We start from the raw sequence: 115,343 nt of genomic DNA on the forward strand, positions 1-115,343 counted from the left end.
AGTGTCTTCACATCAAGGTCTACACCCACACCTGAGAGTGAGGATGTGTTGGTTAAGGTATCTGTCGTGATATCTAACTCACCGGTTTTGGCTTCAATCGTGCCTTGGTTGGTAAAGAGGTTTGCGACAAAATCTGCGGTTGAAGCGGCAAGCTCCCCTAAGTTATCCAAGGTGCGGGTGATCACACTTAGGTTGTTATCCGCTGCAATGTGGCCAGACGTTTCGTTGGTAAAAGTATCCGTCTTTAAAATAGCCGCTTGTGCGGTGATACCACCTTGGTTAAGCAAGCTGTCCGTTGTGACATCTAACGTGCCATTACTGGCGATCAGCTTAGCGCCCGCTTTATTCGTGACGCTATCTGATTTGATTGTCACATCCGTGCCTGACACACTGCCAGCATTCGTAGTCGTATCGCCATTCAGGATTAAATCACCCGCTTGTGCCGCAATCACACCGCTTGCTTGGTTGTCTAAGGTGCTGGTTTCAATCTTGGTTTCGTTACCGGCTAGAGAGCCTTGGTTCGTCACCTTGGTGGTTGCCACTAAATCAAGTAATCCGTTTTCAGCAATCACGATGGCATTGTTTTTATTGGCCAACGTATCACCTGTCACTTTAAGCGATTGACCCGATAAGGTACCGCTGTTTTCAAGCGCACCTTGCGTCGTGATGGCTAATTGACCCGTTTGAGCTGTCACCAAACCTTGTGTCTGGTTAATCAAGGTTTGAGTGTTTATCTGGGTAGATTCACCCGCCAGATCACCTTGGTTATTCAGTGTATTCGTAGCCTTTATGTTTAATGTGCCGTCTTTGGCAATCACGACCGCATCTTGTGCGTTCGTCAGTGTGTCCGTGGTTATCTGTAGGTTATTACCTGAGAGTTTACCTTGGTTAGACGTCGTCTCATTACTAATAGTCAGCTTGCCTGCTTGTGCTGTGATTAACGCATTAGCTTGGTTGGTCAAGCTGGTTGATGTCAGATTAACCTCATCGCCTGCTAATCGACCTTGGTTATCAATCCCTATCACATCAAGGGTCAGATCACCTCCTTGAGCAATGGCGATAGCAGTCGTAGCGTTGTCTAACTGCTTACCTTCGATAGAGATGGTTTGTGCCGATAACGTACCCGCATTGGTGATGCTTTGTTCAGTGCTTTGTGTGTTGGCATTGGTTGAGTCATTGATAATCAGACTGGCTGTCTTACCTGAGATAACGGCGCTATCTGCGTTAGTTAGTGTCTTCACATCAAGGTCTACACCCACACCCGAGAGTGACGATGTGTTCGTAAGGGTTTCGGTAGTGATGTCTAACTCACCGGTTTTGGCTTCAATCGTGCCTTGGTTGGTAAAGAGGTTTGCAACAAAATCTGCGGTTGAAGCGGCAAGCTCCCCTAAGTTATCCAAGGTGCGGGTGATCACACTCAGGTTGTTATCCGCTGCAATCTGACCAGACGCTTCATTGGTAAAGGTATCAGCTTTTAAAATAGCCGCTTGTGCGGTGATACCACCTTGGTTAACTAAGCTGCCTGTTGTGACATCTAACGTGCCATTACTGGCGATCAGCTTAGCGTCCGCTTTATTCGTGACGCTATCCGATTTGATTGTCACATCTGTGCCTGACACACTGCCAGCATTCGTAATCGTATCGCCATTCAGGGTTAAATCACCTGCTTGTGCCGCAATCACACCACTTGTTTGGTTGTCTAAGGTGCTGGTTTCAATCTTGGTTTCGTTACCGGCTAGAGAACCTTGGTTCGTCACCTTGGTGGTTGCCGCTAAATCAAGTACCCCATCTTCAGCAATCACGATGGCATCGTTTTTATTGGTTAATGTATCTGTATCAAGCTGCACATTTTGGCCCGATAAGGTACCACTGTTCTCAATCCCACCTTGCGTCGTGATGGCCAATTGACCCGTTTGTGCTGTCACCAAACCTTGCGACTGGTTAATCAAGGTAGCCGTATTTATCTGAGTGGATTCGCCCGCCAGATCACCTTGGTTATTTAATTCTGTGCTTGCTGAGATATCAAGCAAGCCGTCTTTGGCAATCACGACCGCATCTTGTGCGTTCGTCAGTGTGTCAGTGGTTATCTGTAGGTTATTACCTGAGAGTTTACCTTGGTTCGTGGTCGTCTCATTACTGATCGTCAGCTTGCCTGCTTGTGCTGTGATTAACGCATTGGCTTGGTTGGTCAAGCTAGTTGATGTCAGATCAACCTCATCACCTGCTAATCGACCTTGGTTATCAATATCTGTCACATCAAGGGTCAGAGCTCCCCCTTGAGCAATCGTAATCGCACTTGCCGTGTTGTCTAACTGCTTACCTTCGATGGAGATAGTGTGTGCCGATAATGTACCCGCATTGGTAATGGTTTGTTCAGTGCTTTGTGTATCAGCATTAGTTGAGTCATTGATAATCAGACTGGCTGTCTTACCTGAGATAACGGCGCTTTCTGCGTTAGTTAGTGTCTTCACATCAAGGTCTACACCCACACCTGAGAGTGAGGATGTGTTGGTTAAGGTATCTGTCGTGATATCTAACTCACCGGTTTTGGCTTCAATCGTGCCTTGGTTGGTAAAGAGGTTTGCGACAAAATCTGCGGTTGAAGCGGCAAGCTCCCCTAAGTTATCCAAGGTGCGGGTGATCACACTTAGGTTGTTATCCGCTGCAATGTGGCCAGACGTTTCGTTGGTAAAAGTATCCGTCTTTAAAATAGCTTCTTGTGCAGCAATGCCACCTTGGTTAACCAAGCTGTCCGTTGTGACATCTAACGTGCCATTACTGGCGATCAGCTTAGCGCCCGCTTTATTCGTGACGCTATCTGATTTGATTGTCACACCCGTGCCCGACACACTGCCAGCATTCGTAATCGTATCGCCATTCAGGGTTAAATCACCCGCTTGTGCCGCAATCACACCGCTTGTTTGGTTGTCTAAAGTGCTGGCTTCAATCTTGGTTTCGTTACCGGCTAGAGAACCTTGGTTCGTCACCTTGGTGGTTGCCGTTAAATCAAGTAATCCGGTTTCAGCAATCACGATGGCATTGTTTTTATTGGCCAACGTATCACTTGTCACATTAAGCGATTGACCCGATAAGGTACCGCTGTTTTCAAGCGCACCTTGTGTCGTGATAGCCAATTGACCCGTTTGCGCTGTCACCAAACCTTGCGTCTGGTTAATCAAGGTAGCCGTGTTTATCTGGGTGGATTCACCCGCCAGATCACCTTGGTTATTTAATTCTGTGCTTGCTGTGATATCAAGCAAGCCGTCTTTGGCTATCACGACTGCATCTTGTGCGTTCGTCAGTGTGTCAGTGGTTATCTGTAGGTTATTACCTGAGAGTTTACCTTGGTTCGTGGTCGTCTCATTACTGATCGTCAGCTTGCCTGCTTGTGCTGTGATTAAGGCATTGGCTTGGTTGGTCAAGCTGCTTGATGTCAGATTAACCTCATCGCCTGCTAATCGGCCTTGGTTATCAATTTCTGTCACATCAAGGGTCAGATCACCACCTTGAGCAATCGTAATAGCACTCGCGGTGTTGTCTAACTGCTTACCTTCGATAGAGATTGTTTGTGCCGATAACGTTCCTGCATTGGTGATGGTTTGTTCAGTGCTTTGTGTATCAGCATTAGTTGAGTCATTGATAATCAGACTGGCTGTTTTACCTGAGATAACAGCACTGTCTGTGTTAGTCAGTGTCTTCACATCAAGGTCTACACCCACACCCGAGAGAGACGATGTGTTCGTAAGGGTTTCGGTAGTGATGTCTAGCTGACCGGTTTTAGCTTCAATGGTACCTTGGTTAGTAAAGAGGTTTGCTACGAAGTCCGCTGTTGAAGAAGCAAGTTCCCCTAAGTTATCCAAGGTGCGGGTGATCACACTCAGGTTGTTATCCGCTGCAATCTGGCCAGACGCTTCGTTGGTAAAGGTATCCGCCTTTAAAATAGCTTCTTGTGCAGTGATACCACCTTGGTTAAGCAAGCTGTCCGTTGTGACATCTAAGTTAGCATCACTAACAAGCGCACCTTGGTTCGTAAGAGCCTTAGAGACTAGATTTAAATTACCTTCTTTCGACTGTATTAAAGCCTCTTCACTGTTCGTAATTACATCACTATTAATATTGACTGCATTACCGTATATCGACCCTTGGTTAGCTAATGTCTGTGACTTAAGAGTCGTATCTTCTCCCTCGATAACACCAGAACTTACAATATCTGTCGCTTTAACATAAAGTGTTTGACCATCGATCGAACCGTGATTTGTCACGATATTATCAATATCAAGAGTGAGTGAATTTGCTTGGCTGGATATCACGCCGCTAGCCGCGTTACCTAATGTACTAGAGGTAACGGTTAACCCGTTACCGACTAGGGAACCGCTATTCTTAATCTTATCTACTTTGAGGGTCAAAACTCGGTCTGTCGACGCAATCACAGAACCTTGCTCTGTTGTGAGTTGATCTGCTGTTACAGTCTGTTGTGCCGCACTTAATGATCCTGAGTTTTCCAGCGTTGTTAATGCTAGATCAAGGGCATTTTCGGCCGTCACTAATCCACCCTGATTTTCCGCCTGATCTAAGGTGATGTTGATATCTTTGGCAGCAATAGAACCTAGGTTTTTAAGGCTTGTAACACCTGTAGGCGCTGAGTCGGTTTGGACTTTTTCTTTAATGTTTAATAAGGTATCAGCCGCTAAAATACCGGATTTTTCATTAACAAAATCACTCACATTAATTTGGATTTCATTGCCAACAAGCTTACCTACATTAGTTAACTCGTCTGAAGTAAGAGTCAGATTGGATGCATTAATCCCTATCGATCCAGACGCGTTGTTATTGATCAAGCTTGAATCAATAGTGCTAACTTCACCATAAATTTGCCCATCATTATCTAATGATTGTGCCGTCACAGTTAAACTTGAAGTCTGACTAGAGAGAACACCTTCATTACGGTTTAAAATCGAGTCTGACTCAATCGTCAGTTTATTTTTAGAGACAAGATTACCGCTGTTTTCAAGTGTCTTTGAGGCAACATCAATATCCCCAGTGACAGTTAAAACATCACCACTGTTACTTAAGAATCGACTACTTAAATCCATCTCATTAGCGGAAACAGCACCCTCAGCACGGTTTAGAATCGAATCAGCATCAATCGTCAGTTTATTTTTAGAAACGAGATTACCGCTATTTTCGAGCGATTTTACCGTTGCATTCAGTGTTTGCGCTTGGATATGGCCCTGATTCACTAAACGGTTTGCGACCGTTAGAGTTCCTGTACCACTTTCTGACAGGAGTTTACCTGTCTCTGTATTTGTAAAGTTAGATACATCCACTTTAACTGTGTCACCAAGCACACTGCCTGCGTTTGATACATTACTTTCTCCTTCTTTAGTTAAGGCCGTAACCGAAATATCATCGGCGGCAATATAACTTGAAATCCCAGCATCAAAATTATCTGATTGAATAGCAAGATCATTGGCTAAAAGTTTGCCCTGTGTGCCTATTCCGCTAGCCAAAATGGAGAGTTTATTACCACGCGCATTAATTTCGGAATCGCTGCCAGTTGTCAATGTCGTTGCATTAATTGTCAGCGTATTTGAGCTTAGCAGTCCGTTGTTAGTAAACTGATTAGAGGTGGCATTAAGGTCTCCTGATGTTGTCGCAATCTCACCACCAACCTGATTCAGTAATTCGGTTGTCACACTAATATCTGTTGTGACTGCAGACAATGAGCCTTGGTTAACAAGACGATTTGCTTTGATTGTCAGGGTGTCAGTTTGTGCATTCACCAAACCGGATGCAGTGTTGTTCAATTCGCCTAAGGTTAGTTGAACCTTCTCAGAAACAATCACCCCAGCATTAGACAATGCTTCAGTGGCAGTAATGTCTATCTCACCATTAAGTGCCGTAATTTCAGATGTTTCATTGGCAATAATTTTTTTTGCGTTAAGCTCAATAGACTTTGCGCTAATTACGCCCTTATTCGTCAGCTCACTTTGATTAGTCAGCTCATTCACATTCAAACTCAGATCATTGCCCGCTATCAGGTTAGCCTTTTCATGATTCTTAAGTTGATTGGCTTTGATATCTAACGACTGAGAATTAAACGTTCCATTATTGTCAATGGCATCAGCTGTAAGTTCGATCTTGGTCTCAGAGGTAATTTCTGCTTTTGAGGTATTCTCTAAAGTTGATGTATCAAGTTTAATCGAATCCGACTTGAGTAAACCTGAGTTATTGACTGCCTTTGAGGTGATATTAAAGTCAGATTTTGAGATTAAAATAGCGTCTTCCGCGTTGGTAATCGTATCTGACGTTATTGTTTGGCTAACACCAACAATCAGTCCCTCGTTCTCTAATGCCAGAGAGGTAATATCTATCGCATTTTTCGAGGATATTTCTGCGCCTTTTTGGTTAGTAAGGGCCTCGCTGTTAACCACAATACTGTCAGCGAGGATTGAGCCTAGGTTATCAATGCTGGCCACTTGTAGATTCAATGTCTCAGCATTCGACAACAATTTGCCTGTCGCACTATTCTCTAACGTTTGAGCAGTAATATTAATTGCATTCGATTCAATATTAGCGCTGTTTCTAATCTTGCCATTTTGATCCAGCACGATATTGTCCGCCGCAATCATATCTCCAGATAAATTAACTCCTAACCCTTTTTCTGTGCCAATCAGCTTAATGCTATTTGCATACATACCGCCAATAACGGCGACATCCAAGGAAAAGCTAGGAGCATTGTCAGACGTACTTTTTTTCGTCACAGATAAAGAATCATGGTCGACCTCATTCTCACCTGTAATTAGGTTCAAAGAATCTGCCCAGAGTTTACTGTTTACCTTGATACTTTTAGACAAAATATCAACTTGATCTAGGTTATTGGCATTGAGCCCCAACCCCTCAATATTCACTTCACCTTGCTTGATGCGATACCCTGAAAAAGCTTTATTCTCATCAAACTTCAGCTCGCCTGTAGTCAAGACACCACGACTGGTATTGATAAAGCCACAACCATTACAGGTAATGCCATTACGGTTAGCGATTATGACTTCGGCTCTTTTACCTGCAACTTCCGTATAACCTCGAAGCTGAGAAGTACTATTGCCCACCACTTCATTCAAAATAATGCGAGCATTGACGCCATTTAGACGTGCATTACCATCAATGTAACCTGCGTTTTGAGTGCTCACAATGTCGGTTGAGTTATTTAAAATCAGGCCATTGTTATTAACGTTGAACCTTTCATATTCATTACGAGAAACCCCTGCGGCTGAGGCTTGATTAATGTTAACAATAGGAACGCCATTAGGTGCAGAAATAATCTCTGGAGCATGTTGCGTTGCCGCCGCCGCGACCCCCTCTGCGAGGATAACGCCGGGATAGGTAATATAAAACGCTAAGGTCAGTTGAGCGATTGTCCTTTTGTGACGATTAAACGTTTCAAACACTCTGACTTGTTTTGACATGACCTTCATCCTTAAAGCTGCCATGAGAGTGATGCGCCCACCTGACAACATGAGGTGTCAGTATGGGGGCCACTTAATAAAATAGGTTGTGAGATAAACGCATCGTAATCGGCATTGAGTACTTTGCCCTTTGCGCCTAGCGCAAAGCCCATTAGGGTTTTATCACTGATATCTTCAGCACCTTCTCCTGAAACGCCGCCAAGGTCCATGGCAACATAAGTCGTAAAAGAAGTACCAAATAAACGAGTAGGGATACTAATATCATTTTTTAGAAGCCAACCATGTTCCGCGCTAAGCCCTTCATCACTGGCATAACCACGGACACTATAACGCCCACCATTACTCATCCAGTCCAATGTATAAATAGGGTTAGGGGAATATTGAAAACTAAGTTGACTCGTTAAGCTGAGACTTTTTTCATAAAAAGAGAATGGAGTACTTAATACACCGGAGAAACCATATAACTCATAGTCAGGTTGAGCAGTACTAGAGGATGCCGTTTTATCTACTTTTTCTGCTGACAGTAAATCGACTCCCTTTTCTGCTTCAATATTAATATCTAAAACAGATGAACCGATATACTTTTTGATACCAAAACCAAGTAGTAAGTTTGTTAAATCTCGGCTTTGAATTTGAACAACAGTATCATCTATATAGTTACGCCTTTGCCTTTTATATATGCCACTAAACCAAGAAAGTTTATAACTATTATCACGATAAAAAACATGACTCACTTTAATACTTGAATCATGACCTTCACCACTGCTTTTAAAAGTTTGAACAGATCCATTTACTTTTTGGTGATAATTAAAATTGCTATTGGCAATATCAATTGACCAATATCCGATTGGGATATTTAATGAAAATGAGTCACTAAGAGAGTCACTACTTTTATCATCGTTTAGATCTAACGAACGAGAATAGTTTAATGTATCAAGTACACCTATAAAATTATCTATCGTAACATCAGCTGAAAGTTGATAAAGACCAACTGTTTCACCGCCTGCATCATTTAAAGAAACACCTATTTCCCAGGATTTTTTCTCTTCTACATCCATAATCACTTTACTAAACCCTTCTTTATTACTGGGCTCAATATTCATTTTTACGGTAACAGAAGATAAACGATTTAATTGATCTACAGCTTGCTCTAAATCCCTCATATTGAGCAAATCCCCAGCAGACATAGGGAATGCAGCCTGCCATACAAAACGATCAAACTTATCTGGAAATATTATTCTTTCAATTCGTCCTTCTTGAATAAATACAGACAATTCGCCTTTAGACAAATCTTGTTCAGGCAATACGGCTCTTGAGGTTATATATCCAAGTGATAATAATTTCTTATTAATTGCTCGTAAATAAAGAGCAATACCTTGCTGACCAACACATTGGCCAAGGTACTTCTGCCCCATTTCTTTCATCCAGCCTGAAAACTGTCCGTCAATGTTTATATTTTCTATGACAAAGCAGACACTTTCTTCTGGAGGTTTATCAAGGCCATCAAAGTCTGGAAGCTGAACACTTCCACTTTCTGACTCTAGACGTTTTTGAATTTCGGCCTGGGTAGTTTTGTTCTTTAAGTCTCGTTCGACAAAGTTCCCTAAATCCGTATCAGCAGCTTGGAGAAATGGTGAAAAATAAACAGAAAGTAATAAAAGAAGCAAATAAGCAAATTTGCTATTGGCATATCCTTTGCCTTGCATAAAAATTGTAATCCAATTCAGTGTTTTATCTAATTTGTGTAAATTATCACCATAACCCGTAAGGATTCAAGAATTTTATGACATTACCTTAAGAAATATTACATGCAGAAATGAGTTAAAAGATTCATATTACAGATGAATTTCATACACTTTATGAGATTTTCTTGCACATTCAAAACAAGAAAATGACATTTATCATGTTTTAAGCATTTTTTAAAAAACGAGTTAGTATAAAAAAGCGTTTTAAAATGAAGACACTTTACCAACATACTTTTGAGAAAAATGTACTATATGTACTGCCCCCCCAATATAGCTACATTCGGTACCTTATACATAAACTAGTTCTAGATGAGCAATAAATTTGAAACGCACTAGAGCTAAAAAATAGTACAAAACAAGCTTTTAAAAGAGTTAGCAATACAACTCTTTTAAAAGCTATAAACTCAAGTATTGAGCCTCTTTTATTACTTCAACCTTCCATAAAACGTCATACGAGCTGCTTCTGAAAGCGCAATATCAGGTTTAGAGTTATAGGCGAGCACGACAAGCATTCGTGTAGTGTCACCTTGGGTTGGAGTGACTCTGTGTATGGCGTTGCGGCCACGGAATAACACAAGTGCACCTGGATCTATGGCGAGTTGTTTTACTTGTGCTTTACCAGAAAGCACATCACTGACACCTTCATAATTCATTTCTCCCGCATCCGCATCTCGCATATTTTCTATGTATTCAAATACACCACCTGCTTCTGGCTTTTGGATCAACAAGGTGATCGCGAAAGAGGAGTTATCAAAATGCCAACCTAGCTCTTGCCCTTCACTGGCATAATGCAAGTTAATTGAAGACAGGTTATCACCATATTCGTAAAGCCCTTCTTCTTCTAACACACTCGCTAGAAACTCTCTTAAAAGGCTTGAATCATAAAGGCTTCTTAATACTGAATCTTGATCTATTTGATCATCTGTAATGCAGCCTTTTGAGGAGTTTACTTGCTGGTTTCTAGCGTGTTCTAGGGGGAAGCTTGGATCTATTTCATTCAAATAAACATTATGACTTGATTGAGTATAATAGGCTGAATCCTTTTTTAGATTGCCCTCATTTACAATGGCTTGAATCACGTGATCTTGAAGAAAGTTGGGTAAAACTAACGCACCTTCTTGCTGCAAAGATTGCTTACAAGCTTGTCTAAAGCTTTTGTTTTCAATTGGGTATTGAGCTTGATTGATATAGTCCGATAACGGCATTTGACCTTCCTTATTGTTATTTTCTGACACTCGGTTAACAAATCATCTTAAGTCTGTACAAACAGGTTAAGATCATTTCAGCTGTATGAAAATCAATCATTTTTTCAGTCATCGTTAAATTTTTCTTAACACCCCATTTTATAAATAAGGCTTAACAAGAAGCGTGTTTTAACATTTAATAATGGTAAAGCAATCACCAATATCACACTAAGATTAAGGCAAACTATGTTAAAGCTTCCCAGTACAAGCAGCTTACTGACATTTATAAATGCTGCAAAAACGACTAGTTTTGCCAAAACAGCCAAGCTACTTTGCCTTACTCCAGCCGCGGTGAGTCAACAAATTAAGCAGCTTGAAGAGCAATTAGATGTTTCCCTATTTCAACGCTCTAAACAAGGGGTTGAGTTAACTCAAGCTGGTCAGCAATATCTGTATTTTGCTGAGCAAGCGGTTGAGAAACTCAAACAAGGCCAGGCTAGTCTCAGACAATTAAAGCAGCATGATATCTTTACGCTGCATGCCTTTCCTTCGGTGGCGACTAAATGGTTAATGCCTAAGGTATTAGATGCCATGCAGGTGAACCCTGAGTTAGAAATACGGGTGGAAGCCAGTCACTCTCACATAGATTTCAACTTAAGTAATTGTGATGCTTGCATCAGCTTTGGAGAGCAAGAAGAATCATTAAATCATCAACTCATTTTTCAGGATAATGTCAGTCTGGTTGTAAGCCCTGCACTTGTTAATGGGCAGCTAGCCAAGGATTTAAATACTTTACTGACACTTCCCATGATTCATATTGATTGGGGAGATGATAATCAATTTTTGCCCGGCTGGCAGGAATGGTTGAGTACAGCAGGCTATCAAGAAAAAGAACCTAATAAAGGCCCTCAGTTTAACTTATCTAGCATGGCGATAGAGGCAGCGATACAGGGTAAAGGCCTCTTATTAGGACAGGATTTATTAATACAAAATGAGCTAAAATCAGGCCAGCTAATCAAATTAAGTCCTATCACATTACCGCTCAAAAAAGCCTACTATCTTATCTATCCTGATCGCACTAAAGACAAGCTAGCTGCTATGCAGTTTATTAAGCGGCTTAGTCCTGACAATTAAAGCCTTAAAATTAAGGTGCTATAAATTAATCCGCTGTAAATTAGTACATAAACATTTATAGCACTTTGCCTTTATTCTTCGTGAGGCTTTTTATATTTATAAACAAGTGCTTTCAGGTTTCTATCATTATCCTTTTCAGGAAAGCCTTGGCTGTTTTCCAACCTGTGATCGAAGATAAAATCATCTCCAGCATGTTCAGCAATCAGTACAATAAACGCCTGTTCAGATAAATCTGGGCTATTTGCACATAACAACAGTTGAGCATCGTGATTCACTATCTCAGGTAAACGTCTTAGGATTTTTTGATAATCTTTTGTTAGCTCAAAACTGCCTTTTTGAAAGCTTGGAGGGTCGATAATTACTAGGTCAAAAGGTCCTGTTTTCTTCAATTTACCAAAGGACTTTAAAATATCATGAGGGTAAAAGCTTACCTCTTTCACAAAGCCATTTAACTTATGATTAATTTTGCCTTGTTTTAATACGCCATTGTTCATATCCATATTCACAACAGAAGTAGCACCACCTTGCATCGCAGCTAAAGAAAAGCCACAAGTATAAGAAAAGAGATTAAGCACCTTCTTCGCTTTTGCATTTTCCATCACAAAAGTACGACCGTTATACATATCAGGGAAGATTCCTGTATTTTGATGCTTTAACAAATCGACCTGATACTGAACCCCTTGCTCTTTAATGATATGAGGTTGAGGAAGCTCACCATAAAACACTTGGTTTTTGGTATCTCGCCCTGCTCTTTGTTGAAAGACTAACCCTTCAACCTTACCTTCTACCTCTGGTACTTTTTGCCAAATAGCATCCGCTAAGGCTGCAAGCTCAGTTTCATCAATCGCTTGATAAGAAACTAAGAAAAGAAACGGCGGATAAAAATCTAAGTTGATATGCTCTAACCCTTCATAGCAGTGCCCTCTCCCATGAAAAATACGGGCAAGCTCATTCTGCACTAGATTCGCTTGCTCAAGTGCATTTAATAGTGCGTTGTAGGGAGTTAAAACAGACATGAAAGCTCCAAAAATAAATTTTGCGCGCATTATAGGCTAAAAGGCTTAAAAGGACAGCAAGCTTACTCATTGATCTATTTACAGAATTAAAAACTGTTCATTTAACAGTCAATTATGTCTTATAATTTAAGGTGAAAACTTGGTAAGAAGGCCCTATAAAGCGATCAATAGCATGTTGATTAATCTACTCTTTGCCTAAAAAATCTTTAACAGGACGGTTATCTAGATTCTTAGCACAGATCATTGGTACAGACCCATGTTTCAAGATAATTTAGAAAATTCGGCAACTATTTTCAAATTAACCATCCCCATCATGCAACAACAGAATATACCAATAACCCCACACTACTATAACCTTTGGTATACCTATATGAAGCAGAGTAACCTGCTGTTAAATGAACAAGTTGATGCCATATTATTAAGAAAATCAGCCCTATCACTAGAAGACTGCGATGCCCTCATCCATACCTTTTGCAACCAATCCGCCGAACACAAATTAAATAAACTACAACATCAATTAGGTAATATTAGTAAACAGAGCCAAGATGAGAATAGCGAACTTTCTGATCAAGGGCTTATTGAACAAGCCAGTCAGTTAGAGGATCAGTTTAACCGTGGCGAAATAGATTTTGAGCATCTAAATAAGGATAGCCATGAACATAATCAGGATTTGAGCTACATAGTTAATACCATTCGAGACTTAGTCAGTTATTGTACTCAAATCAAAAAAATCTCCTTACAGCTCCATGAAAAACTCGCTCAGCAAACTAAAGAGATTCAAGATTTAAAACAGCTTTTAGCTGAGTTTGAAATGGAACATAACATTGATGAACTGACAGGCATTTCCAATAGAACAGCCTTTGATGAGGTGATAACGGCGTTAATTAAGCAGAAATGTTATTTTTCTCTTATTCTGATCGACATCGATCACTTCAAGGCCTTCAACCAAACCTATGGTACGAAAACTGGTGATAAAGTATTGCAACTTATTGCTCAAAAAGTCCGTAACGAGTGTTCTAGCATAGGTGAAATCTATCGTTTTAGCGGAGGAAAATTTGCCTTGGTATTACCTCAAATTAACCTTGATAATGCCTCAAGCCTCGCCGAAGCGATTCGCATCAATATAGGAGATCTTATTCTCACTAATAAGCAAACTGGGCAATCAGTTAACAACCTCACCATATCCTTAGGTGCATCTGAATACCTCGACAATGACACCAAGGACTATATTTTAAAACGCGCTGAACATGCTTTGTTTCAAGCTAAGCAATCAGGTCGTAACAAAGTTATGGCGATTTAGCTCTTTTATATTGCAACACACCATCCATAAAAAAAGCCCTAAGAGCATCACTCTCAGGGCTTTTTAATGATTAGATCAAGTGGGCACTTAGGGCCGAACTTTACACTAATACTTACTTGTTTTTCTCTTCCCAGAAATCAGCATTTTTGATGCCTAGTTTCTTAGGATCGAAAGTATACTTTTCAACTTTCGCTTTACGTTGTTCTTCATAGTCCTTCAAAGCTTTAATCGCAGGACGACCCAAGAAGAAGATGGCAAGAATACCAACAATGTTCAACCATGCCATTAGGCCTACACCCACATCACCCATAGCCCAAGCTAGGTTAGCGGCTTTCAATGTACCGTAGAAAGTTGCAAACATAAGCGCAACTTTCAACAAGAAAGTCAGGCCAGGCACTCTAACGGTACGATGGATATAAGCAACGTTTGTTTCAGCAATATAGTAGTAAGCTAAAATTGTTGTGAAAGAGAAGAAGAACAAAGCTAATGCAATGAAAGGTTTACCCACTCCAGGCAAGACACTTTCAACCGCCATCTGAGTATAAGCTGGGCTGTTTGCCGCAATATCAGATGCAATGTTCTGAACCAACATGATGTCACCCACACCGTGCACGTTATAAGCACCTGTGATAAGAATCATGAAAGCTGTTGCGGAACATACAAATAATGTATCGATATAAACAGAGAAAGCCTGAACTAGACCTTGCTGTGCAGGGTGATCTACTTCAGCCGCCGCTGCAGCATGAGGACCTGTACCTTGACCGGCTTCGTTAGAGTAAACACCACGTTTTACACCCCAACCAATTGCAGCACCAATACCCGCCATAGGCGTAAAAGCATCACCAAGAATCATACCAATAACAACAGGTACTTGATCAAAGTTAAGAATGATGATGACACAAGCAATCACGATATAAGCAAATGCCATAAAAGGAACAATGACTTCTGTGAAACGTGCAATACGCTTAACACCACCAAAAATGATGAAGCCTAGAACCGCAACCACAGCAATCGCTGTCATAATTTTGGTTGAGCTGATCACACCAATACCAGTGTCTATCATAGAACCAGAACCGAAGGCTAATTCTACTGCATTACCGATACTGTTAGACTGAACACCTGGTAGCATCACACCACAAGCAACGATAGTCGCTATTGCGAAAAGTACAGCATACCATTTTTGGCCTGTTACTTTTTCTAGATAGTAAGCAGGGCCACCACGATATTGGCCTTCATCACTTTCTTTATAAATCTGCGCTAGAGTCGATTCTGTATACGCTGTTGCTGCACCCAAGAAAGCCACAACCCACATCCAGAATACAGCACCTGGTCCACCAAAACCGATCGCTGCTGCAACACCTGCAATATTACCTGTACCAACACGGCCTGATAGAGAAACAGCCAATGCTTGGAAAGAAGAAATCCCTTCTTTAGAGCCCTTATTATTCATCAATAGGCGCCACATCTCTTTAATCAGTCTCACCTGCACAAAGCGTGTGATAACTGAATAAAATAAACCTGCCGCAAGACAAAGGTATATTAGAGCCGGACTCCAAATAATACCGTTCAAAAAGTCTAAAACTGATTGCAAACCCTATCTCCTAAATTAATTTCGATTCTATTTTTATATTTGTAAAGTTTGATTAAGGAACCTGCGAATAAGTCCTCCCGCCTCAGCGTGAGGATAAAAGCCGCTAGATTTATGGCGAGGAGCGCAACTTAATAGTAATTCTATTGATAAGGTCCTCAACATAGAGATAGGACTTTTAGACCACGCCCTTCGGGTCTTTCAGAAAAAGTAACACCCTGTGTTGTCCCTTTTCGAAAGGTACCTACATTACGTCAAAGTAACGCCTTGCGTGATACGTTTTCTGAAAAGACTGAGAAGAGGTGACTTAATCGCAGGTTCCTTTATTTTTACGGGGGGCAAGATATCACTAGCAATCCACTTTGTTAATGGCAAAAATTAGTTTTTTCCTCTATACGAAAGAAAAGTTGCAGTATATTGTAATTTTTAACACCCAATATTTCCTATTGGAAACTGACGTTTCCTAAAAAGAATAATAAATTGAATTAATTCAACAACTAAGATAAACGTACCTTATTTTAAGCAATTAAAATTAGTGTTTCTTGAAGGTTATTTTGAAGGAAGTAAGTCCTTTAAACTTACCTATTTATACTGGCGAATTTTAGCTATCTCTTCATCATCTATTTGCAGGCTTTTAAGAAAGTCTTGATGTGCATCTGGCTCCATTTTTTCAAACTTTTGATGCCATTCTTTCATCGCATCATCATCAAAACCCGCAGCTCTCATAATGGCTACCCAACGAAACTTATCTAATTGAGTAGAAGGCGTTAAATCAGTTTCCTCAAGCGCCATCACAATGGCTTTTTGCTGCTCTCTTAACTGGTTAATTTCTGTTTCTAATGCTTTAAACTGATCTTGTAAGGCTTGTTTTTGTCCATCTTCATTTTGGCTATCGATTAAATGGGCAATTTTCCCTAATTCAATCCCATAGGCCTTATACGCCAATATACTCTGCAACCTTAACTCAGCTTTTTCACCATAATAACGATAGCCATGTTGGGAGCGAGTACAAGGCAATAATAAACCAATACGTTCGTAATAGAGCAAGGTACTACAGGATAAATTAAAGCGCTTGGAGAAGCGACTAATGCTCATCATTGTCATCTTGAAAAAAGCCTTAATTAAAAACAAAGTGTGGACTAAAAGAGTAAAGTCGACACCTATAGTCAACTCAAGGTAAAACAAAACACTCTCCTTAAATCCAGAGTCTAGATGATAAAAACAAACTAAGAAGCAAATCCAAAGAAAACTAAAAACGACACAAATAAAGCTATTTACGACACACTTACTTTATAAAAAACTCGGTAACAAAAAGTTTAAAACCATCAAACTTCTTCAAAAAAGTCAAAATTGAAAAGTAAAATCAGCTAAAAACTCTCTTTATCGTCAGTATCAACGACTCACTAAGACAAAAATCATTACGACTAAAATTTGACAGAAAGTCATTCAAGGCAGAGTATTATTTTTAATTAAACGCTCATTTAATAAAAAACAACCTATACGAGTTAAATCTAACCTAACTTGTACAAAAAGAACTCGCTAAAGCATAAGCCTAAAAAGCGGCTATATTTGAAGAGGTATCACGATTTAGCGCTTTAAGATGGGTTAACTATTGGCAACCAAAAGATGTAAAGCCAAAGTCGAATTCTTTTAGCAAGGTTTCATTTGCACTGACCTGCAAATTTTAGCGAACTCAAATGAGTTCGCTTTTTTTTGCCTAATCAATTTGCCTATTAACTAAAATTTTCTGATTTGCTGCTAGCGTCATCGACAAATTGCCAACTACTTACTCGAGCTTGCTTGAACATAGCCACTTGGCAAAGTTTAATCTTATCGAACCAGTCATCCTTTTGAGTTCGAGAAGGTATAAAGTGCAGATCCGTACAAAAAATCGAAGGCGTCAATTCAGCACCTTTAATAGGATGAGAATGCATACTAGTGACAAGCGACTGTGCTCTTTGCTCTGTTGAAAGGTCTGCTTTTTTCTCTGAGATCAGCAATAGTTGATCTTCTTGCCAGCGAATCAACAAGTCACTACTGTTGATTAAATAAAATAAATCATAAGAAAATTCAGCGACTTGTTTATTCATAATGTCTTGAGAACGCACTTCAGAAAGCTGACTTAATTTATCAATTCGAATTAAAAACATACTAATAATAAACTTTTCACCGCTCTTAAGCTGATCTCTTGTTAAGAAGTCAAAACGTTTATTATCTAAAACAAAATCTAAATAATTTGCACTTTTAAGGCCTGTGGCTTTGTCTATAAACTCATGACTATCTTGTAAATCAGGCTCGGATTCAAAGGCGCTATAATTCATCAATGCGACCATGGTAAAAACTACCTGAAAAATAATAATGGCAATGATTGAGATGATATTTAGATCAAAGTCAGATACCACATAAAGGCTCACACCAACAAAGAAAAAATACAGGACAAAACCCAAAAAACAGCTTGCTAAGCTCATCAGAAAGTAAAGCCAACCTCCCACAAAAGCAAAAGCAACAATGGGCGTCAGAATCGCCAAGCTAGGTATCACCTGAATATCTACGACCCCAATTAAGGCCCCTTGAAAAAATGCAGCGACCAGAAGCTCATAGAGAACATACGTATTTGGGTTATTACTTTGCTGGCTAATAAAGTGCAGAAGTTTTGCAAAAATAAAGGCAAAGACAAGCCAATATAGAGAGTCTAAAGCAGCACTTTTGTTGATGGCATTTAAAACCGCGATAACCGCAAAAATAGGCCAAATAAGGTAAGCACAACGATAAATGCACTTTCTAATCCAAGCTGCCTGCTCAATTGACAAGTCATCCAGCTTATTCATGCATCCACCTTAGGTACGCTCGACTTAAAGAGAGGCTTCACAGCAATACGATTACGTCCTTCATCTTTAGCCTGATACAAGGCCTGATCAGACGCTAACATGAGCCCTCTCGTACTAAAGCTACTGACAGGAATAACAGAGGAAACGCCAACCGAAACAGTGACGATATCTTGCGCATCTGAACCATTATGCTCAATCTCAAGTTCACGTACAGCTTCAAGCACCTTCTTAGCAACGATATGTGCGCCTTCAAGATTCGTATTTGGAAGAATGATATTAAACTCTTCTCCCCCTGTTCTTGCGACCACATCACTGGCACGAGTGACTTTTTTTGCAATTGCTTGCGCCACTTGATTCAAACAATCATCACCAACAGGATGCCCGTATAAATCGTTGTAGGCTTTAAAATGATCAATATCAATTGCCAGCATAGATAAAGGCGTTTGACTGCGATAACTACGCAACCATTCTTCTTCAAGGCGAAGATCAAAATAACGTCGATTCGCAATCTTAGTCACGGCATCGCTATTTGCTTGTATTTCAGCTTTTGCCTTGGCTTTATTTAACACTATGCCTCTTAAATGAGACAAATAACCCACATAATGTGTTGCTACAAAAAGATAAGTAAAAGCAGGGATAATGCCCAAAGTATTAAAGTTTAAATCTAGCTCTAAGCCAAAAATAGGAATGGAGATTAATACGCCAGCTACTAAAGCAATAAAGCCTTTAAACATGAGCAAAGGCCCTTTCAGGGCATATACAGCAGAAGAGTTGGCAATATAATAAGGCAGAAAAATAACTGGGTTAAAATAAACCAAGTTAGCCAGAATACCAATGGAGAACATATCTACTAACATACTGTTAGATTCAGTTTTTACCGTTGGTTTAAATACAAAGCTAGCAAAAGCAATATGAGGATAAATGATAAAAAAGAGTAAAGTGAGCCAAATTGGCAAATCTGCAGAATCTAGTTCAGGCAATCTAGCAAGATAAACATTAATAATTACCAGCAAGCATCCGGCTACTCTCATTGGATAGTCAAATGTTCCCGCTGCTTTACTTAATCTCACCCATACCTCCGGTTAATTCGCCTGAGCTAATGAACCTATCAAGACATCAAATCTTAATTTTTTGTCAGAAAAAGCTTCAAGCAGGATATCCCTTTAAAGCAATGTATACTTAGAAACAGCCAAGTGTGGCACTTTTCCTTCAACCTAAGAGAGTACTTTAAAAGCCGTTTCTTTAAGTTGAGGCCATTTAAAATTGAGAGGTTTTAAACCCACTCTAGCCCTTAAATATAAACACTGCTTACCCAACAAAAAGGTGGGGGGACGTTTTCATAGATTCCTTCATTTTTTGATACTCACGTCCCTATATGAGTTTTATTAAATTCAAGTTCAAATAAAACATATATTTTTTTTAAAAAATAGCTATTTAGAGTCAGTATAAGTAAATTTCAAACAAAGGTTCTACCACTTATAACCAAAGGTAAATCTTTTTAAAAAAAGTTATTCCTACTGCTTATTTAACTTAGCACTTTCTCCACATTTTCCAAGGTTAATTCGTGATTCGTTAATTAGGATGATTAGGCATACGCCCTGTCGCATTTCTATTTGCTTAAGCAAAGCAAGTCTTGTTTATCTAGAATCTCTAGTTTTTATCTTAGACATCTTTCAAGCTAGTTGAAGATAGCGATGAACGCGACTTCTATTCCAAAACCATACAGACTTAAATTAAAAACAGATGTAAAAATAACTTTATCATGACCTCTTAGACTTTATTCAAAAACGAAAACCTATCATGAAGAAGCTACCCATCATGATTCATTCTAGGTAAAGCTAGGAATGAAGCATTTATTTGAAGCTTTTAACGTATTAGTCAAAAGTTAAACTTCTGTCTAAAAACTTCACAACACGGCTTTCATACTCTTTTGGCTGAGCGGCATAAGCATGGGTATGAGTTGCTCCCTCAACTTGCCAAAACTCTGCTTCGGTATTTCGCTTTAAAGCATCAAATAAAAGCTTTCCATGAGCAACGGTTGTAAATTTATCCGCCTCCCCATAAATTAAGAGCATGTCAGGTCTACCCGCTAAGATGTTAGCAGCGTGCACTGGACGAACTCGCTTCTCCCCTGAAGGGTAAATCAACTGCACAAATTGCAGCGCTAGTTTAGGCAAGGGGTAAGGTCGCCAAAAGTGCATAAGTGTCGGAAACGCAGATTCAATCACAGCAGCTTTAAAAGGGTGCGTTGGACTTGTCATAGCGCAGACAGACATAGCACCGCCTAAGGATGCCCCTATTAAGCCTAAAGCAAGGTTTGGATACTGATTTTGCAAAGCATTCCCTGCCGCTAACACATCTAACGGGAAGTCCATATTCGTTGAGCCAGACTCACCAAAACCATTAAAATCAAAAACCATCACATGATAGCCAGACTGACGCAATAGTTGAGCATGGCCATACCTTAGCCAAAAACCTTTGGCTAAGGTATGGCCATAGGGTGACACAATAAAACGGCCCCTTTTACGTCTTCTGTAAGCGATTCAGCCACTAACGCAGAGATCTTTGCCCCTGACTCACTCTTAAAAGAAAGCCTTTTCCAATCAGTCTGATTAATATCATCTGGCCAGCGCCATGGTTTATTGAAACGACCAAAAAAAGGCTTTTTTAATAGGCTATATAATAATTTCTTCATTCTTACCCTCTCCATATTCCCTTTCTTATACAAATAAAGCACCACCCCAAAGCAACTAAGCCAACCTTGTGATACCAACCTAAATCAGTTTATGGCTTGCTTTTAAACTCAACCATAGGCATAAATGACTTGTTTAGGGTCATTTATGCCTTACTTGATAGCATTAACGGGGAATAGGAATGAAGGTGACAATATTAATGGCTGACCGCTGCTCCTCTACCAGTGTGGCAGCCAGTATGGAGTTTTTAGAAACAGCAAATGTTATCCATCAATATTTACTTAGATCTCAAAAATCGAGCTCATCAAAAGAAGAAAGGCATCAAGCACAGGAAAAACCATTTGAATTCGAAACAGCATCGCTTACAGGAAAGAGTATTCAAAGTACGGGGGGATTAATCCTGACACCGGAAAAGTCGATTCTCCAAGCCGCTCCCAAAGACCCAAACAGACCAAGGCTCATCATAGTGCCAGGTTTCATGTTTAATATTTTGGCTGAATTACCTCAGTTAGCCCCCATAAGCCAGTGGCTGAAAGAACAGCATGAGCAAGGTGCCTATATTGCTAATATCTGTACAGGAGCCTTTGTTAGCGCACAGGCAGGCTTATTAGACAACAAAAGAGCAACAACCCATTGGTTGTTTTGCGAACAATTACAAACTCACTTCCCCAAAGTAAAAGTATATACGGAAAGAACAGTAACGGATGACGGCCTGATTATGTGCTCAGGCGGTTCAACCAGCAGTGCAGACCTTTTACTTTATATTATTCGCAAGTTTGGCTCTCCTCAGCTTGGTGCTGAGTGCGCAAAAAAACTATTGGTAGATACTGGCGACCGCAGCCAAACCCCTTATGCCAGTACAACATTTAAAAAGAACCATCATGATAGTGAGATTTTGAAAATACAGATTTGGCTAGAGAAGCAATTACATCAGCCAGTTAGTATGGAAAACTTGGTACAAGAGTTTGGTTTGAGTACGCGTAATTTTATTCGAAGATTTAAGGAAGCGACTCAGCAAACACCAATTCAATACTTACAAAATTTACGCTTAGAAAGAGCCAAGCATTTACTCGAATCGAGCCAAGAAGCGTTCGAACAAATTACCTATCGAGTGGGTTTACAGGATGCGAATTCATTTCGAAAACTCTTTAAACAAAGAGTTGGCGTGACACCAGGCGCTTATAGAAAACGTTTTGCGGGGAAGTTAACAAGTTCGATTCAATATTAAGTCGTAAGCACAACTTAATAACTTATGACTTATTTACAATAGTGAAAATAAACACTATTTATGAGAATGAGGCTAAAAAAGCTATATCATTGTTTTATAACAACTATTTAATTGTATTATAATCTCCCCGTTGGGCTTACAAGACTGATTCAATCAACAAAATATTATTTCACATCATAATAAGTTTTTATAATGTGAGAAAACCATGTTTTTTGACTTTATTCATAACCTACTTTTTATTTCACTCGCGTGAGATAAATTATTCTTTCATATACTGTTTTTTGTACAATTTTTTAATTAAAGAAAAAAGGCAAGTGTGGCGCAAAATAAAAAGTGCAAACTTTTTGTAAAACCCACCACTATGTGAAATTACTAGTCTTTATTCCCAGTTCAAAACCTGTACAATCGTTCAAGTATTGAGAAAGAAAGGTCCAACACAGCTTTCTTTTCTCGAATCAGTTAAGAGGCTTTTTACTTAAAAATCACTTAACAATCGCGCCGTTATAATAAAAAGAAGCGGCATAAACGATTAAAATAATTAGAGTACTGTAGTTATGAATCAGGTTAACCAAGCTTATGATAATAATCAGGGCAGTAAAGGTGGCTTTCTAGAACGCCTCTTTAAACTTGCTGCTCACAAGACCACTCCAAAAATTGAGATGATGGCAGGTTTAACAACCTTCGTTACCATGTCTTATATCATCGTTCTAAACCCTATCATCATGTCAAAAACAGGCATGCCATTTGACGGCTTATTCCTAGCTACTTGCCTTGGTGCTGCTATTGCCACCATCCTAATGGGCTTGTATGCAAACTGGCCTGTTGGCCTTGCGCCAGGCATGGGCCTTAACGCTTTCTTCACCTTCTCTGTTGTTGGCTCTATGGGCTATAGCTGGGAAATTGCACTAGGTTCTGTCTTTATATCAGGCATGCTCTTTGTGTTAATGAGTGTGACGCGACTGCGTGAGTGGATGTTAGATAGTATTCCAATGAGCTTACGTCTTGCTATGACAGCAGGTGTTGGTTTGTTCCTTGGTTTTATCGGTCTACGTTTTACTGGGGTGATAGTACCAGATCCAAATAACGCTTTAGCACTTGCTGACCTAACACACTTTGGTTTTGGTAAATTTGGTCCAGAAGCGCCAGCACTTGGTCTTTTAAGTTTCTTCCTGATCGCTGTTCTTAGCTACCGAAAAGTATTCGGTGCGGTTGTACTAGGTATTGGTATCACAACATTAGTCGCTTTCATCATGACTTGGATCCTGCCAACTGACTTCTTCGTTGTGGCTGAAGAAGCTAAGTCTTGGGCGCCTGCCTCCGGTTTCGTCGCCTATGGCGGAATGCTAGCTGTTCCAGATTTCGCAGCAATTGAACCTATTCTTTGGAAAGCCGATGTAATGGGTGCGCTTGAAGTTGCTATGATTCCGGTCATTGTTACCTTCTTATTCGTTAACATCTTTGATACTGCCGGTACACTTATGGGTGTTGCTGAGCGTGCTAACCTACAAGACAAAGATGGCAACATCGAAGGTCTAAGCAAATCTCTTAAAGCTGACTCTATCTCATCTGTAATTGGTACAGCATTTGGTTGTCCACCAGTAACTTCTTACGCTGAGTCTGCAGCGGGTGTATCTGTTGGTGGTCGTACTGGTCTTACTGCGGTAACTATCGGTGTGCTTTTCCTACTAGGTATGTTCTTCTTGCCTCTAGCGAAAATGCTACCAGCCTTCGCAGTAGATGGTGCTCTTATCTACGTTGCTATGTTGATGATGAGCTCTTTGAAGAAAATCGACTGGAACGATCTAACTGAATTCGCACCAGCAGTTGTTACCACTGTGATGATGGCTTTCACCTTCTCTATTGCAAACGGTATTGCGCTTGGCTTCCTAACTTACACCATCCTAAAAGTGGGTGGTGGTAAAGCGAATGAAGTATCTGCAGGTGTATGGGCATTAACTGTGCTATTCATCCTGAAGTTCATCTTCCTAGGTCACTAAGTTTGTTGTAACAAACCTTATTACCTAAGAAACGAAAAAGGGCCTTCATTGAAGGCCCTTTTTTAATGCTTAACTTTTTACCTGAAACCGAATCTGTAAGCAGCTCCAGCTTCTTACTTTTACCCTAGCTTATTCGCTTTGCTCCAAGAATGACTGTAAACGTAAGTATTCATTTAAAGCAATTCGATCTGATGCTAGCCCTATATCGGCAGTATTAATCTCTGACCAAAACACCTCATCGGCTTCTAGTGCTTTTATCTCACCTTGCCAGTCATTAACCACATAATAATGAATTAACTGCAATTCAGCGGTTGCCTTATGATACAAGGAGCAGAGGTAGTAGCTCGACAACGCCTTTATCGCTAACTCTTCATCCATTTCACGGTGTAGGGTTTGCGCTTGTGTTTCCCCCTCTTCCATATGTCCACCTGGGATAGCAATCAAACCCGGATCTGACTCTTTTAACAAAGACCTTTGCTCTAACAATATCTTGTTATCACGAATCACTAAAAAAGACACACAAGGATGCTGATCCATGAATAAAACCTCTTCTAATCCAGTTAGTCCTGATTTTTACCTAAACGCTTTTCAATTTGTTTCTTTTCCCAGTCAGAGCCAAATACATTCACAACTTCGTGCGCACTTAACCCCTGAATCAATAAAGCGATTCCCCAACCTAGCGCAGGCCAAACTACCCAAAAATAGTCTGGACTTGTCAGCAGGTTAATCACCAATAAAAGTAAGATGACACCTGCATAGCTAAGTAAGTTTTTATTAAAGGCTTTAATACGCTTCACCTGAGCAATGACAGCGGCTTTTTCAGCTGACTCCTTTCCATTTTTGCTGCTTTTTTCACTCATATTATCCGTCTCCTGTTTTTCGGTTTTGGAACTAGCTATTAGATTAGGTTCAATCTTATGTAGGTCAGATACCTGTAACTCAAAGACTGCAGCAAGGGATTTCAGACTTTCCAACCCTGCCTTATTGCCTTGTTCAATACGCTGAATAGTACGCACACTTAAACCAGACAGTTGTGACAGCTCTTCTTGAGACCAGCCTTTATCCAACCTTAACTGTTTAACACCCATAGCCATCCCTTAAAATAATAAGAATAAATTTTAACAACAGACCCAAAGATTCAGAACGACACCAGCATGACACCAAGGTGACACTCTATATATTTCAATCACTTACATAAAATTTTCGTTAAGTTAATTGGAACTTAACCTGCCCTCTAGTGAGTAAGACAGCACTAATAATTAAGGTAACTAACTCTCCAACTAAAAACAGCCACATAACTGGGTTCGGGTTACCATCAAGTAAAATACCTAAACTACGACCAAAAGCCATATTCCCCATAATTAAGATGACGAATACTAAGCCTAATTTCTCATAAACCAATTTCATTGAGAAATAGAAAAGTAATAACCCAATCGCCAAACTCATACCACCATAAGTTGCCCGAGTATCAATCATGGCAGAAGTGGTATTCGCAGCTGAGCCTGTTACCCAAAATAAAAGTGTTTCTGGTACAAAGAAAAACAACAAACCGTAAAGACTAAAAAATAAAGCATTTAAACGAATAATCCATTGCGCTAGTGTCATTACTAATCCCTTTTAGTTAATTTGATATTGCTTTAAAAATTAAGCTGACAGATAACATCAGTAAGATAAGTCTAACAAGATGATCAAACCATTTCTGTTTCAATTTTGATAAATAATATTTGCCAATATGTGTCCCTAGGTAACTGGCTAACAAAAGGACAATAAGATAGGACATATCCTCAAATGCAACTAAAGATGCCCAAGTAAAAATGCTTATCTTAATAAGATTTAATGGCAAGGCACTGGCGGCCATAGAGGCAACAAAAGTTTCTTTTTTCAATGCTAGCTGTTTAAAAACCAAGGCTTTTATGAGGCTACCAGAACCCACAGTTCCCGAAACAAGACCATAGATAAAACCCGTAAGAATTAAGACATTATCACTCACATTGTAATTTGGCATAAAACGAAATAGATCAATCACTAAGTAAAGCAAAGACATAGCTGCAAGTATAAATACAAGCCAATTCGCATCTAAAAATAACAAAGTATAGGCGCCAATAAACACACCTGGAACAGAAAGGAGACTTAGCTTAAATACCAGTGGCCAGTTGATATAGGACTTTAAATAGTAGGTTTTTAAGGAGGTGTTATAAAAATAAAAGAAGCTAGTTAACGCTATGCTCCATTTTATATCGAACATAAGAGAGGTCGCGCTAATCAAGATCAAGGCTGAACCAAAACCAGCTAATGTGGATAGTATGGCGGCAAACAAGGCCATCACAAAAAAAGCCCCTAGCATCCAATCCATACGTACTCTTTTTATTGATTAATTTGAGAAAGCTTAACATAGGGCCAAGCCCCTTTAAATCTAAGCTAGATTCTCATTTTTAAACTCACCACATGACTTATATCAGCCTTAAAAGGGTACAAACTGATAGCCTGCCTCTAAAACGTTTTATTGATATTGAGGTAAGTAATGGACAAGAAAAAGCTAGATATTGCCATAATCGGTGCAGGGCCAACCGGATTAAGTTTTGCGCTAAGTCTTGCCCAATCAGGCCTAGAAATTGCCTTAATAGACAAGCAATCAATAGAGAGTATTGCCCAGCCTCAATTCGATGGTCGAGATATTGCCCTGACACATTTATCTAAAACCATCTTGTCTGAATTAGGTGTTTGGCAAACATTTCCGACTGATGCCATACACCAAATTAAAGAGGCTAAGGTTATCAATGGCGATTTGAACTCCTTAGAAAATGAATCTGCATCTAGATTAGAGTTTGATCGATCGGATGATCCAAACGCCCCCCTTGGTTACTTAATCGCTAATTATCAAATCCGACAAGCGCTATATAACCAAGTTAAAGCACAACCCAATATCAGCTTAATCTGTGAACAAAAGGTAAAAAAACTCCATACTAATCAAGATACTTGTTTAATTGAATCTGACGATGTTCTGATCGAATGTAAACTCTTAGTATCTTCTGACAGTCGCTTTTCTGAAACACGCCGCATGATGGGTTTAAGCGCTAAAATGAAAGATTATGGAAAGGTTATGTTAGTGTGTAATATGAAACACGAAAGCAGCCACAATAACACCGCCCAAGAATGCTTTCAGTATGATAAAACCTGTGCCATTTTACCCCTTGCAGAAAATACCTCTTCCATTGTGATTACCGTTAACGCCAGCGAATCAGAACGCTTACTCGCCTTAGATGATATGGCCTTTTGTGCTGAGGCTGAATCCATGCTGAATCACAGGTTAGGCAAGATGACACTTATCAGCCAGCCAATTGCTTACCCTCTGGTTGGAGTGATGTCTGACCGCTTTATCGGCCAAAACTTTGCTCTCATTGGCGATGCAGCTGTTGGCATGCACCCAGTGACAGCCCATGGTTTCAATTTAGGTTTACGTTCAGCAGACACTCTCGCCCAGCTCATTATCAAGGCGCACAAGAAAGGCAGAAACATAGCCTCTAAGCGACTATTACATGAATATGAAGCCCGTCATAAGCTGTTAAGCAAGCCGCTTTACGATGCAACCAATGCCATAGTTGCCCTCTATACCAACAAAAAACCTTGGGCAAAAGTAGTGAGGAAAGTTGGTATCAGACTGGGTAATAAAGCATTACCCTTTAAAAAGCTTGTCACCCACAGATTAACGCAAATCCGTTAAATAGTAGCTTAGTAGTAAGAAACCTTGTCCTAATTGATGACCCTATTGCGAAATAGGGTTTTACGCATAAGCTCTCGACTCAAGCCAGTAAAGCATAAAATACCTAACAAGTTCGCAAGGTAGTCCAATAAGTCCAAGGTACGGGTCGCAACAAAGTATTGGCTTAACTCTTCGAGTGTCACAAAGATTAATACCGAAAGACTCTCCCAATAAATTGAACCAAGCTTAAAACGCATCAGCTTGCCACGTGTTGCAAGGTTAGCCATTAGAGTTAAGCTACCAAAAACTAAAAAGTGCCCTAGCTTGTCACCAAAGGGAACTTTACGAGTCAGTTCAAAAAGCCAAATATCTTGCCCTGTATTCGCCATAAAGATGACCCAAAGAACGAAAGCAATGAATAAGAAGGTGATACTTAAGAAGAGTTTTTGCATGGGAGCACTAAATAGATTTTTATTTGCCGGAGTTTAAGAGTATACCGAGTTTCATGGTTCGTCTATTTTGTGACACAAAATGCGAAAATCAAAATAAATGCCAATGTATCAAAACGCATAAAAATGGCAGCAATAAAATGAAGGGCAAAAACTAGCCTAGCAATAGAGGAGACGTACTATAGGATGATCAAAAAGTCGTACTGTGAAGTGTGGCTTTATTAAACTTTAATATCTATCAAACTACCTAGGGTTCCACTACTGGCTTCTAGGGCTTTAGCAGACGCTTCAAATTGCAGCTTAGCTTCCTGTTGTTTAATCAGAGATTGGTTTAGGTCTTGAGATGCTTGGATCGGGCGTTCAGTATCAGGACTAGTCGCGCTAGAGGCAGCCACATCCCTTGCCGCATTCGACATTTGTTGTTCGGCTTTCTGTATACCAGCCAAACTTGTTTGATAAGCACCCATGGGTTTATCGACCTGCATAACCCCTCCCCTAAAAATCACTGAACCTGTTTCATATTTGAACAGATAGATATCTATCTAGCAAGTTTGTCCTATTACTAAATTTTATTTGTGAAAATTAGCCAGTCCTAAATAAGTAACTACACTTAAATCTTAGTCTAATAATTAAAGAAGGTTCAAAAATAGGCACAGAAAAAAGCAGCTAACTAAAAGACAGTAACAAGCTAAACACCAATAAATTCATAATGGACTAATTTATGAAAAAACCTGAATTACCAAATACTGAAGAAAAACGGCTGGAAACTCTCAAAGCACTGAATATTCTAGATACCTTACCAGAGGAACGCTTTGATAGAGTCACCAGAATGGCAAAAAGGTTGTTTAATGTCCCTATTGCCTTGGTGAGTTTGGTTGATGAAAACCGACAATGGTTCAAATCAAGCGATGGTTTATCTGCCTCAGAAACCCCTAGAGATATCTCATTTTGTGGCCATGCCATTTTGGGAAACAGTACTTTTTATATAAAAGATGCCCTTGAAGACACACGATTTAACGATAACCCATTAGTCACAGGTGACCCAAATATTCGCTTCTATGCGGGGCACCCATTAACCGCTGCTAACGGCGAAAAAATCGGCACACTTTGCATAATAGATAAAAAACCTAAAAAGCTTACCGAAGAAGACTTAACGGCCCTATCGGACCTTGCCTATACGGTTGAGCAAGAACTCTGTGCAATTCAACTTTCAACCATGGATGAACTCACTAACCTATCGAATCGTCGTGGCTTTACGCTTGTTGCCAACCATTATTTAAACTTCAATAAAAAGCAAAACATGCCTGCAACTTTAGTCTATTTTGATTTAAATGATTTCAAACAGATCAATGATGTACACGGCCATAGTGAAGGAGATAATGCACTACAGTTGTTTGCCAGTGTGATGAAATCGAGCTTTAGAAATTTTGATCTATTGGCTCGAATCGGCGGAGATGAGTTTATTGCCCTCTTATTTAACTCAGACCTTAATGCGGCAGATGAAATGATTGAAAAGCTTTCAAACAACCTTAAAAGTGTTGTTTCATCTCAAGAGCTTGAATACGAAGTGGGTTTCTCTTACGGCTTAATTGAATGTAATAGCCTCTTACCTAGCTCGATTGAAAGCTATATCCAGCAGGCCGATAACAAGATGTATGAGTGTAAACATGAACAAAAGAACCACGAGTAACTGAATAGCTGAATAACAAGTCAAATAATGAACAAGGATACAGCCTGAATTAAGCTCATAATCTCGAACTTATCAGCTAAAGTACCACCTAAAGAATAAGAAAAAAGTCAGATAAGCCTTCAATTAAAGCATGTCATTTTCTTTGATAAAGGCGTTAGCGGCTTTATGCAAGATACTGTGACGCCAAGCCACTTTAGTTTGATCTTTATCGTAGCCACCACCAATCACACAAGCTATTGCAATATTTCGTTTTTGGCATTCATCAATAACATATTGATCTCTTTGCCAAATACCTTCATCGGTTAAATTTAAAAAACCTAACCTATCGTCTTTATGGACATCAACACCGGCATCATAAAAGACAAAATCTGGGCTAATTTCATCTAACAACCTAGGAATATCGGCTTTTAAAATAGCCAGATACTCAGCATCATCAGCGCCCTTTGGTATTTGAATATTAATCCCTGCTTCTTGCTTAATTGCTGGGTAATTTTCTTCACAATGCCAAGAAATGGTTTCAATTGCGTCATATGAAGCACACATAGCAGCAGTGCCATCACCTTGGTGAACATCACAATCTAGTACTAATACTTTCTTCGCTTTTCCTGACTCAACCAAATGAATCGCAGCCACAGCTTGATCATTAAAAATACAAAAGCCTGTGCCATAGTCCTTATGAGCATGGTGAGTACCACCAGCAAGATGTGCCGCAATACCATATTCAAGCGCTAAATCGGCCGTCAACAAGGTGCCAGATACAGCCCTTAGTGTCCGCTCCACCAGCCAGTCAGACCAAGGTAGCCCAATTTCTCGCATGGCTTTATCAGACAAATTACCACGCACAAAATTCTGTACATATTCAGGATCATGGGCCCGCATTAATGTATTGAGTGACAAAGGTGATGGGCTAAACAGGTTTTTATCCGTTAAAACACCAACTCGCCTTAACTCCTCTTCTAACAAAGCAAACTTTTGCATGGGAAATCGATGCCCCGCAGGAAAAGGAATCGAGTAATGGGCGTGATAAACCATAGGTAAAAAGGACATAGATGGTCTTAAGTTCTATCTTTCAATTCAGTTTTTTATTGATCTTTTTGTATTAATAGAACCTTCTAAAAAGGCCCTATTAACATTAGGCAATTAGTCAGTAACAGTTTTTTTCGTATCTATGGGAGCTTGCTCTAACTCCTCATCGTTTACATCAGCCTGTAAAACAGCAGCCAATGCATCGTAATTTTCTTGAGCTTGAGAGCGATACTTCTTCTCGTCTTCATGGAAACTTCCCATCGCCAACACATTATGCTCATCATGCTGTTTAAATATCTCTGCACTATTCTGAGCTTCTTGCTTAGACAGACCTAACTCTTCGAGCGCTTGTTCACCAAGGTTGAGTGCCGAATGGAAGGTCTCCCTAACAATAATATTAGCTCCAGCAACGTTAAGGTCATGCACTTCCAAACGTCCGATTGCTCTAACTAGAATTTTTAAATGCGGATAGTGCTTTCTAGCATGAGTCACTATCTCCATGGCTTTCTCATGTTCATCCACAGCGACCACAAGTAACTTGGCATGATCAGCACCAGCAGCATGCAAAAGATCCCCTCGAGAAGCATCGCCATAAAAGACCTTGGTACCAAAAGACCTCAACAGTTCTATTTGACCTGCATCATGCTCTAAGACTGTGACCTGATAGCCTTTCATAGTTAAAAGACGCGCAACTATCTGACCAAAACGCCCCATGCCAGCCAAAATAACAGGTGTATCACCATCGTCAATTTCATCGGCTTCTTGCTGTTTGCAGCCCTTTCTCACAAACAAGGGTTCAATCACTTTATCCTGCAGTATCATCAAGATAGGTGTTGCTGCCATAGAGAGTGCGACCACCACAACTAATGGGTCTATTATGTCGCTGCCTAAGATATGGTGTTGGCCCGCAAAGGAGAAAAGCACAAAGCAGAACTCACCCGCCTGAGATAAAGCGAAGGTAAAGTACCAGCCATTTCCGCCTTTAAGCTTGAAAATTCGAGACAAGCTGAAGAGTACCAGCATCTTACAAAGCATAAGTAAGACCACTAAAGCCCCGATTTGCAAAGGCTCAGCCATCAGGATAGAAAAGTTAATACTAGCGCCAACGGAAATAAAGAAGAGCCCTAATAACAAGCCTTTAAAAGGTGCAATTTCTGCCTCTAGTTCATGTCTATATTCACTTTCAGCTAAAACCACACCAGCGATAAAGGTACCAAGAGCGGCGGACACACCAATGGCATTCATTAATAATGCGATGCCTATTACCAAGAACAAAGCCGTTGCGGTGAAAATTTCACGCATCTTAGTTTCAGCAATAATGCGAAACAAAGGTCGTAATAGATATTTACCCGCCAGAATAATAGCCCCGATCACAGCGAAAAGCTGGGCAGCATGTTGCCAACCACTTAACTGATTAGCCTCATCAACCACGCTAGGACTGGTCAACGCTAATAAGGGCATAAGTGCCAACATAGGTATCACGGCAATATCTTGAAAAAGAAGTACTGCAAACGAAGATTGACCTAATTGAGACTTCATCAAGCCGTTTTCATTTAACAGCTGTAATACAATCGCGGTGGAAGATAATGACAGTATCATGCCAACCACAAGCGCCGTCTGCCAAGGTAAGCCAAATGCCACAGCAACGAGTGTCATTAAGCCTGTGCTTAGGAGAACCTGCGCACCACCTAGGCCCACTATAGGCACTCTCAATTTCCAGAGTACTGAGGGCTGTAGCTCAAGCCCCACTAGAAAGAGCATCATCACCACACCGAATTCAGCGAAGTGCATGACATCATTCACATCATCCGCGACGATTCCCAAGGCATAAGGCCCAATAATGGCACCGGCAATTAAATAACCTAAAACTGAACCAAGCCCCAAGCGCTTCGCAATAGGTACAGTCACAACCGCTGCCCCCAAGAAAACAAATGCCTGTTCCATTAATCCACCCGCCATGAGGACCGCCTTAATCTAATATTGATTGTGAATAATTTAATAAAAGTTGATAAGAAAAATTTATAACGAATGTTAACCCTAACGTCCAAACATGGAAAGCTTAGTACGACCTTCACCAACGCAAATTCGTACCAGTTTTATCCATGCTATTAGTCATTTTTCAATCAGAGTAGAACAAAACTCATCCTGACTAATATCTTTTTGATAATTTTACTTTGTGCATTTTTCAGCCAAGGCGCCTGTAAAACTCAATATAAAACAAGACGATAGAGATATTAAGTTAATTTAAAGTAATACGATTATGACTATTTTTTTAGCCTATCAATCAAACATAAGCAAAAAAGTATCTATATTGAGTATTTATGTATTAGAGAGTCAATTTTCGCTCATCTATAGTTAACGGCACTTGGTCATTAGGCACCAAGGTTAGGTAAGACTATAAAAACAATATACTCCAACCGGGGAACAACCTATGAATACCCTAGCTAAAAAGTCGCTCACATGCGCCGTTAGTTTGGCAGCAGCTATGAGCACAGCAAACCTATACGCACAAACAGAAATCACCGTGGCTACCGTTAACAATGGCCATATGATCGAAATGCAAAAACTCACTCCGATTTTCGAACAAGCTCACCCTGATATCAAAGTGAAATGGGTTACTCTGGAAGAAGGTGTATTGCGTCAGAACGTGACTCAAGATATCGCTAATAAGAGTGGTCTTTATGATGTCATGACAATCGGCATGTACGAAGCACCAATCTGGGGTGAAAGAAACTGGCTTGAGCCAATCGACACCAGTGGCAATTATGATGTTGAAGATATCATTCCTTCTATTCGTGGTGGCCTATCTTATAACAACACCTTGTATGCAGCACCTTTCTATGGCGAGAGCTCTATGGTGATGTACCGTAAAGACCTAGTTAAAGCAGCTGGTATGGAAATTAACGACCGTGATAGTTGGGAACATATCCGTGATGTTGCTGCTGCCGTTCATAACCCTGGCGAAGGGGTTTATGGCATGTGCTTACGTGGCAAAGCGGGCTGGGGCGATAACATGGCCTTCTTGTCTACTATGGCAAACTCTTTTGGAGCACGCTGGTTTGACGAAGATTGGAAGCCTCAACTTGAAACGGCAGAATGGAAAAATGCGGTTACCTTTTATGTTGACCTGCTAACCAAATACGGCCCACCAGGAGCAAGTAGCAACAGCTTCAACGAGAACCTTGCGCTCTTCAACCAAGGTAAATGCGGTATGTGGATTGATGCCACCATTGCAGCTTCTTTTGTAACAGATCCAAGCCAGAGTACAGTTGCTGATCAAGTTGGTTTTGCACAATCACCCATTCAAGCAACAGATAAAGGCGCTAACTGGTTATGGGCTTGGTCACTTGCCATTCCAGCAGGGACTAAAAACGCAGATGCGGCACAAACCTTTATCCGTTGGGCTACTTCAAAAGACTATATCCAGCTAGTGGGTGAAACCAATGGTTGGGCTGCGGTACCGACAGGCACACGTAGTAGTACTTATGCTAACCCTAAATTCCAAGAAGCCGCTGTCTTTGCGAAAGCAGAGCTAAAAGCAATCAACTCTGCAAACCCTGCTGATAGCACGCTTAAACCTTCACCTTATGTTGGCGTTCAGTTTGCTGCTATACCTGAGTTCCAAGCGATAGGAACGACCACAGGTCAAATGGTTTCAGGGGCTTTGGCTGGCAGCATGTCAGTTGATCAAGCACTGAAATCTGCTAACTCTTCTGCTAATCGTCAAATGCGTCAAGCTGGTTACTACTAACCAAAAGAGAACGAAAGGCAGGGACCATAGCGTCTCTGCCTTTACCTTCTTTCCTAGAGTGTCAGGCATTACCCGTTATAAGACGACTTTCAAACCTATAATAAGAGATACAACTTCATGAAGCGTTCAATTACTCGCTTATTAATGGCTCCCTCAGTCATCCTCCTCTTGATTTGGATGATAGTGCCTTTATCCATGACCATCTATTTTTCAACCATACGTTTTAACCTGCTCTACCCAGGTCAAAATAACTTTGTTGGTTGGATGAATTTTGAGTTTTTCATCACTGACCCAGGCTTTATGCCTGCCGTTCTTAATACCTTAATTCTCTTAATATCGGTACTCATCATTACCGTTGTTCTTGGGGTTGCCCTTTCAGCACTAATTGATAAGCCTTTTTTTGGACAAGGTATTGTTCGAGTTCTGCTTATCTCGCCTTTCTTCATCATGCCAACAGTCAACGCTTTGATCTGGAAGAATATGATGATGAACCCAGTGTATGGGGTATTTGCTTGGATATCCCAATCCTTAGGGTTAGAGCCCATAGATTGGCTGTCAGATTTCCCGCTCATGTCAGTCATTATTATGGTGAGTTGGCAATGGCTTCCCTTCGCTATTTTAGTATTTGTGACTGCTCTCCAATCACAAGATACTGAGCAAAAAGAAGCGGCACAAATGGACGGTGCTAACGGTTGGCATATTTTCCGCTACCTTACGATTCCTCACTTAGCGAGACCCATTGCCGTTGTTGTCATGATAGAAACCATTTTCTTGTTGGCTATCTTTGCTGAGATTTTTGTCTCCACAGGTGGTGGCCCAGGTTATGACAGTACTAACCTTGCTTATCTAATTTATAACCAAGCCCTACTTCAATATGACGTTGGTGTTGCTTCAGCCGGTGGTTTATTTGCCGTGATTCTAGCCAATATCGTTGCCTTTTTCTTAATTCGTGCCGTCGGCAAAAACCTAACGGTGTGAGGTAATTATGATGACTCTTAATCAACAACGTAAATTTAAAACCTTTGTTACAGGTGCATTTGCTTGGCTGATTGCACTCTTACTGTTTTTCCCTATTTTTTGGATGTTTATCACCTCCTTTAAAACAGAATTACAGGCGATCTCAGTGCCACCTTCACTCTTCTTTGAGCCAACCCTTGATAACTTTGGCATAGTGCAAGAGCGAAGTGACTATCTAAAGCATGCGCTTAATTCTGTCGTGACCTCTTTTGGTTCTACCTTGATTGCGCTCCTTATTGGTGTACCAGCCGCTTATGCTATGGCGTTTAACCCAACGAAGAAAACCAAGGATATTTTACTTTGGATGCTTTCCACCAAGATGCTTCCAGCAGTCGGTGTATTAGTCCCTATTTATATCTTAAGCCGTGATTATGGCCTATTAGATTCACGTACAGGCTTGGTGATCATCTTTACCCTGATGAACCTACCTATCATCATTTGGATGCTGTTCTCCTACTTTAAAGATCTACCGAAAGAGATCCTAGAAGCCGCTCGAATGGACGGTGCGAGCCCATGGGATGAAATCGTTAAAGTTGTCTTACCTCTTTCCATTGGCGGTATTTCATCAACGGCGCTTTTATCCATCATCTTGTGTTGGAACGAAGCCTTTTGGTCTCTTAACTTAACCGCCTCAGAAGCCGCGCCACTTACCGCCATGATTGCCTCTTACTCAAGCCCTGAAGGCTTGTTCTGGGCCAAGCTATCGGCCGCTTCTACCTTAGCCTGCGCTCCGATCGTCATATTCGGTTGGTTCTGCCAAAAACAACTTGTTCAAGGCCTTACATTCGGCGCTGTAAAATAATTTTTAGGAACAAACATCATGAGCTACTTAACCATTACAGAATTGCAAAAACACTACGACAGCTACCACGCACTTCGCGGTATCAATCTTTCTATTACCGAAGGCGAGTTCGTAGTTTTCGTTGGCCCATCAGGCTGTGGTAAATCGACGCTACTAAGAACCATAGCGGGTTTAGAATCCAGTTCAGAAGGCAGTATTAATCTAGATAATAGAGACATCACAGAGCTTGCCTCTTCTAAGCGTGATTTGGCGATGGTGTTTCAGTCTTATGCACTTTACCCACATATGACAGTGGCGGATAACCTTTCTTTCGCCCTGCGCCTTGCGAAAGTACCTGACAGTGAAATTGCCGAGAAAGTACGCAGTGTGTCAGCCTCTTTGCAGCTTGATCCCTTGCTGGATCGTAAACCTAAAGAGCTGTCTGGTGGCCAACGTCAAAGGGTCGCAATCGGTCGTGCGATCGTGCGCCAACCTAAGGTTTTCTTATTCGATGAACCACTCTCTAACCTAGATGCAGCCCTTAGGGTACAGATGCGTTTAGAGCTTGCTCGTCTTCATAAAAAATTAGGTACAACAATGATTTATGTTACCCATGATCAGGTTGAAGCTATGACTCTAGCCGATCGAGTTGTCATTCTAAATGCAGGTCAAATTGAACAAGTCGGCACACCGCTAGAACTTTATCGCCAGCCAAATAGTCGCTTTGTGGCTGAGTTTATCGGCACACCAAAAATGAACCTTATCGAAGTCTCTGATGTTACCCGTCAAGACGAGCAACTCTCTTTAGATATAGGTGTCGGTAAAATTGCCTTCCCGAATGAGCGTATTAACGGCCCAGTGCCTGGCTCTATCAAGCTAGGTATTCGCCCTGAACACATGCACTTGGTACCAGAAGGCGGCGACATTAGCGGTAAAATAGAGCTAGTCGAACACCTAGGTTCAGAAGCTTATACCCACATTCAGCTAGATAACCAACAAACCATCATAGTCAAAGCCCCTGCTCGCAGTAATATTCAAGACGGGCAATTAGTGCAGATCAAACTTGATCTTGATGAAGTTATTTTATTTAACGAAAGTGACCGTGTTATCTCAAAATTAGCCGAGGATGTCAGCCATGCCTAACATGCTCGCCCCAACGCGCGGAGCAGATCAACTGCTAGTACAAAACTATGAGAAGGATGCAATCTCCCCAGGTGTTATGCACCTGGGAGTGGGAGCCTTCCACCGTGCTCACCAAGCCGTATACTTTGACCGCCTACTTGCCCAGCCAGAAGGAAAAAACTGGGGCTTGATTGGCGTTAATATACGTCCGCAGGATAGCCAAGGTTTTGCTCAATTAAGTAAGCAAAACGGTGAATATGTGCTTAAAACCATGAGCCCAAAAGGTGAAGCGGTATACGAGCACATCCGCGCGATTACTCAGCTAGTTGATGGAGCAATCGAACCTGAAACAGTGGATCATCTCATGGCAGATGAGCAGATCCAGCTAATCACGACCACAGTGACCGAAGGTGGCTATTATCTAGATGAAAATAACCAATTGATGCAAGATCACCCTCTTATCAAGGATGATTTGAGCTCAGGTCGTAATACGCTTTATGCCTTTTTATATGCAGGTTTAAAAAAGCGTAGCGAAGCATCTGGCAGCAAGATCACCCTACTATGCTGTGATAATTTGCGTCATAACGGCAAACTTTTAAAAACAGGTCTATTACAATTTTTAAAAGCGAAGCAAGACGAATCGCTACATGCTTGGGTACGAGAGAATTGCTCTTTTCCATCCTCTATGGTTGATAGAATTACACCAAAACCTAGCATAGAGCATCAAAAGGATGTGCAGTCACGCTTCAACATTGAAGATAACATGACTGTCATGGCGGAAGACTTTATCCAATGGGTTGTAGAAGATGACTTTGCAGGCGAAAGACCACCTTTACATAAGGTGGATGTACAGCTAGTTGATGATGTCACACCTTTTGAAGAAGCCAAGATACGTATCTTAAATGCGGGTCATACCTGTGTTGCTTATCAAGCCGCCCTTAAAGGCTTAGATTACTTTGACCAAGCCATGATGGACATAGAGCTAAAGGTCTATTTCTCTGACTTTATTAAGCAAGATGCGATTCCTGCCATAGGCCAGTCTGTGGTCGATCTTTCTTCTTATGCCAAGGTCATTGCGCTGCGTTTTAGTAACACCAATATTGGCGATACGGTAGAGCGCATCTGTACAGATGGCTATGCCAAGTTCCCAATTTTTGTGTACCCAACCCTTGCTGGTATCTATCAATTAGGCGGCATTCCCAATAAAACCATTGATGCTATTGCGAGCTGGTTTGTTTTTATCCATCAAACCGCCCAAGGCAAGTTGCAAGTTAATTATCACGAGCCAAACATGGATAAGCTTGCTGCTTTTACCAATGACGAAAAAGGCATTCATGCTTTTGCAACAGATACCTACCTATGGCAGGACCTACCAGAAGCCTACCCCGATTTTGTTTCTCGTTTGAGTCACTCAATTAAGCAAATTCAGTTGCGTTTTTCAGCCTAGAAGCAAAGGTTAAATTTAAGGAATTAATATGACATTAGATAATCAAAACTTGGAAAATAAAGTGGCTTTGATTACTGGTTCAGCGGGCGGCATAGGACTTGCCATTGCACAAACCTATTTGGCTAACGGTGCAAAAGTAGTGCTGACTGATTATCAAAAAGACACGCCAGACGCTTTAGTAGGGCTACTGGCAGATTACCCCGATAATGCCCTTTATATTGGCTGTGATATCTGTGATAGCCAAGGAGTCGATAGGTTAATCCAGCACACTGTCGAACAATTCGATCGACTGGATATTCTGGTAAACAATGCGGCGGTGTTTGATTTAGCACCAATACTTGAATCCGATGAAGAGAGCTTTGATCGCCTTTTTGATATCAACGTCAAAGCCTTCTTCTTTACCCTGCAAAAAGTCGCTCAAAAGATGGTCGATATGGGTATAGAGGGTCGCATTATCAATATGGCATCTCAGGCAGGTCGCCGCGGTGAAGCCCTTGTTTCCCATTATTGTGCAACGAAAGCCGCTGTGATCAGTTATACCCAATCGGCAGCCCTTGGATTAGCTCAGTATAAAATCAATGTGAACGCAATTTCGCCTGGCGTGATAGATACCCCGATGTGGGAGCATGTGGATAGTCTATTTGCCAAACACGAAAACCTCGCACTTGGAGAAAAGAAAGTTTCTGTTGGTAAGGCCGTCCCCTTAGGTTATATGGGAGAGCCTGCAGAGATAGCCTCTTTAGCACTCTTTTTAGCCTCAGAAGGTGCCAGATACATTACCGCTCAGACCTACAATGTCGATGGCGGCAATGTGATGAGTTAATATACAAACCAAATAGCTACACTCAGAAAATTAGGCGTGCACTTTTATTTGGAGCAAGAGCCTAATAGGAAAGTAAGATGTCTATGAAAAACCGAAACACACCAGAGCTCGAATTAATTGAAGAGCATGTTGAAACCATACGTTATCTTGAACATGGTTTTCCTTGTGACCTGATACGCTGGCATGCCCACGATGATTACGAGCTGCATTTTATTGTGTCCACAACGGGCAAGGTATTTATTGGTGATTACATAGGCACTTACACTCCTGGCCAACTCATTCTCACCGGCCCAAGATTGCCCCATAACTGGGTTTGTCAAAATGACCAAGACCCAGTTAAATTAAGAGATATGGTGATACGTTTTGATCACGAATCCTTCTCTAATGGTTTAAAAATCATCCCAGAGCTGGCCGAGATTTTACCTATGCTTGCAAGAGCAAAGTCTGGCATAGAGTTTTTAAACTTTGACCCAGACTACCTCAAAGAAACCTTTGAAAAAGTCCGTGATAGCCATGGTTTACAGCGCCTTATTAATGCTCTTCCCCTGTTAAGCAAGCTTGCCTCTACCCATGATTATCGCCTGCTTTCTACTGTACAAATTGACTTAAAATCTAACGAGAGTCTACAACGTAAAATCAATACCGTCGTGGATTACGTCTCGCAAAATTATAATAAAGATATCTGTCTGTCAGATGCGGCGAGTTTAATTGGTATGTCCGATAGCCACTTCTCTCGCTTCTTCAAAAAAGCCACGGGGAACCGTTTTATCGAGTTTGTAAATCGAGTTCGCATTAGTCGTGCTTGCAGCTTATTAAGTGATACAGACCAGCAGATTACCAACATTTGCTTCTTAGTGGGCTTTAACAGTGTGGCTAACTTTAATCGTCGTTTCCATGAGCTCAAAGGCGTCACCCCAAGGGATTTTCGTAGCCAAAGTCATAATCATGATGAAGCAATACCCTACTAGAAACCTCTTGGTAGAAACTTTTTAGTCGACACACATTACTAGAGAAGTCTTGCTAAAAGCGCTTACTGAACTCAAGCGAGCTCAGTAAGGCTTTGATTAAATACCAAACTCGCCTTAGCAAGCTGGCTATAAACCTCATGTTTTTTCAGATAATACTCAGCCAGTTCAGCTTGAGGTTGGTGTTCGTCTAATACCTCTGGCATGACGCAAATCTCTGCTATCAGATTCTCTAGAAGATCCTTAGGCGCTTTGTTATCTAACACATCATAAAGTGCGTCTTCATATCTCACACCTATCATGGCTAGTCGAGCAGCCCCTAACCCGGGCGCCACTTCCCCTCCATCTCGATAAACCAAATTTTGATCTAACACATTCGATAAGATCTGACGCCACAAGGGAGAACGAGCACCACCGCCAATTAAAGACAACTCCTGTTTAAGACCAGCGTCGTTAGCTAACGCCTGCTGACAATCCAAGAGAGAGAAGGCAACCCCTTCTAACACGGCTAAAGTCATTTCTTCAATAGAGGTATCATTAACCAAGCCAATAAATTGGCCCGTCATTAAAGGGTTATTATGAGGTGTACGCTCTCCATTTAAGTAAGGTAGAAATACCAGTTTAGTCCTCAGATGCCCACGCTTTTCAATAAAACTCTCCAGTGCAGCTAATAAGTCTGCAACTGGCTTATTAGCTAGTTTAGCGACCCAGGATAAAGAGTTGGCTGCACTTAATGTCACCCCCATTTGATGCCAACGATTAGGCAGAGCGTGGCAAAAAGCATGCACTGTCTTTTCAGGGTTAGCTCTGTGTTGATCGCTCACACTAAAATATACGCCAGAAGTCCCTAGAGAAATTAAGCCTTGACCAGTATTTACCACCCCCATTCCCACAGCGCCCGCGGCATTATCGCCAGCACCAGCCACAACAGGCACTTGTGGCAAGGACAATAAGGCCGCCACATCATCCGACAAACACCCAATTACATCACAAGCTTCATGCACCTTAGGCATATTCTCAAGGGTAAAATCTGTAGCGGCTAAAAGAGAGGTATCCCATTGACGAGTGGCAGGGTTAAGCCAGAGGGTACCAGCTGCATCCGAGCAATCAGTGGCAAGTTGTCCTGTTAAACGATAAGACAAATAATCCTTAGGCAGTAAGACATATTGCACCTTAGCGAAAAGCGCTGGCTCATGTCGTTTTAACCATAAGGCTTTGGGAGAAGTAAAACCTGACATGGCCAAGTTACCACTCAAGTTTAATAGATTAGGACACAAGCTTATTAAGTCTTGGCACTCTTGCTGACTACGGCCGTCATTCCAGAGAATACAAGGTCTTAGCACTTCGCCTTGCTTATCAAGAAAAGTTGCACCATGCATCTGCCCTGACAAGCCTATGCCTTTTAACTGGCTAAAATCTTCGCCTTGGGTATCTAAAATCAGGTGTAAACTGGCGACAACCTCTTTTACAGCTTGCCACCAAGATAACGGCTCTTGCTCAGACCAAAGCGAACTAGGAGAGTTAACTTCAAGGCTCTTAGCGCTCATTGCCACTAATTCGCCTTGGGAATTAATCACAACACCTTTTAAACCAGAGGTACCAAGATCCAAGCCTAAATACATGAAAACACTCTCCTATTCTTTTTGATTAAACACAATAACAGAGTGTTAAAACAAAGGCGGTCTGAGTCAATCAAATTGGGCAAAGCCAACAGATGTGTATTAGTATTTGCTAAAAAAGGTTTAGTTCGCTCAACATAGAAAGCTTTTATTCAAACTTGCTTGAAGGATAAAAGAGCTAGGAAGAGCAAACTTAATCTATGGGCCTTTCAACCTGATGGTCCGTCGGCTGGGGGGTTATAGTGAGTACTTTCACTCCTTTTGGAGATTCAAACCTATGCCATACACCTTGCGGCACGATAAGTAACTCACCCGCCTTTATTTTATTTGGGACTTCTTCGTTATCAATCAGCAGAACTAAGCTCGTTTCGCCTTCGATAACTTGCACCATTTCATCCCCATTAGCGTGCCTTTCCCACTCACTAAAGCCGGTATAATTGGCAATAAACATACCGCCATTGCCAAAGTCAGACAGGTTAGCATAGGCACTGTGACCATCATTATGATCAGGGTTGGTGGGTGTTCGTCCATCAAGGTGTTTGGTTTGTGAAAAGGCTTGTTCGATATTGATAGCTACTGCTTTATTAAAAAGTGTCTTCATCACTAAGATCCATTTAGTTTTTTTATTGAATGTGAAGATATGACTAGTTATTGGACTAAATACAAGATTTAGATGCCCCAAAAATTAGCCGTTTTTATAACTTCTTATCAACACTGGCGCTTACAAAATAAGACGCTTTAATCAGGTCCTCCCCTATTCCATCACCTATAGTTAACTTTAATCAATAAAGATAAGTAAGCATAAATTAAACAATTAGAGCCAGCAGCTCTAATTGGGAGGAAGGAATATGAAAAACTTGATTAATAAAATTTATTATTTTTCATTTTTAATAATTCTAACACTAGCTATATCAACTAGTCATGCTCAGTCCACTATCACAATTGCGACAGTTAATAACAGCCACATGATGATGATGCAAGAACTCACACCCGTATTTGAAAAAGCGAATCCAGACATAAAAGTAAAATGGATTACCGTTGAAGAAGGTGAACTACGTGAACACATTACTCTAGATGTCACCGATAAACATGGCTTCTATGATGTTATTAGCATTGGTATGTATGAAGCACCTATTTGGGGAGAAAAAAAATGGATACAGCCAATTGATACAAGTGGCAACTATGATGTAGAAGATATTATTCCCTCTATTCGCAAAGGTCTCTCATATAAGGACACTCTCTATGCCGCCCCATTTTATGGTGAGAGCTCAATGGTGATTTACCGTAAAGACCTTGTAGAAAAAGCGGGAGTAGAAATTAATGATCGTGACACATGGGAACACATAAGAAATGTTGCAGCAGCTATCCATAACCCCAACTCAGGAGTATATGGCATGTGCTTACGCGGTAAGGCTGGCTGGGGAGATAACATGGCATTCATAACAACGATGGCTAACTCATTTGGAGCACGTTGGTTTGATGAAAGATGGAAACCTCAACTTGAAACAAATGAATGGCAAAACGCCGTAAGTTTTTATGTAGAACTGCTAAACGAATATGGCCCACCAGATGCTAGCAACAATAGCTACAATGAAAACCTAGCTCTGTTTAGCCAAGGTAAATGCGGCATTCTCATTGATGCCACCATTGCTGCTTCTTTTGTAACAGACCCGTCGAAGAGTAAAGTGTTTGATAAAGTGGGTTTTGCCCAATCCCCTATTCAAGTGACTGATAAAGGCGCAAATTGGCTTTGGGCCTGGTCTCTTGCAATACCTAGCGCAGCGCAGAATGCTAAAGCAGCTCAAACCTTTATTCGTTGGGCCACCTCGAAAGAATATATAGCGTTAGTAGGAAAAACAAAAGGTTGGGCATCCATCCCAACAGGGACTCGAATCAGTACCTATCAAAACCCACATTTTTTAAAGGCCTCCACTTTTGCTCAAGATGAGCTAAAAGCAATCAATTCAGCGAACCCTGCTGATAGCACCCTTAAGCCTTCTCCTTATGTTGGGGTTCAGTTTGCCGCCATACCTGAATTTCAAGACATAGGAACAATCACAGGGCAAATGGTTTCAGGTGCATTAAATGGCTCTATATCAGTAGAACAGGCACTTAAATCGGCCAACCTTTCCGCAGATAATCACATGCTTCAGGCAGATTACTACTAGAGGGACTGCGGATAAGACCTCCCGTTTCAGTTGGTGGATAAAAGCAACTAGTTTGATGACAAGGGCCGCAGTGTAATCGTAGGTTTCCTATCATTTAATAGGAGATAATCTAAACCAATGCAAAGCTATTTAAGCTCTGCATTGGTTTTATCAGCTATCTAGGGGAATTCACCCTAATGGAGAATTCGGGATAAATCAGTAATCAAGCCGCTTTTAAATTAGCTTGAATTTCAAGCAAAGCTTTCGTGGCAATCGGGTTTAAATCTTCTGCAAACTCTTCCATATTAGCGCAGATTTTTTGGCGCATAGGTAAAGCCCAGAATGCGGTGATATGGGTAACTACCTTTTTCACACAATCTTCTTCGGTTGAACCTATACCTATGTTTGAGGCAATTTGGTTCGCCATTTTAATTAGATGGCTTAATTCATTTTCACTCATGTTAAATCCTCTGTTTCATGGTCACGCCTTAGGCATCAACCGCTTGCACATATACGACTTGTCTTTGGGGTCTCACAAAACCAATCAAATTCATATTGGCTTGTTTCGCTAAAGTAATGGCCATCTTGGTTGGCGCAGAGACTGCCACCAAGGTGTGAATACCACATTTAGCGGCCTTAGAAACCATTTCAAAGCTGGCTCGACTTGATACCAACACAAAACCAGCCAATTTATCCTCTTGCTTATTTCGAGCAATCGCACCTAACAACTTATCAAGGGCATTGTGCCTTCCCACATCTTCTCGAATAGAAACCAGCTCAGCATTGTCATCAAATAAGGCTGCAGCATGTACAGCACCACATTGGGATTGAATCTGCTGCGACCCTTTTAACTTAGCCGCCGCTTTTTCAATTAGCTGATAACTTGGCATCGGGTGCGCATCTCGTATGGCAACATCAGGCTGCACTGCGGTTAATGACTCTAACCCACAGATACCGCAACCGGTACGACCACTTAGCTGCCTGCGCCTTTGTTTTAGATTTACAAAAGCCTCGGTCGCTATCTCCATACGCACTTCAATGCCTAACTCAGATTCCACCAACTCTAGACTACGCAACTGTTTTGTTGAAGTCAGAATGCCTTCGGTCAAGCTAAAACCCATTGCAAAGTCAGCTAGATCCTGAGGTGTTAGCATCATCACCGCATGGCTAATGCCGTTATACACCAATGCCACCGCCACTTCTTCTGCAATCCAATCACTTTGTGCGAGTTCACCCTCTGGGTTACGCACTATCACACTTTCTTCATGAGTCGCTTGTACAGCTAGCTGCTCTGATAAATTGCCGGACTGATTTGCTTGCAAAACGGGTTCGCCTCTTTTCTAGTGAATAAGTGAGAAGTATGAAGGACTTATCTTAAAGGTGTAAGCCCTTAAAACATAAGCCCTTCATAACATGTCACCTAAACTTATTTATCAATAAAGGCGATTTGCTGCTCAGTAAACTCAGCAAATTGGTTTTGCCATTCTGAGCTAGCTGTCTCACTAATCAATTTATCCACTTGTACTGCGGTTACCTTGTACTCAGGACAGTTAGTCGCCCAATCCGAGTTATCTGTGGTTATCACGTTCGCACCCGTTTCTGGGTGGTGGAAAGTGGTATAAACCACACCTGGCTGCATACGATCAGAGACAAGCGCTCTTAGATGAGTATCACCGGCACGACTGGCAAGAGAGACTAAATCGCCCGTGTTAATACCTCTGTCTTCTGCATCCTGAGGATGGATTTCTAAGGTATCTTCACCATGCCAAGATGAGTTCTCGGTACGACGAGTCTGCGCCCCTACATTGTATTGAGACAAGATACGACCTGTGGTCAACAAGAGCGGGAAGCGACGTGTCACCTTCTCTTCTGTTGGCACATATTCAGTCAATGCAAAGAAACCTTTACCGCGAACAAAACCATCCACGTGCATGATAGGCGTACCATATGGTGTCTCATCATTACATGGCCATTGTAGCGAACCTTCTTCGTCCAAACGCTCGTAAGTCACGTTAGAGAAAGTCGGTGTCAGCGCTGCAATTTCCGCCATAATTTCAGAAGGATGCTCATAATGCATTTCATAACCTAAAGCTTTAGAAAGGCCCAAGGTGACTTGCCAATCTTCAAGACCCGGCATAGGTGGCATCACTTTACGTACTGGCGAAATACGACGTTCAGCATTGGTGAAAGTACCATTCTTCTCAAGGAAACTTGTACCCGGTAAGAAGACATGAGCAAACTTAGCGGTCTCGTTCAAGAAGATATCCTGAACAATCAAACACTCCATATTACGTAAAGCGGCTTCTACGTGTTTTGTGTTTGGATCAGACTGCGCAATATCCTCACCCTGAACATACAAACCTTTATAGCTGCCTTCTACTGCGGCATCTAACATGTTGGTGATACGGTAACCCGGCTCTGGATCCAGCTTCACTTTCCAAGCATCTTCGAAAAGATCACGTACCGCTTGTCCAGAAATATGACGATAGCCAGGTAGCTCATGCGGGAAAGATCCCATGTCGCACGAACCCTGTACGTTGTTCTGACCACGTAGCGGGTTAACACCCACACCATCACGGCCAACGTTACCTGTTAGCATGGCAAGGTTTGCAATCCCCATTACGGTAGATGATCCTTGGCTGTGCTCAGTCACACCTAGACCATAGTAGATAGAACCATTACCGCCGGTAGCATAAAGACGTGCCGCACCGCGAATATAGGCCGCTGGAATACCGGTAAATTGTTCTGTGTTTTCAGGTGAATGACGCTCATCTGAGATGAAGTTTTTCCACTCATGGAAAGCTTCTGTTTCACAACGTTCTGCAATAAAGTCAGCGGCTTCTAGCCCTTCATTCACGATAACGTGAGCCATAGCATTCACAAATGCTACGTTTGTTCCCGGCATTAGCTGCAAATGGTAATCCGCATTCACATGAGGGCCATTTACCAAGTCGATGCTACGTGGATCAACCACAATCAGCTTAGCCCCTTCACGGATACGTTTTTTCATACGTGAACCGAATACTGGGTGAGCATCGGTTGGGTTAGCACCAATGACCATGATGACATCAGTTTTTTCAACCGAATCAAATGTCTGTGTACCTGCTGATTCACCAAGGGTGGTTTTCAATCCAAAGCCAGTTGGCGAGTGACAAACACGGGCACAAGTATCGACATTGTTATTACCAAAGGCTGCACGAACCAGTTTTTGAACCAGGTAAGTTTCTTCATTGGTACAACGAGATGAGGTAATACCACCTACCGAATTGCGACCGTATTTCTCTTGAATGCCTTTAATGCGAGTCGCGGCAACATCAAATGCCTCTTCAAAAGACACTTTACGCCATGGCTGATCAATCGAATCACGAACCATAGGCGAAGTAATTCTGTCTTGGTGAGTGGCATAACCAAAGGCAAATCGACCTTTCACGCAAGAGTGACCACGGTTGGCTTTACCGCCTTTCCAAGGTGTCATACGAATGACTTCATCACCCTTCATGTCAGCCTTAAAGGCGCAACCTACACCACAATAAGCACAGGTAGTAATCACTGAATGCTCAGGCTGTCCTTTATCGATAATCGAGGTTTCCATCAAGGTTGCCGTTGGGCAGGCTTGCACACAGGCACCACAAGAAACACAGTCAGAATCCATAAAGGCATCATCTTGACCCGGAGATACTTTCGATTCAAAACCACGAGAAGAAATGGTTAAGGCAAATGTGCCTTGCGTTTCTTCACAGGCACGCACACATCGATTACAAACAATACATTTGCTCGCATCGAAGGTGAAATAAGGGTTAGAAGTATCTTTCTTCTCATCTAAGTGAGTATGGCTTGGAATCGCGCTTTGCCCTGTGTAACGAACATTACGTAAGCCAACCGCACCTGCCATATCTTGTAGTTCACAGTCGCCATTAGCAGGACAGGTCAAACAATCCAATGGGTGATCAGAGATATAAAGCTCCATCACATTGCGGCGTAATTTACCGATTTTATCGTTTTGTGTTTTAACTTCCATGCCAGCTTCTGCCGGTGTGGTACAAGAAGCAGGAAAGCCACGACGACCTTCAATTTGTACCAAACAAATACGACAAGAACCAAAGGCTTCTAAGGAATCGGTCGCACAAAGCTTAGGAATATTAATACCTGCCATAGCGGCAGCATGCATAACAGAGGTACCTTCAGGTACACGCACTTCATTACCATCAATACTCAGGCTGATAAGCTCAGCGTCTGGCGTTGGATCGAAGGTCGCCGGCGGCGTACCGTAATCAATCTCGCTATCAAGGTCAGTTCTTGGATCAAAAAAATGTAACATATTACTGGCCTGCCTCTTGATTGTTTGATGGTTTTTGGAAGTCTTCGCCAAAATGCTCAAGCGCACTTTGTACAGGGAAAGGTGTCATACCACCCATGGCACATAGAGAGCCAGACACCATGGTGTCGCATAAGTCTTCTAACAGCTCTAAGTTGTCATCTCGGTTTTCATCGGCACGAATACGATCGATTACTTCGACTCCACGGGTCGAACCAATACGACAAGGCGTACACTTACCACATGATTCTTCAACACAGAATTCCATAGAGAAACGTGCTTGTTCTAACATGTCGACTGTGTCATCAAAGGCCACTAAACCACCGTGACCCAATACAGCACCTTCGGCAGATAAGGCTTCATAATCCATTTCTAGATGCCATTGAGATTCAGGCAGATAAGCCCCTAATGGACCACCAGACTGAACAGAGCGCATAGGTCTGCCAGAACGAGTACCCCCACCAAAATCAAATAAAAGCTCTTTCATTGTGATACCAAAAGCCGTCTCAACAAGCCCAGGGTATTTCAGGTTACCTGCTAGCTGGAAAGGCATGGTGCCACGAGAGCGCCCCATCCCAAACTCTTGGTAGAACTTACCGCCTTTAGCCAAAATAATGGCAATGGTCGATAAAGATAAAACGTTGTTTACAACGGTAGGTTGTCCAAACAAACCTTCAATAGCAGGTAGTGGTGGCTTAGGTCGAACCATGCCGCGCTTACCTTCTAGGCTTTCCATCAAGGCCGTTTCTTCACCGCAGATATAAGCCTTGGCACCAATGCGCACTTCTAGGTGGAAAGTTTTACCACTGTCGAGAATGTTTTCGCCAAGGTAGCCATTTTGCTCTGCCACTTGAATGGCTTCGTTCAAAATATCTTTTGCGTGAGGGTATTCTTCACGTAGGTAGATGTAACCTTGAGTCGCTTCAACCGCAAGACCTGCGATCGTCATGCCTTCGATTAAGGCAAAAGGGTCAGCTTCCATTTGCAAACGGTCAGCAAAGGTACCTGAGTCACCTTCGTCCGCATTACAAATAATGTATTTTTGCTCTGCTGGCGTATTTAATACGGTTTGCCATTTAATGCCTGTTGGGAAAGCGGCACCACCACGGCCACGAAGACCAGAGTCTTTTACTTCGTCGACTAGGGCTTGCGAGCTCATATCTAACGCACGTACTAAACCGTCATAGCCATGAGTACTCTTATAGTCAGTCAGGCTTACAGGGTCGATAATGCCGGCACGGGCAAAAGTCAGACGCTGCTGCTTTTTCAGATATTCAATCTCTTCCGTTAAACCTAAGTACAAAGGGTGCGCTTGGCGATCACTTGGAGAGGCATTATTCAAAAGACCCGCTTCGATCAGACTAGGCAAATCTTTAGGTGCAACTGGGCCATAAGCAACACGTCCTTCTGGGGTGTCTACTTCAACCATTGGCTCTAACCAGAAAAGGCCACGAGAACCATTACGTACCAAATCAACAACCGTATCTTGCTCGGCTGCTAACTGAGTTAATTTTTTACTAACACGTTCTGCACCAACAGACAGGGCAGCAGAATCACGGGGGATAAAGACTTTCACAATCGCCGTCATATTATTTTACCTCCGCTGGGTTCGCGCTAAACGCTAAAGGCACAGTGCGAAGCTCATCAACAATTTCATCAAATTGCTCTGCATCCATACGACCGTACACTTCATCACCCACACGAATCGCCGGTGAACAGGCGCAATTACCTAGGCAAAAAACAGGCTCTAGGGTAATTTCTTTATCCATGGTGGTTTGATACCAATCAAGACCTAGGGCTGATTTAGCGTGAGCTTCAAGGTCACGACCGCCCATAGATTGGCAAGATTCTGCGCGGCATACTTCGATAATATGACGACCACGAGGCTTGCTACTAAAATGATGATAGAAGGTCACCACACCATGCACTTCTGCACGAGAGATATTTAATGCTTTACCTATGATTGGCAACGAGCTATCAGGCACATAGCCTAATTGATGCTGCACTTCATGCAATATAGGTAAAAGAGGACCGGGGATATCTTTGAGTTCAACGAGTATGCGACCCACTACAGATTCAATCTCTGCTTGGTTCGCTAATCCTTGCCCATTTGAAGCCTGAGCTGCTTGCCCAGCGCCTTGCGTGTTAGCGTCTGTCATATGCCTGCCTTAACTAAACTAGCGGTTACTGACTTACCTTCTATCAAGCTAGTCAGGTCCACAAAAGTGAACCTGAATTTAGTTAATAGTCCGACTGGCATCAGTAAACGACTATAAAGTGATTTTTTATCATTATTCTTATGATGTTTTATCTCATTTTGTTCTGCCCGATCAAAATAAAGATATGTACTTTTGTGCATATATAGCATTAAATATAGGCTAAATACTCACATAAACTCACTTTAGCACCCATAAGTGAACAACCAAATATGATTTTTTATGCATATTAATATTATTCCCCGCTGGGATTTCGAAAATGATGCAGGCGAACGCCTACATGAAAGCCTGCTGCCTTTGCTCTATCAGATTAATAAACAAGGAAAATTAACCGCTGCAGCAAAGGATTGTGACCTCTCCTATCGCCATGCTTGGAACATATTAGAGAAGAGTGAAGCTTTTTTTGGAAAAGCATTAGTGGTGAAAGAAAAAGGCCGAGGAGCACAATTAACTCAATTAGGGCAAAAACTTTTATGGAGTAATCAGCGCATTGACGCCAGACTCCACCCAGAAATGGAAAGTTTTGCGACCGAGCTCAATGTCGAACTACAAAGCTTGCTCTCTAACCATGCTCCTGTGGTGCGTATTTATGCCAGCCATGGTTATGCGGTTGCCCTGATGACCCAATATGTTCGGGATTATCAGGTAGAGATTCATTACCATGCGCCGCACCATGCTTTGATTGCACTCAATGAAGGCCGTTGCAGAATAGCAGGTTTCCACCAGCCTATCGGTCTAGAAGTCGACGTACAAAAGCGCCGTTATCAAGAATTACTCGACCCTAAACGCTTTGGCATTATTCGCTTTATTCGTCGCCAGCAGGGACTAATGTATAAAGAACAGGGCAACAAAGAAGATAGAAATAAAGACGAAAGCCAGGTTAGCAGCCCCGCATTTAATAGCATTCAAGACCTGAAACAAGGAGGTTATCGTTTTATAAACCGCCAACAAGGTTCGGGCACTCGTGAACTATTCGAGCAGCTATTACAGAACGAAAACATCTCACCAAAAGATATTCCTGGTATCGAAAACCAAGAGTTAACCCATAGCGCAGTGGCTGCCTATATTGCTTCAGGCATGGCAGATGTGGGCTTTGGTGTAGAAGCGGCCGCTAAACGTTTTGGATTAGCTTTTACTCCTATTATTGAAGAGTATTACTTATGGGCTTACCCATTAGAAGCAGAGCAAGATGAGGATATTCAAGCCTTTATTGCAACACTTTCGAACCCTGAGTATCAGGCTCAAATCAACCAACTACATGGTTATCAGTGCGAGCAAAGCGGCACGACTTCAAGCACAAATTGGTTATTTAAAGACAGTTAATGGCGCAGTCTTATTTCTTCATTGTACCAGCCTCTTTAATATCAAAAACAGGCTGGTACAATGACGGCACTTTTTATCCAACTATTAAGCTATTAATTCTATGAAGCACTCCAAAGTTACCCAAAAACTTAATCAAAAAGTCATCGCTGCCGTTGATGCAGTAGAAGCACAACTCTTTGCAGCCGTTGGAGCAGATAGCATAGAAGACAAAACAAAGGGCTTCTTAGGCATTGTTTATGATGTGAATTTCAGCAACTTTCCAGCCAGCCTCGATGTACGCTGTTATTTTGAAGACGATACCGCACTTGCCAGCATGAAAGAGCAAGAAAACCTGTTTCAAAAAAAGCTACACCAGCAGCTCTTTAAGCGTGCCATCATTTTAAAAAATGCCAGAAACAACCTGCACTTTTACGTGCAAGAGCCAGATGCCATGTATGATTTAGAGGGGTAAGGTTTCAAAAATAAATAGTTTTAATACTGAACTTTTAACAAGGAAGAGTATATATGGAACATGGAAGTTTAAAAGAAGATTGGATCTTCAAAACTATTCTCACACTTAGCTTTATTATTTCTCTTTTATCAACAATTATAATTGTTTCGAACAACCAGTATTACTTTTGCTCTGAAACAAATTGTTTTTCTAACTTACTAGTTATCTTCAAACTGCCTATAAGTATTTTTACAGGTGGCATGGCATTATCTGCATTAAGAGCTTTGATAGTACGCAGTCACCAGACAGCAGTTCAAATTCATCTTACAATACAACAAAATTTGTTCAGTAATTACTACAAACACTTAGAAGAATTTGAGAAATACATAGAGTTAAATACTGATAAATTAATTTTCTTCAGATCAAAAAGAGAGCTTCACTCCTATTTATTCCCTGACTCAAGAGAGAGCGGAATAAAGGAAAATAAGGAATTTATAAACATCGTAAACTCTCAAGTTTTGAATATTGAAAAACAGGTTATTTCACTAACATCTAATCCTTATCATTCAGAAAATGAAATTAGAGTTACTCTATCTAACATTGACAAATCTCTATCAAAGTTAAGAGATATAGTTGGGATGAGAGTTAAAGAAGCGAGACACTTTAAACTATGTGAAAATAATATTGTTGATGCTGTAAGAATGGGATTCTGGGATCAAGTCTACGATAGAACTTACTTCACGTTAAATGCAATCGAAATGATTTCTAAATTTGAGCAAAGCTTTAAACCTATAGAAGCTCTAAATAAGATTTGTAATCACGATAGAAAGCAAGCGTGGCATTACAATGAGTCAGGCACTGAATACAACCTAGAAGCTGCAAAGAAAAGAATAAATGAAATAACAAAGCTCAAGAGTTCATCTCAAATATAGTCAAATAAAATAACCTTCAAATAGCAAACTAAGATCGATAAGTAAGTAATAGGGAAGTAATTAGATTTAATAAACCAGCTACAAAATTAACTTGTTAGCTGGTTTATTAAACAAGGACTCGTCTTAATCAGCCCTTCTCACCTAATACTTTAGCAATGGCATTTTTACCACACTCTTCTTCAATAAGCGGGTTTGGGGCTCCAGAAAGCCCTATCGCGCCTATGAGGGTTTTCTTGTAATAAATTGGCAGACCGCCTGTTAGAAGTAAGATGTCATCTTCCATTTTACCTAGTTGGCTATAGCCTTTAGCTTCTACTGCCATGACAAGTTGTGAAGTCGGTATTTTTAAACTGGCTGAGGTGTACGCCTTACGAAAGCTCGTATGTATGGTGTTCGCTCCCGTATTATTACCTCGGTAGAAATAGACTAGGCGACCTTGGTCATTTACAACAGATGCCGAAATATTAACTTGAGAATCAAGGCATTGGCTGATAGCGTCTTTGGCGACTTGTTCCGCAAATTCAGCCGTCATTTGATACTTCTGCGGTAAATCTTTAGCAAATAGGCTGGTTGAAAAAAGTGCACCTAAGGCGATGAGTTTAATATTAGATATGTGTTTCATAAGTCCTCCTTCGTGGAGTACTTATTTAGACATTTGATTATTTTTGAAACCACAATCTGGATTGTTATTACCCATGAAAGAGACATTTTCGCCATTAGGTTTCGGTTGGCTCGACAGTATTCAAAGCTCAACCCAACAGGCTATTTTAAAAAAGCTTAAATTTCATCAATATAAAAAAAATGAGTTTGTGCATTATCACGGTGAAGAAGCCAATGGTCTGTATTTTATTAAACAAGGCACAATACGTATCAAAAAGCAGGACGAAGCAGGTAAAGAGCTGATAATTAAAGATTTATTAAGAGGTGAATGGTTTGGCTTTATTGGCTGTTTTGGTTCAGGCAAGCGCCCAAATGACGCCCTAGCCATTGAAGAATCTTTGATCGGCCAGCTCTCATCTAAAGACCTTAACCTACTGATTAAACAAGACCCTCAACTGACTTTAAGCATTGCAAACCTTTTGGCAGGTTACGTCGAACACTATAACCGCTCTTTTGAAAATGCTGTCTTTTTACCCTTAAACGAGCGCCTTAATACTCTGTTATTGCAACTTTCTCGCTGGCAAAAATCGAGCGAATTAAACGTTTCTCAACAAGAGCTGGCAGGTATGCTAGGGGTCACTAAGGAAGCTATCGGTATTAATCTCAACCTTTTAAAGGCACAAGGTGTAATCGAAATTGGCTATCGCAAAATAATCTATAAACCGCAGGCTCACAAACTTTCAGAGCAAGGTTAAGGAACCTGCGAATAAGTCCTCCCGCCTCAGCGTGTGGATAAAAGCCGTTAGATTTATGGCGAGGAGCGCAACTTAATAGTCATTCTATTGATAAGCTCTTCAACATAAAGATAGGGCTTTTAGGCCACGCCCTTCGGGTCTTTCAGAAAAAGTAACACCCTGTGTTGTCACTTCTCGAAAGGTGCCTACATTACTTCAAAGTAACGCCTTGTGTGATACTTTTTCTGAAAAGACTGAGAAGAGGTGACTTAATCGCAGGTTCCTTAAGTCGCTAACACCTTATTTTAAAAACTGGAAATAGCCTAAAAACATATCGGTAATAACTCGTAATAATTTAATCAAAAACTCTACTAGTTTTAGCCCTGCGATGATTACTTCAGGACGAAAACGTCGCTGAATAAGCTTGCATTGTTTTTTACTTTCTTAATGAAAATACATGATTAAACGGAGTTATTATGTCTGAAAAAAATGTAAATACTGGCCTTTTTCCTGTTAACTATTTCATCCAACCTAAAGTTGCAGGCCAACCATTATTAGGTGCACCTATCATGAATTTACGCCTGCTGGTGAATGCGCCAGGAAAAACGATTAGTGGTGTTGCCCACGTTACTCAAGCTGTCGCGCCACCACAGCCGAACATAGTTTCAAATGTCCATGGTACTTGGTCTTTCATGGCCACCATGTCATCAACCCATATTTTATTGGTCGCTGAAGGACAAGGTCCAAGCAGTATTTTGGTTCATGGTGTGCCACAAATGGTTGAGAATTTAAGAATTCGTGCCTCAGTTGAGCAGGACTGGCAGTCAGGTATTTGCAATTATGACTACCTTTACAAAGGCGAGTGGCATCAAGTTGAAGGGGCAACAATGTCTATTGAAGACTTTGATCAAAATGCTGTCTTAGACCAGTTGCAAACCGCTCTTCAAGTCTAAAAATCTGTTACAAGTAGAGAGGCCTTCTCTCTACTTGTTTTCTCTTTTGCTATTGCTTTTGTACGTCTAAATTAAACCTCATCACCGCACACAGCTAACACGCACTCTCTTAGCCATTTATGGGCGTGATCACCATCCATTCTTGGGTGCCAAAACATAGACACTTGAATACTGGGTACATCAAAGGGCAGTTTGAATGTATGTAAACCTTCGCGTAATTTGGCCGTGTGCTTAGAAGGGACACTTGCCACCAGATCATCACCTTTCACTAAAGCAATGGAGGCACTAAAACCACCGGTTAAAACGGTGATATTACGTTGATAACCCATTGCCTCTAACGCTTTATCTACTGGCCCCACTAAGCCTCCTTCTTTTGAAACCAGTACATGATCAGCAGCGGCAAAGCTGGTGCAAGTTACCTTACCTTTAGCCAAAATATGATCAGGGCTGACGACACCCACAAATTCATCGCTAAAAAGCGCCCGCATGCGAACCTCTGGACTGGTTTTAGCACCTAACACACCAATGTCTAGGTCAACCTGCCCTTCTCTTAATTGAGTGCTTTGCTTTGATAGCTTGGGTAAGAAGTGGATTTTTACGCCCTTTGCTTCATCCTTTATTTTCTGAATAAGCTTGAGACCAAAGGTTTCAACAAAACCATCACTGACTCTGATCACAAAGCGTCTGTCTAGCTGGTTGAGGTCAAGCATTTCGCTAGGTCTTAGAATGGCTTTAGCCCCAGAAACCAGCTGACTCACCTCTTGCTGAATCTCTAAAGCTCTAGGGGAAGGGATAAGCGTTCGTCCTGCTCTCACCAAAAGTGGATCTCCCGTCACATCCCTTAGCCTTGCTAGAGAACGACTCATAGCGGATTGGCTTAAACCCAGCCTTTTTGCGGCGCGGACGACACTGGCTTCTTCTAACAATACATTGAGTGCAATCAGAAGGTTTAAGTCGATTTTAGCCATAATTTGATGCTATTCCTTTAAATGAGCAAACCACTCAAGCATAACACCAGAGAATCTTTTATGTATGGCATTATATGCATATTAACAATGCAAACAATACGCCTTCCGCCATCCTCTTACTCCCACTAAGCTATTCGTAGATTCCCTAGCACACTCTATTTCGAGGAAAATAATGCAACACTCCAGCAGTACTCAAACACAAGACGTTAAGCACAGTATTTGGATGATGTTAGGACTTTCACTGTCTGTGTCGGTCGCTTCTCTCGCCACCAGTATGATCAATGTGGCCCTACCGAATTTAACCTTGGCTTTTCATAGCAGCATGCAACAAGTTCAATGGATTGTGACAGCCTATTTATTAGTGATCACCAGTTTGATTGTCAGTCTGGGACGCCTAGGAGACCTCTTAGGTAACAGGCGATTATTACTGATTGGCATTGTTATTTTCACTATTAGCTCCCTTGCTGGAGCGATGGCAAATAACTTAATACTTCTTATCATCACAAGAGTTTTTCAAGGCTTAGGTGCAGCAATCATGCTCGCTTTATCTATGGCATTAATGAGTAAAAGCCAAGCAAAAGCAGGGAGAGCAATGGGATTATGGGGCTCGGTATCTGCCATGGGAACGGCATTAGGGCCTGCTATTGGTGGCATCAGTTTATCTTTATATGGCTGGCAGTCTTTGTTTATTATTATTGTTCCCTTTTCGATAATCGCCTTCTTCTTGCTTTACTTGGGTTTGCCATCAGATCCCCAGGTAAAAACAACACTTTCTGAAAAAGAGGCAAGATCACTTCCTAAAAAAAGTAGCTTATCAAATACCAAAAAGAAGGGACAATTTGATCTATTAGGTAACCTAGTATTAGCCTTGTCACTCAGTGCTTTTGCACTTTCTATGAGCCTAGAGTCGAGCCAGTTTAAAGCTTTAGATGAGAGACTAAACGTAGGCCTATTTATCTTGGCTCTAATAGGCATTTGGGGATTTTTCAACATAGAAAAACGACAAGAAAGAAAACACATCACACCGCTTATTCCCTCTCATATTTTTAATAACCGGAACTTCAAAATAAGCTTCATTTGCTGTGCTATCACAGCCTCGATAGTCATGACGTGCCTTGTTATTGGGCCTTATTATTTATCTATTACGCTTGCTTTAAGCCCATACCAAGTTGGCCTTGTGATGTCGACAGGCCCCTTAGTCGTTGCACTTTCAGGCGTTCCCGCCGGGCGATTAAGCGATAAAATTGGTGCGAAAAATTTGCTGCTAGTAGGTTTATGCTTGATGACACTTGGCTGTCTTTTAATGTCTTTCAACCATCAGGCAACGGGTGCAATAGGCTATATATTTGCTTTGGTTACTATCACCTTAGGCTTTTCATTATTTCAGGTGGCTAATAGTGCTGATGTTATGAGTCAAACAAATCCTCAAACAAAAGGGGTGACATCCGCATTACTTAACCTTGCAAGAAACCTTGGTTTTATGACAGGGGCAGCCTTTATGGGAAGTATTTTTTTCCGCTTTATAGGAAACCAACAGTTGCTGTTAGCAAGCTCTGATGAGGTAACTTATGCCTTTCATAACACCTTTCTTATTGCAGCTCTATTCGTCTTTATAGGCATAAGCTTCACGCTGTATAGTCGAGTAAAAACACTCATAAATTAGGCATAAATCAAAAAAGAATGTCACAGGGAAGGTCCTAAAACCTGTTTTAGGACGTCCTCGATCATGCTTTAGGGCGTATCTATACTGGCTTTGAAGCATATTACTCCTAACTTTTACCCAATGTGGAGTATTAAATGAAAGCCTTTATATTTCTTATTATCAGCATCATACTGGTGCCATTCTCACATCTAGTATCCGCACATCAGATTGGTTTTAGCCAATTACAGCTAACACAAAACCCTGAACGAATTTTAGACATTAGCCTCTGGTATCCTACCGCGAAAAGATCTCAATTAAGCCAATCTAAAACAACCAGCGACACCTTAAAGCGGGTATTGATCGCAGACAATATTGCCTTTAAAGGTACTCAAGTTATTAAAAATGCACCGCTTCTAATACAAACATCCAAAGCGGGTGACACGCCAAAGCGTCCTCTTGTTTTACTTTCTCATGGCTATCGTGGCAGTTGGCGCAATCTGAATTGGCTAGCATCGAAGTTAGTACAAGAAGGCTTTATTGCTGTCGCCGTTAATCACCCAGGTACCACCACCTTTAATACGTCTGCGACTCAAGCAGCGAAATGGTGGGAAAGGCCTAATGATATAAAACGCACACTTGATTACCTATTAAATGATTCAATTTGGCAGCAAGATATTGATAAAAACACGATATCAGCGATTGGCCACTCTTTAGGGGGTTGGACTGTGATGCAGCTTGTTGGAGCAGAGTTTAACCGAGAAGACTACCTTGCTGGTTGTGAGACGCTAGCTTCCTTTCGATCGTGTCAGATCAAAGAAGAATTAGGCCTCGCCTTTAAACAAAACAATGAACCTGAAAGCACTCAACTAGTGGATAATCGTATTAAAAGCGCCATCATTTTAGATCTGGGATTAGCACGTAGCTTTTCACAAACTAGTTTGAATAAAATCAACTCCCCTGTACTTATTCTGGCTGCCGGCGTAGATATAGGTGATTTACCTCAGGCACAGGAATCTGGCTTCCTCGCCGAGCACCTTAATCTGAAAAATCGTCGTTATAAAGTTTATGAGAAGGCAACGCACTTTAGCTTTATGCAAGAATGTAAACCTAATGCCATTGCCATTTTAGAAGAGGAATCTAAAGGTGACGGCATCATATGTAAAGACGGGGTTGGCAGTACACGAGCCGCCTTACATGACACTATGTTTGAGGATATCTTGGCTTTTTTAAAGCAAGAAGGTTAAGGCTAAGTTCTTATCTAATTTGATCCTTTAAAACACTAGGCGCTCCCAGTGGCAGTTCGACGGAACTCACTGGGGGTTTGCTCTGTAAGACGTGAAAATTCACGATTAAAATTAGATTTTGTCTGAAAGCCTGATGCCAGATAAATATCCGTAATCGTATCTTGGCTATGCATTAACCTGTGTTTCGCAAATTCGATACGGTATTCATTTAAGACTTTCGAAATGTTCTGCTGACGAATTTGATTAACCGCCATAGAGATTTGCCTTGCAGGAATACTAAGTTTACGGGACAGACGATTTAGGGTGAGATCCGGATCTCTAAAGGCTTCTTTTTCTCGCATAAGGCGATCTAAACTCATTAAGATCGCTTCGGCTTCATCTTGTACCAAGCTCAAACGTTCTGGTTCAGTTTTGGCTAAATCTTGTTCCTTTTTTTCATGTTTATGCTTGGCTTCTTTTACTTCAGGGGCTGATAAAGATGTACTAAAGCCCACATGTAATACAGCAGCGACAACTAATGGAATCAAAATAAGGTAGCTAAAAGATAACATCCAAGATGCATGTAAACCTTCATAAAAGAAAAAGTCCAACGCCAGTGCCGCATCTATCGCACCAGAGATAAGTAACACCAAAGCCGCTATTCGCTCTGCATTTCTAAGGCTATCAATTTGAGAAAGACGAACTTCCTCTGGCATTGTAAAGGATGACTTCAATAGTAGTAAGCCATAAACCACATACAAACTAACCAGTAGTAAGTCACTTAGCTCTAACCAAAATTGATAAAAAAAGGCGCTTATACTGACCAAGATGGGGCCGAGTAAGTGCAATAGAAAAGCGGGTAAAGTAAGAGGCTTAGACTCATGTGCTCTAGCAAAACAGAACCAAGCCGCCATAGGGATGAGAGAGGCGATAATAGGCTGAATAAAGCGTAAAAAACTTATATCAAATGACCAGCGCAAACCTACAACACAGGTACTCAGGGCACACAGCAGAATAAAAATAACAGGAAGTTTGGCCTCATTGGGTCTCTTTACCTTAACAAAAAGCGCAATGACTAATAATAAAAACGACATGATAAAAGGTAAGGGAATGGCAAGCATGGGAATTCCGTTTTAACGTCTTAGTTTTGCTTAATCATCTAAGCTCTAAAGCTTTAACGTCAGCTAAATTATGTTGTTTGCAATTCTAAGGTAAACCCCTAGGGAAATACACAGTATCAATGAATAAGCTAAATTAGCCTCACCCTTGGTCTAAAAATAGACCAAGTCGATCTATTTTTGCTTGCATCTCTTGGTCTCAGCTCTCGTTATAATCTTTGCTTAAGCTTCCCCTGACCTATAGAGAGCAGCATGATGAATATTGCTATTTCGGTAGAGATAAATACACCTATCAAGGACGTTTGGCATGATATGGCAACCGACTTTCCCAATATTGCCAATTGGTACTCGCCTGTTGTGAAGTCTTATGAACTGCCTCATACACCACGCTTATCTGGCGCACCTTGCTCTGGTCGTGTCTGTGAATTTACGCAGGATGAAATGGGGCTAAAAGCAGCAGAAAGAATCACTCAATATGATGAAGAAAACAAACGTCTTGAGGTGGAGGTCGATATTATCAACACTCATAGTATCGCCATGGTCAGAGGTAACCATGCAAGTTTTCAACTAAGTGAAATCTCACCTGCGCGCACCTTACTTATCTTTCGCGCTAAACCTGAACTTAAACTTCTTGGGCGAGTATTGTCTCCGCTTTTACAAATGACCCTATGCAGTCAATTCATGGATATGCTTAATGCCTTCAAGCAATATAGTGAAGGCTTAAAGCGTGCTTTTTAGCGTTCAATCAATTCAATTTTGTAACCATCTGGGTCGGATATAAAGGCAATTATTTCATTGCTGCCCTGTAATTTCTTAGGCTCTAGCTCAATCGCATAACCTAAGTGTCGGATTCGACTTATGGCGCTTTTGATATTAGCAACGCCGATAGCGATATGACCAAAACCATTACCTAACTCATAATCTAACTTGCTATAGTTGTAAGTTAATTCGATTACAGCGGCACTTGATTCATCTTCATATCCAAAAAATAATAGGGTGTACTTTTCGCTCGGTTGCTCTAACACCCTAAGTAATTTCATCCCTAAAGCTTGGGTATAGAATTTAGTTGAGTTGGCCATATCGCTAATACGTAACATGGTGTGCAAGATTCTTGGTTTAGCTTTATCCATCATATTCACCTTCAAGGCTTTCAAACATACTTATCATCATTGATAAAAAGTAAGGCGAAAACTAAGGAAACTTAAGCTTCGCCTTACTGAGCGAATTAACTAGAAATCGCAGCTCCTATTTCAGCATTTGTCATAGGCTCACCATTAAAATTCCAGAGACCATCAACAGCATGAACAACATTGATATAGATATTATCTTTAGGGAGTTTAAAGCCAGATAACTCACGTATTATATCGCTCGCATCTCGGCCGAACCCCACTTGAACCTCTCTCTCAGTAAAGGCAAAAGCAGGTACTTTCCACTCTATCCACACCCCTGATATTTCTTTCCCTCCAGAAAAGGTACTGCCTTGAGGCAAGACATGAAACGCAGCAGTGATATTAGGTTTCATCACTGGGTGGTCAACTAAACCGTGCCATTTGAGCATGGCATCCGTAATTTTAGCGATAGCAATTTTTTCTGATCCCTTAGGTAGAACACCCTCAGTTAACATTAAAGAAAGCGGCATAATAATATCTCCAATAAAAGTTAAATTAAAATATAGTGATCGCTATTTAAATTAATATAGCGATCACTATATTGTCAATAAATAAAATAGCGATCGTTATATTTTAAAATGTTATACTGCTAATTCTTCATCAGTTTTATGAGATTTCCATGGCGACCAAGAAACAACAAACACACCAAAAAATCCTAAAATCTATGCACAAAACCTTTCGTGAACATGGTTATAACGGCGCTGGGGTGAATGGCTTAGCCAATGAAGCTGGCGTCACATCTGGCGCTTTTTACGCTCATTTCGGCTCTAAATCTGGTGCGTTTAAAGAAGTTATAACAGAAGGGATATCTCAATTTGATCAAGGATTAAAACAATTCCAAGAAGAATATGGTGAGACTTGGCTTGAGGAGTTTATTGCTTTCTATTTAGGTGAAAAGCGTCGCACAGAATTGAATGATAGCTGTGCATTACAAAGCCTGACTCCTGAAGTAATTCGTTCTGATGACGAAACAAAAACCCTGTTTCAACAAGAATTATTGAAAGCAGCAAGGACTATGTCAGAACAAGAGCCCGACACTGAATCAGCACAAGTTGATACTCAAACCTGGGCTAAGCTTGCCATGATTATTGGTGGTGTTACCTTGGCCCGTGCAGTACAAGATCCAGATTTAGCGGATGAGATCGCAAACTCAGTACAAGTAGCAATGAAAGAGAAATAGAGTGTAAAAACAAAGGGCGAGGCTTTCAAGTGAAAGATAAAAGCATGTAATCGATAGTAGATTTGTACTATGATTGAGCGACTGGCATAGTTAGCCAAAGGACTGATTAAATACCTATGATTAGCTTAAGGCTATACGCAAAACAAGGTTTTCATAGCGGCCTAAAGGAGGCTTATTTAAGAGTGAACAGACTCATATTAGTCTTATCTTTTGTTTTTCTAAGCTCAAACAGCTTAGCTGTACAAAAAGTCATTTACCCCTCTATGGAGAACATTCGTGAGACTCGCTTTCAGGATTTGTTCGAAATACTTGAGCAAGCCTTAGACATAACTCGTCCTGATTTTGGTGATTACGAACTAAGCCCTACTCCTTTCTCCATGACTGAATCAAGAATGCTTCAAGAAGTAAAATCTGGCAAAATTATTGATGTTATTTGGAGTTCCACCTCACCTAAAAAAGAAGAAGAACTTAGGCCCATCCGTATCCCATTACGTAAAGGTATTTTAGGTTACAGAATCAGCTTTATTCACAAAGAGCATCAAATCATTTTTGATCAAGTTAACACGGTAGATGACCTTAAAAAGTTTCATGTCGGACAAGGCATAGGCTGGGGTGATATAGACGTTTATAAGCACAATAATATTCCTGTAAGTTATGCTCCCTACACAACATTATTTAGCCTGATAGGACCAAGACGCTTTAACTTATTTCCAAGAGGCGTGAATGAAATATATAAAGAATACGCTGTGCATGGTGAAAGCAACCCAACCTTAACGATAGAAGATGGCATTGTCCTATATTACCCTTGGCCCTATTACTTCTTCACCTCTAAGGAAAACGAGAAGTTAGCAATTAGGTTAGAAACTGGGTTAGCAAGAATGATAAAAGATGGCAGCTTTGAGGCTATTTTTAACAAATATAATGCTGATGCGATTCGTAAAGCAGAGCTTGGCAAGCGTAGACTTATTACTTTAGAGAACCCGTTTATTCCAAAAAACACTCCTCTTGACAGAGATGAGTTATGGTTTAAACCAGAAAACGTTTGGCATAACAAGGAAGCTTCGAGAAAATAGTTGAACCTCAGCTTCCTTCCTGTCACCCAATGATAAGCTCAGCTGGCCCTTTTCTTTTCTAGTTTGAAGTTTATGTCTAAATACACCTTAAGCAATCGAACAAATTCATCCGCTTGATCTTCCTGAACGTATGTCATTGCGCCTTTTACAGAGTAAAACTCAACCTGTTGAAATATATCTGCTAAACGCCTTCCCAACGCCATCGGAAAAAGCTTTTTATCTTCGTCCCCCCACAATATCAATACAGGATTAACATACGATTTAAGCAAGTCTGCGGCTGCTAACGTATGTTTTTCCGACCAAGTATTGACCACTTTTTGAAAGTCTCGCCTCACCTTGGCACTATTAATAAAAGGCGCCACATACAAATGCCTTATTTGCTCACCTGTTAAAGTATTAGATAACAAGCCCATTACATTTGGCGTGGTTAAAAAGGATTCGATTTTAAACAATTGGGCCATTACAAAGGTATAGCCAGGAAAGTTGATCATCTTTTGCAGCATAGAAAAGGTCTTTGGCGGAAATACATCTAGGCAATCACAATTACTTAACACTAACCCTGCTACCTTATCCGGATGACTAGCCGCAAAAATTTGTGCATAAGCACCGCCCGTATCATTCGCGACTATCACGACTTGCTCCAAAGCAAGCGCCTCTAAAAGTGCAACTAGATGTTTTGAAATACCGGTAGGAGACAGGTCTGCCTCTTCTGGCATGGCTTTAGAATGGGCCCCTAAAGGCAAATCAGGCACAATACACCGATATGACTTTGATAAAGGACCTATGAGCTTTCGCCAAGTTTGATAATTGGATAGTGCTCCATGCATAAAAAGTAACGTCACACCTTCACCCTGATCTTGATAACGCATTGTGCCTGTATCTAATCTAACGGTTTTCATAAGGACATCCTCCTATTAAAATCTCAAAGAATTTAACATACTTAGAGTATGTTAAAAACCTTTGTTATATTCCTCCCTTCAAATAAACGTCATTCTATTGCAATGAGACTGTCATCATTTATCACCTCATTCCCTCTTAAGTGACATAAAAGGCCTTTATGAATAAACCATCTAGACGTAAAGAATACGCAGAGCAAACCCGTGAAGCTTTGTTACTGGCAGCTCGAAAAAGCTTTATCGAAAAGGGTTATCAAAAAACCTCTTTAGATGAAGTAGCCCTGAGTGAAAGGCTGACAAAAGGGGCTTTATACCATCACTTTAAAACCAAAAAAGCGCTGTTTTCTGCAGTTTTTGATCAAGAACTAAGCTCTGCGACACTCATCATAATGCAAGCTTTAGAAGGGAAGTTAGATGCAGAAGCAAAGACACATGCTGCGATAGATTGTTTTTTGACAATAGCGTTAGAGAAAGATTATCAACGTATTATTTTAAAAGAAGGCCCTTTAGCGCTCGGTTGGCAGGAATGGCGAGAGAAAGAACAAGCAAGCAGCATCAGTTTAATCCGACACCTATTAACAGAAATGAAACAAGCAAATAAAATACAAACAGATGAGATTAATTTAGCCGCCAGCATGATAATTGGCGCACTCATCGAAATGGTTTACCAAATTAGTGATAGTGAAGACCAAAAAGAAGAAGCACACAAAGCAAAAGCCATATTGTTAAATATGGTCAGTGCGCTTTAACTTTCTGATAAAAGGTAAAAACTCTAATGGCGACAGTAACTTCATATAAAAAATGCACTTGATAAACCCAAATTAAGGGTTTATCAAGGCTAGTTCTTTTTTAAACTCTTCATTTAAGTCATAAAGGTTTACGTCAGAAAGTTGCTTTAAAAAAATATTTTTAGCCGTGTCCATTGCCTCTTCAACTGACCTATTCGCAATTTTTTCAACTAAACAGGTTGAGTTACTTTGCCCTGAATCAATAGCAAACAAGCGCGTAATATCTATCGCTTCATACAAGCCTAATAAAGTAATTTCCTTCAACGGTTTAGCTAGCACCCAGCCACCATTATGCCCTTTAGTAGAATCAACAAAGCCTTTCTTTTTCAAGCCTGACATGGTTCTTCTTACTACTGCCGAATTGGTATTTAACATCTTTGCAATCACCTCTGAGGTAATTGGTTCTTTTAACTCACTTAAATGAAGCAGTACATGAATCACTCTTGAAAGACGACTATCAGCTCGCATATTGATTTCCACTTTTAATGTTGCTTTTAAAGTTACATGAATATAAGCTTATTTTCATGTTACTTTTAATGTTACAAAAGAGATCGTTATGACAACTCACCCAATTGATAGTCGCTGGCAGGTTTTACTTTTTTTACTTATTGCTAATTTTTTGAACTTACTGGACATCACCATAGTGCATGTTGCAACACCTAGCATAGCCAAAGATCTAGCTATTCCCTATGAGCAAACCCAATGGATTTCGATTGTTTATCTCATTGCTTTTGCAGCGGGTTTATTACCTTTTGGCAAACTTGGTGATATGAAAGGTAGGAAGAAACTTTTTAACTTAGGTTTAATTAGTTTCTTAATCGCATCTATGATGTGCGCTTTAGCCGTTAACCTTGAGAGCTTATTAATCGCTCGCTTTATACAGGGTATAAGTGCTGCCGTTATGCTGCCTCAAGTACTCGCTATTGCGAACTTAATTTTCCCTCAAGCTGAAAAAAACCGCATGTTTAGCATAGTCGGAATAATTAGCAGTTTGGCTTCTATTTTAGGGCCATTATTAGGCGGAATATTACTTACAATAGATCTATTTAGCCTTGATTGGCGTAGTATTTTTATCATAAATATCCCTCTGGGACTGATTGCTTTTTGGGGAGTAAATCGACACCTGAACTTAACAGAAACCTTATTAGATAATGAAGTAATTGATTGGGTTGGTATTGGCCTCTATACAAGTGCTTGTATCTGCATCATTTTACCTCTTGTTGAAGGCTATCAAGCAGCTTGGCCTGCTTGGCTTATCTCATTATTACTTGCATCATTATTATTCATAACACTTTTTATTTATTGGCTTAGACAATGTGAGAAAAAGAATAGATCAAGCTTGTTTCCTGCACGCTTATATTTAAATAAAAGGTTTATTCGTAACCTCACTATACTCATGCTCTTCTCATCAGCTGTTCCTGGTCTCTTTTATGTTTTAGCGATTTTTTTACAATCGCACCTTACATATTCTCCATTTGAAGCTGGTTTTATTACCTTTCCATTTCCCTTAGGTGTCATGCTCGCTTCAATGTATTTAAAAAAGTTAAACAGTAAATGGAATGACCTTCGCATTAGTATGGGAGCCTTACTCTTGTGCTTAGCTTTATTCTCAATTGGTTTGTTAAGCTCTAGACTCTATCAATTGGGAAATATGGCTTACATTATGATTCCACTATTTGTTGCTGGCTTAGGTATGGGGAGCGCAATTATAGCGTTATTTCAGCAATCTATGATGATAGTCGAGAGCACAGATTCCGGCACGGCATCAGGAGCAATGCAATCTTTGCAACACATAGCTATGGCGATTGGCATTGGTATAGTTGGACAAATCTTTTTTATAAACTTAAACATAACCCCAAATGCCGTACTCGCTCTTAAATACTGTATGTTTTACGCCAGTTTTATCTTCTTTGTTTTGCTCCTTTACCTTCTAGGAAAAAAGCTTTTTGCTTTAGAGCAGCAAAATCTCTCAGCTTAAAAACTGGCGTTTTACACTAAGTTAAAGCCGCGTTATTAAACCACTAGAATAGTACCGCGGCTTTCATTTATAAGACATTAAGTCTCGATACTTGCGATCTTTTTTCTTTAAATTCAGTGTCTATAATTCGCTTTTCAGCTAACAAGGCAGTAGCGTAAATAACACTCTCCGACGCTTTAAAATTAAAATAATCGCTCAAATTTTTCTGCTTAAAGCACCTTAAATACTTTCATTATGAATGACTTGATTCAGTTTTTAGCTAGTTTCATGGAAAGATAAAACGGATAGTTATGAAAGCAAAACACGCCTAAACAAGGCGTGTTTTGGTATACAACTCCCCCTCAATCAGGGCTTTTTTATCCAACACGTAATCCGTCATAAAGCGGACAAAAGCTTGAATCTTTGCGTTTTTTCTTAAATCTGGATGGCTTAAAACCCAAAGCTCAAACTTCTTTTCAGTAACATAGGGAGGCACACGCACTAAGCTCTCATTTACATCACCTATCAGGCAAGGTAAGACAGAAATACCTAATCCTGACTCACAGGCTTTGAGCTGGAAATCACCATTTGAAATTTTATGCTGCACATCAAATCTAGGGTACGCACTGGCTAATACGCCTATTGGCCTTTGGTATTTATCGGTCCAGCCAATCAGTTTTTGTCTCGCTAGCCAGCTAGAGTCTGTCAGTTTATTCTCAAACTCGCGGGCGATATAACATGCTCTATGGATATAAGCTAAACGCCTGCCAATCAAATACTCTGGAGGCGTATCACAGATTCGAAAAGCCACATCAGCTTCTCTATTCGCTAAATTAAGCAGCTTCACTGTGCCACTGATTTGTATATCAATAAGTGGGTACTGTCGACAAAAAGCGACAATCCCTTCCATCAACAAATGCTGACCTAATAAGTCAGGCATGGTGACACGCACTTCACCTTCTAGGTTTTCATCTTTACCGACAATTTTACGGTCTATCGAGCTGAGCCTTTCTTCTAGATATGAAGCTTCTTCAAAAATTTCATCTCCTAGGCGGGTACGAATATAACCTTGCTGAGTTCGATCGAACACTCGCTCACCTAAAGAAGCTTCAAAGTTATTAATTCTTCTAGAAACGGTTGCATGATTAACCCCTAAGCTTTGGGCTGCGGCACGAATTGAGCCTGCACGGCATACTGCCAGAAAGAACTTTAAATCATCCCAATTTAGCACTTGGCAACCTCACAAACCTAAAAAAGTATTCTAACAAAAAATAGCCGCTTTCTATGGTGTAATTATTCAACACTATCTTGCATTTATTATCAGTTATTAAGCAAGCAGATGCGACATACACTTAGCCCCACTCAAGCAAAGCACTCTTTGCAATGCATCAAAAACGAATGAGGTTAACCATGCGTCGAAATCCAGATATGAAATATTACTTACAAAAATCCATCATGATAAATGCTACCCAAGAAGCAGTATGGGCAGTCATTTCAGAGTTCAACAATGTTTATACATGGGCACCAAGTGTTGAGCACAGTACCGCGCTAAATGACAAATACCAAAGTGTTGGCTCTGGCCGAGTTTGTCATATTAAAGGCTTTGGAACAGTGGAAGAAACAGTGACTCAATGGCATGAAGGCAAAGGCTTTGAATTTGTCTTTGAAAAACTTGGCCCTATGGCAAAATGTGTTTGTGATTTCTCTATCGAGAAGGTGGGTAATCAGCAAAGCAAGCTTACTGTGACTTTCCAATACACTTTACGCTTTGGCATTTTTGGTAGTTTATTACACGCCTTAGTCTTAAAGAACAAACTGGCAGTCAGCTTAGGTCATACAATAGAGGCCCTTAAAACACGTATAGAAACAGGCAAGCTATTACGCCCTCTTAAACCTCAAAAACAAGCGGCTTAAGCCTAGATCATAATAGGACAAAATACCTTTAAAGATTAATGAGTCAGCCTCTTCCAATCATTTATTGAAAAGTCACAAGCAAACTTTGGAGGAGCCGGCTTAAAGAACAAAAAGGCCTTACTGATAAAGTCAGCAAGGCCTTTCAAGTGCATATAGGTAAAAAAGAAAAGGGTAACCTCTCTACCTATTAAGCTAATTCTAAATCAGAATTAGATTTTGTATGTAAAAGCAACGTAGTGTGAGTTACCTGTTGATTTCACATTAGATGCACCGTTCTCGATGCCATAGATTTGGTTATAGCTTTTCAGGCCGTAACCAACAGAATAGCGGTCTGAATGCCAGTAGATACCGTTAAACATAGCACCACCAGAAGTTGCATCGCCAAGAGTTACATCGTTATCCATACCGAACTGGTAATCTAGATAACCTTGGTATGCAATAAAAGAGTTATCAAATTGTTTGAATGGTTTGAACCAGTTAGTTGAGAACTGATAACCATTCATTTGCCTATTTGACTGATCATACAGAGCGTATAGGTTTACGCCTACTTTACCGAACCAAGGCACTTCAACGTCTGCACCAATACCTGCAAAGTAGTTATTTACATCACTTTTACCATCTGCATCAACACCACCACTGATGTTAAACAAAGTAGAGATATAAACTTCTTTTACTGGACCAAAAGATAAGTCATTACCTGTCATAGCATCTAGAGAGAAACGAGGCGCAAGTTTCAAGAACATTTTATCGCTAGATTGCTTGTCGCTATCCTGATCAGATGTGATGTTAAAGATGTCTAGGTATCCATATAGATCAACAATGCCTGAACGGCCACCGAATTCCATTTCAATATAGTCATGATCAGATTCACCTGGCAATTCGCCATCTGAATACATTAGGTTGAATTGAGACCAAGAGTAATCGTTTTTATGGATATCGCCATCTGTATAATCAGCAGCAAAAGCAGGTGCTGAAAGTGCAGCTGCAGCGCCTAAAACTAAAAGATTCTTACGCATTAGAAGTTTCCCAAGAGTGTTTAATTAATTTTTATAAATATTTTTCTAGCTTTAGGAGCAAATCCAATTTGTAACAACATCACTGATAGAAAACCGTTAGGTTTTCCCTGTATCCAAAAAGCGGCAATCATTTTGCATTCACATTTTATTACAAATCAAGCGATAATACTGACCAAATGTGCAAGAAAAAATAATTCTTACCATTTGGTCAGGAATAGTGGTTAAAAATAGAACGAAATCACAATTTTGAGATTTACATGCGATTGTTTTTTGCACGATAAGAAAGAAAAGCGTCAGATAAATGAAAGAATTCTGTATGAATTTAAGTTTTTATTCATTTTTCATGGATAAATTAAAACCTTATATCCAAATAAAAAATCTAAGCATTACACAAAAGAAGGGGCTTAAAGATCACTTTTCTATATTAATTTCCAAGAAATTTACCGCATTAATAAAAAGTGAAAAGAGTTCATATTGAGCATTTATATCTAGTTTTTTATACAGATTTTTACAATGGACCTTAACCGTACCAAATGCAACATCAAGTAATTCGACAATGCTTTAAAGGCGTTATCTGGATCATTAATAGAGTAACTTCCCTCTCTCTATCCGTTAGCACTGGATTACCAAAGGTTTTAAAAGTATGAAAAGACGCTTCATGAGTTTCAGTTAGCTTTTATCTATTTATCCTTAAGTAACTATGGCTAGGTAAACCAAAAACGATTCATACATAATTGATTTACATCAAGCATTACATTAGAGTCATCTAAATTAAGTTATTTCACTCAATAATGAACATGATTCGACCCTATTTGTAAAAGTAAATCTGGATTAGAAAATGCTGTATGAAATCACCTTATTAGTCATTACCCTAGGCATCATTTTTATCTCGCTTATCCTATCTGAGAAAAGAGCAGAAAAAAGAGCCGAAAGTAAAATTGAACGACGCTATATGGAAATATTTGGTGCAGATGTAAAAGATTTTGAACATCTCATTCGGTGTATTAATCAGCTTGAGTTTAAAAAAATCCCCGCCCCACTAAAGAATAATGTATCTATTTATAATCAGTTGCTACAAGCATCAGATTCTTATTTGGCCGCCTATATGGCTATTGATAAATCAAAACAGCAGATAGTCGAGCTCTCAATTAAAAATAGAGAGTTAGTCGATTCTTATACCAAGGTATTAAATCTTATTTCGCCTGCGGCTTATGATTCAATCAGAGAAGATAACGACGAAGACATGGTGGTGAAGAAGATGGTCAGTGAAATACACACATCCTTAAATAGCCTCTCTAAACTTCCCTAAAAATTCTGCTGCACCAGACAAAGCCTTAATATCAGGAATGGTATCTAAAATAGCTGAGCTCATAGCCCATGGGTATGTACCAGACTCTAACCAGTTCAGTATGCCTGATGACTGCTCTTTTGGTAGTACTAACATATCTTCGATGAGAATAATGAGTTTGTTCACTTTATGTTTGCCTTCTAGCTCAAAGGTCCAATGATAATCCCCATAACCCACTTTTACTTCCCCCGTTTCTTTACTCGTCATCCCCACCAACCAATGACAATTTATGAGATTCTCACTTTGTTTAACAGTATCAAGAAAGCAAAGGGTATAAATATTTTCATAAGCCAGATTAAATTCACTAGAAAGCGTTTTGGTGATGGCATCCAATCCATTTACCTCACCTGGGAAGGAAATGTTTTCAGATTGCACCATCATTTTTAAGACAGCATCTTGGCTAAATACAGATTCAAGCAAGTGTGGCTTGTTGGCATCTTTACCTTTTATATAGCGACCTATTTGGTCAAACAGAACCTTATTCTTTGACACTTAATCCTCCAAAACGAACATCTTAAAAAACCTTCGCTAAGTTAGCATTATTATTGAATAAGGGCCAAATTAAGACAAAATGGAAATGAAAGGGATTTATCAATGAAAATGCGATAAAAACATACGAGAAAAATCAGGTCTTGCTTTTAACACCGCAATCTCGACACTGAATCCCCTCTTTGACGGGAAATAAAGGGAAGTCCAACCCTAAAAAAATTAAAAATGCCCAACGTTTGCCGAATTGATAAAACTCGGTATTAGCGCTACCACAAGCAGGACACAGCTCAGCGTCGAACCCTTCTTGTTGCATTAACTCAGTTTCAAGGTCTTCCGCTAATGCTAAAAGAGCAGCTTGCTCATCTTCTTCTCTAACTTGTAAGCGTACACCACCTAATGCGTTCGAATATAACCATTGCATATTGATTGTATGCTCATCAGCAATGTAAGCAGACACACCAAGAGCATCCAGTTTAGACCAAGCTATTTGAGCTTCATAAGGATAAGTAAAACGCGCAATGGTGATTAACATAATGCCAACGCCTCTTATGAACCTTTTAAGCTTATCTCATATCCCCTAAGCTAACGTGATAAGCTCAGTCCATACCATATGTTCTAGTTTTTATCTGTTACTCTTAAAAAAAGAGTGAGTGTAAAGCACTGTTTTAAAACCGAGCTTTTGATAAATGTGATGTGCAGGAGAACCTTCATCAGCCACAATAGCGAGGCTTTTCATTAGTAATTTATTAAGACAATAGTTACCAGCAAAACACACTAAACTCTGACATACACCTTGATTTCTTGCTTCTTCAACTGTACCAACCTGTTGAAAACGCGCATTATCCCCATCGAAAAAGATGCCTAAATCACCAAGGATACGATCATCTTTTTTAGCAAAAAACCAATGCCCTTCACCATTGTTTACCATTTTACGGTAACCAGCAAAACGCTTCTCTAAAAAGCCGGTTTCTTTTTTGGGTAAGCCTGAGTTTTTTAATTGATTATGAATTATTTCTTGCCACTCTTCCTCTGTACTCACAATGCCAAGTGACAAATTCTCATTCTTAATTTCAATCATGGATTCGGTTCGAATCATGCCTTCATCAATGTCTACATCGAATTCTTTCACTTGATATTCATTAACAAGATCTAAGTCTTTAAACTCTGTATTATAGGAAAAGGCGAAAAAGTCATGCTTCTTAATGCTCTCAGCCTCTAAATGCTGATAATGCTTGGCAATGGCTGCGGCATTCGTAAAGGCGTAGTAATTACCCCAAATAAAGTCAGGATTAGACTCTGTACTAATTTCGTAATAATCGTCTTTCTGTGTCACCTTGCCTGAAACACGGTGAAACATAAAATCGCTTTTATCGATAAAATTTAGTTCTTCCATTCTTGTTATAACCTCATTCCTTAGGAGGTTTTGTTATATTAGAGCTTATAAAAAGGGTCAAGTTTTGCTGATCAAGTGGAGAGATAAATTCTGGCCTATGACTAAAAATCTAAGCTAAGAAACCATTGAAAAGAAGGAGGTACAAGGCAAAAAAAACTCACTACCATAATAAAATGGCAGTGAGCTCAAAATCTTAAAAGACGTTAAATTAAACCTTTAGTCTCAGGTTATAGAGCTAATGCTTCTTCAGGGTCTACATATTCAAAGCCTAGGTTGTCAGCAACACTGCGACAAGTCACCAAACCTTTGTGTACATTCAAGCCATTTAACAAGTGTGCATCATCAGCCAAAGCGGCTTTATAACCTTTGTTTGCTAGCGCGATAATGTATGGAAGCGTTGCATTATTTAGGGCAAAGGTAGAGGTTCTTGGCACAGCACCTGGCATATTCGCTACGCAGTAATGAACAACATCATCAACAATGTAGGTTGGCTCTGCGTGTGTTGTCGCATGAGATGTCGCAAAACAACCGCCTTGGTCGATAGCAACATCAACAACAGCAGAACCTGGCTTCATACGTTTGATCATATCTTCAGTAACAAGCTTAGGTGCAGCTGCGCCCGGAATCAGAACACCACCAATAACGAGATCAGCAGATAAAACATGTTCTTCTAGGGCGTCTTTGCTTGAGTAAACAGTTTCAAGACGAGCACCAAATTGAGCATCAAGACGACGTAAAACATCAATTGAGCGATCAAGAATAACCACATTTGCGCCCATACCAATGGCCATTTGGGCAGCGTTAGAACCCACGACACCACCACCGATAATCACAACTTTTGCAGGCGAAACACCCGGTACGCCACCGAGTAACATACCTCGACCACTGTTAGATTTTTCTAGGCATTGCGCGCCTGCTTGAATAGACATACGGCCTGCCACTTCAGACATAGGCGCTAATAGCGGCAAACTGCCGTTATCACTGGTTACGGTTTCATAAGCAATACAAACCGCTTTACTAGCAATCAGATCTTTTGTTTGTGGAAGATCTGGCGCTAAGTGAAGGTAAGTAAACAAAATTTGATCTGGGCGAAGTCTCGCACGCTCTTCTGCTAGCGGCTCTTTTACCTTCACTATCATGTCTGCTTCAGCAAATATCTCTTCTGCTGTTGTTTTAATCGTCGCACCTACCGCGCGGTAATCTTCATCACTAAAACCAATACCACTACCTGCATTAGTTTCAATCATTACCTGATGGCCGTGGCTGATAAGCTCGCGGGCACTCGCAGGCACCATACCAACACGATACTCATGGTTTTTAATCTCTTTAGGGACACCGATTAACATACTTATTCTCCTAACGACTTATTTTTATTTGCTACAAGAACCTATCTAAGCAGCACTTAGTAAAAGCGCTTTACTCAAAACAGGAGTAAATTTCTAATATCAGTATAGGAATATTTCAAAAGAATAACATACTTATATTTACAACAAATAAAGATACAACCACCAATATAAACACATAATATAGTTATATAAACTGCTTTATCATGTCAAAAGCAGAATAATCAACAACTTTGAAAACTCACTTAAAGTGAACACCTATTGAACAAATAAGTTTTTAAGAAGAGAAAGCAGTAAAGAAAATACAAGACTAAAGTCGCAGGCAAGCACCTATAATTCCAAGTAAACAAGACAAAATTTGTCTAACCAAAAGCGTGTTTTTTGCTTATAATTGCTCAAATTTTTAAACATTCCCGCTTTAGGGCAGTACATAGGGTAAGAAATGGCTTTTTTTGACTTAGAATCACCAGAAAACAACGAAACAGATAATCTAGTATGGTTAGGCCACCTTAGCCCTGACAGCGATACCATTGGATCAGCAATTGGTGCAGCTGAATTATTTGGTGGCGAAGCACGTCGCGCCGGCGAGCTAAACAAAGAGACCGCTTTTGTTGTTGAATACTGTGGCGTTGAAGTACCTAAGCTAATCTCTAAAGTTGAAGGCCAAAAAGTGGGTCTTGTTGACTTTAACCAGAAAACGCAACTACACAAAGACGTAGATAACGGCGATATCGTTGCCATTATCGACCACCACGCGATCCAAGATCAGCCAATCACATTCAATACTCCAGTATCTGTTGATATTCGTCCTTGGGGCAGCGCTGCAACCATTCTTGCTGATCGCTTTGAAAAAATGGGTAAAGAAATGAGCCCAACAACAGCATGTGTACTACTAGCTGGCATCTTGTCTGATACTCTGATTTTTGAATCACCAACCACTTGCCCAGTCGACAAGCCATACGCTGAAAAACTCGCTAAAATCGCAGGCATCGAAGATCTATATGACTTCGGCCAAAAAATGATGGAAGCTAAATCAGACCTAGCGGACGTTTCTACTTACGACGTACTAAAAGGCGATTTCAAACACTACGAAATCAATGGCAAGAAAGTGGGTTTTGGTGTCGCAGAAACGCTACTTCCAGAACAGCTTTTAGAACGTAAAGCAGACCTTCTTTCTGAAATGGAAGGTGAAAAAGCCAAGCAAGGTTTAGACTTCATTTTCTTCGCGATTGTTGATACAAAAACGAAAAATGCTCATCTAGTTATCTACTCTGATGCAGAAGCAGAGCTCGCCGCAGCGGCATACGGTTACACCTCTGACGCTAACTTAATGTACCTACCAGGCATGATGTCTCGTAAGAGCCAACTAATGCCAGCAGTACAAGCAACACTAACAGCTTAAGTTCTTAATCTAAGAAACACAGTAAGCGTTGCGATAAAAACATTAATACTAAAAAGGCGAACCTTGAATCAAGGTTCGCCTTTTTATATGGTTTTAAACTTGAAATAAGTCTTAGTTTTTATAAACACCAGCATTAATGAAAACTTACTCTGATTCTTGACGCCGACCTAAGGCCTCACCTTTGAACAAGAAATAAGCCGATCCAGCGCCAGCCAAAAGAGTCGTATAAAAGTTTCCGTTAAATATTTCGATGAAGATAATGGGCAGTGACACCACACAAATAAGCAGCAACATTTTCACATACCAGAAGGCCGCGTTCTTTTGCGTTAACCTTTCAACGAGTACTAATACATAACCCGCTACAGCAAAACTCACAACAAGCATAACTGCATCAAAAATGACCTGATTCAATTCTATTATCTTCCTACAATTCTATATTTTATGAGCTCCTCAAGAGACACAAAAAACTAAGTAACTCACAGAACGCCTAAGTATAAAGGATTTTACCTCATCGAGAAAAATAAGCATTGTTAGTTCATCTTATAACGATATATTACTAAACACAGCAGGTTTAACTCGATAACAAATAAGCGTCAAAAACATAATCCCTATGCTTGAAAAGGATAGGATCTAGCCCCTCTGCCACTGTTTCAGGATAAGTCTCAAACGCAGTTCGAATACTCGGGTACATAGGACAAACCTCTTCACTTAAGGGCTTAAAATAGGCCATAAACATAGCGCTATAGATGTCTAGAGCAGTGAGGTTTTCACCAAAGTAATAAATGGACTCTCTCGTTTCTTGATTGTCTGACGCGAGTTTTTGAAGAGGCTTTTGTTGATGGGATTGGTGTTTTTGGTGAGATTGTTGTTTCTTAAGACGCGCAGTTAATAGACCTAAAATACGGACTATTTCAGACTCATACACAGCAACATCTTCAGCGTGATAACCATATTTTGTAGCTAAATACTGAGCTATCTTGATAGGAAAACCACCCGCTTCATTCAAGCCTAGGTGGACACTTTGCAAGCGGCGTTGCCAACCTAAACCATGCTTGCTACAAAGTGTGTGGCATAAAGCAAGATGCTCTTCCCTCTCTGCATTATCTCCTGGTAATAAGCTGCTTTCTTCTTGAAAGCTGTTTTTATAATAGGCTTCTGCAAAATTAAGTATGTCTAACCAATCACTCAAAGCAGGACCATTTTCAGGTTTTAAAGAAGGCGCATTATTGGCTTCAAACCAAGCTTGCTGTTCAGGATTAAAGGCATCGAAGGCAACTGGGGTATAAGGAATCGCTTTCAAATTTAAAATGGCTTTAGCCGCTTCACTCCAAGGACTAGGAATACCTTTTATCACTTGCAGTTTGATACCTGTAAGAGACTTAGCTTGCTCGAATGTGGCGTAGTTATCTGGCATTTAAACTCCTTTGCACTTTTATTATCTGAATTGGGTCTAGGGAACCTATGTGTAAAGATAATAAAAGCCTTCAAGCTTTAGACACAAACGATCTTATTTTATGATGAGATTAGAAAATCTAACTCAACAGGAAGTTCGCTCAATGGATATGCAAAAAGCACCGCCCATTCAATACCTTAAAACCTTTGTCATGGCTGCTAAGCATATGAGTTTTAAGGAAGCTGCTTTCGAGCTATACCTGACACCCAGTGCGATTAGCCAACAGATTAAGAGTTTAGAAATACATCTATCTACTAGCTTATTTAATCGAGACAAGAAGCAACTTACTTTAACCTCAGCAGGCTCACGTTTTTTGAGCCTAGCTGAACATGTGATACAGGAATATGAAACAGGCTTTCAAGACTTTATCAGTTCACAAAAAAAGCAACCTATTAAGCTAAGCACTACGGCCTATCTTGCTAATCAGTACCTCATTCCAAACTTAGCAGACTTTCATAACACTAACCCTAATATCAAATTAGCGCTGCAAGCTTCCGAGAGCTATGTATCCCTTGAAAAACATGCTCTAGATGCCGCTATTCGATTTACGGCTAAACCTGACACTAACGCTCGTCTCGTTTCTCCTGCCTATCTCGTTCTTGCCTGCTCACCAGACTATTTTGAACGTAAAGAACTTGCAGATGAAATAAATTGGCACACGCAAAGTCTAATTCATTGTCGCCCTGAACATGATGATTGGTGGCGTTATTTCAAATCAGAAACCAAACTCACACATGCTGAATATAAGACGATAGCGTCAGAACATTTTGACTCCTATGAAGCAGGAATACAGGCAGCTAAAGCAGGTCTAGGCATTACTTTGGCCATACTGCCCTTATCAAAACACGAATTAGAAAAGAAAGAGCTCATTGCCCTATCAGGCACTAAAATCCAACTAGAAGCGGCTTTTTATCTCATCACCCGAGAGAAGACGCAAAGGCATCAAGAATATGACGCCTTACTCGCCTGGGTAAGGAGTTTGTTGAATTAAAAATATATTACTCAATCTTTGATAACAAATACCTATTAACTAATTCCTTATAAGTTTAATGGGTAAAGTGTAAATGACTGATTATCTTTTGGGTTTACTAAGCGATAGTTTCTATATTTATCGCAAACTTTCACCTCCCAAACATAATCAAATAACCCTGATTCAATTTTTACGCCAGTGTTATCAGAGTAAATTTCAGGGTCAAACTTTTTAGTATTTACAACTTCAAGAGATTTACACCCTTTGCTATTAATCACTTCGATAAGTGAAATATAATCTAATGACCAACGCACATCTGCTTTTTTCATAAAGCTACTAGTTCTAATAAGATTACGACTTCCTTTCCAATGCTCTCGCAAATTTGAAAGCATACTGTCTGATAAAGTGACGTTTTTCCCATTTAAATTAAACGTATTTACATTGCTAGATAGCGGCTCTCCAGATATAGACAAGCTACTAAATAAAATAATAAATAAAGAAGCGATAACTCTTTCCATCAATATTCATACCTTCTTAAAAAATAAAACCCCTCTCTGAATACCCAATACATTTCTAACTAGGTGCGTTTCTTTGACTAGGAGCACGGACAAAGCCATCATCTAGCTGAGTTTTGCCTCTTTGCCCCTGGCACGCCTCTGTCCACCAAATTAATTGAGAGAAGCCTCTGTCAAAGTAGCTTTCCCACTCAGCTTCATTTTGATTCGACTCATAAGTACCTTCTTGAGTGAAGACCTCTTGTGCTTTTGGGATGTGTATCATGGCAGAGACAGGCAAGCAGCCAAGTTCAGCCAAATAGGTACGCATATTCACGGCTGCTCTTGCGCCACCCCATTGACCCGCTGAGTAAGTCATAATAATGCTAGGTTTATAAGAAAAGAGCGAGCTACCAAAATGGTTAAGCAAGTTAGCTAAGGCAGGACTCATCGAATGGTTATATTCAGGGCTCACCATGATATAGCCATCCGCTGTTTTTATTTTTTCAGCCAACTCATCTAACGCACTTGGCGCTCTGCCCTTAGCGTAGGCAAAGTGAGGCTTAAAAACAGACTCTAACGGATAATCTAAAACATCTACCAGCTCTATTTCCACATCATTATCTTGGCTTTTAAAACGCTGACTTTCAAAATGTTGGAGACAGGCTTTTGCAACACGTAACCCAAGGCGTTTTGGTCTCGGTGGAGAGCTGTCTCTTGAGGTGCCTAAAAAAAGCAGAAATTTCATTGGGTCTCCTATCAGACAATTTAATAATGGCTGCTCACGGCTCTACATTTGAACAACAATACTCTAAAAATGAAACTGTGTTTTAGTGATATAATTTAATAATGCGCTTCTAAATAAGTTTGTTATTTCGACTCAGGTGCTCAAAGAGGAAATACCAGCCTCATATCACTGCTAAAAACAGCTTAATACGGCAGACTTATCTTGAAATATTGGTTTTAGTAACTTCTAATATAAAAAAGTTTTCCCTAGGAATTGTTATATTGATTCTATTTGCTAAACAACTTTGCTCGAAATCCTTAGCTTTAATCTTCATCTTGATTAGTTTTGGTGTGCATAACAGCTGGGCTAACGAGCCTATCTCGCCTATCTTTCCAGCTGAAAATTTAGACCAGGATAAGTTTGAACTAGGTAAAGCCCTGTTTAAAGACACTCGCTTATCTTTAAACAATGACACCTCTTGTCATACATGCCATGACTTAAGTATGGGTGGTGGAGACAAGCTAAAAATTCGTGAAAATGTTGCAACTAACTCTCCTACTATTTTCAATACAAGTAAGAATTTCCATGTAGGGTGGCGTGGTCAATTCGAAAGCTTAGGCCATCATTTAGGTGGGGTGCTAGCTAACCCTAAAGTAATGGGAACAAATTGGCCAAGAGCTGTAACATCACTAAAAGCTGACACCAGTTTTACCCCTAAGTTTAGGAAGGCGTATCAAGGTGAAATCTCCCAAGAGACAATTTTTGATGCCATTTTATATTTTGAAACAAACCTAATAGTGCCAAGCAAATTTGATGAGTACCTACTAGGTAATGAGCAAGCGATTAGCCAAACCGCTAAATATGGTTATGAAAAGTTTAAAGACTATGGCTGTATTTCCTGCCATCAAGGTGCCAATGTTGGTGGTAACCTGTTTCAGTCTCTTGGCGTTGTTGCCCCTTATATGGGTGAAGACGGCAAATATAGAGCCAAGAAATTACGTGTGCCATCTTTAAGAAATGTCGCTCTTACCGCGCCTTATCTCCATGATGGATCAGTTGATTCATTAGAGTCTATGATAAGGATTATGGCCCAGTATCAACTTGGTCAAACACTGACTAATACAGAGATAAGACAGATTAAAGCCTTTTTAGAATCACTCAATAGCCAAATAGAGCCAGCTGCTTATGAATAAAATTAAGCTACCTCTTATCTTTGTTCTGTTGAGTTTAGCCATAATGTTAGCCATTTATGGTACTTACAATCGCTACTCAGACTTGAAAGATACTATGGGGATTCAAAACAGTATTTTTCAGGTAGTCGAACTAAGGTCTGCTGATGCTAAATGGAATTTTGAACTTAATCGCATTCATAGTAATAATTTCCCCCATTATGATTTAGTTAATCAGGCAGCTAAAAATTACCAAACCGAATTACAGCTGTTTCTACAAATGTCCTCAAACATTCAAGGACCCTTGCAAAATATTGGGGTAGAACTGAATAGGTTAAGTAAAGATAAACAGCGTCTTATGAATGACTATCTATCTGATATAGCGATTACTCGAAACTCATTCAAGTTCTTAGACACTCTCTTATTTTCATTACATGAAACATATCAGGATGATGACGAGTTTCTTAAATTTTTAGCCTATGCCCAGTACCAAGTTTCTATTTATGTCGCGTTAAACCAGAATATCCAGCTAAAGCAACACAAAGGTTATGACAGCTGTGACCAGTGTGATATGGATCAGAAAAAAGCGTTTAATAAGGTGAATCTGCACCTAGGCCTGTTGAAAGATAAAATCCTTTTATCCAACCAAGCTAAAGATGATTTTTATAACCCTGAACACACCTTATTGCTAACACTTTTATTAGATGAGCTTTCTATGGCTTACATAGAGACCGAAGCTGAACATAAAACTATTCAATCTCAAATTTTAATTATTACCACAATCCTCGTTATCACAGTACTTGCCTTGTTAGGCTTCTTGTATTGGATTTATCGTACAATTGAAGGTCATAGACGGGCAGGTATTACAGACCCTCTAACAGGCCTTTATAACCGTAAAAAACTATTTGAAAACTTACAACCCTTGATGGATTTACACCATAAATCAGGTAAAAATTTAGCCTTACTCTTTATTGATTTAGATGGGTTCAAGCAAATTAACGATACCCATGGTCATGATATTGGCGACAAGTTGCTACAGCGTATTTCAGCTCGTTTTAACCAACATGTGAGAAAGCAAGACTGTATTTATCGTATAGGCGGTGATGAGTTTGTGATTTTAATTAAAGAGCTAGAAGCGCTAGATATTGCCGAAGCCATAGCGAAAGAAATACTGACTAAATGCAGTAGATCCTTCAAATTAGACGATAAGCTCTGTGATATCACCCTAAGCATAGGGATTAGTCTTTTTCCTGATCATACCCAAACGCCTAAACAACTTATCAGGTATGCTGATGAAGCCATGTATCAAGCTAAAAGCCATGGCAAGAACCAGGTTAAAACTTGGTCGGAAAGTTAGTTTTTCGCGTGCTAATGCTTTAGCTATCTAAGCTATAAACTTGGTTACGGCCTTTACGCTTAGCACGATAAAGGTTCTCATCAGCGCGTTTGAGCATAGCCACATAGTCATAATCCGATTCTTTTACTTCGGACACGCCTATGCTGACAGTGATAGCGATGTCATGATTATTCTGATTGAAACGGGCATTCGAAATTGCCCTTCTCAGTTTTTCGGCTACCTCAATGGCACCAGCCTTATTGGTAGCAGGTAAAATAATGCAAAACTCTTCGCCACCGATTCTAGCAATCTTGTCTTGAGAGCGAATATGCGTCTCACAAAAAGAAGAAAATGAAGTGAGAACATAGTCTCCTGTCGGATGGCCATATTTATCATTAATCAGCTTAAAATGGTCTATATCTAACGCTAATAATGAGTAATGAATATTCTCATTTTTATAGCGAAGAAACTCCTTTTCAGCCATTTCATCAAACATACGTCGATTCATCAGACCGGTTAGCGGATCTGTTCTTGAAAGTAGTTTTAATTTATTTTGAACATCTATGTATTCAGTTACATCACGTTGAATCGAGACAATATGTGTCACCTCGCCTTGATCATTAAAAAGCGGCGTGATGCTCAAATCTAACCAATAGGCTTTCCCTGCCTTAGAGTAGTTTTTTATTGTGACTCTCACAGGTACCTTGTCTTCCAAGCCTTTACGAATCAAGCTTTTCGCTTTCTCACTTGTACCTTTGGATTGAAGAATTCTTGGCGTTTTACCTATAACTTCTTCTTTTGAGTAACCAGTCAATTCGGTAAAGGCCTGATTAACATAAATAATTTCAGGTCCAGGCTCATTGATAGGCTCAGCTTTTGTCACTATGACAACATCTTTTGCTGTCTCAACTATGTTTTTAAATTCGAAATCAAAGTCTTTCATCTTAAGATTAGTTTCTCCCTAGATAGTTATTTCTAAGCGTTAAGAGGCATACATAAGAGCCACCTAATATACCTATTGAGCACCAAGGATAGGAGAGTTAATTTAAAAACATACTATGAAAGCCAATAACTTATATATTTTTTTGTCACTTTATCATGCGTTTCTTGCACGTAAGGTAACAAACTGAATCAGGAAACGGACTTTATGCTTTAGTATTCATGTATTGATGACGTGCACTTTTACAATCTTGCGAGGCCATTTCAAATTCGCGGCACACCCAAGGGCGATTTTCATAAATGGTACACATATGGGTATGCCTATCCATAGCAGAACACCAACCATCTTCTAAACGTAGCATCACCTCGACACCGTATTCGTTTTCGGTAATGTGCCTTTCGGGGACACCCGTTTCTGAAATAAGCATGACTTCGTAATGACAGCAGGATGCATGGCAGTTTGAGCAATTCACCTCATTTGGGGTGCTAGCCAAAGGGGCAGTGACACTATTGCTGATGTCTGTAATTTCTATCTTCATTGCTTTCTCAATCACTGCTTAATTACGCTATTAAAAGCAAAGCACTTTTACATTAGTAAAACATAATACGCTAAAGTGTCGGGTTATTACCCCATTCATTTACTTTTTTGAAGATTAATTAAAGCCCTGACATTTCGGCAGTCTATCATTCATCCCTAATCAATTAGTTAACTCTCATCCCTTAAAAAAGGCCACCCTCAGGTAAAAGGCAACCTAAACCGAAAAATAGGTTTTATTTTTTATCTGGATAATATCGAGCATGCACTTAGTGAACGAAGCGCATGCCCTTTTTATCCTTTAATTTATATTTAGCCTTACACTGCATCTAATGCTTTATCCGATTTATCTAACGCTTCTGCATCTTTTTCAGCTTGCTGTTCAGCCGCTTCAAGATTTTTCAGTTCACGCTTACTCATAGGTAAAAACAGACTCATTAAGATGGCTGAAAGACCTGCAACAGTAACAGAAGAGCCCATTAGATTTTTAAGTAGCGGAGGCATAGCGCTAGTGACTTCTGGCACAGCGGTGACACCTAAACCTAAGCCAAAAGACACGGCCATAATTAATAGGTCACGACGGCCAAGCTCAGCTGTAGCCAAAATACGAATACCAGCAGCAGCCACAGTACCAAACATCACAAGTGTTGCACCACCTAGTACTGGTTTAGGCATGGTTTGTAAGAAAGCACCGATAATCGGAAACATGCCTAACAAAACAAATAGGCCAGCTATGTAGAAAGCCACATAACGACTTGCGACACCGGTAAGCTGAATCACACCGTTATTTTGACTAAAGGTCGACATAGGGAAGCTACCCATAATCGCAGCGATGGTTGAGTTAGTACCATCACCCAATACACCCGCTTTAATACGGCGCATATAAACAGGGCCTTTTACTGGCTCATTAGACACCATAGAGTTAGCGGTTAAATCTCCCGTGGTTTCTATCGCAGTCACAACCGAAATAATAGCAACAGGAATGAAAGCAGCAATATCAAAATCTAGCCCATATTTGAAAGGTGTTGGGATAGTGATCAGCGCTACTTCGGCAATATCATAATTAACCATCCCCATGAAAGCCGCACTAATATAGCCAACAACCATACCTATCATGATGGCTGAAAGACGCAGTGTTTGGTTACTAAAACGGTTTAACAAAATAATAGTACTGAGTGTGATTCCACCAATCGCAAGATAGTGCAGCGCGCCCTTATCTTCAGCATTAAAACCACCCGCTAAATCTGTCATACCCACTTTGATAAGCGATAAGCCTATAGTAGTAATGACGATACCCGTCACCACAGGAGTAATAATGCGTCCCAGCTTATGCATGAAGCGACTTAAGATAATTTCGATAAAGGCTGAGCAAAGACACACACCAAAGATCATGGCGAGAATATCTTCTGAGCTCCCGCCTTGGTTTTTCACTAAAAAGCCCGCCGCTAATACAGCACTTAAGAAAGCAAAGCTTGTCCCTTGTACACACAAAAGACCAGACCCAATAGGACCGACTCGCTTGGCTTGAATAAAGGTACCGACACCCGAGACGATCAGGGCCATACTGATTAGATAAGGAAGGTGCTCGCCGAGACCTAACACACCACCAATAATTAAAGCGGGTGTGGTGATACCGACAAAGCTTGCCAAAATATGCTGAAACGCAGCAAATAAGGCTTTTAGGGGTTCTGGCCTATCATTAAGACCATAAATTAATTCGTTTTTATCATTACTGTATTCTTGTTCTGACTGTTGATCTAACTGGTTGTTCTTACTCATGCTGTTGCTCCGCTTATTATTTTTTTACGAGATACTTACAAGTTTGAGTTCATAGTTTTTGAGTTAATGGTTTAAATGGCTGGCCTCTTCAACCAGCCAAATACTATTTATGTCTTTCCCTGTTGCTTCATCTCCTTTTGAAAGCCGATTAAAATTGAGTCTTAAAGTGATAGTTTTTAAAAATAATGGGCTTTAATAGCCTGCCGACTGAAATAAGGCTTTTGCCGCTGCTGTATGTTTTTGCATTAACTCGGCAATATCCCCTTCTAACCAGACCCCTTGCTGCACTTTCCATTGGCCGTTGATCATGACAGCATCAGCCTTATGGGCACCGCATAACACCATGGCCGCTAATGGATCGTGACTGCCGCTAAACCTTGGTTCATCCAATTTATAAAGTGCGAGGTCTGCCTTCATACCCACAGCTAACTGCCCAATATTTGGGCGATTTAGCACCTGCGCAGAGCCTTTTGTGGCAAGATTTAAGGCATCAAGGTGAGTAAACTCATCTGCTTGGTATCTCAACCTTTGTATGCAAAGGGCTTGCCTAATTTCTTGCATCAAGTTGCTATGGTCATTAGAAGCCGAGCCATCAACGCCCAAACCAACACGAACACCAGCCGCTTCAAGTTCTTTCACTCTGGCAATCCCTGAGGCCAATACCATGTTGGAAGAAGGACAGTGACATATCCCTACTTTGGCAGCACCGAGGCGTTTCACTTCTTCATCATTAAAGTGAATACCATGGGCTAACCAAGTTTTGTTATGCAACCAACCAACTGTCTCTAAATAGTCCAATGGCCTTTGACCAAACATTTCTAAGCAAAAATTGTTTTCATCTTCTGTTTCAGCAAGGTGGGTATGAATATTCACATCGAACTCTTTCGCCAGTGCGGCCGTGCTCTTCATCAAATCTTGCGTGACAGAAAAAGGTGAACAAGGGGCGAGTGCTATTTCGATAAGGTCATCTTTTTGATGATAAGCCTGAATCAAACGAGCACTGTCATCCATGATGGTCTCTTCACTTTGCACAACGGACTGAGGCGGCAAGCCACCTTGATCTTGGCCTAAACTCATGGAGCCTCGGGTAAAAGTCGCACGCATACCCAAGCGTTGCGCAACGTCTACCTGCTGATCTATGCCATTGACTAAGGTTTCTGGGAATAAATAGTGATGATCACTTACCGTGGTACAACCGCTTAGCAGTAACTCCACCATGGCAAGCTCTGTGGCTAAAGCGTGTTGCTCTGGTGTGAGTTTGGCCCAAATCGGATAAAGGGTTTGTAACCAAGGAAAGAGTTTTTTATTTAAAGCAGGCGGACAAGCTCGGGTCAGGGTTTGATAAAAATGATGATGAGTATTAACCGTACCTGGCATAAGCACATGGGCACTGGCATCAAAAATTTGATCATACTGACGCTTGGGGCTTTGACCTTTTGGCACCAACTCAAGGATGGTTTGACCCTGTATCAAGATACCATTGCAGGCATCTTCATTATTGGCCGTAAAGGTCGAAAGAGGTGATTTTATCCATAAAACAGATTGCTTTGTCATAACACGCACTCTTATTAAGGGGTGCATGCCATAAATCTGGCCATGCACCCACAGTTCTAGGTACATGGCAGTGACTTTCGTGTTGATCTACCAAATCGAGATAAAAACATTAGCAAAACAAATTAACTAAGTCATGTGTTCAAAACCCTTGAATTAGATCAATTATGTCTTTGTTTAATTATTTTTATAATTTATAGGTATAAAACAATTGTTTCATCTCTAGGCAATTTGATACTTTCAAGCGAGATAATGTTATCACGCTAAAAACCCTGACGAGATCAGAAGAATTGTTTATCGAAAATCATTATCAAAACCGCATTAAAAACCAAAAACTTATCTGAAAAACATTATAAGCATTTGTTTTTAAATGAATTAATAATCAACTCTAACTATTTCCAATGGAATTTAAACAGGTCAGAAATAGCAAAAACAAGAGCACAAAAACCATTTTATCACTGCGATTTAACATCCTTTAACGCGAGCACCTTATTTGTATTCAGACAATTTGACTGAAAAACAAACAAGTAGCAATACCCCTAATATACGGATCTAGTATTTATCATATAAGTCTGACTCTATCGATTTCACATTATGAATAAATCTAATTTATGGCTATTTTCCTTTGATTTTTGAGTTTGCTTGACCTTTAACTGAGCTTATTATTTAATGATAACAATTCTCATTATCGTTAATTTATTTAATATTCAAGCAGTAAGCCCTCATCATGATTGATCAGCTGAAAAATAAAATACGTTACGGCATGGAGCCAAATAACCCAGCCTTACTTTCTATCTGGTTAGCCTTCGAAGAAGGTAGATGCCAGAAAATATCCCCTGAAGAGCAATGGAAAAGTTATATAGGGATAGTGCAGTTTTTGTTAGAAACCTTTGCCGACACTATGAACCCTGACCATTGGCGTGTGACTTGCCTAGATCATATTGCTAGGCCTCTATGTAGCTTAAACCGTATTGTTAAACGTCCTCAGCAACAAAGTGAGCTACAGGATTTGTTATCCGAAATTAATGTGATTTCCCACTATTTCTCTCCTAATTTTATTAAATAACGCCAGACACCATAAGGAACCAAGATGAAAACTCGAATTGAACGTGACAGTATGGGTGAACTTGAAGTCCCAGAATCCGCTCTCTATTCTGCCCAAACTCAGCGTGCGATTAATAACTTCCCCATTAGTGGTCAGGGCATGCCGATTGCTTTTATTCGTGGATTATTGCTTGCTAAAAAATCTGCCGCTAAAGCTAACCTAAAATTAGGTTTATTAGATAAAGAAATTTCCCACGCTATAATGCAAGCGGTCGATGAACTGCTTACCCAAGAGAATTTTGTCCAGCACTTCCCTGTTGATGTATTCCAAACAGGCTCAGGCACAAGCTCTAACATGAATGCCAATGAAGTCTTAGCGACTCTCGCTTCTCGTATTGCTGGCTTTGAGGTTAACCCGAATGACCATGTTAACTATGGCCAAAGCAGTAATGACATTATCCCAAGCAGCATTCATATCAGTGCCGCGTTAGAAATACACCAAAGCCTGCTGCCAGCTCTAAAGCACCTTGTTGCTAGCATCCAAGCAAAAGCTGAAAGTGTGAAGCAGTATGTAAAAACAGGCCGTACTCACCTTATGGATGCGATGCCGGTTCGTTTGGATCAATCGTTATTAAGTTGGTCGACACAAATAGAACAAAATATCCAAGCCATTGAATTAAGCTTGCCTGCATTACAAAGTTTGGCCCAAGGTGGTACAGCAGTAGGGACAGGCATCAATGCTCACCCCGACTTTGCTAAGACCTTCAACCAAGAGTTATCTGCTTTAACAGAGATTGAATTTACCCCAGCGGCAAACTTGTTTACTCATATTGCGAGCCAAGATATCGCCGTATCAGTTTCAGGCCAATTAAAAACCACAGCGGTTTCTTTGATGAAAATAGCCAATGATCTGCGCTGGATGAACTCAGGCCCACTAGCAGGTTTAGGTGAAATTGAATTAGAGGCCCTGCAACCAGGTTCCTCTATCATGCCGGGTAAAGTGAACCCCGTCATTCCAGAAGCCGCTGCTATGGTCGCGGCCCAAGTAATGGGCAATGACACCAGCATCACAGTGGCTGGACAATCTGGCAGCTTTGAGTTGAATGTTATGCTGCCTTTGATTGCTCGTAACCTATTAGAGAGTATTCAGCTAATTAGTAATGTGAGCCATTTGTTGGCAGATAAAGCCATTAGCAGCTTCGCCGTAAAAGAAGACAAACTAAAAGAAGCCCTAGCTCGTAACCCTATTCTAGTCACCGCGCTAAACCCCATTATTGGCTATCAAAAAGCAGCAGAAATCGCTAAACAAGCCTATAAAGAAGGCCGTCCAGTTATTGATGTGGCTAAGGAAAATACAGACCTTAGTTTAGAGGAGCTAACGCAATTATTAGACCCAGCGAAATTAACTCAAGGTGGACTTTAAACGCCGCTAGGGAAGCTAAATCTAAACAAGTTTTCAAACTAAAATAACGAAAAGCAGAAAGCATTTATTTAATTAAAGCTTTCTGCTTTTTTTGGTCTGAAGAAAGGAACTAAAACAAAAAACCGTTTTCATAAGACCTTTCTAATTTAGTTAAGTTTACCTTAAGAAATCTTTAATAATATAAAACTTAAGACAGCAGGATTAACCGCCTTCACTATTTTTCATTTGCAACTACAAGGATTTGTTATGCCTTTTACTATCAACAACACCCCTGTCACCTTTTCAATTGCAGAGTTTGATCGTATTGCTCGTGAATGCCACCCCAATATGAGAATCGCAGCGTCTAGCCTAAATAGCTTAAGAGAGTTGTTAACTAGAACCTCGCCTCCAGTACAAAAACAAGAAGTCAGTTTGAGAATATCTCGAATGTCTCAAGCAAAAAAAGAAAAATATAAAAAAGTGATTAAATACGTGTCATTTCACTGTTCAGCAATATCGCAACACCTGGCACTTAATGTTGTCGCTAATGGTCGCATAACTAACAAACTCGATTTTCAAAGCTATTACGCAACAATGGATGCTACTACCGATTATGTCGACCTTATGTATGGTATAGCACCTGCTAGAAGTTACGCGCCTTATCGTTTGCCAGCTGGTCGCCCTTTACAATGTGACGACTTTAATAATGCTTCCAATATAGGAACTGGCCTAGCTTTTGGCCGACAATGGAATGGGGCGGGACTGCTAAATGTAACTCGTCAGGAAGTGATGGATAGCATTCGTCGTGGTGGAGCCCTTGGCGATATTCGTAATGAGGCAACACGTCAAGTATTTTCGAATGGTTTACTCGCTAGTCGCTATAATCCGGCAGATGTGTTTAATATGACAAACTCAAGACTTTTAAAAGATACTCATCAAAATAAAGCTGTGGTACGGACACAGCATCCCGATACTTATAGTGGCCGAAGAACAGCCGACCAGCATTATTGGGCCCATGCGAAAATGCTTAAAGGTATTAGGCGTGCCTGTAAAGGCGGTATTGCTATGGTTGCCTCTTCTCCACTTTATCGAAATGTAGATGCTAAGGTGCATTTTGTATTAGATGGTTTGGGTGACTTAGGTACCATGGCGAGAAAGGATAGCCTGCCTAATAAAGACGATTATGTCGCGATTACCTCCTCTGAACTCGCTTTTTGTTGCCGCTATTGGAATGACACTAACTTTCCTCTTCGTAATGTCGTTAAATTTTATGTAAACGGCGATAGAGTACACGCCCCTTGGGAAGCTGATTGGAATGTTGCTGACGCTACAGGAGCACAGGTTTACTCAAATCAAGAAGCTTGGTTACGTTACCAATATAGTTCTGCACAAGTTAACCCTGTCGCTAAACCCTTCCCTCGTTTTTAACTTAGTAACAGAGACTCTAGTCTTTTACTTTCATCATACCAAGACATTCTTTCATGCCAGACCCTAACTTCCTGAGGAGGAAGTTTAGGCTGGACTGATAGCGTGCCAACAGGCACCACCAGCAACCTTTCATTTTGTGTCAAAAATGGCATAGAAGTCCCACAGGTTTTGCAAAATACCCGTCTCACCTGGCTATTGGGTACATCAAAACTCTCCAGATGATTTTCTCCTTGCTGCCAATTTATATTCTCTATAAAAGTAAATGCATTGGCTACATTTGAAGAGCCTGACGCTTTTTGACATAAGCGACAATGGCAAAGTTTAAAGCTAATAAAGTCATCCTTAACTTCATATTTAACCTTTTCACAAATACATGATCCAAGAAGGTAAGGTGCCATTTTGCTTGCCTCTTCTATTAGGTAGTTTTCATCTGCTATCAAGTCTAATCTACTAAAAAATACGCTTTGATTTTTTGATTAAAACTTAATCCAAAAGATACCAACGCGATAACCATGCCTATATAAGCACCAGCAGGAATAGCAATCACAAAGTTAACAAAGAACAGGGTTCTAAAGCCGGTAAAGTTACGCTTTAAAATAAAGCTCACTAAAAAAGCAAAACTCGCAATATAAGCAGCACCTGTATACAAGAACCATTGTGGGTCTAACGTACCAACTTGAATATTCTGGCTAATGAAAACCCCATAGAATACAAAAGGCAGCACCATCATCAGAGCATTCAAAATAAAAGTGATTCTTAAAGGGATAGGTTTTTTAGGAAGATCTTGGGTAAGATTTGGGCTAGTCATAGAATTACCATATTAACTGAAATGAAAATTTACTGATGAGCTCTAAAGACAAATCTAATGAAATAAATTACACTGACTAAGTCTTGAAACGATCAGTTCAAAATCATTCTGGAACGATCGGTTCAAGATGTCAATGCTATTTTTAAAAATGGAAATAAAGCTATGAGTGGAAATAAACAATTCAATACCGATGCTGCGATTGACTCAGCCATGTCACTTTTTAAAGATAAAGGGTTTTCTGGCACCTCACTTTCTGATTTAGAGAAGGCAACAAAGTTAAATAAATCAAGTATTTATAATGCTTTTGGTAATAAGGATGGTCTATACACAGCCTGCCTTGAAAGGTTTCGCTTACATTACACAAGCAAGGCCTTAGCTAAGCTTGAACAGGCCGATTTTAAAACCGCTATTTATGAATATTGCGATTATCTTGTTGGTGGGTTTGATGACGATAAAATGGATCAAGGCTGTCTAGCCAGCCTAGCGGCTTTGGAAATGAGTACCCAAGACTCTATTGCCAAAGACTCAATCAAAAATGGCTTAGATGATATGCTCATATGCCTTGAGAGAAGGTGCCAGCTGGCGATAGAACAAGGCCAACTAAGCAGTAAGTGGCAAGCAGACGAACTTGCCGCCATGATAATTTCGGTTAACCGTGGAGCCATAGTTTTAAACCGTGGCCGTGGCGATAAACAAGCAGGAAACAACGCCTATCGCGGTTTATTAGCGGCTATTTTCAACACCTAGTTTGCCCGAGAAAGTGTACTAATGGCACCAAAGTTAAGCTAACTCAGGTGCTTGTTTGTTTAACACTGTTTTGTTTGACGTTTGACTCTCTAATGTCTTCTCTAAAAGACTTTCTTGCGGCTCAGGCCTGTGTAAGTAGTAGCCTTGTATCATGTCGCATTTCAGTTTTTTACACGTCTGATATTCATCTAGTGTTTCCACTCCTTCAGCCACAACCTTCATGCCCATTCTATGGCCAATTTCAATAATGCCAGATACCAAGGCTTGATTACGTCTGTGTTTTTCAATGTCTTTAATCAAAGACATATCTAGCTTGAGATAATCAATGGCAAACTCAAGCAACAGCTTGATAGAGGAATAACCTGCACCAAAGTCATCCAAGGCAATTTTTACCCCAGCCTCACGTAATTCTTCAATTTGATTAATACAGGTAGCAACATTTTTAACCATTTGCCTTTCGGTTAACTCCACACAAAAAGCCGAAGGTAAAAGGCTAAGTTCCTCCAGCCAAGATAAAAACATACGGCTAAAGTTCGCACTGGATAATTGCGAAGCTGTCACGTTAATTTTAATGCTAGCGAGCTTAATATTTGAAGCATCTAGTTGCTTGATAAGTCTCTGAGACTTTTTAAGCACTATCTTGGTGAGCTGATTAATAATCGGACTGTCTTCAAATACTGGGATAAACTCTTCTGGGCGGACAGGTCCCATCTGCTGAGAGTTCCAGCGAAGTAAAGCTTCATAATTTAAGCTGTTTGGCTGGTGAATGTCTTCAATACGTTGGAAAAAAACATCAAATTCATCTTGCTTAATCGCATGATCAAGCTGAGCGGCTATCATCACTTTGCGATTATATTTCTCTTCCATTTCCCCTGTATAAAAGCGTACAAACTGGCCTGACTCTGGGTTCGCTTTTACCTCATACATAGCACAATCAGCATGCTTCATCAGAAGCTCCGCACTATGCGCTTCTGGATAAAACGCAACACCAATAGCAGGCTGACTTTGAATCTCTTTACGATCTATCGCAAATGGCGCATCAAAGGCTGAGAGTATGTTTTCAATCAGCTGATCTACCCTTTGCTTGTTACTGCTATCAATAAGATCGGTGAAAATAAGGAACTCATCGCCTCCCATACGGGCAATAAAGTCCCCTGCTTCTAAGGTTATTTGCAACCGATTTGCCACCTGAATCAGTAACTCATCTCCCACAATATGCCCAAAGTTATCATTCACCGTTTTAAAGTTATTTAGATCCAAATAAAGAAGCGCAAATTGCTTTTTTTCCGTTTGAGCATTTTTCAGTCTATGATTTATTTCTGCTTCGAACTGGGTGCGATTAGGTAGCTTGGTGAGATGGTCTGTATAAGCAAGTTGGTTAAGTTGCTCATTACGATCGGCAATATCAATTAAGGATTGCTGTAATGCCTGTTCAGACTTTCTGCGCTCTTTAGCATAATAAAAACTGCGAGCAAGAAGAGGAGGTGTAATATCGTTTTTAGTAAGGAAGTCTTGCGCCCCAAGCTTAAGTGATTCTACCGCGATTTCGAGGTCTGTTTGCCCTGTCAAAACCACTATGGGCAAATCTGGGTAGGCTTCTCTTAGCAAGGTGACACTTCTTGAACCTGTGCTATCAGGCAAGTTCATATCCAGTATGAGTAGGTCAAAAGCTTGTTTTGCCAGTGCGCCTGCGATCTCAGAGTACTGATCCACACACACAAGAGTAAACTTACCATCGTAGGCCTCGTCCAGCATGGCCCTGACGATTTCAGCATCTACTGGATTATCTTCGGCGAGTAGGAAGACATTTTCATTATGACTGTCATGCTCTAGTAGCGAGTTATACATTTTACGTCCTATATAGAAAACTCATATTCAACCTTGAATCCACCTAACTCTGATTCACCGAAATATAAACCTGCTTGATTAAGTTGTGCAATACGCGCGCAATAACTCAACCCCATACCAAGATTGGGTGAGTCTTGGTGATTTCTTGTGGTACTAAAAGGCTTTGTTAAACCTGCCAACTTAGATTCACTCACACCAATACCATTATCTTCAATAACCAATTTCGCCCTTTGTTCTGTCAGCCTATTCAGGCTAATTACCACTTTGCCAGTCTGATCTGGCTGTTGAAAGTGCAAAGCATTATTAATTAATGAGGTTAAAAGCAGTTTCCAATGGCTTGTAATCGCCAGCAAATTTACCTCTTGCAAGTTCAAACTAACATCAGGTGAATTGGTATTCAGTAACTCAGCGTTTTCATCTAAACATTTCGCCAGCATTGTTTCAATCAAGAGATGAAGATTGATCTCTACACTCGCTTCTCGAGTCGATTCCAGACGCGTATAAAGAGTCATCGCATCTATCATGGCCTGAGCCTTATCAGCACTGCCTTTTATCAGCTGCATCCAATAACGCTCTTTGTCACTTATCTTTTCGCTTATGTCTTGCTCTAACAAGCCAGTTAACTGACTAATCCCCCGAATCGCCGCTCCCAAATCGTGAGAAATGGCATAGGAGAATTCTTGCAACTTGGGCGTATACATCTCGTCAGTCTTGGCTTGTTCGGACATATTAATGCGACCTATTTACTTGGCAATTTAACAATATCAATCCAAAAAGACTCTATGCTTTGAACCACTTGAATAAAGCTATCTAAAGACACAGGCTTGCTGACAAAGCAGTTTGCATGCAGCTGATAAGCTTCTTTAATGTCAAAAGCATCCTTAGAACTAGATAGGATAATCACAGGAATATCCTTTAAATGCTCATCCTGTTTTAAAGATTTTAAAACATCACGACCACTCACTTTTGGCAAGTTTAAATCAAGCAAAACAATATCTGGACGTTCAACATCCTCATAAGGTGCTCGCTTATTTAAGTAATTTAACGCCGACTCTCCATCTTCAATCACGGTTAGTGTATTTTTCAACTTACCACGACTTAGAGACTCTTTTGTTAACTCAATGTCACCTTTGTTGTCTTCTACCAATAAGATGTTAATCGATTCCATCAGCCTTTTTATTTACCTCTTTAATTTGTTGCTAAATTTTTTGTTGCTTAGGCCAGTTAATAATAAAGGTACTGCCCTGCTCTAATTGTGACTCTAAGTGTATACAGCCAAAATGACGTTCTACTATCTTCTGACAACTGGCTAAGCCTATCCCTGTACCCGGGAACTCACTATTGCCATGTAAGCGCTCAAAGATATTAAAAATTTGTTTTTGATACTGGGACGCGATGCCTATGCCATTATCAGTAATACGAATTTGCCAGTGGTCATCAATTGAAAGCACCTTAAGTGCCACCAGCGGCGTTTCACTATGATTAAACTTGAGACCATTGTTCACTATATTCAGTATCAACTGGAACAACTGAGAAGGTACAGCAGGCAAGTGAGGCAGATTTTCTTCCCAGATAAATTGCCCATTACGCTGAGCAAATTGATTTAATAGGGTTTCATTAACATGCTGACAAGTCTTTCCTAGATCAACACTTTGATAGTTAGTAATCACCTTATCTGAGCGACAATATTCGAGAATGTCGTCTATCATATCTCGTGCTCTATTCGCCCCATCAACCATGTAATGGAGGTATTTCTGACTCTTTTCGTCTAGTTTACCTTCGAGTTGCGTCTCTAATAGAGGGCCGAATCCTTGTACCATACGCACAGGTTCTTGTAAGTCATGGGAGCAAATATAAGCAAAACGCTCTAATTGTTCGTTGACCTTAACCAAGCTAGAGTTACTTTGATTTAACTTATTATTTTGTATTTTAAGTTGATCAAACAGCTGATTACGCTCTGTGTTATCAATCACGCTAACCAAGGTATGCCAGCGACTCAATAACTTGATAGGTGCCAAGGCGACTTGAACTGAGATGACTTCACCATTGGCACATAGACCGGTAAAAGCATCAAGATCAGACATTAGGGCTTTATCTACATCTGGACTGATAGGACGGTACTTACCTTGCTCCCAAATGTAGCCCGTTCTTTGTTCTTCTGGCACTAGATAATCAATAGACTTCTGCAACAGGTGCTGCACATCATAGCCAAATATCTGACAGATAAACTGGTTTACATCCACTATGTGCCCCGCATCATCAACCAAGATCATGCCGACAGGAGAGGAATCAAAAATCAGCTTAAATCGAGATTCGGATTCAGATATGTAATGGTTAGCTTGTCTTAACTCTTCTAACAAGGTTTCTCGTTTAGCCATATCGCGCTTCAGCTTAAGACCTGTAATAGAGGCAAGTACAATCAATAAAACAATTGCCAAAAACAAGATATATAAGTTGATATCGCCAAAGCTTGTTTTAAGTCGGGTGACAGAAACCACAAGGTCATTTTCCAAGCCTAGCTTGACCTTATGGTTATCATCCATATCGGCATTTTGTCTTTGATTCAGAGAGATAAAGAAAGAGTCTTTGCTGTCAGTTAACCCCACCAGATAATGGTTTGAGATAGAAGAAACTGAAACAGATACGGATCTAAGCAGTTTTTCGCAAGAATAAACACCAGCGATCAAACCTAAGAATTCGTTATCACGATAAACCGGATACCAGACCTCAAAGGAGCAATCTCCTTGGATGGCTTCGAAGGCCTTGGTGTAATGGGCCTGCTTGGTTTTTTTCGCTAAAGCAGAAACACGGGCGGGCTCTGCCAAATCTAGATGCAAGTCTAAAATTTGGCGATTACCCCTTAAGGGCGATACAGAGCGTATGTAAAAATCTTGATCAACCCAGGTAAAGTTAATCAGTTCAGGGTGGGCTTTTAGATAAGCACTACTTCGGCTTTCAAAACTTTGGGCATCCACTTCATTTCGACGCCGCATTTCAGCCAATAAATTTATATAGTCAAGATTGCCTTGCAGCTTACCAATAATAGAAGCACGTAAATCTTGGCTAACACGGGAAAGTTCTTGTTGTTGATTATTAACAATTAGAATATTGATATAGAAAACAATGGCCAGTAATAACACACCAATGGCTGTAAGATACCATTTTATATGAAGCTTATTAGACGCCATCACAGCAATGCGTTCCCTATTTTTTAACTTTTGTTAGGTGTTTTTTTATAAAAACCTAGGTTAAACAATGACTTTTTCCCGCTAGGAAAAAGGAGGTATTTTATTGCGATGGGAAAGAGTAAACACCTTATGAACCCTTGTCCATAAAATTAGTTTATCTTAAGTAAACTAGACGTAAAATAGCGCAATATGGGCGCTAGATTACCTTAAATAACCTTACATTTAATACGTAAAAGTCAAAAAAGAGAGGATTAGACTAAGTTAATACCCGTCTAATAAAGTGGTGTTTATCATTATAAGATAAAGACACTCAGCTGTTTCAATTTAATCATACAGCATACCTATATTGAAGAGCGCCTAAACTTTCGTTTAAGGAACCTGCGAATAAGTCCTCCCGCCTCAGCGTGTGGATAAAAGCGCCTAGGTTTATGGCGAGGGGCGTAACTTAATAGTTATTCTATTGATAAGGCCCTCAACTTAAAGATAGGGCTTTTAGACCACGCCCTTCGGGTCTTTGAAGAATACCTAAACGGCATTTCAGAAAAAGCGTCACCCAGTGTTGTCCCTTTTCGAAAGGTGCCTACAGCTCTTATCAGAAAAAGCGGCAAAGTGACGCCTTGTTTGACGCTTTTTCTGAAAAGACTGAGAAGAGGTGACTTAATCGTAGGTTCCTTAAGCTCTATTCATAAATAAAACTAAATAGTTGCTGCGACGCCTGCTGCCACAAAAATCACAGCGGAAACCCTATCAAGCACACTGGTTTTACGAACACTATTAATACGTCCCACTATCATTCTAGATAAGACGCCGTAGAGCACCTTACATAGAAAGTCGACAGCAAACCAAGTTACAACTATCACAGCTAACTGAGTGGCATAGCTTTCTTGGGTTGAAATAAACTGAGGTAAAAAAGCGATGAAGAATACAATATCTTTTGGATTAGTAATCCCCAAGGTAAAGCTCTTTAGTAAGAGGTTTTGATGCTTTTTGGGGGCTTCTTCTTGCTCTTCTTCGTTCGCTGGTTTTGAAGACATCCAAAGGTTAAAACCAAGATAGATGAGGTAAGCAGCTCCTAGATATTTAATCAGATAAAAAAAGGTTTCTGATGCCGCAATAACAGCACCTAAACCTATGGCAGAAATACTAATCAAAATAGAAGAGGCAGTACTGCCCCCTAAAATAATTGGCATAGATTTACGCATACCCACATTAATAGAGCTATTCACCATTAATAAGGTTAAGGGACCAGGAATCGCAATCACCAAAGCTATGGTGACAGTAAAAATAATCCAAGTATTAAAATCCATGCGGTTTCCTCTATTTTATTAGCCATTCTCACTTTAAGTTCCCTAGTGAGAAACACTTTTGTATAAACATTTATATTACAAGTAATATAAATGATATTGAGAAACTGAGTCAAACCCTTTAGAGTTTGCTGCAAATAACTGCAAAAGAGAAAATGCTATGTCAGATTGGATTTCAGAAATGGAAGGGCTTGCCCTAGGCTCTAGGATGCGCCGTTTTAGTGATTACCTCTCTTCTGAAATCAAAGCTGTGTATAAGGCCAAGGGCATAGATTTTAACCCTAGACACTTTCCTGTGGTGTCATTAATTTGTGCCCATAGCAGTGAACTGCTTTCCATTCGAGAGCTTGCCGAAGAAACCGGTCTCACTCATTCATCCATTAGCCAAACTGTTACCAAACTTGAATCCATTGGCTTTTGCACTCGTGAAACGGACCCAAGGGATGAACGTGCGATTATTGTCAGGCCTACTTCTGTGGTTCTCGAATTTGTTGAAAACGAATTAACGCCTATTTGGCAAGCCATAAAGCAGGTAACCAATGATTGTCTACCAGATCAGAGCATAGGATTTTGGCAAACCTTAGAAGAAGCTGAAGAAGTGATGCAAGGTGAGCCCCTTTCACGAAAGATCCTTAAACATCTCGCCAATAGCAAATAATCTAGCGCTAAATAGCCATATCTGTCTCTGCTAACTAAGATAAGGTCAGTATTAATTAAATTTATCTTCATCTTATCCATGATAATCAAATGGATAAGATGAACTTGGATCGCCCTTAAAGCTAAAAGCACTTCTAATATGAAGTCATTAAGCTGTGTCTTAATAACAAAGTTTATCGCTTAGATTCCGACAGGTCTTGCACTCAATGAAAGAAAACAAGGAGCTAATTAGTGATGCCATCTAGTCAGTCCAATTTCATCTATGAGCAAACTAAAAACCCAAGATGCTTTAATTCAATTAAATTTCTATCTGTTATTACCTGCCTGTTTTTTATCCTGATAAACCCAGCCTTTACTAAGTATAAAACCATCAAGATTGTGACCCTGTTTGATTACGCACCTTATTGTATGGCAGATGAAGGTTATCAAAGTGATCAACTTATTCACCTAGGCGAAGATGCCGTTGGTTTTCGTGGCTATAGCTGGGATGTGCTACGTGAAAGCTTTCAAGAAATGGGCTACACAATACAGCTTAAGATTGTCCCTTGGGCAAGGGCGGTATCAACTGTCAAATCAGGTAATGCCGATATTCTCTTTCCGACAGGGATTAACTCAGAAAGACTTAACACCTTTCATTTTTCAGAAGAAGCGATTAATAGCGCTAAATTTAAAGTATATGTGAACCAAGACTCTGCTTTAGAATGGCAAGATTTAACATCATTAAAAGACCTCTCTATTGGTGTCAAGCGAGGCTTTAACTATGGTGATAAATGGGATGCCGTAAAGGATATTAATATCATCAAGATCACCACCATCACCCAAGGGTTTAAAATGCTAGAGGCGAAACACCTTGATGGCTTTTTGGGTTATGAGACAAATTGGGATTACACCCTTAAGCAAGAGAATTGGCAGGGTAAGTTTAAAAAGATGCCAGCCTTTGATAGTTCTAATGAGTACCTAGCAGCCTTGAAAACTAATCCCAATGCCAAAGTCTTACTCGCAGATTTCGACCTTGGTAAGCGACGCTTAATGAGACAAGGCAGATTAAAGCAGATACATGAAAAATGGTTTGGTACAGCAGAATAAGATGCCACTCAACCCTATTCTGCTTTTAAATCTGCTCTTCAACCCCGGTTAGTTTTTTTATCAGCACTATTCCGTTTTAAACTTACCCACTAATAGCTGAATCTTGCTACTCAATTCAGTGGTGTGCTGACTATTACTGGCCGTTTCTCGTGAACCAGCTGCGGTTTCTTCCACATGTTCATTAATCACTTCAACCGTACGACGTATTTCTTCAATGGCATTATTCTGCTCTTCGGTTGCGGCCGCAATCTGGTGGTTTATTTGGCTAATAGAAGCCACAGACTGGGTGATCTCATTTAAGGCATCACCTGATTCCTTGCTGTTTTCAACACAAGCAATAGCACGCTCCTTACTAAAGGCTATCCTTTCAACCGCTTCTTTTGCTCCATGCTGTAGCTTTTCTATCATGATCTGTATTTCTGACGTGGAATCTTGAGTGCGTTTCGCTAATGTTCGCACTTCGTCTGCAACGACGGCAAAGCCTCGACCCTGCTCGCCAGCTCTGGCGGCCTCAATGGCAGCATTAAGTGCTAGCAAGTTTGTTTGATCCGCGATTCCTCGAATCACATCCAATACAGAGCCTATGGCATCCGAGTCATTCGCTAACCTGTCTATCACGCCTGAAGCGGTATCAATATCACTTTGCAGTAAGTTAATATTATCGATACTGGCATCCACTACGGCGAGTCCATTCGTGGCAGCCTTATCCGAGTTATTCGCTAATTCAGCCCCTTTCGCCGCATTCGATGCAACCTCTTGCACCGCTGGCAATATTTGCTCTAGAGCAACTAACAATTGCTCTATCCCCACCTTTTGCTCTGCAACCGCCTTATCTGTTGAATTAGCAGTCGCACTTAATTGGCTAGAAGAAGAGGATATATCGTCGATCACATGCCTTAACTCAATCACAACATGCTGTATTTGATTGGCAAAAAGGTTAAAGCCTCGACCTAAACTCGACAGTTCATTACTACCCACTTCATGCAGTCGCTTACTTAAGTCTCCATCCCCTTCTCCGATATTAAGCATGGCATTTATTGCTGACTGTAAAGGCTTAAACAGCGCCTGCATAATGAAAAAGATCAAACTAATAATGAGCAAGGCAACAATAATTTGGCTCGCAAAACTGGCTTTTAACCATAATGAGGCCGCTTCTTGTGAGTCAGCTAGGTGCTCTGCTGTACGTTGGTCTAAGGCTTCGAAAAAGGCATTTACTGGCACAAATATGGCTTTTACTTCTTTGTGATACTGCTGATCAAATACAATTCTGGCAGCAAAGTCTTCAACCGATTCACCTGTTTTAGGAGCAAAAGGGCCAGACACTATCTTGCCTGTACGAATAGATTCCATAGCTTGAGTTTCAGTATCTATCAATAAATTAGAGTTACTTGCCGCTTGCGCTAAAAGGTCTAACTCTTGTTTAGAAAAGTTAAGCTCGGCCATTATTTCACTTTGTTTCTTCACTTGCCCTGGATAGAGCTTAGGGTGAAATTCGCTTGGCCTTTTGGCTTTACCAGCACGCCAATTAACTATTTCCCAGTAGGCATCAAAATACTTTTTGTCGCCAGTTTTAACATAAGTGCGGCTTAATCGAGTTAAGTCCATGGAGGTGTGTCTAAATTCGTCAGCGAGGAGATAAGAGAGGTAACGTGTTTGACTACTGAGCTTTTGATCTTCGTTTTTAAAGGTGGCGATATTTTGACTAATGATGGCAGTTAACATGAGTAACATAATCGCAATGAGGATAGCGATAAGACGTGTTTTAATTTTCATTTCAACATCCTTTAGCAATGAAAGGTTTTTCGGAAAATAGAATCAAACCTAGTGAATAAAATTCATCTCCAGTACGCATTTAAATAAGCGCTCAGTTTTATATTTTTCCAATACAAATATTGTCACATTTCTTCACATTTAAATTGAAGGATAGAGAGTATAAGAAAACTTTATCTATCTTGATAGAAACCAAGGTAAATATAAGGTTAAATTAGCGATAAAAATCGCCTTTCTAAAACTTTAAAAAATATTAACCAATTGATTATTAAGAAATAAATAATTATAAAAGCATTACGATTATTTACAATTATGAGAGAAATCACTTTAATTTATGGCGTAAAAATTAGCTTAATTCTGAACTTAAGTAGGATTAAATAAATTAATATTTACACAAAGATACAGATATAAAGTAAATATACGCCATTTATTGAATGCCAGAAATCGAGTGAGAAGTATTTTTGTTTTATTAAATGGATAAAGTATCAGCCATAAAAAGTTAACTTTTTATGGCTGACTTATATCAGAAAGGAGACAAAATTTGAGTGAACTAAAGCGTAAGGTTAGTCCTTTTTATACCAATTAAACTTAGCTCGAATAGGTTCATGGTCACTTAATTCAGTGAAGGTATCCAACTCTTCATACTCAACCAATTCGAGTTGGTAATATGCAAAATCACGATTCAAATAAGCTACTTGGTCCGTGCTTTCACTCGAGCTAGTTGCGCAGTTAGCTATGCTGTCATCCGTGCTTTCTATAAAGTCCTGACACGCTAACCTCATGCCAGTGGTAGATAAGAACATCTCCCAAACTTGTCGCTGTTCATCAGCAAATGGATAATCAGACCACTTATTATTAAAGTCTCCTCCCATGATCACAGTCGCATTGGCAGAATAACTATTAATAAAGTCGGCCAACTGTAAAAACTGCTTACGACGAGCGTTATAATCATCTTCGTCACGGCCGGCATTCATATGAGTGTTATAAACATGCACAGCAAAGTCTGGAGTGATTTCATGTACCGCTACACTAAAACCCTTTTCCGTCCAGCAATCTGGGCTGTTATCAAATAAGCTACCGTGACAAGCGGTATACTCTTCAAACTCATTAGAGTCTAAGCTGTAATCATTGTTATCTCGATTGGCCATATCAAAAGGAAAGTCGGATAAACGCAGTAGCCCATCACCATAAGATGTCATGCCTCCACGCCAATGTTTCGAACGATATGGGTAAGCTTGCTTACTGAGTCTACCTTCATCTTTTACCAAGTCGTGTTTAGACTCACTGAACATTTCCTGCATCAAAACTAGATTATAGTTTTCACTTTCAAGCCTTTTAAGGAGCTCTTTCAAATCAGATTTTGAATTGCCGCCGATACATTCTGGAAAACCATCAATATTATAAACCACTAAGTCAAAGCTCCCTGAATCAGCACTTTCATAGCTGGGAGCCCCACTCTCTTGATAATCATACCCTTTAGAGCTTTTAGTGCCTGTCGCTGAAAACTCATATTCAGTTAAGCCACAAAGAGCGTAAGCCGAGCTTTGATAGAAGCAGGTAAAGCCGATGAAAGAAGCGGGTAATAGGTATTTTTTAAGCCGAATCATTCGCATTGTTATTTTTCCTTAGTTGTCAAAATAGATAAAAGACACTCCTCTCTTGGAGAGGACTAAGAAAAATTAAACAAAAAATGCGTAACAGAAATAGCTTTTCAGTCATCTATATATAAAGTGCCGTTTTCTCAATATTGGAGGCTAATTTCATGTCTTGATTAGCTTTTTATTGAAAGAGTTTTTTTACGCTTACTTTTAATCAAATCAGAGCCCGCCGTTAGATCAAGTTTGAAAATGAATACCTATACAAAAGCTTTATCTTTAGCCTTTTCAATCGGCTTTTTTATGGTTATATTGCGCCAGCTACTAACACCTCTTTAGGGGAATATAGAGTAGAGAAAAGTCTTGGATGGGGCTTTTTTACGTGCGTGAACTTTTTACATGGATAGTCATAAGTCAATCAATGACAGCGCTTAACGCGATTGATTGCTTTCATTTATTCATGATTAAAAGGTTTTCAAATGAAGCAACACCTCTCTCTAAATTTGGCCATATATAGCAGCTTAATTATTTTATTAGCCTTTTCTCAGATCTCCCCTGCTTTTAGCGCAACCTTATTTGAAACGCCTTTCTCAGCCTCTAAAGGGGAATCACTCAAGCAATACTGGTCGGGGACGGAAGGTCTCACCTCTAGTGCTTTGAAAGCTAAATTACATGACATTATTGATGGTCAGAAACCGCTGAAATATACCCGTAGTAAAAACACTGACTGGTACGATGGCAAACACCTAGATGTATGGGAAGCCCTCACCTATACAGACTCAGCTTGCCCAAGACACAAGCCTAAATGCGGCTTAATCCAGCTATTATATTTAGATGAAACCCGCCATATTAACCAAGCTAATCGCGGCAAAGGCACAGCCGATAGTTGGGATAGAGAACATGTTTGGCCAAAGTCACGCGGCTTTAAAAAGCAAAGCCAAGATGGCTATACAGATTTACACCACCTAAGGCCTGCTGATCGTAATATCAATGGCGCCCATAGCAATTATGGTTATGACGAAGGCGGTAAGCCTTTCATGGATAAAAAAGCAGATGGCACTAAACAAGCCAGCGGCACTTTTGTCGATAAGAAAAATCAATCTTTTGAGCCAAGTGATAGAGCGAAAGGCCAGGTTGCACGTATGGTATTTTATATGGCAACCCGATATGAGCTTGGAGACAATAGCGGACAAGAAAAAATGCCAGACCTCTACCTTAAAGATACTAACCTCAAACAAACAGGTCAGCCTTGGATAGGCGACTTATGTACCTTGGTGAAATGGAACCAATCTTTCCCTGTCACCGCATTTGAGAAAAGACGTAATGATAGAGTGCAAGAACTACAAGGTAATCGAAACCCTTTTATTGATAATAGCCATTGGATAAATCAAATCTGGAGTCAATGTTAAGGTGCCTTAATTACGACATACCTTTTCTATTAAACGACATATTAAAAACACGCCATTCTCAAAAGCAAATCGACTTAAAACTTTTTTGAAAAAATAATTTTAATTAATAGAAACATTCAAAATAAATAAAACCTATCGAAAAGAAAGTATTTCTTATAACGCTTTAAGCTTATCTAAACGTCTTTTTAGAAGAACTATTCAAAAAACTTTCACTAAAAACTGAACGTTAAAATAATTAAAAAATTCACATTTTATTTAAATATTTTTATATTTTCAAAATCAGGAACTTATACAATATCATTATGTGAAATAACAAAATCAACTATCAATTAGTTTTTTTAGTATAGACATCTATCTTTTTTACTTACACAATTCTTACAAGATCAATGCTCAAAACCTAATTTAAATACAACAAAGCAGCACATATTTGATAATTTTGCTCAATACAAGCAAAAAGCAAAAAATATCAATTTCTAGCATTGAACGACTCATTTCTGATTTAAAGACTTTTAGTCTTTAAAAACGATTGGCTTATTAAGCCAATTCTTTCAATGCTGAAAACAAGGAAGAGATAAATGCAAAAAATCAAACCCACAATTTTTTTAGGTATATTTGCAGTTTCATTAAGTTCGGTAAGTGGTTTAACAATTGCAGCCGATACCATTAAATCTTATACATCTACTTTATATAATTTAGATGATACTGATGCCAATAATAAAAGAATCCGATTACTTTATGCGGTTCAAAATGCTTGGAATTTAGATCATATTCCAGAATCTATTAAAGAGGTTAAACTAGTTTTATCCGGCGGATCTGGTTTTGATATGACGAATGTTCCCCAAAGAACCACGCTTTATGAATATGGTACTTCAGCAGACTATCGCTACTCCATACCCACCTCGTTTCAACTAAAAGTAAATTATCATGATGGAGCAAATGTAAGACATTGGGATCACAAACCCTCTAATACCATTAGTTCTGCTTCTGTTTCTGAAACCTCTGAATTTAGTCTTGGTATCACTTCAGGACAAATACCAGTGATTTCAGGCGGTGCATCTTGGAGTACAAATGTACGTTATGATCAGGCTGAATTTACCACTATCGCCGATTATAATCAGAATCAAAACGCTATCACTTGGAATATTCAAAATCAGTCGATTAGACACAAAACGCCCCCTAAAAATAACTTAATCTATGCTTGGACGAATTTAGGAAAATGTAACTTTAACAATCTAATACCAACAAATGAGCTGCCCGTTGTGATGCGTTCAGACTTTAGACCCGAAGCCTCGGTCCTTTATCGTAAAGACTCAGTCACAGACGGACAAAATAATACCCGTTTAGGTCTAAGGGCCGCTTGGACTAAAACCCATTATCACTTCGCCCGTGACTGGTGCACCTTCTACTCAAACTTTAGCTGGAAAAACCATTCAGACTATAGCCAAACCTCTGCTGCTGAAAGAGTTGTCAGCATAGGTTGGAGCGATAGTCTCTATCACTAAAAACAAGACTCGTCTCCCACACACGAGTTAGCGTAAGAGCAAGAGAACATCTGATCTCTTGCTCTTTGATAAAACGGATAAGTAAATATCTCATGGAGCCACAATGCGGATTAACACAGGTTCAAAATCATTTTGGGTAGTTTTAGCACTCTGCCTCACTCTAGGGGCGAGTTTAGCCACTAGATTACTCTCTAATGGCCAACCTAATAACCAAGATACATCAACAGGGTTGGCTCAAGATAAAGTATCTAGCCATACAGATTCACACTCAGAAACCGCAAGTGGTTTTATCAACAATAAGACTGGGTTAGATAAAAAAGCTAATGACACGTCAACAGAAGAAGCGTTAAGCCTAACCGAACTAGATGACACAGTGATTGAGGAAGAAGCTCCTCTACCAAGAGTACTTAGTAGCTATACTCCAGCAGGGGCTCGCTTAGATAGTTTTCTCGAAGAACATGATGTTGCTTATTTAGACTCATCATATTACCCCTTTGATGCCCAAACCGATGAGATTTTAAGACGCTATGCCAATAGTGGAAAGATGCTGCTATTTGATAATACGCAAGCCAAAGAAAACCTTTTAGAGTTCAACAAAACAAGTGGTGATCTGGTATCAGACTATTACGGTACAGGCTCTGAGTCTTCTATGACAATAGCCACCAGCATTAAGCTTGCCAATGGTGGGATTGAATACATGGTATTGCCAGTTTCAACGTCGGATCAAGAAAGTGAAGAAGACCTATCTGAGAAAGTAAAACTCGCCATAGAGCTTTTTGAAAAAGAACAAGAGAAAAAACAAGAAGCAAACGCCAATAGTTAAAAACACAAAAGCCAGTCACCTTTCGGTTGGCTGGCTTAGTTAGATCTCTCGCGCTATAAACTAGAGCGTAAAAATAACACGACTAGCCAAACCGATTAACACCAATCCCGATAGTTTATCAATCAGGGATGCCTTTTCTCTCAACTTAGGTAATACCGCCTTATGAGAAAGAATTAGCGCAATGATTGTATACCAAAGCCCATCCACTAACAGTGGCGTTAGCACAACAAGGGCATTACCTAAATTATCATCTGCCACTTTGACAAATTGGCTAAATAAGGCCAAGAAAAACAAGATAATCTTAGGGTTAAAAATCGAAATCGCTATGCCATCTTGAGCGGCTTTTAAATAGCTTGTGCTTTCGCCCGCCGCCAATTTATCAGACATACCACCTTTTGATCTTAATGCCTGTACACCTATCCAAGCCAAATACAGAGCACCAAATATCGCAATACCATTAAAAATTAAAGGCGAGTGTTTTAAAATTGCCGCCAAGCCTAGCAAGGTTAGTAAGGCATAAAAGCCGATCCCCAAAGAGTGAGCCCAAGCACAGACAATGCCTTTTGCTCGACCACCACCTAGGGTATGTCGCACAACCATGGCCAAACTCGGCCCAGGTGACATGGCACCTAAACAACAAATCGCAAGTAGCCCTAACCAGGTACTAAAACTCATCTTTCACTCTCCATAAAACAGCTTAAATCACTCGATGCCTTATCCTATGACATTCTATACATGAGTTAAAATCACATTTATTACTAACTGGCATGAATAAATTTCACACCATCTTTAATGGTTTGAATCAGATGCTTTTGCAGCAAGCCAGTACAAAGCTCTCGAAACCATTTATGTTCAGGGTCATGATGATGCTTAGCATGCCAAAGTAGATAGTATTGATTAGCGGCAAGCGAGATAGGTAAACGCCTTAATGTCACATCATGCCTTTGAGCAAAGTCTCCTGCTATATGCATAGGTAAGGTTAATAAGGCATCTGTGTTTAGCACCAGCTCAATGGCTGCTTGATAAAAAGGCACTTGAATCAATACTTGCCTTTGCAGACCTTGAGCTAAAAGCGCCTGATCAAGCAGACTATTTTTATCCCCACCACCGCTAATAAGAATGTGCTTGCTCTGACAATAGTCATCAAGGCTAAAAGCCTGCTGTTTATTAAGGATAGGATGGTCTTGCCTTAACATAACCACGAGTTCATCTTCTGCAAACCACCTGCCTTGAAGGTTCTCAGGTACTTCGTCTGCAATAGTTGTCACAAGATCTATCTGAGTATCAGCAAGCTCTGTGAGTTTTGATGGCTGCCATGCTTGAAATTCAAGGCTAACGTTAGGGGCTTTATCATGCATTTCACGGGTAATCATGGGGACGACCGCTTGAGCCACATAATCACTGGAGGCAATTGAAAAACGGCGCTGACAAAGCTCAAGCTCCATAGTGTTTGGAGCATAAAGCCCATCAAGAGTTTGCATCAATTCAGGTAGTTGTGTTTTAAGCTGTTCCCCTCTTTGAGTAAGTACAAACTGATTGCCTTCTCGTATGAGTATCTTGTCATGAAAGGCTTCGCGTATTTGAGACAAGGTTTTACTCATGGCCGATTGAGTAACATTAAGCTCTGCCGCTGAAGCGGTTAAATTGCGCGTTTGTAAAATAGAAACAAGTGCGGGAAGAAGTTTGTAGTTATTCACGAGCTAACTGCCATCAGGATGATGAGCATTATCTTACCTTGCAGCTTAGCCAAATTTACAGGGCTTTATACAAAAAGCTTTATTTAGCAATCATTCTCATTTAGAGTTCGCCCTACACTTTCAAAAGGAATGAAAATCATGCCCTATTTATTTGCCGTCACCCTACTTTGGGCCTTTTCTTTTAGCCTCATAGGCGTTTATTTAGCAGGGCAAGTCGATGCATGGTTTTCAGTATTACTGCGTATCGGATTAGCCACTCTCGTCTTTTTACCCTTTTTACGCCTCGGCAAGATTCCGTCTAAAAACATACTCAAGTTAATGCTAATTGGCGCCATTCAATTGGGCCTAATGTATGTGTTTTATTATCACTCCTTCTTGTATTTATCCGTACCAGAAGTTCTCTTATTTACGGTAATGACCCCTATTTATGTCACACTTCTAAATGATGCCTTTGATCGTAAATTTAACTTAAGCTTTCTCATCACCGCCATGATAGCCACCTCAGGTGCCATTGCGATTCGTTATCAAGGTATAGATGCAAACTTTATTACCGGTTTTCTTATCGTACAGATGGCGAACCTCTGCTTTGCCACAGGGCAAGTTAGTTACAAACGCCTGTTACAAGATTCAGATTTGGATCAAAAAACCGTATTTGGCTGGTTCTTTATTGGTGCTTTTATCATCGCCAGCCTATGCTACCTGGCTTTTGGTAACCCAGAGAAACTCCCTAGTACTAACTTACAGTGGGGCGTTCTGATTTACCTTGGCGTAGTTGCTTCAGGGCTTGGCTATTTCGCTTGGAACATGGGAGCAACCAAGGTCAATGTCGGGGCACTTGCGGTAATGAACAATTTGCTCATTCCAGCAGGTATCTTGGTGAACCTGATTATCTGGAATCGTGATGCAGATATTTTAAGACTCAGCCTAGGTGCTGGCATCATAATGTTTGCACTTGTACTGAACCAGTGGTTAGCGAAAAGACGCACTTCAGCATTGGAACCTGCTCTTAGCCATTCATAAAGCATGACTTATTTAATCATTTATAAGACTACTTACTAGGAGAATCAACAGCACAAATACGCCTAATTAAATCTGTATTTGTGCTGTATTAAGCTTATCTCTCTAATTCTATACATCTAAGCTTAATGCTTGGCTCACTTTGGCCCTACCACCCACACTGAGGCTTTTTATCTCATCATCTTCGAGCTTTAGTTCAGCCTTTAAAAGGCTCGGGGAAGGGACTTTCATGGCATAACCTTGCTCTATGATGAAGCTTGTTTGGTTTACCTTTTTTTGATCATAGAGATAGCAAGCAAGCGGGCCTGCTGCCATGCCTGTTGCTGCCTCTTCTAAAATCCCATATCTCGGAGCAAACATGCGACTGGTCGCAGCAGAAGACGCTAGGTGGGTATCTAGACTGAAAACATAATAGCCAATCAGATCTAACTCTTCAGAGATGGTTTGAATCAAATCATAATCAGGTGAAATATTGGCTAATGCCTGTTTATCCTTCACTCCGACCAATAAGAAGGAATTCCCTGTATTTACAAGAAGAGCCTCCTCACTCACCTCTTCTGAGGTTAGATTAAGAGAGCTTAGCACTCGCGCTTGATACTCAGGTAAGGCTTGATAACTTGGTGCCAGTTGCGCCATAAAAGCAGACCCATCAGTAACAGAGACAGCACGGATACCATCTATCGTTTCTTTTGAGGTATTTTCTTGCGGAATTAAACCTTTACTAGCAAGCAGATTAAAAGTCGCAATGGTTGCATGGCCACAATGGGCAATTTGACGAGTTGGTGTGAAGAAATCTAACTTAAAATCCGCAACATCAGATAAAGAAACAAATGCGGTTTCAGATAAGCCCACTTGCTTAGCTATGCTCAACTTTTGTGCGTGACTTAAATCATCCGCATTAAGCACAACTCCAGCAGAGTTACCTCCCACTGATTTTCCATCCTGAGTTTGAGTAACAAAGGCATTCACAATAGCGACATCTAGTTTCATTTTATTAACTCCTACTTTATATATTTTGCCTAGGAGTTCATGTCCTCCTGAAGGCGATAAAGTGAGGTTAACAAGTTAGAGCATACTCTAAGTCAAACCTTTTAAGCGTTTAATTTTCTCGCTGGTCACATCAATATAGTGATGAATATCTTCTTGCTGATTTTTAAGCTTCAACAAGTGTTGTTCCAAAATATCCGTCGCTAAAGGGCTATCATCTGCTTCAAAAGCAGCAACATAGGCCTTAATTTTATTAAGGGACATGCCCGACTTTTTTAAGCAGGCAACCCAGTTTAATAGCTCAACTTCTTTTTCACTAAAGGCTCTATGACCACTGGCATCTTTAGCAGGTGTTTTAACCAAGCCCTGCTTTTCATAATAACGTATGGTATGGGCACTAAGGCCTGTTTTACGGCTTACATCAGCGATCTTCATGAATAAATAAGCTTCCTTAATCCAAAAAGGTGAGACCTAAAAAGTTTATGTTTGAAGCAGTTTCCCCCGCTTCTTTAAATACTTAAGGTAAATAGTACAGGTCAAACAACCACCCCAAACAATACTGACAATAGTCACACCTAGGCTACCGGCCACATCTAACCAGTTTTGAGTGAATATCCAAAACACAATGGAGCTCATATCAAAAACCAGCAAGGTTAAACACCAAAAAATGGCACTTTGCTTCATCTGATATAAAGAAATTAGCACCAAGCTAGCTAAGGAGATATTGCCAATAAACTTTACTAAGAAGCTGGTATTAGTAAAAAATGCTTGATTGGCAAAATTACGTGGCATCACATCAAAGCTGTGTATCAAGATAGCGACGAAGCAATGACAAATCATCAGTGAAAAAAAGACAATATAAGCACATAACAAAATCGGTTTTTTCGCAGTAAGTCGAGAATCTTCATCCGTATCATGGGAAGAAAGTAACAAGAGGCTTTCCTAAATTATTCAAAATACAGGGTTGGAATAATACTAAACAAGTCACCGCTAATATAGAGACAAGTTTGATTAGCGCCCTCCATATACCTATAAACGACAAACATAAATCTACCGCATCTCTTTTCCAATAATAAATGCCCAAGAAACAAACTGAAAACACACAAAAATAGGACGCTAATGGGCAAAAAAGGCCCCTTATTAAACCCAGTAAACCTACCAAATAAGAACCCATCTCACCTAGAACCCGCTCTTTATAAGGCATTGACGCAAATTCATGAGTACTGACGCAAGCGAGATAAGCTCTGTCGTTTTTAAGCAGATCACCATTAAGGTGCAGTGGCAGACTGATGCAATCTAAAGAAGATGCAACTGAGCTTTGTTTGTCACAGGTCAAACACTCTTGCATCACAAGCAAATTACAACCGGAGACTTTTATGAGCAGCTTACACAAGGATTCTATTATTATTGATGGACTTGTTATCGCTAAAGTTAACAGGGAGCTATTCGAAGACATGCATAAAGGTGGCCTAACCGCTGCTAACTGCACGGTGTCAGTTTGGGAAGGATTTCAAGGTACGGTTAATAATTTGGTTAAGATGAACAACCTCATCGAAGAAAGTAATGATTTGGTGATGCAAGTTCATTCCACAAAGGACATTTTAAAGGCGAAAGAGCTTGGTAAAACAGGCATCATCTACGGTTTCCAAAACGCTCACGCATTTGAAGATCAAATTGGTTATGTGGAAATCTTCAAAAAGCTAGGTGTGGGTATCGTGCAAATGGCTTATAACACTCAGAACCTTGTGGGTACTGGTTGTTATGAAAGAGATGGCGGTTTATCAGGTTTCGGCCATGAAATCGTTGCCGAAATGAACCGTGTTGGTGTGATGTGTGACCTATCTCACGTAGGTAGCAAAACCTCTGAAGAAGTCATTCTAGCCTCTAAGAAACCTGTTTGTTACTCACACTGCCTACCTTCTGGCTTGAAAGAGCATCCACGTAACAAGTCTGATGAAGAGCTTAAATTCATTGCCGATCACGGCGGCTTTGTTGGCGTTACCATGTTCACACCTTTCCTTAAAGCGGGTATCCACGCCACAGTTCATGACTATGTAGAAGCAATCGAATACGTCGTAAATCTATGTGGTGAAGACAGTGTTGGTATCGGTACTGACTTTACTCAAGGACAAGACCAACAATTCTTTGAGTGGTTAACACACGACAAGGGCTATGCTCGTCGCCTAACTCGTTTTGGCGAAATCGTTAATCCACTTGGTATTCGCACCATTGGCGAATTCCCTAACCTAACTGACGCCCTAAGTGCACGCGGCTGGTCAGATTCTAAAGTTGAAAAAATCATGGGCCAAAACTGGGTCAACGTTCTTGCAGATGTATGGGGAGAAAAATAATGTCACAAAAACCAGGTACTCACGCACCAGAAATGCCAATCGAAGTTAACGACGAAACTGGCGTATGGACAACCGACGCACTACCTATGCTGTATGTGCCTCGTCATTTCTTCATCAATAACCACATGGGTATTGAAGAAGAGTTAGGCGCAGAAGTTTACGCACAAGTGCTATATAAAGCAGGCTATAAATCAGCTTACTACTGGTGTGAAAAAGAAGCTGAGTGTCACGGTATCAGTGGTGTTGATGTATTCGAACACTACATGAAACGTCTTTCTCAACGTGGTTGGGGCATATTTACAACTCAGTCAATCGATCTAGAAGCGGGTACTTGTACTGTTCGTCTTGATCACTCTGCGTTTGTTCTACAAATGGGCCAAGTTAACCGTAAAGTTGATTACATGTTCACAGGCTGGTTTGCCGGTGCCATGGATCAGATTGCACAAAGCTTAGGCTATAAAGTGAAAACTCAAGCGGTTCAAACCCAGTGTGCGGCCGAAGAAGGCATTGAGTTTGGTCTATTTGAAGTTACTCCCCTATAAATTGGATGGCCATCTAGGTGGCCGTTTTAGCTAATTTAAGATTTCAC

104 protein-coding genes are annotated in these 115,343 nt (G+C 40.3%); 44 read left to right on the forward strand and 60 right to left on the reverse strand.

All coding sequences use genetic code 11. From position 1 onward, the window contains the following. From OA91_RS00005 to OA91_RS00015, 3 genes are all read right to left on the reverse strand, one after another. The coding region (locus tag OA91_RS00005) for a two-partner secretion domain-containing protein (RefSeq protein ID WP_197477677.1) at window positions 1-7,466 on the reverse strand (7,466 nt) is incomplete at its 3' end. Between the two features lie 11 nt (window positions 7,467-7,477). After that, entirely contained in the window at window positions 7,478-9,172 is a 1,695-nt protein-coding gene (locus OA91_RS00010) for a ShlB/FhaC/HecB family hemolysin secretion/activation protein (RefSeq protein ID WP_063338577.1), read from the reverse strand. A 464-nt stretch (window positions 9,173-9,636) separates the two neighbouring features. After that, a complete protein-coding gene (locus OA91_RS00015; RefSeq protein WP_063338576.1) occupies window positions 9,637-10,416 on the reverse strand; it encodes a HalD/BesD family halogenase in 780 nt (259 codons plus the stop codon). 225 nt (window positions 10,417-10,641) lie between these two features. On the opposite strand from OA91_RS00015, the gene OA91_RS00020 reads away from it, so the two are divergent. Further along, window positions 10,642-11,529, forward strand: coding sequence for a LysR family transcriptional regulator (locus OA91_RS00020; RefSeq protein ID WP_063338575.1), 888 nt, complete (start codon window positions 10,642-10,644; stop codon window positions 11,527-11,529). Between the two features lie 71 nt (window positions 11,530-11,600). Here the strand turns inward: OA91_RS00020 and OA91_RS00025 are convergent, their stop codons facing one another. Then, a complete protein-coding gene (locus OA91_RS00025; protein WP_063338574.1) occupies window positions 11,601-12,545 on the reverse strand; it encodes a class I SAM-dependent methyltransferase in 945 nt (314 codons plus the stop codon). A 256-nt stretch (window positions 12,546-12,801) separates the two neighbouring features. Between OA91_RS00025 and OA91_RS00030 the strand changes: the two genes are divergently transcribed. Beyond that, on the forward strand, window positions 12,802-13,845 hold the full coding sequence (locus tag OA91_RS00030) for a GGDEF domain-containing protein (protein WP_063338573.1): 1,044 nt from the start codon (window positions 12,802-12,804) through the stop codon (window positions 13,843-13,845). A 112-nt stretch (window positions 13,846-13,957) separates the two neighbouring features. On the opposite strand, the gene OA91_RS00035 is transcribed toward OA91_RS00030, so the two are convergent. The 6 genes from OA91_RS00035 to OA91_RS24375 form a co-directional block, all read right to left on the reverse strand. After that, window positions 13,958-15,436 carry an alanine/glycine:cation symporter family protein gene (locus OA91_RS00035; RefSeq protein ID WP_046016282.1) on the reverse strand — a complete coding sequence of 493 codons (1,479 nt, stop codon included), beginning with the start codon at window positions 15,434-15,436 and terminating at the stop codon, window positions 13,958-13,960. A gap of 579 nt (window positions 15,437-16,015) precedes the next feature. Continuing rightward, complete coding sequence (locus tag OA91_RS00040; protein WP_231870273.1) at window positions 16,016-16,537, reverse strand: MerR family transcriptional regulator; 522 nt, start codon at window positions 16,535-16,537, stop codon at window positions 16,016-16,018. A gap of 629 nt (window positions 16,538-17,166) precedes the next feature. Beyond that, window positions 17,167-18,261: an MASE2 domain-containing protein gene (locus OA91_RS00045; RefSeq protein ID WP_063338572.1), complete on the reverse strand. Its 1,095-nt coding sequence runs from the start codon at window positions 18,259-18,261 to the stop codon at window positions 17,167-17,169. After that, window positions 18,258-19,331 (reverse strand): GGDEF domain-containing protein, encoded by a 1,074-nt coding sequence (locus OA91_RS00050; protein WP_063338571.1) that lies wholly within the window; start codon window positions 19,329-19,331, stop codon window positions 18,258-18,260. The genes OA91_RS00045 and OA91_RS00050 overlap by 4 nt, the downstream gene beginning before the upstream one ends. An 804-nt stretch (window positions 19,332-20,135) precedes the next feature. After that, window positions 20,136-20,768: an alpha/beta hydrolase family protein gene (locus tag OA91_RS00055; protein WP_197477679.1), complete on the reverse strand. Its 633-nt coding sequence runs from the start codon at window positions 20,766-20,768 to the stop codon at window positions 20,136-20,138. Continuing rightward, complete coding sequence (locus OA91_RS24375) at window positions 20,744-20,956, reverse strand: hypothetical protein (RefSeq protein WP_197477681.1); 213 nt, start codon at window positions 20,954-20,956, stop codon at window positions 20,744-20,746. The genes OA91_RS00055 and OA91_RS24375 overlap by 25 nt, the downstream gene beginning before the upstream one ends. Before the next feature lie 179 nt (window positions 20,957-21,135). Here OA91_RS24375 and OA91_RS00060 point away from each other — a divergent pair, with 179 nt between their 5' ends. Further along, window positions 21,136-22,182 carry a GlxA family transcriptional regulator gene (locus OA91_RS00060; protein ID WP_063338570.1) on the forward strand — a complete coding sequence of 349 codons (1,047 nt, stop codon included), beginning with the start codon at window positions 21,136-21,138 and terminating at the stop codon, window positions 22,180-22,182. Between the two features lie 554 nt (window positions 22,183-22,736). Further along, window positions 22,737-24,179 (forward strand): NCS2 family permease, encoded by a 1,443-nt coding sequence (locus tag OA91_RS00065; protein WP_046016278.1) that lies wholly within the window; start codon window positions 22,737-22,739, stop codon window positions 24,177-24,179. A gap of 129 nt (window positions 24,180-24,308) precedes the next feature. On the opposite strand, the gene OA91_RS00070 is transcribed toward OA91_RS00065, so the two are convergent. The 4 genes from OA91_RS00070 to OA91_RS00085 all read right to left on the reverse strand — a co-directional run bounded on the left by OA91_RS00070 (window position 24,309) and on the right by OA91_RS00085 (window position 26,532). Then, on the reverse strand, window positions 24,309-24,716 hold the full coding sequence (locus OA91_RS00070) for an NUDIX domain-containing protein (protein ID WP_063338569.1): 408 nt from the start codon (window positions 24,714-24,716) through the stop codon (window positions 24,309-24,311). A gap of 23 nt (window positions 24,717-24,739) precedes the next feature. Continuing rightward, complete coding sequence (locus OA91_RS00075) at window positions 24,740-25,267, reverse strand: 2TM domain-containing protein (RefSeq protein WP_063338568.1); 528 nt, start codon at window positions 25,265-25,267, stop codon at window positions 24,740-24,742. Between the two features lie 118 nt (window positions 25,268-25,385). After that, window positions 25,386-25,784 (reverse strand): DUF4345 domain-containing protein, encoded by a 399-nt coding sequence (locus tag OA91_RS00080; protein ID WP_063338567.1) that lies wholly within the window; start codon window positions 25,782-25,784, stop codon window positions 25,386-25,388. 16 nt (window positions 25,785-25,800) lie between these two features. Further along, window positions 25,801-26,532 (reverse strand): sulfite exporter TauE/SafE family protein, encoded by a 732-nt coding sequence (locus tag OA91_RS00085; protein ID WP_063338566.1) that lies wholly within the window; start codon window positions 26,530-26,532, stop codon window positions 25,801-25,803. 168 nt (window positions 26,533-26,700) lie between these two features. On the opposite strand from OA91_RS00085, the gene ubiM reads away from it, so the two are divergent. Beyond that, window positions 26,701-27,900, forward strand: a complete 1,200-nt coding sequence (ubiM, locus tag OA91_RS00090) for a 5-demethoxyubiquinol-8 5-hydroxylase UbiM (RefSeq protein ID WP_063338565.1) — start codon at window positions 26,701-26,703, stop codon at window positions 27,898-27,900. 29 nt (window positions 27,901-27,929) lie between these two features. Here ubiM and OA91_RS00095 read toward each other — a convergent pair whose 3' ends face one another. Both OA91_RS00095 and OA91_RS00100 read right to left on the reverse strand, forming a co-directional pair. Then, window positions 27,930-28,331: a VanZ family protein gene (locus tag OA91_RS00095; protein WP_063338564.1), complete on the reverse strand. Its 402-nt coding sequence runs from the start codon at window positions 28,329-28,331 to the stop codon at window positions 27,930-27,932. A gap of 218 nt (window positions 28,332-28,549) precedes the next feature. After that, window positions 28,550-28,813 carry a hypothetical protein gene (locus tag OA91_RS00100; protein ID WP_063338563.1) on the reverse strand — a complete coding sequence of 88 codons (264 nt, stop codon included), beginning with the start codon at window positions 28,811-28,813 and terminating at the stop codon, window positions 28,550-28,552. A gap of 236 nt (window positions 28,814-29,049) precedes the next feature. Between OA91_RS00100 and OA91_RS00105 the strand changes: the two genes are divergently transcribed. Then, window positions 29,050-30,018: a sensor domain-containing diguanylate cyclase gene (locus OA91_RS00105; protein WP_063338562.1), complete on the forward strand. Its 969-nt coding sequence runs from the start codon at window positions 29,050-29,052 to the stop codon at window positions 30,016-30,018. A gap of 123 nt (window positions 30,019-30,141) precedes the next feature. On the opposite strand, the gene OA91_RS00110 is transcribed toward OA91_RS00105, so the two are convergent. Together OA91_RS00110 and OA91_RS00115 are read right to left on the reverse strand one after the other, a co-directional pair. Next, window positions 30,142-31,065, reverse strand: coding sequence for a histone deacetylase family protein (locus tag OA91_RS00110; RefSeq protein ID WP_063338561.1), 924 nt, complete (start codon window positions 31,063-31,065; stop codon window positions 30,142-30,144). Window positions 31,066-31,158: 93 nt separating this feature from the next. Continuing rightward, the gene (locus OA91_RS00115) at window positions 31,159-33,003 is read right to left on the reverse strand and encodes a monovalent cation:proton antiporter-2 (CPA2) family protein (protein ID WP_063338560.1); all 1,845 of its coding nucleotides are present in this window, start codon (window positions 33,001-33,003) and stop codon (window positions 31,159-31,161) included. A 472-nt stretch (window positions 33,004-33,475) separates the two neighbouring features. On the opposite strand from OA91_RS00115, the gene OA91_RS00120 reads away from it, so the two are divergent. The 7 genes from OA91_RS00120 (at window position 33,476) to OA91_RS00150 (ending at window position 40,953) form a co-directional block, all read left to right on the forward strand. Beyond that, window positions 33,476-34,795: an ABC transporter substrate-binding protein gene (locus OA91_RS00120; RefSeq protein ID WP_063338559.1), complete on the forward strand. Its 1,320-nt coding sequence runs from the start codon at window positions 33,476-33,478 to the stop codon at window positions 34,793-34,795. A 117-nt stretch (window positions 34,796-34,912) separates the two neighbouring features. Further along, window positions 34,913-35,773 carry a carbohydrate ABC transporter permease gene (locus OA91_RS00125; RefSeq protein ID WP_046016266.1) on the forward strand — a complete coding sequence of 287 codons (861 nt, stop codon included), beginning with the start codon at window positions 34,913-34,915 and terminating at the stop codon, window positions 35,771-35,773. Between the two features lie 7 nt (window positions 35,774-35,780). After that, on the forward strand, window positions 35,781-36,614 hold the full coding sequence (locus tag OA91_RS00130; RefSeq protein WP_046016265.1) for a carbohydrate ABC transporter permease: 834 nt from the start codon (window positions 35,781-35,783) through the stop codon (window positions 36,612-36,614). A gap of 18 nt (window positions 36,615-36,632) precedes the next feature. Continuing rightward, window positions 36,633-37,736, forward strand: coding sequence for an ABC transporter ATP-binding protein (locus OA91_RS00135; protein WP_063338558.1), 1,104 nt, complete (start codon window positions 36,633-36,635; stop codon window positions 37,734-37,736). Then, complete coding sequence (locus OA91_RS00140; RefSeq protein ID WP_063338557.1) at window positions 37,729-39,162, forward strand: mannitol dehydrogenase family protein; 1,434 nt, start codon at window positions 37,729-37,731, stop codon at window positions 39,160-39,162. Before OA91_RS00135 ends, OA91_RS00140 begins: the two co-directional genes overlap by 8 nt. Before the next feature lie 28 nt (window positions 39,163-39,190). After that, window positions 39,191-39,985 carry an L-iditol 2-dehydrogenase gene (locus tag OA91_RS00145; RefSeq protein ID WP_063338556.1) on the forward strand — a complete coding sequence of 265 codons (795 nt, stop codon included), beginning with the start codon at window positions 39,191-39,193 and terminating at the stop codon, window positions 39,983-39,985. Between the two features lie 77 nt (window positions 39,986-40,062). Further along, window positions 40,063-40,953, forward strand: coding sequence for an AraC family transcriptional regulator (locus OA91_RS00150; RefSeq protein WP_231870274.1), 891 nt, complete (start codon window positions 40,063-40,065; stop codon window positions 40,951-40,953). Window positions 40,954-41,024: 71 nt separating this feature from the next. Here the strand turns inward: OA91_RS00150 and xylB are convergent, their stop codons facing one another. Both xylB and OA91_RS00160 read right to left on the reverse strand, forming a co-directional pair. After that, window positions 41,025-42,572, reverse strand: coding sequence for a xylulokinase (gene xylB / locus OA91_RS00155; RefSeq protein ID WP_063338555.1), 1,548 nt, complete (start codon window positions 42,570-42,572; stop codon window positions 41,025-41,027). 190 nt (window positions 42,573-42,762) lie between these two features. After that, complete coding sequence (locus OA91_RS00160) at window positions 42,763-43,170, reverse strand: cupin domain-containing protein (protein ID WP_063338554.1); 408 nt, start codon at window positions 43,168-43,170, stop codon at window positions 42,763-42,765. A 247-nt stretch (window positions 43,171-43,417) separates the two neighbouring features. On the opposite strand from OA91_RS00160, the gene OA91_RS00165 reads away from it, so the two are divergent. Beyond that, complete coding sequence (locus tag OA91_RS00165) at window positions 43,418-44,737, forward strand: ABC transporter substrate-binding protein (protein ID WP_082827708.1); 1,320 nt, start codon at window positions 43,418-43,420, stop codon at window positions 44,735-44,737. Between the two features lie 202 nt (window positions 44,738-44,939). Here OA91_RS00165 and OA91_RS00170 read toward each other — a convergent pair whose 3' ends face one another. From OA91_RS00170 to OA91_RS00190, 5 genes are all read right to left on the reverse strand, one after another. Next, window positions 44,940-45,176, reverse strand: coding sequence for a formate dehydrogenase subunit delta (locus OA91_RS00170; protein ID WP_046016259.1), 237 nt, complete (start codon window positions 45,174-45,176; stop codon window positions 44,940-44,942). Between the two features lie 28 nt (window positions 45,177-45,204). Further along, the gene (gene fdhD, locus OA91_RS00175) at window positions 45,205-46,038 is read right to left on the reverse strand and encodes a formate dehydrogenase accessory sulfurtransferase FdhD (RefSeq protein WP_063338553.1); all 834 of its coding nucleotides are present in this window, start codon (window positions 46,036-46,038) and stop codon (window positions 45,205-45,207) included. A 104-nt stretch (window positions 46,039-46,142) separates the two neighbouring features. Beyond that, a complete protein-coding gene (fdhF, locus tag OA91_RS00180) occupies window positions 46,143-49,034 on the reverse strand; it encodes a formate dehydrogenase subunit alpha (protein WP_063338552.1) in 2,892 nt (963 codons plus the stop codon). Window position 49,035: 1 nt separating this feature from the next. Then, entirely contained in the window at window positions 49,036-50,619 is a 1,584-nt protein-coding gene (locus OA91_RS00185) for a formate dehydrogenase beta subunit (RefSeq protein ID WP_197477683.1), read from the reverse strand. A 1-nt stretch (window position 50,620) separates the two neighbouring features. After that, the gene (locus OA91_RS00190) at window positions 50,621-51,190 is read right to left on the reverse strand and encodes a formate dehydrogenase subunit gamma (protein WP_009833650.1); all 570 of its coding nucleotides are present in this window, start codon (window positions 51,188-51,190) and stop codon (window positions 50,621-50,623) included. A 279-nt stretch (window positions 51,191-51,469) separates the two neighbouring features. Here OA91_RS00190 and OA91_RS00200 point away from each other — a divergent pair, with 279 nt between their 5' ends. The 3 genes from OA91_RS00200 (at window position 51,470) to OA91_RS00210 (ending at window position 53,932) form a co-directional block, all read left to right on the forward strand. After that, complete coding sequence (locus OA91_RS00200) at window positions 51,470-52,570, forward strand: substrate-binding domain-containing protein (RefSeq protein ID WP_063338550.1); 1,101 nt, start codon at window positions 51,470-51,472, stop codon at window positions 52,568-52,570. Between the two features lie 100 nt (window positions 52,571-52,670). Further along, a complete protein-coding gene (locus tag OA91_RS00205) occupies window positions 52,671-53,021 on the forward strand; it encodes a hypothetical protein (protein WP_063338549.1) in 351 nt (116 codons plus the stop codon). A 53-nt stretch (window positions 53,022-53,074) separates the two neighbouring features. Then, window positions 53,075-53,932 (forward strand): hypothetical protein, encoded by an 858-nt coding sequence (locus OA91_RS00210; protein WP_063338548.1) that lies wholly within the window; start codon window positions 53,075-53,077, stop codon window positions 53,930-53,932. A gap of 127 nt (window positions 53,933-54,059) precedes the next feature. Here the strand turns inward: OA91_RS00210 and OA91_RS00215 are convergent, their stop codons facing one another. Then, complete coding sequence (locus OA91_RS00215) at window positions 54,060-54,554, reverse strand: GlcG/HbpS family heme-binding protein (protein ID WP_063338547.1); 495 nt, start codon at window positions 54,552-54,554, stop codon at window positions 54,060-54,062. Window positions 54,555-54,627: 73 nt separating this feature from the next. On the opposite strand from OA91_RS00215, the gene OA91_RS00220 reads away from it, so the two are divergent. After that, window positions 54,628-55,287 carry a Crp/Fnr family transcriptional regulator gene (locus tag OA91_RS00220; RefSeq protein WP_063338546.1) on the forward strand — a complete coding sequence of 220 codons (660 nt, stop codon included), beginning with the start codon at window positions 54,628-54,630 and terminating at the stop codon, window positions 55,285-55,287. A gap of 455 nt (window positions 55,288-55,742) precedes the next feature. Continuing rightward, a complete protein-coding gene (locus OA91_RS00225; protein ID WP_063338545.1) occupies window positions 55,743-56,219 on the forward strand; it encodes a DUF1842 domain-containing protein in 477 nt (158 codons plus the stop codon). Between the two features lie 71 nt (window positions 56,220-56,290). On the opposite strand, the gene OA91_RS00230 is transcribed toward OA91_RS00225, so the two are convergent. Next, complete coding sequence (locus OA91_RS00230; RefSeq protein ID WP_063338544.1) at window positions 56,291-57,187, reverse strand: LysR family transcriptional regulator; 897 nt, start codon at window positions 57,185-57,187, stop codon at window positions 56,291-56,293. A gap of 172 nt (window positions 57,188-57,359) precedes the next feature. Between OA91_RS00230 and OA91_RS00235 the strand changes: the two genes are divergently transcribed. Continuing rightward, complete coding sequence (locus OA91_RS00235; protein ID WP_063338543.1) at window positions 57,360-58,850, forward strand: MFS transporter; 1,491 nt, start codon at window positions 57,360-57,362, stop codon at window positions 58,848-58,850. A gap of 134 nt (window positions 58,851-58,984) precedes the next feature. Continuing rightward, entirely contained in the window at window positions 58,985-60,073 is a 1,089-nt protein-coding gene (locus OA91_RS00240) for an alpha/beta hydrolase family protein (protein ID WP_063338542.1), read from the forward strand. A gap of 35 nt (window positions 60,074-60,108) precedes the next feature. Here the strand turns inward: OA91_RS00240 and OA91_RS00245 are convergent, their stop codons facing one another. Further along, window positions 60,109-61,173 (reverse strand): helix-turn-helix domain-containing protein, encoded by a 1,065-nt coding sequence (locus tag OA91_RS00245; protein ID WP_063338541.1) that lies wholly within the window; start codon window positions 61,171-61,173, stop codon window positions 60,109-60,111. A 249-nt stretch (window positions 61,174-61,422) separates the two neighbouring features. Between OA91_RS00245 and OA91_RS00250 the strand changes: the two genes are divergently transcribed. Continuing rightward, window positions 61,423-61,908 (forward strand): SRPBCC family protein, encoded by a 486-nt coding sequence (locus OA91_RS00250; RefSeq protein ID WP_063338540.1) that lies wholly within the window; start codon window positions 61,423-61,425, stop codon window positions 61,906-61,908. On the opposite strand, the gene gloA is transcribed toward OA91_RS00250, so the two are convergent. Then, window positions 61,905-62,300, reverse strand: coding sequence for a lactoylglutathione lyase (gene gloA / locus OA91_RS00255; protein WP_063338539.1), 396 nt, complete (start codon window positions 62,298-62,300; stop codon window positions 61,905-61,907). The genes OA91_RS00250 and gloA overlap by 4 nt on opposite strands. A 95-nt stretch (window positions 62,301-62,395) precedes the next feature. Next, window positions 62,396-62,809 (reverse strand): 4-oxalocrotonate tautomerase, encoded by a 414-nt coding sequence (locus OA91_RS00260; RefSeq protein WP_046016244.1) that lies wholly within the window; start codon window positions 62,807-62,809, stop codon window positions 62,396-62,398. A gap of 149 nt (window positions 62,810-62,958) precedes the next feature. Here OA91_RS00260 and OA91_RS00265 point away from each other — a divergent pair, with 149 nt between their 5' ends. Continuing rightward, window positions 62,959-63,519: a TetR/AcrR family transcriptional regulator gene (locus OA91_RS00265; RefSeq protein ID WP_063338538.1), complete on the forward strand. Its 561-nt coding sequence runs from the start codon at window positions 62,959-62,961 to the stop codon at window positions 63,517-63,519. A gap of 182 nt (window positions 63,520-63,701) precedes the next feature. Beyond that, a complete protein-coding gene (locus OA91_RS00270; RefSeq protein WP_063338593.1) occupies window positions 63,702-64,592 on the forward strand; it encodes an amino acid ABC transporter substrate-binding protein in 891 nt (296 codons plus the stop codon). A gap of 38 nt (window positions 64,593-64,630) precedes the next feature. On the opposite strand, the gene OA91_RS00275 is transcribed toward OA91_RS00270, so the two are convergent. Then, a complete protein-coding gene (locus tag OA91_RS00275; RefSeq protein ID WP_063338537.1) occupies window positions 64,631-65,491 on the reverse strand; it encodes an alpha/beta fold hydrolase in 861 nt (286 codons plus the stop codon). A gap of 158 nt (window positions 65,492-65,649) precedes the next feature. On the opposite strand from OA91_RS00275, the gene OA91_RS00280 reads away from it, so the two are divergent. Next, on the forward strand, window positions 65,650-66,237 hold the full coding sequence (locus OA91_RS00280) for a TetR/AcrR family transcriptional regulator (RefSeq protein WP_063338536.1): 588 nt from the start codon (window positions 65,650-65,652) through the stop codon (window positions 66,235-66,237). A gap of 72 nt (window positions 66,238-66,309) precedes the next feature. Here OA91_RS00280 and OA91_RS00285 read toward each other — a convergent pair whose 3' ends face one another. Beyond that, window positions 66,310-66,744 carry an RrF2 family transcriptional regulator gene (locus tag OA91_RS00285; protein WP_063338535.1) on the reverse strand — a complete coding sequence of 145 codons (435 nt, stop codon included), beginning with the start codon at window positions 66,742-66,744 and terminating at the stop codon, window positions 66,310-66,312. 88 nt (window positions 66,745-66,832) lie between these two features. On the opposite strand from OA91_RS00285, the gene OA91_RS00290 reads away from it, so the two are divergent. Next, window positions 66,833-68,254, forward strand: a complete 1,422-nt coding sequence (locus OA91_RS00290; protein WP_063338534.1) for an MFS transporter — start codon at window positions 66,833-66,835, stop codon at window positions 68,252-68,254. 307 nt (window positions 68,255-68,561) lie between these two features. Here the strand turns inward: OA91_RS00290 and OA91_RS00295 are convergent, their stop codons facing one another. Next, window positions 68,562-69,464: a LysR family transcriptional regulator gene (locus tag OA91_RS00295; protein WP_063338533.1), complete on the reverse strand. Its 903-nt coding sequence runs from the start codon at window positions 69,462-69,464 to the stop codon at window positions 68,562-68,564. Window positions 69,465-69,643: 179 nt separating this feature from the next. Between OA91_RS00295 and OA91_RS00300 the strand changes: the two genes are divergently transcribed. Then, window positions 69,644-70,147, forward strand: a complete 504-nt coding sequence (locus tag OA91_RS00300) for an SRPBCC family protein (protein WP_063338532.1) — start codon at window positions 69,644-69,646, stop codon at window positions 70,145-70,147. Window positions 70,148-70,356: 209 nt separating this feature from the next. On the opposite strand, the gene OA91_RS00305 is transcribed toward OA91_RS00300, so the two are convergent. Then, window positions 70,357-71,163, reverse strand: a complete 807-nt coding sequence (locus OA91_RS00305; RefSeq protein ID WP_046016233.1) for a nucleoside-specific channel-forming Tsx family protein — start codon at window positions 71,161-71,163, stop codon at window positions 70,357-70,359. A gap of 838 nt (window positions 71,164-72,001) precedes the next feature. Between OA91_RS00305 and OA91_RS00310 the strand changes: the two genes are divergently transcribed. Next, window positions 72,002-72,472, forward strand: a complete 471-nt coding sequence (locus OA91_RS00310; RefSeq protein ID WP_063338531.1) for a hypothetical protein — start codon at window positions 72,002-72,004, stop codon at window positions 72,470-72,472. On the opposite strand, the gene OA91_RS00315 is transcribed toward OA91_RS00310, so the two are convergent. The 4 genes from OA91_RS00315 to ald form a co-directional block, all read right to left on the reverse strand. Further along, window positions 72,446-73,003, reverse strand: coding sequence for a hypothetical protein (locus OA91_RS00315; protein WP_063338530.1), 558 nt, complete (start codon window positions 73,001-73,003; stop codon window positions 72,446-72,448). The genes OA91_RS00310 and OA91_RS00315 overlap by 27 nt on opposite strands. A 133-nt stretch (window positions 73,004-73,136) precedes the next feature. Further along, window positions 73,137-73,532: a DUF2007 domain-containing protein gene (locus OA91_RS00320; RefSeq protein WP_063338529.1), complete on the reverse strand. Its 396-nt coding sequence runs from the start codon at window positions 73,530-73,532 to the stop codon at window positions 73,137-73,139. 90 nt (window positions 73,533-73,622) lie between these two features. Further along, window positions 73,623-74,393, reverse strand: coding sequence for a GNAT family N-acetyltransferase (locus tag OA91_RS00325; RefSeq protein WP_063338528.1), 771 nt, complete (start codon window positions 74,391-74,393; stop codon window positions 73,623-73,625). A gap of 227 nt (window positions 74,394-74,620) precedes the next feature. After that, window positions 74,621-75,739 (reverse strand): alanine dehydrogenase, encoded by a 1,119-nt coding sequence (gene ald / locus OA91_RS00330; protein ID WP_063338527.1) that lies wholly within the window; start codon window positions 75,737-75,739, stop codon window positions 74,621-74,623. 439 nt (window positions 75,740-76,178) lie between these two features. On the opposite strand from ald, the gene OA91_RS00335 reads away from it, so the two are divergent. Further along, window positions 76,179-77,138 (forward strand): manganese-dependent inorganic pyrophosphatase, encoded by a 960-nt coding sequence (locus tag OA91_RS00335; RefSeq protein WP_063338526.1) that lies wholly within the window; start codon window positions 76,179-76,181, stop codon window positions 77,136-77,138. A 144-nt stretch (window positions 77,139-77,282) separates the two neighbouring features. On the opposite strand, the gene OA91_RS00340 is transcribed toward OA91_RS00335, so the two are convergent. Both OA91_RS00340 and OA91_RS00345 read right to left on the reverse strand, forming a co-directional pair. After that, window positions 77,283-77,549, reverse strand: a complete 267-nt coding sequence (locus OA91_RS00340) for a hypothetical protein (RefSeq protein WP_063338525.1) — start codon at window positions 77,547-77,549, stop codon at window positions 77,283-77,285. 160 nt (window positions 77,550-77,709) lie between these two features. Then, on the reverse strand, window positions 77,710-78,552 hold the full coding sequence (locus OA91_RS00345; protein ID WP_063338524.1) for a glutathione S-transferase family protein: 843 nt from the start codon (window positions 78,550-78,552) through the stop codon (window positions 77,710-77,712). A 100-nt stretch (window positions 78,553-78,652) separates the two neighbouring features. Between OA91_RS00345 and OA91_RS00350 the strand changes: the two genes are divergently transcribed. Next, window positions 78,653-79,582, forward strand: a complete 930-nt coding sequence (locus OA91_RS00350; RefSeq protein WP_082827711.1) for a LysR family transcriptional regulator — start codon at window positions 78,653-78,655, stop codon at window positions 79,580-79,582. Window positions 79,583-79,629: 47 nt separating this feature from the next. Here OA91_RS00350 and OA91_RS00355 read toward each other — a convergent pair whose 3' ends face one another. Further along, window positions 79,630-80,079, reverse strand: coding sequence for a hypothetical protein (locus OA91_RS00355; RefSeq protein ID WP_063338522.1), 450 nt, complete (start codon window positions 80,077-80,079; stop codon window positions 79,630-79,632). Window positions 80,080-80,134: 55 nt separating this feature from the next. Then, on the reverse strand, window positions 80,135-80,803 hold the full coding sequence (locus OA91_RS00360; protein WP_063338521.1) for an NADPH-dependent FMN reductase: 669 nt from the start codon (window positions 80,801-80,803) through the stop codon (window positions 80,135-80,137). Window positions 80,804-81,063: 260 nt separating this feature from the next. Between OA91_RS00360 and OA91_RS00365 the strand changes: the two genes are divergently transcribed. Together OA91_RS00365 and OA91_RS00370 are read left to right on the forward strand one after the other, a co-directional pair. Further along, window positions 81,064-81,975: a cytochrome-c peroxidase gene (locus OA91_RS00365; protein ID WP_157203833.1), complete on the forward strand. Its 912-nt coding sequence runs from the start codon at window positions 81,064-81,066 to the stop codon at window positions 81,973-81,975. Further along, on the forward strand, window positions 81,968-83,308 hold the full coding sequence (locus tag OA91_RS00370) for a diguanylate cyclase domain-containing protein (RefSeq protein ID WP_063338520.1): 1,341 nt from the start codon (window positions 81,968-81,970) through the stop codon (window positions 83,306-83,308). Before OA91_RS00365 ends, OA91_RS00370 begins: the two co-directional genes overlap by 8 nt. 19 nt (window positions 83,309-83,327) lie before the next feature. On the opposite strand, the gene OA91_RS00375 is transcribed toward OA91_RS00370, so the two are convergent. From OA91_RS00375 to OA91_RS00390, 4 genes are all read right to left on the reverse strand, one after another. Then, a complete protein-coding gene (locus tag OA91_RS00375; RefSeq protein WP_063338519.1) occupies window positions 83,328-84,230 on the reverse strand; it encodes a GGDEF domain-containing protein in 903 nt (300 codons plus the stop codon). A gap of 202 nt (window positions 84,231-84,432) precedes the next feature. Then, window positions 84,433-84,765, reverse strand: coding sequence for a YkgJ family cysteine cluster protein (locus tag OA91_RS00380; protein WP_063338518.1), 333 nt, complete (start codon window positions 84,763-84,765; stop codon window positions 84,433-84,435). A gap of 314 nt (window positions 84,766-85,079) precedes the next feature. Further along, window positions 85,080-86,540: a uracil-xanthine permease family protein gene (locus OA91_RS00385; protein ID WP_063338517.1), complete on the reverse strand. Its 1,461-nt coding sequence runs from the start codon at window positions 86,538-86,540 to the stop codon at window positions 85,080-85,082. A 192-nt stretch (window positions 86,541-86,732) separates the two neighbouring features. After that, window positions 86,733-88,160, reverse strand: a complete 1,428-nt coding sequence (locus OA91_RS00390; RefSeq protein WP_231870275.1) for an 8-oxoguanine deaminase — start codon at window positions 88,158-88,160, stop codon at window positions 86,733-86,735. 658 nt (window positions 88,161-88,818) lie between these two features. Here OA91_RS00390 and OA91_RS00395 point away from each other — a divergent pair. The 3 genes from OA91_RS00395 to OA91_RS00405 all read left to right on the forward strand — a co-directional run bounded on the left by OA91_RS00395 (window position 88,819) and on the right by OA91_RS00405 (window position 91,965). Further along, window positions 88,819-89,157 carry a hypothetical protein gene (locus tag OA91_RS00395; RefSeq protein ID WP_063338516.1) on the forward strand — a complete coding sequence of 113 codons (339 nt, stop codon included), beginning with the start codon at window positions 88,819-88,821 and terminating at the stop codon, window positions 89,155-89,157. Window positions 89,158-89,181: 24 nt separating this feature from the next. Next, a complete protein-coding gene (locus tag OA91_RS00400) occupies window positions 89,182-90,558 on the forward strand; it encodes a class II fumarate hydratase (protein ID WP_063338515.1) in 1,377 nt (458 codons plus the stop codon). Between the two features lie 246 nt (window positions 90,559-90,804). Further along, entirely contained in the window at window positions 90,805-91,965 is a 1,161-nt protein-coding gene (locus OA91_RS00405) for a hypothetical protein (RefSeq protein ID WP_063338514.1), read from the forward strand. On the opposite strand, the gene OA91_RS00410 is transcribed toward OA91_RS00405, so the two are convergent. After that, window positions 91,962-92,405 carry a GFA family protein gene (locus tag OA91_RS00410; protein WP_082827713.1) on the reverse strand — a complete coding sequence of 148 codons (444 nt, stop codon included), beginning with the start codon at window positions 92,403-92,405 and terminating at the stop codon, window positions 91,962-91,964. The two genes, OA91_RS00405 and OA91_RS00410, sit on opposite strands and share 4 nt — an antisense overlap. Before the next feature lie 2 nt (window positions 92,406-92,407). Continuing rightward, on the reverse strand, window positions 92,408-92,773 hold the full coding sequence (locus OA91_RS00415; RefSeq protein ID WP_063338513.1) for a hypothetical protein: 366 nt from the start codon (window positions 92,771-92,773) through the stop codon (window positions 92,408-92,410). A gap of 162 nt (window positions 92,774-92,935) precedes the next feature. Here OA91_RS00415 and OA91_RS00420 point away from each other — a divergent pair, with 162 nt between their 5' ends. Next, window positions 92,936-93,520 (forward strand): TetR/AcrR family transcriptional regulator, encoded by a 585-nt coding sequence (locus OA91_RS00420; RefSeq protein ID WP_063338512.1) that lies wholly within the window; start codon window positions 92,936-92,938, stop codon window positions 93,518-93,520. Between the two features lie 33 nt (window positions 93,521-93,553). On the opposite strand, the gene OA91_RS00425 is transcribed toward OA91_RS00420, so the two are convergent. From OA91_RS00425 to OA91_RS00445, 5 genes are all read right to left on the reverse strand, one after another. Continuing rightward, window positions 93,554-95,368: a two-component system response regulator gene (locus OA91_RS00425; protein WP_063338511.1), complete on the reverse strand. Its 1,815-nt coding sequence runs from the start codon at window positions 95,366-95,368 to the stop codon at window positions 93,554-93,556. Window positions 95,369-95,376: 8 nt separating this feature from the next. Further along, window positions 95,377-96,096, reverse strand: coding sequence for a sensor histidine kinase (locus tag OA91_RS00430; protein WP_063338510.1), 720 nt, complete (start codon window positions 96,094-96,096; stop codon window positions 95,377-95,379). An 11-nt stretch (window positions 96,097-96,107) separates the two neighbouring features. Continuing rightward, entirely contained in the window at window positions 96,108-96,536 is a 429-nt protein-coding gene (locus OA91_RS00435) for a response regulator (RefSeq protein ID WP_046016214.1), read from the reverse strand. A 31-nt stretch (window positions 96,537-96,567) separates the two neighbouring features. Further along, window positions 96,568-98,556: an ATP-binding protein gene (locus OA91_RS00440; RefSeq protein WP_063338509.1), complete on the reverse strand. Its 1,989-nt coding sequence runs from the start codon at window positions 98,554-98,556 to the stop codon at window positions 96,568-96,570. A 695-nt stretch (window positions 98,557-99,251) separates the two neighbouring features. Continuing rightward, window positions 99,252-99,863 carry a LysE family translocator gene (locus OA91_RS00445; protein WP_063338508.1) on the reverse strand — a complete coding sequence of 204 codons (612 nt, stop codon included), beginning with the start codon at window positions 99,861-99,863 and terminating at the stop codon, window positions 99,252-99,254. A 157-nt stretch (window positions 99,864-100,020) separates the two neighbouring features. Between OA91_RS00445 and OA91_RS00450 the strand changes: the two genes are divergently transcribed. Together OA91_RS00450 and OA91_RS00455 are read left to right on the forward strand one after the other, a co-directional pair. Then, window positions 100,021-100,518: a MarR family winged helix-turn-helix transcriptional regulator gene (locus OA91_RS00450; RefSeq protein WP_063338507.1), complete on the forward strand. Its 498-nt coding sequence runs from the start codon at window positions 100,021-100,023 to the stop codon at window positions 100,516-100,518. A gap of 233 nt (window positions 100,519-100,751) precedes the next feature. Then, window positions 100,752-101,603, forward strand: a complete 852-nt coding sequence (locus tag OA91_RS00455; RefSeq protein WP_082827714.1) for a substrate-binding periplasmic protein — start codon at window positions 100,752-100,754, stop codon at window positions 101,601-101,603. 66 nt (window positions 101,604-101,669) lie between these two features. Here OA91_RS00455 and OA91_RS00460 read toward each other — a convergent pair whose 3' ends face one another. Together OA91_RS00460 and OA91_RS00465 are read right to left on the reverse strand one after the other, a co-directional pair. Next, entirely contained in the window at window positions 101,670-103,376 is a 1,707-nt protein-coding gene (locus OA91_RS00460) for a methyl-accepting chemotaxis protein (protein WP_063338506.1), read from the reverse strand. 560 nt (window positions 103,377-103,936) lie between these two features. After that, on the reverse strand, window positions 103,937-104,986 hold the full coding sequence (locus OA91_RS00465) for an endonuclease/exonuclease/phosphatase family protein (protein ID WP_063338505.1): 1,050 nt from the start codon (window positions 104,984-104,986) through the stop codon (window positions 103,937-103,939). A gap of 461 nt (window positions 104,987-105,447) precedes the next feature. On the opposite strand from OA91_RS00465, the gene OA91_RS00470 reads away from it, so the two are divergent. The 3 genes from OA91_RS00470 to OA91_RS00480 all read left to right on the forward strand — a co-directional run bounded on the left by OA91_RS00470 (window position 105,448) and on the right by OA91_RS00480 (window position 108,702). Beyond that, on the forward strand, window positions 105,448-106,377 hold the full coding sequence (locus OA91_RS00470; RefSeq protein WP_063338504.1) for an endonuclease I family protein: 930 nt from the start codon (window positions 105,448-105,450) through the stop codon (window positions 106,375-106,377). A 575-nt stretch (window positions 106,378-106,952) separates the two neighbouring features. Further along, window positions 106,953-107,879, forward strand: coding sequence for a leukocidin family pore-forming toxin (locus OA91_RS00475; RefSeq protein ID WP_157203831.1), 927 nt, complete (start codon window positions 106,953-106,955; stop codon window positions 107,877-107,879). A gap of 103 nt (window positions 107,880-107,982) precedes the next feature. Further along, window positions 107,983-108,702, forward strand: a complete 720-nt coding sequence (locus tag OA91_RS00480; protein WP_063338503.1) for a hypothetical protein — start codon at window positions 107,983-107,985, stop codon at window positions 108,700-108,702. Between the two features lie 60 nt (window positions 108,703-108,762). On the opposite strand, the gene OA91_RS00485 is transcribed toward OA91_RS00480, so the two are convergent. Together OA91_RS00485 and OA91_RS00490 are read right to left on the reverse strand one after the other, a co-directional pair. Beyond that, window positions 108,763-109,377, reverse strand: a complete 615-nt coding sequence (locus OA91_RS00485) for a LysE family translocator (protein ID WP_046016208.1) — start codon at window positions 109,375-109,377, stop codon at window positions 108,763-108,765. A gap of 83 nt (window positions 109,378-109,460) precedes the next feature. Then, a complete protein-coding gene (locus tag OA91_RS00490; RefSeq protein ID WP_063338502.1) occupies window positions 109,461-110,399 on the reverse strand; it encodes a LysR family transcriptional regulator in 939 nt (312 codons plus the stop codon). Between the two features lie 138 nt (window positions 110,400-110,537). Here OA91_RS00490 and OA91_RS00495 point away from each other — a divergent pair, with 138 nt between their 5' ends. Then, window positions 110,538-111,419, forward strand: a complete 882-nt coding sequence (locus OA91_RS00495) for a carboxylate/amino acid/amine transporter (RefSeq protein ID WP_063338501.1) — start codon at window positions 110,538-110,540, stop codon at window positions 111,417-111,419. A 108-nt stretch (window positions 111,420-111,527) separates the two neighbouring features. Here OA91_RS00495 and OA91_RS00500 read toward each other — a convergent pair whose 3' ends face one another. The 3 genes from OA91_RS00500 to OA91_RS00510 form a co-directional block, all read right to left on the reverse strand. Next, the gene (locus tag OA91_RS00500) at window positions 111,528-112,406 is read right to left on the reverse strand and encodes a PhzF family phenazine biosynthesis protein (protein WP_063338500.1); all 879 of its coding nucleotides are present in this window, start codon (window positions 112,404-112,406) and stop codon (window positions 111,528-111,530) included. Between the two features lie 87 nt (window positions 112,407-112,493). Next, complete coding sequence (locus OA91_RS00505) at window positions 112,494-112,838, reverse strand: MerR family transcriptional regulator (protein WP_063338499.1); 345 nt, start codon at window positions 112,836-112,838, stop codon at window positions 112,494-112,496. Between the two features lie 45 nt (window positions 112,839-112,883). Beyond that, window positions 112,884-113,336, reverse strand: coding sequence for a hypothetical protein (locus OA91_RS00510; protein WP_063338498.1), 453 nt, complete (start codon window positions 113,334-113,336; stop codon window positions 112,884-112,886). Window positions 113,337-113,779: 443 nt separating this feature from the next. Here OA91_RS00510 and OA91_RS00515 point away from each other — a divergent pair, with 443 nt between their 5' ends. Further along, a complete protein-coding gene (locus tag OA91_RS00515; RefSeq protein WP_063338587.1) occupies window positions 113,780-114,754 on the forward strand; it encodes a dipeptidase in 975 nt (324 codons plus the stop codon). Then, entirely contained in the window at window positions 114,754-115,296 is a 543-nt protein-coding gene (locus OA91_RS00520; RefSeq protein ID WP_063338497.1) for a 4-vinyl reductase, read from the forward strand. Before OA91_RS00515 ends, OA91_RS00520 begins: the two co-directional genes overlap by 1 nt. The last annotated feature ends 47 nt before the right edge of the window (window positions 115,297-115,343 follow it).

Source organism: Marinomonas sp. SBI8L, assembly GCF_001624705.1.
Taxonomy (GTDB): Bacteria; Pseudomonadota; Gammaproteobacteria; order Pseudomonadales; family Marinomonadaceae; genus Marinomonas.

Excerpts from the sequence above, each read along its gene's own strand:
- OA91_RS00305 (WP_046016233.1), bottom strand. The coding sequence starts at position 71,163 with ATGCGTAAGAATCTTTTAGTTTTAGGCGCTGCAGCTGCACTTTCAGCA.
- OA91_RS00110 (WP_063338561.1), bottom strand. The coding sequence starts at position 31,065 with ATGTCCTTTTTACCTATGGTTTATCACGCCCATTACTCGATTCCTTTT.
- OA91_RS00235 (WP_063338543.1), top strand. The coding sequence starts at position 57,360 with ATGCAACACTCCAGCAGTACTCAAACACAAGACGTTAAGCACAGTATT.
- OA91_RS24375 (WP_197477681.1), bottom strand. The coding sequence starts at position 20,956 with ATGAAGAAATTATTATATAGCCTATTAAAAAAGCCTTTTTTTGGTCGT.
- OA91_RS00145 (WP_063338556.1), top strand. The coding sequence starts at position 39,191 with ATGACATTAGATAATCAAAACTTGGAAAATAAAGTGGCTTTGATTACT.
- OA91_RS00415 (WP_063338513.1), bottom strand. The coding sequence starts at position 92,773 with ATGACTAGCCCAAATCTTACCCAAGATCTTCCTAAAAAACCTATCCCT.
- OA91_RS00120 (WP_063338559.1), top strand. The coding sequence starts at position 33,476 with ATGAATACCCTAGCTAAAAAGTCGCTCACATGCGCCGTTAGTTTGGCA.
- OA91_RS00280 (WP_063338536.1), top strand. The coding sequence starts at position 65,650 with ATGAATAAACCATCTAGACGTAAAGAATACGCAGAGCAAACCCGTGAA.
- OA91_RS00100 (WP_063338563.1), bottom strand. The coding sequence starts at position 28,813 with ATGCAGGTCGATAAACCCATGGGTGCTTATCAAACAAGTTTGGCTGGT.
- OA91_RS00460 (WP_063338506.1), bottom strand. The coding sequence starts at position 103,376 with ATGAAAATTAAAACACGTCTTATCGCTATCCTCATTGCGATTATGTTA.
- OA91_RS00250 (WP_063338540.1), top strand. The coding sequence starts at position 61,423 with ATGATGAATATTGCTATTTCGGTAGAGATAAATACACCTATCAAGGAC.
- OA91_RS00430 (WP_063338510.1), bottom strand. The coding sequence starts at position 96,096 with ATGTCCGAACAAGCCAAGACTGACGAGATGTATACGCCCAAGTTGCAA.
- OA91_RS00275 (WP_063338537.1), bottom strand. The coding sequence starts at position 65,491 with ATGAAAACCGTTAGATTAGATACAGGCACAATGCGTTATCAAGATCAG.
- OA91_RS00485 (WP_046016208.1), bottom strand. The coding sequence starts at position 109,377 with ATGAGTTTTAGTACCTGGTTAGGGCTACTTGCGATTTGTTGTTTAGGT.
- OA91_RS00125 (WP_046016266.1), top strand. The coding sequence starts at position 34,913 with ATGAAGCGTTCAATTACTCGCTTATTAATGGCTCCCTCAGTCATCCTC.
- OA91_RS00480 (WP_063338503.1), top strand. The coding sequence starts at position 107,983 with ATGCGGATTAACACAGGTTCAAAATCATTTTGGGTAGTTTTAGCACTC.
- OA91_RS00140 (WP_063338557.1), top strand. The coding sequence starts at position 37,729 with ATGCCTAACATGCTCGCCCCAACGCGCGGAGCAGATCAACTGCTAGTA.
- OA91_RS00385 (WP_063338517.1), bottom strand. The coding sequence starts at position 86,540 with ATGAGTAAGAACAACCAGTTAGATCAACAGTCAGAACAAGAATACAGT.
- OA91_RS00395 (WP_063338516.1), top strand. The coding sequence starts at position 88,819 with ATGATTGATCAGCTGAAAAATAAAATACGTTACGGCATGGAGCCAAAT.
- OA91_RS00045 (WP_063338572.1), bottom strand. The coding sequence starts at position 18,261 with ATGAATAAGCTGGATGACTTGTCAATTGAGCAGGCAGCTTGGATTAGA.
- OA91_RS00225 (WP_063338545.1), top strand. The coding sequence starts at position 55,743 with ATGTCTGAAAAAAATGTAAATACTGGCCTTTTTCCTGTTAACTATTTC.
- OA91_RS00040 (WP_231870273.1), bottom strand. The coding sequence starts at position 16,537 with ATGACAATGATGAGCATTAGTCGCTTCTCCAAGCGCTTTAATTTATCC.
- OA91_RS00265 (WP_063338538.1), top strand. The coding sequence starts at position 62,959 with ATGGCGACCAAGAAACAACAAACACACCAAAAAATCCTAAAATCTATG.
- OA91_RS00190 (WP_009833650.1), bottom strand. The coding sequence starts at position 51,190 with ATGACAGACGCTAACACGCAAGGCGCTGGGCAAGCAGCTCAGGCTTCA.
- OA91_RS00360 (WP_063338521.1), bottom strand. The coding sequence starts at position 80,803 with ATGAAATTTCTGCTTTTTTTAGGCACCTCAAGAGACAGCTCTCCACCG.
- OA91_RS00475 (WP_157203831.1), top strand. The coding sequence starts at position 106,953 with ATGCAAAAAATCAAACCCACAATTTTTTTAGGTATATTTGCAGTTTCA.
- OA91_RS00080 (WP_063338567.1), bottom strand. The coding sequence starts at position 25,784 with ATGACACTAGCGCAATGGATTATTCGTTTAAATGCTTTATTTTTTAGT.
- OA91_RS00085 (WP_063338566.1), bottom strand. The coding sequence starts at position 26,532 with ATGGATTGGATGCTAGGGGCTTTTTTTGTGATGGCCTTGTTTGCCGCC.
- OA91_RS00220 (WP_063338546.1), top strand. The coding sequence starts at position 54,628 with ATGAAAGAGACATTTTCGCCATTAGGTTTCGGTTGGCTCGACAGTATT.
- OA91_RS00210 (WP_063338548.1), top strand. The coding sequence starts at position 53,075 with ATGGAACATGGAAGTTTAAAAGAAGATTGGATCTTCAAAACTATTCTC.
- OA91_RS00185 (WP_197477683.1), bottom strand. The coding sequence starts at position 50,619 with ATGACGGCGATTGTGAAAGTCTTTATCCCCCGTGATTCTGCTGCCCTG.
- OA91_RS00370 (WP_063338520.1), top strand. The coding sequence starts at position 81,968 with ATGAATAAAATTAAGCTACCTCTTATCTTTGTTCTGTTGAGTTTAGCC.
- OA91_RS00020 (WP_063338575.1), top strand. The coding sequence starts at position 10,642 with ATGTTAAAGCTTCCCAGTACAAGCAGCTTACTGACATTTATAAATGCT.
- OA91_RS00440 (WP_063338509.1), bottom strand. The coding sequence starts at position 98,556 with ATGGCGTCTAATAAGCTTCATATAAAATGGTATCTTACAGCCATTGGT.
- OA91_RS00350 (WP_082827711.1), top strand. The coding sequence starts at position 78,653 with ATGATGAGATTAGAAAATCTAACTCAACAGGAAGTTCGCTCAATGGAT.
- OA91_RS00260 (WP_046016244.1), bottom strand. The coding sequence starts at position 62,809 with ATGCCGCTTTCTTTAATGTTAACTGAGGGTGTTCTACCTAAGGGATCA.
- ald (WP_063338527.1), bottom strand. The coding sequence starts at position 75,739 with ATGTTAATCGGTGTCCCTAAAGAGATTAAAAACCATGAGTATCGTGTT.
- OA91_RS00015 (WP_063338576.1), bottom strand. The coding sequence starts at position 10,416 with ATGCCGTTATCGGACTATATCAATCAAGCTCAATACCCAATTGAAAAC.
- OA91_RS00170 (WP_046016259.1), bottom strand. The coding sequence starts at position 45,176 with ATGAGTGAAAATGAATTAAGCCATCTAATTAAAATGGCGAACCAAATT.
- OA91_RS00325 (WP_063338528.1), bottom strand. The coding sequence starts at position 74,393 with ATGGAAGAACTAAATTTTATCGATAAAAGCGATTTTATGTTTCACCGT.
- OA91_RS00070 (WP_063338569.1), bottom strand. The coding sequence starts at position 24,716 with ATGGATCAGCATCCTTGTGTGTCTTTTTTAGTGATTCGTGATAACAAG.
- OA91_RS00445 (WP_063338508.1), bottom strand. The coding sequence starts at position 99,863 with ATGGATTTTAATACTTGGATTATTTTTACTGTCACCATAGCTTTGGTG.
- OA91_RS00455 (WP_082827714.1), top strand. The coding sequence starts at position 100,752 with ATGCCATCTAGTCAGTCCAATTTCATCTATGAGCAAACTAAAAACCCA.
- OA91_RS00290 (WP_063338534.1), top strand. The coding sequence starts at position 66,833 with ATGACAACTCACCCAATTGATAGTCGCTGGCAGGTTTTACTTTTTTTA.
- xylB (WP_063338555.1), bottom strand. The coding sequence starts at position 42,572 with ATGTATTTAGGCTTGGATCTTGGTACCTCTGGTTTAAAAGGTGTTGTG.
- OA91_RS00115 (WP_063338560.1), bottom strand. The coding sequence starts at position 33,003 with ATGGCGGGTGGATTAATGGAACAGGCATTTGTTTTCTTGGGGGCAGCG.
- OA91_RS00165 (WP_082827708.1), top strand. The coding sequence starts at position 43,418 with ATGAAAAACTTGATTAATAAAATTTATTATTTTTCATTTTTAATAATT.
- OA91_RS00010 (WP_063338577.1), bottom strand. The coding sequence starts at position 9,172 with ATGCAAGGCAAAGGATATGCCAATAGCAAATTTGCTTATTTGCTTCTT.
- gloA (WP_063338539.1), bottom strand. The coding sequence starts at position 62,300 with ATGGATAAAGCTAAACCAAGAATCTTGCACACCATGTTACGTATTAGC.
- OA91_RS00065 (WP_046016278.1), top strand. The coding sequence starts at position 22,737 with ATGAATCAGGTTAACCAAGCTTATGATAATAATCAGGGCAGTAAAGGT.
- OA91_RS00515 (WP_063338587.1), top strand. The coding sequence starts at position 113,780 with ATGAGCAGCTTACACAAGGATTCTATTATTATTGATGGACTTGTTATC.
- fdhF (WP_063338552.1), bottom strand. The coding sequence starts at position 49,034 with ATGTTACATTTTTTTGATCCAAGAACTGACCTTGATAGCGAGATTGAT.
- OA91_RS00130 (WP_046016265.1), top strand. The coding sequence starts at position 35,781 with ATGATGACTCTTAATCAACAACGTAAATTTAAAACCTTTGTTACAGGT.
- OA91_RS00200 (WP_063338550.1), top strand. The coding sequence starts at position 51,470 with ATGCATATTAATATTATTCCCCGCTGGGATTTCGAAAATGATGCAGGC.
- OA91_RS00160 (WP_063338554.1), bottom strand. The coding sequence starts at position 43,170 with ATGAAGACACTTTTTAATAAAGCAGTAGCTATCAATATCGAACAAGCC.
- OA91_RS00400 (WP_063338515.1), top strand. The coding sequence starts at position 89,182 with ATGAAAACTCGAATTGAACGTGACAGTATGGGTGAACTTGAAGTCCCA.
- OA91_RS00465 (WP_063338505.1), bottom strand. The coding sequence starts at position 104,986 with ATGCGAATGATTCGGCTTAAAAAATACCTATTACCCGCTTCTTTCATC.
- OA91_RS00505 (WP_063338499.1), bottom strand. The coding sequence starts at position 112,838 with ATGAAGATCGCTGATGTAAGCCGTAAAACAGGCCTTAGTGCCCATACC.
- OA91_RS00030 (WP_063338573.1), top strand. The coding sequence starts at position 12,802 with ATGTTTCAAGATAATTTAGAAAATTCGGCAACTATTTTCAAATTAACC.
- OA91_RS00135 (WP_063338558.1), top strand. The coding sequence starts at position 36,633 with ATGAGCTACTTAACCATTACAGAATTGCAAAAACACTACGACAGCTAC.
- OA91_RS00300 (WP_063338532.1), top strand. The coding sequence starts at position 69,644 with ATGCGTCGAAATCCAGATATGAAATATTACTTACAAAAATCCATCATG.
- OA91_RS00310 (WP_063338531.1), top strand. The coding sequence starts at position 72,002 with ATGCTGTATGAAATCACCTTATTAGTCATTACCCTAGGCATCATTTTT.
- ubiM (WP_063338565.1), top strand. The coding sequence starts at position 26,701 with ATGGACAAGAAAAAGCTAGATATTGCCATAATCGGTGCAGGGCCAACC.
- OA91_RS00450 (WP_063338507.1), top strand. The coding sequence starts at position 100,021 with ATGTCAGATTGGATTTCAGAAATGGAAGGGCTTGCCCTAGGCTCTAGG.
- OA91_RS00245 (WP_063338541.1), bottom strand. The coding sequence starts at position 61,173 with ATGCTTGCCATTCCCTTACCTTTTATCATGTCGTTTTTATTATTAGTC.
- OA91_RS00420 (WP_063338512.1), top strand. The coding sequence starts at position 92,936 with ATGAGTGGAAATAAACAATTCAATACCGATGCTGCGATTGACTCAGCC.
- OA91_RS00095 (WP_063338564.1), bottom strand. The coding sequence starts at position 28,331 with ATGCAAAAACTCTTCTTAAGTATCACCTTCTTATTCATTGCTTTCGTT.
- OA91_RS00405 (WP_063338514.1), top strand. The coding sequence starts at position 90,805 with ATGCCTTTTACTATCAACAACACCCCTGTCACCTTTTCAATTGCAGAG.
- OA91_RS00495 (WP_063338501.1), top strand. The coding sequence starts at position 110,538 with ATGCCCTATTTATTTGCCGTCACCCTACTTTGGGCCTTTTCTTTTAGC.
- OA91_RS00285 (WP_063338535.1), bottom strand. The coding sequence starts at position 66,744 with ATGCGAGCTGATAGTCGTCTTTCAAGAGTGATTCATGTACTGCTTCAT.
- OA91_RS00425 (WP_063338511.1), bottom strand. The coding sequence starts at position 95,368 with ATGTATAACTCGCTACTAGAGCATGACAGTCATAATGAAAATGTCTTC.
- OA91_RS00345 (WP_063338524.1), bottom strand. The coding sequence starts at position 78,552 with ATGCCAGATAACTACGCCACATTCGAGCAAGCTAAGTCTCTTACAGGT.
- OA91_RS00355 (WP_063338522.1), bottom strand. The coding sequence starts at position 80,079 with ATGGAAAGAGTTATCGCTTCTTTATTTATTATTTTATTTAGTAGCTTG.
- OA91_RS00320 (WP_063338529.1), bottom strand. The coding sequence starts at position 73,532 with ATGTTAATCACCATTGCGCGTTTTACTTATCCTTATGAAGCTCAAATA.
- OA91_RS00215 (WP_063338547.1), bottom strand. The coding sequence starts at position 54,554 with ATGAAACACATATCTAATATTAAACTCATCGCCTTAGGTGCACTTTTT.
- OA91_RS00025 (WP_063338574.1), bottom strand. The coding sequence starts at position 12,545 with ATGTCTGTTTTAACTCCCTACAACGCACTATTAAATGCACTTGAGCAA.
- OA91_RS00390 (WP_231870275.1), bottom strand. The coding sequence starts at position 88,160 with ATGTACCTAGAACTGTGGGTGCATGGCCAGATTTATGGCATGCACCCC.
- OA91_RS00205 (WP_063338549.1), top strand. The coding sequence starts at position 52,671 with ATGAAGCACTCCAAAGTTACCCAAAAACTTAATCAAAAAGTCATCGCT.
- OA91_RS00500 (WP_063338500.1), bottom strand. The coding sequence starts at position 112,406 with ATGAAACTAGATGTCGCTATTGTGAATGCCTTTGTTACTCAAACTCAG.
- OA91_RS00375 (WP_063338519.1), bottom strand. The coding sequence starts at position 84,230 with ATGAAAGACTTTGATTTCGAATTTAAAAACATAGTTGAGACAGCAAAA.
- OA91_RS00335 (WP_063338526.1), top strand. The coding sequence starts at position 76,179 with ATGGCTTTTTTTGACTTAGAATCACCAGAAAACAACGAAACAGATAAT.
- OA91_RS00380 (WP_063338518.1), bottom strand. The coding sequence starts at position 84,765 with ATGAAGATAGAAATTACAGACATCAGCAATAGTGTCACTGCCCCTTTG.
- OA91_RS00240 (WP_063338542.1), top strand. The coding sequence starts at position 58,985 with ATGAAAGCCTTTATATTTCTTATTATCAGCATCATACTGGTGCCATTC.
- OA91_RS00470 (WP_063338504.1), top strand. The coding sequence starts at position 105,448 with ATGAAGCAACACCTCTCTCTAAATTTGGCCATATATAGCAGCTTAATT.
- OA91_RS00435 (WP_046016214.1), bottom strand. The coding sequence starts at position 96,536 with ATGGAATCGATTAACATCTTATTGGTAGAAGACAACAAAGGTGACATT.
- OA91_RS00060 (WP_063338570.1), top strand. The coding sequence starts at position 21,136 with ATGAAGGTGACAATATTAATGGCTGACCGCTGCTCCTCTACCAGTGTG.
- OA91_RS00075 (WP_063338568.1), bottom strand. The coding sequence starts at position 25,267 with ATGGGTGTTAAACAGTTAAGGTTGGATAAAGGCTGGTCTCAAGAAGAG.
- OA91_RS00105 (WP_063338562.1), top strand. The coding sequence starts at position 29,050 with ATGAAAAAACCTGAATTACCAAATACTGAAGAAAAACGGCTGGAAACT.
- OA91_RS00150 (WP_231870274.1), top strand. The coding sequence starts at position 40,063 with ATGTCTATGAAAAACCGAAACACACCAGAGCTCGAATTAATTGAAGAG.
- OA91_RS00230 (WP_063338544.1), bottom strand. The coding sequence starts at position 57,187 with ATGGCTAAAATCGACTTAAACCTTCTGATTGCACTCAATGTATTGTTA.
- OA91_RS00520 (WP_063338497.1), top strand. The coding sequence starts at position 114,754 with ATGTCACAAAAACCAGGTACTCACGCACCAGAAATGCCAATCGAAGTT.